Source organism: Sulfitobacter sp. (assembly GCF_039977885.1).
GTDB lineage: Bacteria > Pseudomonadota > Alphaproteobacteria > Rhodobacterales > Rhodobacteraceae > Sulfitobacter.
Map to the genome: position 1 here is coordinate 57,672 of NZ_JBDWCI010000006.1, position 115,343 is coordinate 173,014.

General features: G+C 55.8%; 92 protein-coding genes (2 of these 92 cut by a window edge). 48 read left to right on the forward strand and 44 right to left on the reverse strand.

Annotated features, from left to right (window positions below; translation table 11 throughout):
• Both ABJM03_RS02875 and ABJM03_RS02880 read left to right on the forward strand, forming a co-directional pair.
• On the forward strand, window positions 1-762 hold the 3' portion of the coding sequence (locus ABJM03_RS02875) for an efflux transporter outer membrane subunit (protein WP_348415381.1). The gene continues 600 nt to the left of window position 1, outside the view; only the last 762 of its 1,362 coding nucleotides appear in the window; its start codon lies beyond the left edge, outside the window; its stop codon occupies window positions 760-762.
• 103 nt (window positions 763-865) lie between these two features.
• Complete coding sequence (locus ABJM03_RS02880; protein WP_348415382.1) at window positions 866-3,643, forward strand: sialate O-acetylesterase; 2,778 nt, start codon at window positions 866-868, stop codon at window positions 3,641-3,643.
• 54 nt (window positions 3,644-3,697) lie between these two features.
• On the opposite strand, the gene ABJM03_RS02885 is transcribed toward ABJM03_RS02880, so the two are convergent.
• Complete coding sequence (locus tag ABJM03_RS02885) at window positions 3,698-5,362, reverse strand: hypothetical protein (protein ID WP_348415383.1); 1,665 nt, start codon at window positions 5,360-5,362, stop codon at window positions 3,698-3,700.
• 219 nt (window positions 5,363-5,581) lie between these two features.
• On the opposite strand from ABJM03_RS02885, the gene ABJM03_RS02890 reads away from it, so the two are divergent.
• Window positions 5,582-6,484 (forward strand): glycosyltransferase, encoded by a 903-nt coding sequence (locus ABJM03_RS02890; protein ID WP_348415384.1) that lies wholly within the window; start codon window positions 5,582-5,584, stop codon window positions 6,482-6,484.
• Window positions 6,485-6,781: 297 nt separating this feature from the next.
• Window positions 6,782-7,462 carry a calcium-binding protein gene (locus ABJM03_RS02895; RefSeq protein WP_348415385.1) on the forward strand — a complete coding sequence of 227 codons (681 nt, stop codon included), beginning with the start codon at window positions 6,782-6,784 and terminating at the stop codon, window positions 7,460-7,462.
• Window positions 7,463-7,526: 64 nt separating this feature from the next.
• Here ABJM03_RS02895 and ABJM03_RS02900 read toward each other — a convergent pair whose 3' ends face one another.
• Window positions 7,527-8,603: a glycosyltransferase family 1 protein gene (locus tag ABJM03_RS02900; protein ID WP_348415386.1), complete on the reverse strand. Its 1,077-nt coding sequence runs from the start codon at window positions 8,601-8,603 to the stop codon at window positions 7,527-7,529.
• Between the two features lie 230 nt (window positions 8,604-8,833).
• On the opposite strand from ABJM03_RS02900, the gene ABJM03_RS02905 reads away from it, so the two are divergent.
• Window positions 8,834-9,763, forward strand: coding sequence for a sulfotransferase (locus tag ABJM03_RS02905; protein WP_348415387.1), 930 nt, complete (start codon window positions 8,834-8,836; stop codon window positions 9,761-9,763).
• Here the strand turns inward: ABJM03_RS02905 and ABJM03_RS02910 are convergent, their stop codons facing one another.
• A complete protein-coding gene (locus ABJM03_RS02910) occupies window positions 9,764-10,612 on the reverse strand; it encodes a hypothetical protein (protein ID WP_348415388.1) in 849 nt (282 codons plus the stop codon).
• A 26-nt stretch (window positions 10,613-10,638) separates the two neighbouring features.
• Window positions 10,639-12,096 carry an oligosaccharide flippase family protein gene (locus tag ABJM03_RS02915; RefSeq protein ID WP_348415389.1) on the reverse strand — a complete coding sequence of 486 codons (1,458 nt, stop codon included), beginning with the start codon at window positions 12,094-12,096 and terminating at the stop codon, window positions 10,639-10,641.
• 244 nt (window positions 12,097-12,340) lie between these two features.
• Here ABJM03_RS02915 and ABJM03_RS02920 point away from each other — a divergent pair, with 244 nt between their 5' ends.
• From ABJM03_RS02920 to ABJM03_RS02930, 3 genes are read left to right on the forward strand one after another with little or no spacing between them, the layout of a single operon-like run.
• Entirely contained in the window at window positions 12,341-13,660 is a 1,320-nt protein-coding gene (locus ABJM03_RS02920; protein ID WP_348415390.1) for a hypothetical protein, read from the forward strand.
• Window positions 13,648-14,715 (forward strand): acyltransferase, encoded by a 1,068-nt coding sequence (locus ABJM03_RS02925; RefSeq protein WP_348415391.1) that lies wholly within the window; start codon window positions 13,648-13,650, stop codon window positions 14,713-14,715. The genes ABJM03_RS02920 and ABJM03_RS02925 overlap by 13 nt, the downstream gene beginning before the upstream one ends.
• The gene (locus tag ABJM03_RS02930; protein WP_348415392.1) at window positions 14,715-15,515 is read left to right on the forward strand and encodes a sulfotransferase; all 801 of its coding nucleotides are present in this window, start codon (window positions 14,715-14,717) and stop codon (window positions 15,513-15,515) included. Before ABJM03_RS02925 ends, ABJM03_RS02930 begins: the two co-directional genes overlap by 1 nt.
• Before the next feature lie 18 nt (window positions 15,516-15,533).
• On the opposite strand, the gene ABJM03_RS02935 is transcribed toward ABJM03_RS02930, so the two are convergent.
• The 3 genes from ABJM03_RS02935 to ABJM03_RS02945 form a co-directional block, all read right to left on the reverse strand.
• The gene (locus ABJM03_RS02935; RefSeq protein ID WP_348415393.1) at window positions 15,534-18,290 is read right to left on the reverse strand and encodes a S8 family serine peptidase; all 2,757 of its coding nucleotides are present in this window, start codon (window positions 18,288-18,290) and stop codon (window positions 15,534-15,536) included.
• Window positions 18,291-18,742: 452 nt separating this feature from the next.
• The gene (locus tag ABJM03_RS02940) at window positions 18,743-19,960 is read right to left on the reverse strand and encodes a polysaccharide biosynthesis/export family protein (RefSeq protein ID WP_348415394.1); all 1,218 of its coding nucleotides are present in this window, start codon (window positions 19,958-19,960) and stop codon (window positions 18,743-18,745) included.
• 178 nt (window positions 19,961-20,138) lie between these two features.
• The gene (locus ABJM03_RS02945; RefSeq protein ID WP_348415395.1) at window positions 20,139-21,440 is read right to left on the reverse strand and encodes an FAD-dependent oxidoreductase; all 1,302 of its coding nucleotides are present in this window, start codon (window positions 21,438-21,440) and stop codon (window positions 20,139-20,141) included.
• 190 nt (window positions 21,441-21,630) lie between these two features.
• Here ABJM03_RS02945 and ABJM03_RS02950 point away from each other — a divergent pair, with 190 nt between their 5' ends.
• Complete coding sequence (locus tag ABJM03_RS02950; protein ID WP_348415396.1) at window positions 21,631-23,826, forward strand: polysaccharide biosynthesis tyrosine autokinase; 2,196 nt, start codon at window positions 21,631-21,633, stop codon at window positions 23,824-23,826.
• Window positions 23,827-23,858: 32 nt separating this feature from the next.
• Here ABJM03_RS02950 and ABJM03_RS02955 read toward each other — a convergent pair whose 3' ends face one another.
• The 3 genes from ABJM03_RS02955 to hemC all read right to left on the reverse strand — a co-directional run bounded on the left by ABJM03_RS02955 (window position 23,859) and on the right by hemC (window position 29,474).
• Window positions 23,859-25,841 (reverse strand): acyltransferase family protein, encoded by a 1,983-nt coding sequence (locus tag ABJM03_RS02955; RefSeq protein WP_348415397.1) that lies wholly within the window; start codon window positions 25,839-25,841, stop codon window positions 23,859-23,861.
• Window positions 25,842-26,212: 371 nt separating this feature from the next.
• Window positions 26,213-28,369 (reverse strand): 5-histidylcysteine sulfoxide synthase, encoded by a 2,157-nt coding sequence (gene ovoA, locus ABJM03_RS02960; protein WP_348415398.1) that lies wholly within the window; start codon window positions 28,367-28,369, stop codon window positions 26,213-26,215.
• A gap of 160 nt (window positions 28,370-28,529) precedes the next feature.
• The gene (gene hemC, locus ABJM03_RS02965; RefSeq protein ID WP_348415399.1) at window positions 28,530-29,474 is read right to left on the reverse strand and encodes a hydroxymethylbilane synthase; all 945 of its coding nucleotides are present in this window, start codon (window positions 29,472-29,474) and stop codon (window positions 28,530-28,532) included.
• Between the two features lie 100 nt (window positions 29,475-29,574).
• Between hemC and hemE the strand changes: the two genes are divergently transcribed.
• Window positions 29,575-30,609: a uroporphyrinogen decarboxylase gene (gene hemE, locus ABJM03_RS02970; RefSeq protein WP_348415400.1), complete on the forward strand. Its 1,035-nt coding sequence runs from the start codon at window positions 29,575-29,577 to the stop codon at window positions 30,607-30,609.
• Between the two features lie 157 nt (window positions 30,610-30,766).
• Here the strand turns inward: hemE and idi are convergent, their stop codons facing one another.
• Complete coding sequence (gene idi, locus ABJM03_RS02975) at window positions 30,767-31,300, reverse strand: isopentenyl-diphosphate Delta-isomerase (protein WP_348415401.1); 534 nt, start codon at window positions 31,298-31,300, stop codon at window positions 30,767-30,769.
• 218 nt (window positions 31,301-31,518) lie between these two features.
• On the opposite strand from idi, the gene ABJM03_RS02980 reads away from it, so the two are divergent.
• The 3 genes from ABJM03_RS02980 to ABJM03_RS02990 all read left to right on the forward strand — a co-directional run bounded on the left by ABJM03_RS02980 (window position 31,519) and on the right by ABJM03_RS02990 (window position 35,104).
• A complete protein-coding gene (locus ABJM03_RS02980; protein ID WP_348415402.1) occupies window positions 31,519-31,971 on the forward strand; it encodes a c-type cytochrome in 453 nt (150 codons plus the stop codon).
• Between the two features lie 263 nt (window positions 31,972-32,234).
• On the forward strand, window positions 32,235-33,665 hold the full coding sequence (locus ABJM03_RS02985) for a mannose-1-phosphate guanylyltransferase/mannose-6-phosphate isomerase (protein ID WP_348415403.1): 1,431 nt from the start codon (window positions 32,235-32,237) through the stop codon (window positions 33,663-33,665).
• A 65-nt stretch (window positions 33,666-33,730) separates the two neighbouring features.
• Window positions 33,731-35,104: a phosphomannomutase gene (locus ABJM03_RS02990; RefSeq protein WP_348415404.1), complete on the forward strand. Its 1,374-nt coding sequence runs from the start codon at window positions 33,731-33,733 to the stop codon at window positions 35,102-35,104.
• Between the two features lie 38 nt (window positions 35,105-35,142).
• On the opposite strand, the gene ABJM03_RS02995 is transcribed toward ABJM03_RS02990, so the two are convergent.
• Window positions 35,143-36,243 (reverse strand): patatin-like phospholipase family protein, encoded by a 1,101-nt coding sequence (locus tag ABJM03_RS02995; RefSeq protein WP_348415405.1) that lies wholly within the window; start codon window positions 36,241-36,243, stop codon window positions 35,143-35,145.
• Between the two features lie 227 nt (window positions 36,244-36,470).
• Between ABJM03_RS02995 and htpX the strand changes: the two genes are divergently transcribed.
• From htpX to rfbD, 11 genes are all read left to right on the forward strand, one after another.
• Window positions 36,471-37,400, forward strand: a complete 930-nt coding sequence (htpX, locus tag ABJM03_RS03000) for a zinc metalloprotease HtpX (protein ID WP_348415406.1) — start codon at window positions 36,471-36,473, stop codon at window positions 37,398-37,400.
• Between the two features lie 186 nt (window positions 37,401-37,586).
• Complete coding sequence (locus ABJM03_RS03005) at window positions 37,587-38,369, forward strand: Stf0 family sulfotransferase (RefSeq protein ID WP_348415407.1); 783 nt, start codon at window positions 37,587-37,589, stop codon at window positions 38,367-38,369.
• Window positions 38,370-38,634: 265 nt separating this feature from the next.
• Window positions 38,635-39,240, forward strand: coding sequence for an aspartate/glutamate racemase family protein (locus tag ABJM03_RS03010; RefSeq protein ID WP_348415534.1), 606 nt, complete (start codon window positions 38,635-38,637; stop codon window positions 39,238-39,240).
• A gap of 311 nt (window positions 39,241-39,551) precedes the next feature.
• Window positions 39,552-41,150: an ABC transporter substrate-binding protein gene (locus ABJM03_RS03015; RefSeq protein WP_348415408.1), complete on the forward strand. Its 1,599-nt coding sequence runs from the start codon at window positions 39,552-39,554 to the stop codon at window positions 41,148-41,150.
• A 63-nt stretch (window positions 41,151-41,213) separates the two neighbouring features.
• Window positions 41,214-42,167 (forward strand): ABC transporter permease, encoded by a 954-nt coding sequence (locus ABJM03_RS03020; RefSeq protein WP_348415409.1) that lies wholly within the window; start codon window positions 41,214-41,216, stop codon window positions 42,165-42,167.
• Between the two features lie 3 nt (window positions 42,168-42,170).
• Entirely contained in the window at window positions 42,171-43,058 is an 888-nt protein-coding gene (locus ABJM03_RS03025; RefSeq protein WP_348415410.1) for an ABC transporter permease, read from the forward strand.
• On the forward strand, window positions 43,045-44,121 hold the full coding sequence (locus tag ABJM03_RS03030) for an ABC transporter ATP-binding protein (protein ID WP_348415411.1): 1,077 nt from the start codon (window positions 43,045-43,047) through the stop codon (window positions 44,119-44,121). Before ABJM03_RS03025 ends, ABJM03_RS03030 begins: the two co-directional genes overlap by 14 nt.
• 67 nt (window positions 44,122-44,188) lie before the next feature.
• Window positions 44,189-45,166 carry an ABC transporter ATP-binding protein gene (locus tag ABJM03_RS03035; RefSeq protein ID WP_348415412.1) on the forward strand — a complete coding sequence of 326 codons (978 nt, stop codon included), beginning with the start codon at window positions 44,189-44,191 and terminating at the stop codon, window positions 45,164-45,166.
• Between the two features lie 90 nt (window positions 45,167-45,256).
• The gene (locus ABJM03_RS03040; RefSeq protein WP_348415413.1) at window positions 45,257-45,715 is read left to right on the forward strand and encodes a RidA family protein; all 459 of its coding nucleotides are present in this window, start codon (window positions 45,257-45,259) and stop codon (window positions 45,713-45,715) included.
• A 540-nt stretch (window positions 45,716-46,255) separates the two neighbouring features.
• Window positions 46,256-47,428, forward strand: a complete 1,173-nt coding sequence (locus tag ABJM03_RS03045) for a nucleotide sugar dehydrogenase (RefSeq protein WP_348415414.1) — start codon at window positions 46,256-46,258, stop codon at window positions 47,426-47,428.
• 144 nt (window positions 47,429-47,572) lie between these two features.
• A complete protein-coding gene (gene rfbD, locus ABJM03_RS03050; RefSeq protein WP_348415415.1) occupies window positions 47,573-48,442 on the forward strand; it encodes a dTDP-4-dehydrorhamnose reductase in 870 nt (289 codons plus the stop codon).
• 12 nt (window positions 48,443-48,454) lie between these two features.
• Here rfbD and galE read toward each other — a convergent pair whose 3' ends face one another.
• The 3 genes from galE to ABJM03_RS03065 all read right to left on the reverse strand — a co-directional run bounded on the left by galE (window position 48,455) and on the right by ABJM03_RS03065 (window position 54,665).
• A complete protein-coding gene (gene galE / locus ABJM03_RS03055) occupies window positions 48,455-49,441 on the reverse strand; it encodes a UDP-glucose 4-epimerase GalE (RefSeq protein WP_348415416.1) in 987 nt (328 codons plus the stop codon).
• Between the two features lie 227 nt (window positions 49,442-49,668).
• Complete coding sequence (locus ABJM03_RS03060) at window positions 49,669-52,068, reverse strand: pre-peptidase C-terminal domain-containing protein (protein ID WP_348415417.1); 2,400 nt, start codon at window positions 52,066-52,068, stop codon at window positions 49,669-49,671.
• A 125-nt stretch (window positions 52,069-52,193) separates the two neighbouring features.
• Entirely contained in the window at window positions 52,194-54,665 is a 2,472-nt protein-coding gene (locus tag ABJM03_RS03065) for a hypothetical protein (RefSeq protein WP_348415418.1), read from the reverse strand.
• Between the two features lie 134 nt (window positions 54,666-54,799).
• On the opposite strand from ABJM03_RS03065, the gene ABJM03_RS03070 reads away from it, so the two are divergent.
• On the forward strand, window positions 54,800-55,729 hold the full coding sequence (locus ABJM03_RS03070) for a glycosyltransferase (RefSeq protein ID WP_348415419.1): 930 nt from the start codon (window positions 54,800-54,802) through the stop codon (window positions 55,727-55,729).
• Between the two features lie 16 nt (window positions 55,730-55,745).
• On the opposite strand, the gene ABJM03_RS03075 is transcribed toward ABJM03_RS03070, so the two are convergent.
• Window positions 55,746-56,402, reverse strand: a complete 657-nt coding sequence (locus ABJM03_RS03075) for an ABC transporter ATP-binding protein (protein WP_348415420.1) — start codon at window positions 56,400-56,402, stop codon at window positions 55,746-55,748.
• A 12-nt stretch (window positions 56,403-56,414) separates the two neighbouring features.
• The gene (locus ABJM03_RS03080) at window positions 56,415-57,599 is read right to left on the reverse strand and encodes a capsule biosynthesis protein (protein ID WP_348415421.1); all 1,185 of its coding nucleotides are present in this window, start codon (window positions 57,597-57,599) and stop codon (window positions 56,415-56,417) included.
• Between the two features lie 149 nt (window positions 57,600-57,748).
• Between ABJM03_RS03080 and ABJM03_RS03085 the strand changes: the two genes are divergently transcribed.
• Window positions 57,749-58,567: an ABC transporter permease gene (locus tag ABJM03_RS03085; protein ID WP_348415422.1), complete on the forward strand. Its 819-nt coding sequence runs from the start codon at window positions 57,749-57,751 to the stop codon at window positions 58,565-58,567.
• 30 nt (window positions 58,568-58,597) lie between these two features.
• Here ABJM03_RS03085 and ABJM03_RS03090 read toward each other — a convergent pair whose 3' ends face one another.
• The 5 genes from ABJM03_RS03090 to ABJM03_RS03110 all read right to left on the reverse strand — a co-directional run bounded on the left by ABJM03_RS03090 (window position 58,598) and on the right by ABJM03_RS03110 (window position 65,390).
• Complete coding sequence (locus ABJM03_RS03090) at window positions 58,598-59,350, reverse strand: hypothetical protein (protein ID WP_348415423.1); 753 nt, start codon at window positions 59,348-59,350, stop codon at window positions 58,598-58,600.
• Window positions 59,347-60,081 (reverse strand): CatB-related O-acetyltransferase, encoded by a 735-nt coding sequence (locus ABJM03_RS03095; RefSeq protein ID WP_348415424.1) that lies wholly within the window; start codon window positions 60,079-60,081, stop codon window positions 59,347-59,349. The genes ABJM03_RS03090 and ABJM03_RS03095 overlap by 4 nt, the downstream gene beginning before the upstream one ends.
• A complete protein-coding gene (locus ABJM03_RS03100; protein WP_348415425.1) occupies window positions 60,074-62,614 on the reverse strand; it encodes a glycosyltransferase in 2,541 nt (846 codons plus the stop codon). The genes ABJM03_RS03095 and ABJM03_RS03100 overlap by 8 nt, the downstream gene beginning before the upstream one ends.
• 322 nt (window positions 62,615-62,936) lie before the next feature.
• The gene (locus ABJM03_RS03105; protein ID WP_348415426.1) at window positions 62,937-63,989 is read right to left on the reverse strand and encodes a ParB/RepB/Spo0J family partition protein; all 1,053 of its coding nucleotides are present in this window, start codon (window positions 63,987-63,989) and stop codon (window positions 62,937-62,939) included.
• 6 nt (window positions 63,990-63,995) lie between these two features.
• A complete protein-coding gene (locus ABJM03_RS03110) occupies window positions 63,996-65,390 on the reverse strand; it encodes an AAA family ATPase (RefSeq protein WP_348415427.1) in 1,395 nt (464 codons plus the stop codon).
• Window positions 65,391-65,876: 486 nt separating this feature from the next.
• Here ABJM03_RS03110 and ABJM03_RS03115 point away from each other — a divergent pair, with 486 nt between their 5' ends.
• A complete protein-coding gene (locus tag ABJM03_RS03115) occupies window positions 65,877-67,052 on the forward strand; it encodes a replication initiation protein (protein ID WP_348415428.1) in 1,176 nt (391 codons plus the stop codon).
• A gap of 10 nt (window positions 67,053-67,062) precedes the next feature.
• Here the strand turns inward: ABJM03_RS03115 and ABJM03_RS03120 are convergent, their stop codons facing one another.
• Window positions 67,063-67,698, reverse strand: a complete 636-nt coding sequence (locus tag ABJM03_RS03120; RefSeq protein ID WP_348415429.1) for an exopolysaccharide biosynthesis protein — start codon at window positions 67,696-67,698, stop codon at window positions 67,063-67,065.
• A gap of 275 nt (window positions 67,699-67,973) precedes the next feature.
• Here ABJM03_RS03120 and ABJM03_RS03125 point away from each other — a divergent pair, with 275 nt between their 5' ends.
• From ABJM03_RS03125 to mdoH, 3 genes are all read left to right on the forward strand, one after another.
• On the forward strand, window positions 67,974-69,608 hold the full coding sequence (locus ABJM03_RS03125; RefSeq protein WP_348415431.1) for a glucan biosynthesis protein: 1,635 nt from the start codon (window positions 67,974-67,976) through the stop codon (window positions 69,606-69,608).
• 88 nt (window positions 69,609-69,696) lie between these two features.
• The gene (locus ABJM03_RS03130) at window positions 69,697-71,271 is read left to right on the forward strand and encodes a glucan biosynthesis protein G (RefSeq protein WP_348415433.1); all 1,575 of its coding nucleotides are present in this window, start codon (window positions 69,697-69,699) and stop codon (window positions 71,269-71,271) included.
• Window positions 71,268-73,355 (forward strand): glucans biosynthesis glucosyltransferase MdoH, encoded by a 2,088-nt coding sequence (mdoH, locus tag ABJM03_RS03135; protein ID WP_348415435.1) that lies wholly within the window; start codon window positions 71,268-71,270, stop codon window positions 73,353-73,355. Before ABJM03_RS03130 ends, mdoH begins: the two co-directional genes overlap by 4 nt.
• Before the next feature lie 12 nt (window positions 73,356-73,367).
• On the opposite strand, the gene ABJM03_RS03140 is transcribed toward mdoH, so the two are convergent.
• Window positions 73,368-74,249, reverse strand: coding sequence for a LysR substrate-binding domain-containing protein (locus ABJM03_RS03140; RefSeq protein ID WP_348415437.1), 882 nt, complete (start codon window positions 74,247-74,249; stop codon window positions 73,368-73,370).
• A 181-nt stretch (window positions 74,250-74,430) separates the two neighbouring features.
• Between ABJM03_RS03140 and ABJM03_RS03145 the strand changes: the two genes are divergently transcribed.
• The 6 genes from ABJM03_RS03145 (at window position 74,431) to ABJM03_RS03170 (ending at window position 82,448) form a co-directional block, all read left to right on the forward strand.
• The gene (locus tag ABJM03_RS03145; protein ID WP_348415439.1) at window positions 74,431-76,089 is read left to right on the forward strand and encodes a GMC family oxidoreductase N-terminal domain-containing protein; all 1,659 of its coding nucleotides are present in this window, start codon (window positions 74,431-74,433) and stop codon (window positions 76,087-76,089) included.
• Window positions 76,079-77,287 (forward strand): mandelate racemase/muconate lactonizing enzyme family protein, encoded by a 1,209-nt coding sequence (locus tag ABJM03_RS03150; protein ID WP_348415441.1) that lies wholly within the window; start codon window positions 76,079-76,081, stop codon window positions 77,285-77,287. Before ABJM03_RS03145 ends, ABJM03_RS03150 begins: the two co-directional genes overlap by 11 nt.
• Before the next feature lie 18 nt (window positions 77,288-77,305).
• A complete protein-coding gene (locus tag ABJM03_RS03155; RefSeq protein ID WP_348415443.1) occupies window positions 77,306-78,736 on the forward strand; it encodes an aldehyde dehydrogenase family protein in 1,431 nt (476 codons plus the stop codon).
• Window positions 78,737-79,121: 385 nt separating this feature from the next.
• On the forward strand, window positions 79,122-80,153 hold the full coding sequence (locus ABJM03_RS03160) for a transporter substrate-binding domain-containing protein (RefSeq protein ID WP_348415445.1): 1,032 nt from the start codon (window positions 79,122-79,124) through the stop codon (window positions 80,151-80,153).
• Between the two features lie 119 nt (window positions 80,154-80,272).
• Entirely contained in the window at window positions 80,273-81,364 is a 1,092-nt protein-coding gene (locus ABJM03_RS03165) for an ABC transporter permease subunit (RefSeq protein WP_348415447.1), read from the forward strand.
• Between the two features lies 1 nt (window position 81,365).
• Window positions 81,366-82,448, forward strand: a complete 1,083-nt coding sequence (locus ABJM03_RS03170; RefSeq protein ID WP_348415449.1) for an amino acid ABC transporter permease — start codon at window positions 81,366-81,368, stop codon at window positions 82,446-82,448.
• 140 nt (window positions 82,449-82,588) lie between these two features.
• Here ABJM03_RS03170 and ABJM03_RS03175 read toward each other — a convergent pair whose 3' ends face one another.
• Together ABJM03_RS03175 and metC are read right to left on the reverse strand one after the other, a co-directional pair.
• On the reverse strand, window positions 82,589-83,227 hold the full coding sequence (locus ABJM03_RS03175; RefSeq protein WP_348415451.1) for a VOC family protein: 639 nt from the start codon (window positions 83,225-83,227) through the stop codon (window positions 82,589-82,591).
• 3 nt (window positions 83,228-83,230) lie between these two features.
• Window positions 83,231-84,415 carry a cystathionine beta-lyase gene (metC, locus tag ABJM03_RS03180; RefSeq protein WP_348415453.1) on the reverse strand — a complete coding sequence of 395 codons (1,185 nt, stop codon included), beginning with the start codon at window positions 84,413-84,415 and terminating at the stop codon, window positions 83,231-83,233.
• A 98-nt stretch (window positions 84,416-84,513) separates the two neighbouring features.
• Here metC and ABJM03_RS03185 point away from each other — a divergent pair, with 98 nt between their 5' ends.
• Both ABJM03_RS03185 and ABJM03_RS03190 read left to right on the forward strand, forming a co-directional pair.
• Window positions 84,514-86,820 (forward strand): molybdopterin-dependent oxidoreductase, encoded by a 2,307-nt coding sequence (locus ABJM03_RS03185; RefSeq protein WP_348415455.1) that lies wholly within the window; start codon window positions 84,514-84,516, stop codon window positions 86,818-86,820.
• Between the two features lie 37 nt (window positions 86,821-86,857).
• Complete coding sequence (locus tag ABJM03_RS03190) at window positions 86,858-87,628, forward strand: IclR family transcriptional regulator (protein WP_348415457.1); 771 nt, start codon at window positions 86,858-86,860, stop codon at window positions 87,626-87,628.
• Between the two features lie 7 nt (window positions 87,629-87,635).
• Here the strand turns inward: ABJM03_RS03190 and ABJM03_RS03195 are convergent, their stop codons facing one another.
• Window positions 87,636-88,040: a rhodanese-like domain-containing protein gene (locus tag ABJM03_RS03195; protein ID WP_348415459.1), complete on the reverse strand. Its 405-nt coding sequence runs from the start codon at window positions 88,038-88,040 to the stop codon at window positions 87,636-87,638.
• Window positions 88,041-88,154: 114 nt separating this feature from the next.
• Here ABJM03_RS03195 and ABJM03_RS03200 point away from each other — a divergent pair, with 114 nt between their 5' ends.
• From ABJM03_RS03200 to ABJM03_RS03230, 7 genes are read left to right on the forward strand one after another with little or no spacing between them, the layout of a single operon-like run.
• Entirely contained in the window at window positions 88,155-89,429 is a 1,275-nt protein-coding gene (locus ABJM03_RS03200; protein WP_348415461.1) for an FAD-binding oxidoreductase, read from the forward strand.
• Window positions 89,430-91,517 (forward strand): hydantoinase/oxoprolinase family protein, encoded by a 2,088-nt coding sequence (locus ABJM03_RS03205; protein ID WP_348415463.1) that lies wholly within the window; start codon window positions 89,430-89,432, stop codon window positions 91,515-91,517. It abuts the gene before it with no gap.
• The gene (locus ABJM03_RS03210) at window positions 91,514-93,160 is read left to right on the forward strand and encodes a hydantoinase B/oxoprolinase family protein (protein WP_348415464.1); all 1,647 of its coding nucleotides are present in this window, start codon (window positions 91,514-91,516) and stop codon (window positions 93,158-93,160) included. The genes ABJM03_RS03205 and ABJM03_RS03210 overlap by 4 nt, the downstream gene beginning before the upstream one ends.
• Before the next feature lie 3 nt (window positions 93,161-93,163).
• On the forward strand, window positions 93,164-93,910 hold the full coding sequence (locus tag ABJM03_RS03215; RefSeq protein WP_348415466.1) for an SDR family oxidoreductase: 747 nt from the start codon (window positions 93,164-93,166) through the stop codon (window positions 93,908-93,910).
• 11 nt (window positions 93,911-93,921) lie between these two features.
• Window positions 93,922-95,826 carry a propionyl-CoA synthetase gene (locus tag ABJM03_RS03220; protein ID WP_348415468.1) on the forward strand — a complete coding sequence of 635 codons (1,905 nt, stop codon included), beginning with the start codon at window positions 93,922-93,924 and terminating at the stop codon, window positions 95,824-95,826.
• Between the two features lie 4 nt (window positions 95,827-95,830).
• Entirely contained in the window at window positions 95,831-96,181 is a 351-nt protein-coding gene (locus ABJM03_RS03225; protein WP_348415470.1) for a RidA family protein, read from the forward strand.
• Window positions 96,182-96,193: 12 nt separating this feature from the next.
• Window positions 96,194-96,931, forward strand: a complete 738-nt coding sequence (locus ABJM03_RS03230) for an amino acid ABC transporter ATP-binding protein (protein ID WP_348415472.1) — start codon at window positions 96,194-96,196, stop codon at window positions 96,929-96,931.
• Between the two features lie 139 nt (window positions 96,932-97,070).
• Here ABJM03_RS03230 and ABJM03_RS03235 read toward each other — a convergent pair whose 3' ends face one another.
• Window positions 97,071-97,433, reverse strand: a complete 363-nt coding sequence (locus ABJM03_RS03235) for a VOC family protein (RefSeq protein WP_348415473.1) — start codon at window positions 97,431-97,433, stop codon at window positions 97,071-97,073.
• Window positions 97,434-97,667: 234 nt separating this feature from the next.
• Between ABJM03_RS03235 and ABJM03_RS03240 the strand changes: the two genes are divergently transcribed.
• From ABJM03_RS03240 to ABJM03_RS03250, 3 genes are read left to right on the forward strand one after another with little or no spacing between them, the layout of a single operon-like run.
• Window positions 97,668-98,336, forward strand: coding sequence for a cupin domain-containing protein (locus tag ABJM03_RS03240; protein ID WP_348415475.1), 669 nt, complete (start codon window positions 97,668-97,670; stop codon window positions 98,334-98,336).
• 46 nt (window positions 98,337-98,382) lie between these two features.
• Complete coding sequence (locus tag ABJM03_RS03245; protein WP_348415477.1) at window positions 98,383-99,456, forward strand: FAD-dependent oxidoreductase; 1,074 nt, start codon at window positions 98,383-98,385, stop codon at window positions 99,454-99,456.
• Entirely contained in the window at window positions 99,443-100,015 is a 573-nt protein-coding gene (locus ABJM03_RS03250) for a TetR/AcrR family transcriptional regulator (RefSeq protein WP_348415479.1), read from the forward strand. The genes ABJM03_RS03245 and ABJM03_RS03250 overlap by 14 nt, the downstream gene beginning before the upstream one ends.
• A gap of 50 nt (window positions 100,016-100,065) precedes the next feature.
• On the opposite strand, the gene ABJM03_RS03255 is transcribed toward ABJM03_RS03250, so the two are convergent.
• The 16 genes from ABJM03_RS03255 to ABJM03_RS03330 all read right to left on the reverse strand — a co-directional run.
• The gene (locus ABJM03_RS03255; protein WP_348415481.1) at window positions 100,066-100,797 is read right to left on the reverse strand and encodes a DUF2182 domain-containing protein; all 732 of its coding nucleotides are present in this window, start codon (window positions 100,795-100,797) and stop codon (window positions 100,066-100,068) included.
• 56 nt (window positions 100,798-100,853) lie between these two features.
• Window positions 100,854-102,518 (reverse strand): hypothetical protein, encoded by a 1,665-nt coding sequence (locus ABJM03_RS03260; protein WP_348415483.1) that lies wholly within the window; start codon window positions 102,516-102,518, stop codon window positions 100,854-100,856.
• A gap of 136 nt (window positions 102,519-102,654) precedes the next feature.
• Entirely contained in the window at window positions 102,655-104,100 is a 1,446-nt protein-coding gene (locus ABJM03_RS03265; RefSeq protein ID WP_348415485.1) for an amidase, read from the reverse strand.
• On the reverse strand, window positions 104,097-104,732 hold the full coding sequence (locus tag ABJM03_RS03270; RefSeq protein ID WP_348415487.1) for a nitrile hydratase subunit alpha: 636 nt from the start codon (window positions 104,730-104,732) through the stop codon (window positions 104,097-104,099). Before ABJM03_RS03270 ends, ABJM03_RS03265 begins: the two co-directional genes overlap by 4 nt.
• On the reverse strand, window positions 104,732-105,022 hold the full coding sequence (locus tag ABJM03_RS03275) for an SH3-like domain-containing protein (protein WP_348415489.1): 291 nt from the start codon (window positions 105,020-105,022) through the stop codon (window positions 104,732-104,734). The genes ABJM03_RS03270 and ABJM03_RS03275 overlap by 1 nt, the downstream gene beginning before the upstream one ends.
• A complete protein-coding gene (locus tag ABJM03_RS03280; protein ID WP_348415491.1) occupies window positions 105,015-105,347 on the reverse strand; it encodes a ScnB-like protein in 333 nt (110 codons plus the stop codon). The genes ABJM03_RS03275 and ABJM03_RS03280 overlap by 8 nt, the downstream gene beginning before the upstream one ends.
• Window positions 105,347-106,096, reverse strand: a complete 750-nt coding sequence (locus tag ABJM03_RS03285) for an enoyl-CoA hydratase/isomerase family protein (RefSeq protein WP_348415493.1) — start codon at window positions 106,094-106,096, stop codon at window positions 105,347-105,349. The genes ABJM03_RS03280 and ABJM03_RS03285 overlap by 1 nt, the downstream gene beginning before the upstream one ends.
• Window positions 106,093-107,253 (reverse strand): CoA transferase, encoded by a 1,161-nt coding sequence (locus ABJM03_RS03290; RefSeq protein WP_348415495.1) that lies wholly within the window; start codon window positions 107,251-107,253, stop codon window positions 106,093-106,095. The genes ABJM03_RS03285 and ABJM03_RS03290 overlap by 4 nt, the downstream gene beginning before the upstream one ends.
• A 525-nt stretch (window positions 107,254-107,778) precedes the next feature.
• Window positions 107,779-108,570, reverse strand: coding sequence for an IclR family transcriptional regulator (locus ABJM03_RS03295; RefSeq protein WP_348415497.1), 792 nt, complete (start codon window positions 108,568-108,570; stop codon window positions 107,779-107,781).
• Window positions 108,571-108,673: 103 nt separating this feature from the next.
• Window positions 108,674-110,065 (reverse strand): amidase, encoded by a 1,392-nt coding sequence (locus ABJM03_RS03300; protein WP_348415499.1) that lies wholly within the window; start codon window positions 110,063-110,065, stop codon window positions 108,674-108,676.
• Between the two features lie 139 nt (window positions 110,066-110,204).
• A complete protein-coding gene (locus ABJM03_RS03305; RefSeq protein WP_348415501.1) occupies window positions 110,205-111,488 on the reverse strand; it encodes a TRAP transporter large permease in 1,284 nt (427 codons plus the stop codon).
• Window positions 111,489-111,490: 2 nt separating this feature from the next.
• Window positions 111,491-112,021, reverse strand: a complete 531-nt coding sequence (locus tag ABJM03_RS03310) for a TRAP transporter small permease (RefSeq protein ID WP_348415503.1) — start codon at window positions 112,019-112,021, stop codon at window positions 111,491-111,493.
• Window positions 112,022-112,080: 59 nt separating this feature from the next.
• A complete protein-coding gene (locus tag ABJM03_RS03315; protein WP_348415505.1) occupies window positions 112,081-113,139 on the reverse strand; it encodes a TRAP transporter substrate-binding protein in 1,059 nt (352 codons plus the stop codon).
• 322 nt (window positions 113,140-113,461) lie between these two features.
• Window positions 113,462-114,178 carry a sulfite exporter TauE/SafE family protein gene (locus ABJM03_RS03320; RefSeq protein ID WP_348415507.1) on the reverse strand — a complete coding sequence of 239 codons (717 nt, stop codon included), beginning with the start codon at window positions 114,176-114,178 and terminating at the stop codon, window positions 113,462-113,464.
• 36 nt (window positions 114,179-114,214) lie between these two features.
• Window positions 114,215-115,243, reverse strand: coding sequence for a carbon-nitrogen hydrolase family protein (locus ABJM03_RS03325; RefSeq protein ID WP_348415509.1), 1,029 nt, complete (start codon window positions 115,241-115,243; stop codon window positions 114,215-114,217).
• A gap of 37 nt (window positions 115,244-115,280) precedes the next feature.
• Window positions 115,281-115,343 carry the 3' portion of a TRAP transporter fused permease subunit gene (locus ABJM03_RS03330; RefSeq protein ID WP_348415511.1) on the reverse strand. Its footprint extends 1,833 nt past the window's final position, so only the last 63 of its 1,896 coding nucleotides appear in the window; its start codon lies off the right edge, out of view; it ends in the stop codon at window positions 115,281-115,283.

Consider the following 115,343-nt stretch of genomic DNA (forward strand, 5'->3'; position numbering starts at 1 on the left):
GCGGTCAACGATGCCACTCTCATTGACCTACGGCGCGCGGAGGCGGTGCTGGCTACGGTTCAGGCACAAGTGCCCACATTTGTAGGTGCCCGCAGGCTTTCGGCGCAGCGGATCGCGACGCTATTGGCCCAGCCGGTACAAGAGATTTTGCCACAACTGGAAGATGGCAATGCCCTGCCCGCCCCCCGCGCAGGCGTATATGCTGGCGTTCCTGCGGCCTTGCTTCGAAATCGGCCCGATATTCGCCGTGCCGAAGCGGATTTTGCCGTAACGGTCGCAGAAATCGGCGTGCGCGAGGCGCAGCTTTACCCGTCACTCAGCATCAGTGGAAATATGCAGGCAGCATCCTTTTCGACAGTCACCCTAGGGCCGGTACTGACATTGCCTATTCTCGACCGCCCCGCACGCCGCGCGCGGCTGGCGAACGCACAGGCCCGTGCCCGCGAAGCGCAAACCGTCTGGCGGCAGACGGTTCTCAATGCCATCGAGGAAGTGCAGACAGCCCTTATCAATCTCGAAGAGGCTGATGAGCGGATGACCCGCCTTGAGGATTCGGCGCAGGCCTATCGGTCGGCCCAAAGGCTGGTCAATAAGGCGTTCGATATTGGTGCTGCCACGCTGTCAGAGGTGCTTGATACCGAAGAAAATGCGACTTCGGTCCGCGCGGAAACTGTACGGGCGCGGCTGGCTTACGGGCAGGCATGGGCGCAACTGAACGTGGCTGTCGGTCAGGGATGGCACCGGCCAGACGCGGTAAACTGACACTTTGCGCGACCTGTTGCATGGGCTGCGCACGCAGGCCTAAGCACTTTTTCAGTACGAGGAGCCACTTTGGCGGCTGATGTCATTCAGCCAAGGTGGACCCATGAAACGCACTATCTCCGTCAAAGCGGCGCAACGCAGCAAGCGCTATGATCTGCAATTTTATGCAGGGGAAAGCCTTGCTTTTGCTGTTCAGGACAGGCCGGAGGGGGCGGTTGCGGTACTAACGATCGGTGCTGATACCGCCGCGAATCCGGTAATCGAGTTTACGGGGCAAGACGCTATATTTTTGGATGTGGACACATTGGCCGTCATACCGGAAGGACGCCAGTGGAAGTATAATTTCTGGCTGAAACATAACGGCACAGCAGTTCTGATCCGCTATGGCGCGTTCGATAAGCTGGAAAGCCTTGCGCCAACCCAAAGTGACAGCGAATCCGGTAACAACCCGTCCCAACCTCTTGCCGGGATCGTGGCTCCGGTCATCAGCGGAAGCGCGCAGGTAGGGCAAGTTCTACAATGCTCCGAAGGCGGATGGATCGGCTCTGCCCCGCGCAGTTTCAGTTATCAATGGTTGCGCAACGAGGCGGCGATCGAGGGTGCGATCGGGCCGAGCTATGAGGTGATGCCGGATGATGACGGCATATCTATCGCCTGCACCGTGACTGCCGATGACGGGTTCAGCCAGATCATGGCGACTGCAACGGCGGTGAACATCACCTTTCCCCCGCTATCAAATCTGGCATTGCCGGTTATTTCGGGCAGTTTCACAACGGGAGAGACGTTGCTTGTGTCGGACGGCCTGTGGTCGGGACCTGTCACGCTGGGCCAGCAATGGACGCGCGGCGGTGTAGATATTGCGGGCGCGACATCTGCCAGCTACGGGATTCTGCCGAACGACGCGGGCGAAACGATTGGCTGTAGGCTCACCGCCCAGAATTCTGGCGGTGTTATGACAGTTCAGGCTTCGGGGGCGCGTGATGTCGCCGCTGGCGGCGCAACAGATGGTGCATTGCTGTTGGTCGTTGCGGGGCAATCCAACAGCCGCACCGCCGGCACCAGCTCGGCCACGCCACCTACGCGATACACGGACGGGTCGCTTGGCGATGTGAGCATCTTTATGCGCGGCACCGGTGACAATGTGATGGCCGAAATCGCGGACGGCGCGTTTGCGGCCTATGACGTGACCAGCAATGCGGACCCAGACAACAGCGGCACCGCGTGGGGGTCCGAAGCCGAGTTCATCTACCAGATGCGGCAGTCAGGCGACATGCGGCCTGTCTATGTCGTGAAGGAAAGCCAGAACGGCCAAAGCCTTGCCGAAGATTGGCACCCTGACGCAAGCGCTGATAACTTTGAACAGCTCGAGGCCAAAATGGTTGAGGTCCGCGCGGCCCTTGCAGGGCTGTCATTGGAGGAAGTGACGCTTTGGAACCAAGGCGAAGCGGATGCAAACATCTTGGCATCCTCCGAGGCATACGCCGCCAACTGGGCATATTTTCTTGAGCAATACCGCAGCCGTGTATCGGGCGGCCTGTTCATCGCAGAGCGCATTCGCCCGCTTGGATATGAGGGGGCTTCGATCACCGACAACAGCCTTGGCTTTTTGCAGGCCTGGATGGTGCGCGAGGCCACGCTGGCGGGCGCTGTTGCTGATGGCAACGCCTTGGTTGTGGATACCGATTTCGACACCTCCAACTTTTCCAGCATCCACCCGACCGAACCGTGGATCGAGAATAAAGGCCTGCGCTGCTATGCGGCCTACGCGGGGACGTATGATGGGGCCTATGGCTCGATCCTCGACACTGTGCCGGATACGTTTGATTTTGCCGATGCGGTCGACGTGACGCCGGGGGCGAGCGTTTCGTCGGCGGCGATCCTGATTGAGGGGATCGAGCGTCAGGCACCCGTCTCCGTCACAGGCGGCGAGTTCCGCACCCTCAACAGTCTGGACGGGGACTATGTGGTGAGCGATTGGGCCTCGAGCGGGTTCGTGGATAAATTCCAGAAGATCCAGTTGCGCACAATGGCCTCTGGCGATGCCTCAACTTCATTTATTGTCGGTGTAGATATTGGCGGCGTTACCGATACATGGGCTGTCACGACATACGCCAGCGCGCCAAGCTTTGAGCCCGAAACAGAGGCGTTCATGGGTCAGGTCGCGGCCAATGGCGGTTTGGGGATCAGCGGTGTGGATGCTTCGGCGCTGGATGCGTTCTATGTATCGGCCAAGGCATCCACATGGTTTGGCAAGCTGCTCAAACTGTATCTACGGTTGGGCGATCAGGTCGCGTCATCGCTCGACCTTGTGGGTCAGTCGGAAAGTCTGGCGCTCGTCAATCCGTCCGGTCAGTCTTATGTCTGGAGCGCAGCGGCAGGCTGGACCCCGCAAGAGACGAGCAACACGGGTCTGGATCTAGGTGTGAACCCGTCAACCGAGCTGCCGCAAGATGGATCTACTTTGGGTGTTTTCTATTCCGCGCTGGCCACGAATACACGGGGCGATCTGAATGGCGGGAATGGGATATTCCTGCGTGCAACGAATGCCGGTGCCGCACGTTATCTGCTCAACAGCGGCGGCAACAGCAACGCAAGCGGGCTGACCACCGATACAGGTATGCGTGCGGTAGTGCGGGACAGCGCGTCGTCATTGCGGCTGCACGGGCCGGATGGGGCAATCATCAACTCGGCAACAGCCCCAAGCATACCTCCGACAGGTACAAACCTGTCTCTCGGGAATGCGACAACCGGAGGCGAGACAGGCATCCAGTCCGATGCAAGGTTCTTTGGCGGGTTTGCTGCGGGTGCTGCCCTGAGCGAGGCCGAGCTGCAATCGTTGGCCGTCACATGCGAGGATTTGCTGTCGCATTTCGCGGGCTAGGTCCAGCTTTGGGAGCATGGCAGTCGCGCCTATGGGGCGCGGCAGTCGGGCGGGTTAATCTGTCGCCAGCGAAATACGGTATTTGGACACGTCCCCTTTTGGGGTGCCGTTGTCATTTACCGATATCTCCAGCATGTCACCGGCTTGGAATTGAAGGTCGGGCAGGTTGATCAAGATCTTTTCCTGCGCTCTACCCGCCCCCGAAAACAGCAGCTCATCGCGCAAGGTGACCGTCACAAGAATACCGTCCTCAGACCGGCCTTCGGCGGTAAAATCCGCACGCAGATGCAGGGTTTTTTCCGACGTTGCCGTGTAACGGTGCACAATGTCCTTATCCGTCCCTGGCAGCAGGCTGTCGGCCGTGAGGCGGATGTCGCGGTGGTCGGGATGGCCACGATAGGGAAACCACGGAACGCCTGAGCGTTCTTGCCCGGGCAAGGTCATAAGCGGAATGATCTGTCCGGCCTTGCGGGCAAACCTTGCAAAGCTATCACCTTGGGCCTGTAGCTCGTCCTCTTGGGGGTATACGAACTGGTGAAAGCTGTCAGCTTCGAGTTTTTGGGGGCCAAGTGTGACCCCGTCTTTCACGGCACCGCCCTGAGACACCAGCACAACCGGAGTAACAGGATCAAGCATGGCAGGCGCGGCAATAGCCTGCCCTGTCGCATCCAAAGCCGTAATATCCTCCCCAAGCGTCAGCTTGCGCTGCGCACCCCAAAGCACCGCAACATCCTCTCCGAACTGACAGCCGTAGGTGAAATCATCATCGCTGGCATCCGACACATCGCGTCCTGCCATGCGTTCGGAAATCAGCCGAAATGTCAGACCCGCAGGGGTAATCTGTCCCGCCGGGGTAAAAAGCGGAGCCATCTTTTCGCCGCGCAAATTGCCGGGAAACCAGACCGCCCGCGCAACATCCCCCAAGGCAAATTGGCAATAGTTACGCAGCATATGCCCCGGCGCACGCATGGCCCCCGGTGTGCCGAACTCGGTTATTTCGACGGGCAGGCGTGCCAATGCAGGATGGCGGCGCAACACCTTCATCTGGCGGACAAATTGCTCGGCTGGCGTGGTGTAGGGGTGCACAGCCAGTGCATCCATGTAATCCGCGCCCCCGTGGTCCATTATCTCCCACAGGTATCCCCCGGGCAGCGAATGGGTCGCGCCGCCTAATACGCGTAGGTCGGGTTTTGCTTCCTTCACCCCGTTAAACCCCGCACGCAGCATCGGCACATAAGCGCGCGCACGCTGCAACGGGGGCATGTCCTTCAACGGTCCGCGAACAAAGTTTACGCCATTGAATTCGTTTCCTACCTCAATGCCATCAATCGCGGGAAACCGGTCAACCATCGCGGCGGTATATCCGGTCAGCGCCTCCAGCGCCTCAGCGGAGTGGGGCGTATCGCCATCATCATAAAGCGGATTACCCCAATTCGTCACGATTGTGACAGTGCTGCCCGCCTGCGCGATGACATCGGGAAAGCGAGTGCGAGGCGTGGCAAAAGCATAGCGGCCCTTCGCCGTTTCGACCCGCCCCCAATTCATACCGTCGCGCAATTGCGTCAACCCCACTGCACGGGTCAGATCCACCAGACCGGGTTGCACACCCTGAGAAAGATTGGTCGCGGCACCCAATGCGGGTGCAATCAGCGTTTCTGCCGTCCCGGAACCGGCAAACCCGAATAGCGCCGCTAATAATAAAGGGAGGCGTCGAAACATGAGATATCTCAATCTTGTAATTTCAAATATATTTTAGCAGACTGCGAAAGTATTGCTATGAATTCCATTTTGCCCAGAGAGATTTTACAAGGGCGTATCGCGCGCTGCTGAAAAACAAATCAATTTCAAAACCCAAGTTGACGCAATAGCGGAAATCCCATCTTCTATACCTGCGATGGCGGTGCCTCGTTCAATATTATTTTTAACAGGAATTTCTAAATGTCGCCGACCCAACCCAAGATCGCAGTGGTAATTTGCACTGTGGGCCGCCCCGACACCGTTGATGAGCTGGTGCCATATCTTGTTGCCCAAACACGGGCCGCGGATCGGGTTGTATTTGCCGTCACCCGCCCCGAAGATATCGGTACAGATTCGGTTGGCGCATTTCCTGCCGCCACAAGAGTCGAGGTTATTTTCAGCGAAAAAGGTCTGCCACGGCAACGCAATGCGGGGCTGGCCCATGTTATGGGCGATTGCGATATTGTCGTGTTTTTCGACGATGATTTCGTGCCATCCAAGCGTACTCTACAGGGCATCGAAGACGGGTTTGCGCGCTGGCCGGATGTCAACGGTATGACGGGTCAGTTGATCGCGGATGGCATCAACGGGCCGGGATTTGATGACGCGCAAGCCGCACAAATGGTGCGTGAATACGACCAAAAGCCCCCCACCGAAGCACGCATTTTGCGGGCCGGACTTGAGGGGCTTTACGGGTGCAATATGGCCTTTCGTGTATCGGCCATTGGCGCGACACGGTTTGACGAACGCCTGCCCTTATATGGCTGGCAGGAAGATGTGGATTTTGCCGCGCGTGTATCTGGCGGGCGGATCAAAACAGATGCCTTTGCGGGGGTGCACCGTGGTGCCAAAGGCGGGCGCGAGACATCTGGAGCCAAGCTGGGATATAGTCAACTGGCCAACCCATGGTATCTTTGGCGCAAGGGATCATTGTCGGGACGTTTTGCTTTGCGGCTTGCCGCGCGGAACATGGCCGCGAATCACAAAGGCATGCTGCGACCCGAGCCATGGATTGACCGCAAAGGACGGGCAGCCGGCAATTGGCGCGCCTTATGGGAAATTGCTACATCTCGCGCAAAACCCGAACGTATTTTAGAGCTCTAAAACGCAAAAAATATAGCTCAATCAAATTAAGGCTTTATTCCATATCAAAATGAACTTTTATCAAGTTATATTGACAGAATTTTAACGTAATTGTTATTATTGCTTTGGGAATCGCCTATCTTGGCGTAGACCACAGGTGGCGGTATTTAATAAGTTGTTTTTTATTCTGCCAAATAATTAAACATTAGCCTAAACTTATCGCCGCTTAATAAAATTAATACGGTTCGCAAATTACCAACGCGGAGCCGAACTCAATTTAACACGATTCACATTCTTATACCTTTAAGGGGGACTACCATGACTTTAATCTCAGGAACAAGCGGTGCCGATGCTCTCGCGGGTGGCCTTGGCCCAAACAACATTGTTGGTGGCGCAGGTGCTGACACTTTGACCGGTGGCGGTCAGAACGACACCATCAATGGCGGCCTCGGCAACGACTCAATCGACGGTAACGCAAACGCAGACGTCCTGCGCGGCGAAGGCGGTCTTGACCATATCAACGGCGGCAGCGGTGCCGACAAACTGTATGGCGATGGCGGCAATGACCGGATGGACGGCGGCTCGGGCAAAGACAAGCTGTATGGCGGCGACGGCAATGACCGGATGGATGGCGGCGCGGGCAATGACCGTGTTTACGGTCAGTCCGGCAGCGACGCTGTAGCGGGCGGCGATGGCGACGACGTTATTTACGGTGACAACGCCAATGACGGAAACGACGACGAAGGCTATGCCGACTTTTTCGTTTTCGACAACGACGACGGCAATGACAAAGTCTTTGATTTCGAAGAAGGCCTGGACAGCGTTTATCTTTCAGATGCCGTTGATTTGTCTGATGTTTCCTTTGCCCTGACCGGCAGCGGGAACACTGTGATGACCTATGGTTCGACCACGGTTACATTCTACGATTCAGTTGTGACTATGGCGGATGTCTTGACCACAACCGACCACGCCACCGTCGAAGATCTGCCTTTCGTCTAATCGTCAGATCAGAAAATAACAAAGGGCTGCGCAAATGCGTGGCCCTTTTTCGTTTCGCAGCCGATTACAAAAGCGGCTGAAGACATGACCAAAGGCGATCACCGGCATTGTCCCAGCTCAGGGTTTTTGCCCGCTCGGCCCCCCGCGCCGTCACAGCTTTTGCTTCTGCTTTATCAAACAACATACGGCTGATCGCTGCGCGCCATTGCTCTGTATCATCCGGGTCTGCGTAGCAGGCACCATCGCCGCAGACTTCGGGCATCGCACCGGCACGCGCCGCAACAACAGGGGTTCCGCATTGCATGGCCTCAACAGGCGGCAGGCCAAACCCTTCGGTCCGGGACGGAAATGCAAATACAGCCGCCGCAGCATAAAGTGCGCGCAATTCTCCGTCCGAGACAAATCCGGTAAAGATTGTGCCCTCGGGCGGGGTCCACCCCCGTGATACATAGGCCTGTGCGTCCGGCCCGCCCGCCACAACAAGGCGCACCCCCGCGAGCGCTTCATCCTCCATCGCGGCAAAAACGCGGGCGATGTTCTTGTATCCTTTGGCCGACCCGACAACCATCACATAGCTTTTCGGTTCTAGCCCGTATCGGGCAAGGATCGCATCATCCGGCATCGCGTCAAGAATGTGATCTGTGCCATTATGCACAACGGATATTTTACCAGCGTGACCAACACGGTGCCGGACCAATGACTGCCGCGAAAAATCGGAGACCGTCAGCAAATGCCGCGCGCGCGCGCCAATCACCGGCAGCAATATCCGGTAAGCCGCAGCCTGTTTGCCGGTATAATCAGCGGGATAAAGATAGGTCTGTGCGTCATGTATCATCACAACAGAATTACGGTGCAACACCGGCCCAAGATTGCAGAAATTTACCAACAGGTCTCCGCGCGCAATCCGCGGCAGGCTGAGCATTTCCCACCCCTGCCCGTTTCCAAACCGCCCCTTATGTACTTCGGGGACCAATAGCGGAAACTCCGGATCAGGGGCCGGCGCAGATGGCGCGACCAACCGAACATCACAACCCGCCGCACGCGCACGGGCGATCAGAAGGCTGGCGTAATGCGCCGCTGTCCGGTGCACCCCATTCAGCCCCGCGCCAAGGAATTTTCCGTTAATTGTAATTCTGGACATAATAGTCCCTCTATTTCAGTATAAGTAAGCTATTCGGTGTCCGCCCCGATAAATCAAGATGCGCTATTCAATTCAGTTAGCGCCAATTACGCCTGCTGTGATCTATAGCATAAATTTAGTAAAATCACGCTTTTGGCGGGGATAAAGTCCTTGCGCCTTGACCAGATGGGATCTGAATGAATACTTGGACTCAAGCGCAATTATTATGCGCTTTTATTAGGAATTGACCGATGAATAATAGCGTTCTGGAAAAATCCCCCAATCCGCAGGTATCAGAGACAGCCCTCAAGATGCCCAATCTATTTGTTATCGGGGCATCAAAATCGGGGTCCAGCGCGCTACATGCCTATCTCAAGGTGCATCCTGAAATTGCGATGAGTCTTGAAAAAGAGCCCTGTTATTTCATCGACCAGGAAGAGCTGACCGAAATGTGGCCGATCATGGCGCGCCGCGCGTGTAGTCACAACAAAGACGCCTATCTTGCCCTGTGGAAAGGCGGAGAGCAGGCGCGGTATCGCGGCGAAGGATCGGTCTATTACTCACAGGCGCCGCATAAATCCGGTGTGCCCGCCCGCATTAAGGCCGCCTGCCCTGACGCCCGCATTATCTACACTGTGCGGGAGCCTGTCTCCCGTGCTGTGGGCCACTACTGGCAACGCTTCAAGGAATTTCAGGAAGAGCTGCCTCTGGAGCGCGCGGTCGTGGAAAATGCGCTCTACCGTGACACCTCGGATTATGCGCTGCAAATGGAAGCCTATCTTGAACATTTCGACCGCGACCAGATATTTGTGATCGTCGCCGAGGATCTACGCACCCGACGCCGCGAAACGTTGGCCGAGGTGATCGCGTGGCTTGGTCTGGAAGATTATTCCTTTTCCGAAGACGAAATCGCCGAAGTGCACAAATCACCCTCCACATCGCGCAAACAGCGGCATCCGCTTGTCTCGAGCATCCGCAATTCGGCAGCTTGGGCGTTGCTGCGCAAATATCTGCCATCCTCGGCCGTATCCGCATTGCGCAAATCCGCGACGGTAGAGTTTGAAAAAAAATCCGTGGATGAAACACAGGCACGGGCATGGCTGGCCGATTATCTCGCCCCGCGCATCACCGCCTTTGAAAAGCTGATCGGTCGCGAAATTCCCGCCTGGCGCAAAGACTGACTATTGCGCAGGCTCAAGCGCCGCAGCCGCCTGTTGGGCCGACGCATGCAAGGCCGCATCAGCGGCGTAATATTCCTTGATAAACGCTTCGACATCGGCACCCAGTTCAACCGCGTCATAGCCTTTTGCAGCATCGGAAAAGACGCCGCTTTTCATCCATAGAGGATGCATGGCGCGTTTTAAGCCGCGCGGCATCAGGTTGCGGCCTGCAAAACGGGCCACCGGCTGTATCGCGCGGGCCCATGGTTTTGGCTGCCGGCGCGCATGATCATGGGTGATATCCAACACCAAACCGGTCCGCGCCCCTAACCACTGCGCTGCGATATCCGCGCGCGCCATGGGGAACACGCCATCAACCCGCCGCGTGCCGTCAATGTCGGTGAAATCCACTTGCCGTATGAAATGCACGTAATCCAGATCCGCGTGCCTATCGCGCGCAGCAAGCCACTCGCACACGGCAGCAGCCTCTTGTGCGACTTGCGGATCGTCAGCGCGAATGGCACCGGCACCGCGAAACTCTTTCAGCCGCTGCATCAGGGCCGACATGAACCGCGCGCGCGGCTCACGGGTTAATGCCAGTGATGTGCTTTGCTCAAAAGCGGCCCAACTGGCGGCAAAGGCATCCTGCAAGGCCCAGAGGGGCAAATGCGCAGGATGTATTTTCCCCAAGGATGGATGATCAAACCCTTCCTCGGATAGTGCCGCAGCCGCATCATTGTCCACGCCCATATCCTGCGCCAACGGCGCAAAGGAAAGCGTGCCCGCACGGGCCATCGCATTGCGTACACTTTGCCCGCCATTTTTAGGGATATGCACAAAATAGAACTGCTGATCAGAAAGATATCTCATGACATGGGTTCCATTCCAATGAGGGGTTAACCGGAAAAAACGCTAAGCGTAAAAACCCTAAGCTTCCAGCCAAGGGCGAGGGTCACCGCCCCCAGCACCGCAGCCAAACCGATGCCTGCCAAAACAGCCAGCATATCGCCTTGTATTGTGGCACTTAAAGGCTGCCACAGCACATAAAGAGCCACGCCATACAGCACCGACAACCCTGCCGCGATAAAAAGCGAACGCACAGCCCCCGATACCTCGATAGATTCGCGGCGCAGCACAACAAAGGCCGATAATGTGGTCAACAACATCACAACCGCCTGACTGACCGCAAGCGCGATAAGCCCGAAAGGAGAGGCCGCCAGTACGGACAAGATCGTAATGACCGTCCAGACCAGATTAAACATCGCCACAAGACCGGTGCGGTCGCGGGCGGCCAATGCAGGTTCGATGACCAAGGTTCCCACATTAAGAACCGACCGGATAGCCATCGCAAATGTCACGCCAAGCGCGGCCATATAAGCGGGGTTAAAGAAATCGGCAACCACTGTTGGTCCAATCACAATGACCACAGCGGCAACGATCCCCGTCATCAAGACCACGCTGCCCACAAACCGGCGTAGCGGCCCGCCAAGGTCTGCACCCTTGCGCGCGGCAGCGCCGAATTGGGTCAGGGCAAAACTGCGCATGGGCTGGGCAACAATATCTGTCGCCCCACCGGCAACGCGGCTCCCGAAGCGGTAGAGGCCGGCTTCTGCTGTGGTAAACATAAGCCCCAACAGCAAATCACCCGCATAGCGCGACAGAAAATTCAGAAACCGCGCGCCGTACAAGCCGCCGGAAAATTTAGACGCCTGCCGCGACAAACTGCGATCAAAGGTAAAACCGGGGCGGTCCTTGGAGAAGAGCAAATAAAGCAGCATCGCCGTGAGCACCCGCAAATAACGAAATGCCACAAGCGCATATAGCGATTGCCACATCCACAAAAGCAAGGCACCGCCAATAAGCGCTGACAAATTTTGCACAAACATAATCGAGAAATGAGTATTCACCGCACCGCGCCGCAGCAATGTCGCCGAAAACCACGCCCCTGCTCCGGCGATGGGTTGAATGGCAGCCAGCGCCAAAAGAACGCCAAATAAATCAGGTGCCTCAAAAAGCCGCGAAAGCGGCAGGGCAGCAACAGCGAGCAGCGCTGAAGCAGCAGCAGCCAGCCCAACGATCATCCAGAAGGCGGTCCCCAATACGGCGTGATCATCTTCTTTCGCGTTCACGATCCACTGATAAAAACCGGAATAGGTGAGCGTTTGAATCAATGTGATAAAGATAATCGCAATTGCATAAACACCGTATTCGGCGGGCATTAAAAAACGCGCTGCCAGCAACGTAATGACAAAGGTTGCAACCTGTTGAAGCGAACGGGCTGTGAAGGCAAATAACGCCAACCCGATCCGCTTTGCACGCCCGGATTTTGACGTTTTTCCTGCTGCGTCGCTCATATTCGGGAGGCGTCCTGCAATTTATAGTTTGTTAATGTATATACTTTAGGCAAATTATAGAGGCTTTATGCAAACATTAATTTGAAACCACAACTGGGCGTTGCGTAAATTCGCTCATCAACATATTTTATGGCAAATGCAAATTGTTCAAAGCACCCTTATTGCTATTTTATTTGTGGCTTGGGCGTTAAGGCGCGGGCCTTATAGCGGAATTGTTGTTTTTTTCATCGCAATTCCATTTGGCATGATGGCTGCATTCAATCTGCCCTCGGTCGGGAATACCTCGATGATGGCATATGATATGGTTTTGCTGACCGTTGGCATGATGCTTTTGTTCAAGGTCGGGGTCCACGACGATGTCGGGCGGCTTCTTGGCGCGGGTTGGGCGGGGCGGCCGCTGTTGCTGTTTTTCCTGTACGCATTGATCGCGACAATGTTCTTTCCTCGCATTTTTCAGGGTGCGACAGATGTGTTTTCGATCGGACGTGTTGCGGGGCAAATTGGGATCGTGACCCGACCGCTTGCGCCGGGCGGGGGTAATTTATCCCAATTGGTGCGCATGTTTCTCGCCATTCTGGCATTTGCGGTGCCCGCCGTGGTGATGATCCGGCGCGGCGATACACAGCTTGCTTACCGTGCGGTTCTGGTGATGTCGCTCACTCATGCCGCCCTTGGCCTTTTGGACCTTCTGACACAGGCCAGCGGGACCAGCTGGATCATGGCACCCATCCGCACGGCAAACTATGCGTTGACCTTGGGCCAACAGATGTCCGGCCTTGACCGGATGATCGGAGGCTTTCCCGAAGCATCATCGTTTAGCTATCTATCGCTCGGATTGTTGGGATTCTGGCTTGGCTATTGGTTCCATAATCAAAGCAATTCCCGTGTGCCAATGCTGATGACGCTGCTATTTGCCTTCCTTGTCCTGCGCGGCACCTCTTCTTCGGCTTATGTCGGCACTGCGCTATTGGCCGCGTTGTTTATCGTGCTGCGGCTGCGGGATGTCGGGCGCAGCGGGACCGGCACGTTGGACAAAAGCGTTGCTGCCGCCCTGACGGCGCTGGTTGCTGTGACGCCCGTTCTGCTGGTTGGCCTGTTTATGATGTACTCTATGGTGCCCGGCTTTACCGATTTTATTGATCGCAGCCTGCTCAATAAATTATCAAGCGATTCAGGCGTCGAACGGATGAGCTGGAACAGGCAGGCGCTGCAAAATTTCTCGGACACATTGTTCCTTGGCGCCGGCCTTGGCTCTGTGCGCGCCTCCAATTGGGTGGCGGCGGTGCTGGGGACAACCGGTCTGATTGGTATGGGCTTGATGCTGATGTTCTTGTGGCAGCTGTTCAAAATACCCCTCACCCGGATGAGCGCAGAGGGCCGCCAAATTGGTCTGGCGCTCAAGCTGGGGCTTGCGGGCTGCCTTGCACGTGCGTTGGTCGTTAAGGCCACGCCAAACCTCGATCTTATCTTTTTTGCCATGGCAGGGCTTTTGGTCGGACTGTCGATCCATTCATACGGCAGGCAAAGACAGCCACAAATCGGGGTGCCGCAATGGCAACCCTAGACACGCCTCAACTGCCTGAAAAATCGGGGCGTTTGATATTCGTGCAATATCTGCGGGGCTGTGCCGCTATGATGGTCGTATTCCATCACGCCCTGCACCACAGGCCGGGGATTTATAACCCGCTTCAGCGCGACATTGATCTGGGGCGACCGGGTGTATTGATTTTCTTTGTCATCAGCGGCTTCATTATGATGCACGCCTGCCGGAACGAGCCCCCGCTCACCTTCATACAGCGGCGGATCATCCGCGTTGTGCCGCTTTATTGGCTCATGACTTTTGCCTTTTTCGCAATCATCTTTCCCAATGACTTTGCCGCGGGGAACCCGACCCGCCGACTGGACGAATTGATCCAGTCCCTGTTTTTCATACCGCATTGGCACAGCGGCAAGCCGACCGAGATCTGGCCAATTCTCGTGCCGGGATGGACGCTCAGCTATGAAATGTTCTTTTTCGGTATCTTCGCCATCGCCATCACAAGCGGCCGCCCTGCGCACAGTGCCATTTTCCTGCTGTCTATGCTGTTGATCGCAGGCTGGATTTTTGATTACGAAAATCCAATCTGGCTCACATGGACAAACAATTTCCTCATGTTGTTTATTGCCGGCATAACCTTGGCACTTGTCTGGAAGAAAACCGATTTTTCGGCAATTGCTTGGATACTCCCCGCCGGTGCGCTGCTGATCCTTGCTGCCGGGATCAAACTGCCGCCAGAGGAGTGGATCGTTCCGCTGTATTTTGTGTCCGCGGTTATGATTGTCGCAGGTGTGCTTGCCTGTCAGGATCGGTTCCCCGCGTTTAACGCACCAATTCTCGCGATCATCGGCAACGCGAGCTATTCGATTTATCTGTCCCACACGATTACGATGGTCCCTCTCTACAAGGTTCTACGGGCATTACCTTTGCACGGCTGGTTACAGTTCATCGTTGTGTTTGTCTTATCCGTCACGATTTCGACCCTGATCGGGATCGCCATTTACAAATTGATTGAACGGCCCATGATACAGGGCCTTGGCAGGGTTTTCGATAAATCATCCTCGCCGAAACAGGGGGCCTGATGCCAGCCATGTCCATGCGCGAAACCGTCAAAGCCATGGCCGGAAAGGCCGCCGCGACACTTTCGCCCCAATGCCGGTTTGATCGGGCTATTTTCATTATTGCCCACATGAGATGCGGCTCAACCGCGATGTCAAATATCCTGTGCACGCGGCCCGATGTCAGCGGCTATGGCGAATCCCATGTTCGCTTTAACTCCCGCGAGGCTTTGGGCCGGTTGGTGGTCAATCAGGCACTCAGAAATGCATGGAAACCCCGCGCGCATCATCTGTTCGACAAGATTTTGCACAACCGCCACGACGGCGCAGCGCCGGAAGAGTTCTATCAGGCGCGCGCCATCTTTGTGGCTCGCAGCCCCGGCGCGGCGATCCGGTCTATTCGCGTGCTCTACAACGGGTTGGGCCGTGACGAATACGGCACCGATCACCTTGCTGCGCAATACTACCTGTCACGGCTGGACGCCATGCAGGCTTCATGGGAGCGCTTTGCGCCCGATCGCCGGATCGGCCTCACCCACGCCGCCTTGATCGAGAACCCCGATGCAGCGCTTGCACGGATCAGTCAGGGCCTGTCTATCACGCCGGCCCTCGAAAACCGTTACGAAAGCTTGTCCGCCTCCCGCAAGGGCGGCGGCGGCGATCCGACAGCCAGCGGCCGCTATACCAGAATTGAGCCGCTCATCGGCACGCCAAAACCCGACCCCGTAGACGCATTGGAAATCCCCGACAGTCAGCGCCGCGCGGTTCAAAAAGCCTATGCCGATTTCACCGCGCTTCTGAAACAAAGCGCCACGCCCGAATAATCGGCGCGGCGCTGAGCGTTAGGCGAACGCGAGGCTATCCACGTCAAGCTGGCTCATCATCAGCTCATCCAGACCCTGACCCGAGATTTGCAGCAGTCGCGTGACCCCTTCATCCGAAGTCATTTCCAGTGCAAATTTCCTGCCGTCAGCCACCAGATCAAAGGAAATACCGTCATTCCCACTGATCCCCTCAATCAGGATCACATCCCCTTCAGAGGCGTCAAAATCGGAAATCGTATCAATCTCTCCGGCGTCTAACACGTTGAATACAAATGTATCTGCGCCATCGCCACCCTGCATGACATCTGACCCCGCGCCGCCGTCCAGCGTGTCGTTGCCATCATCCCCGCGCAGGTTATCCGACCCGGTGCCGCCAGAAAGGTAATCATTCCCGTCCTGCCCGATGAGGATATCACTGCCCGCCTCGCCCCAGATCTGATCATTGTCCGCACCCGCGCGCACCTTGTCGTCGCCTTCGCCAGCAAGAAGGAAATCATCCCCCGCATTCCCGACAAGATAATCATCACCCAGACCCGCTTCGATCCATTCATCTCCACCATCGCCGCGCAATGTGTCGTTTCCGGTCGTGCCTGTCAGGCTCTCGTCATAGTTGGTAGGCACTTCATCTTCGATAGGATCTTCGGGGACGATGGGTTCCTCCGGTATCACGGGCTCTTCCGGTACGACGGGTTCCTCTGGCAGAACGGGTTCCTCCGGCTCGACCGGTGTTTCGCGCTCTTCTTCATCAGGGGGCGGGGTTTCCCCACTGAACAGATCGGCAAGGTCGGACACCCCATATATGACATCGGCAAAGCTGTATTGTTCGAACCCCGTCACATAGGATAACGCATCATCGAACAAACCCAGCATAAAGCTGCCGGTATCTGTCAGATATCCGGTAACATCGGCAAAAACACTGTCGACCATCAGCGTGTCTTCACCCGCGCCGCCATCCAGTGTGTCGGCACCATTCCCGAAATAAATCACATCGTTACCACGGCCCGCAGACAGCAGATTGTCCGCATCATTGCCAGATAGAATATCATCACCATCGCCGGAAAAAGCGTTTTCAATCAAGCCGCCCGAGAGGGTCACGCCTTGGCCAGCGATCACCGTCTCCGTGGCCCCGCCAAGGTCGATAACACTGTCCGATGTAACGGCGGCTGCATTGATTGCATCCACACCGCCGTCCGTATCTGCCAGAACGCTGCGCGTCTCCAGATCGTCACCATCGTACAGAAATTCGAACTCATCAGTATAAAAATACGTGTCATCCTCGGTGTCGACGGCATCGCCATGTACCTGCAACGTCACATCACGCAGCAGCCCGCTAACCGGTTCACCCTGACCACTGGTGGCCGTTGGATTGTTGTTCTGGATGACCAAAGTCCACGTGCCCTCCGACATCTCTCCCATGGAGGCCACTGAGGAGAATTCGAAATTCCTGATGCTGCCGACACGTTCGAGATCGGGCAGGTCATGCACCAGACGCACTTCTGTCCCGTCCGGTGAGACCAACCAGACATCCAGATCGCCGGTATAGGTCCAGGACAGGTTCATCGACAGTTGAACATGTTCAACCGAAATACTCTCGTCCACGGCAATCTCGACTTCGATGCGGTCGTTTTCACCTGCCACCAGATATTCATCGGTTTCTACCGTCTGGCTCAGCGATGTGCGGTTTTCCACGGTCTGCTGTTCGGTCCATGTTTCCGCCATACGCACCGCATCATGCACGTTAAGAAAACCATACCCGAAGCTATCGGAGAAATGCATCCCGCCGCCGTTGAACGTATTTGCGCCGTTCGTCACCCAATCACTGCCATGAGAGGCGTGATCACCCAGCCCGTCCTGACGGGCCGATAGTGCGAGAATTTGCTGGATGTCACGGTAGCCAAGATCCGGATTCGCCTCGAGCATCAGTGCAATCGCCGCAGAAACCGCAGGTGCCGCAAAGGAGGTGCCTGAAACCGACGCGAAATCATCACCAGAAGTCGTGGAAAGCACGTCCACACCGGCGGCTGACACCAGAACATTGGCACCGATTGAGGTAAAACTAGCCGCATCGCCATCGCGCTCTACCGCGCCGACGGCGATGGTGTAGGGAGAATTCTGGAAGTTGTGGTAATTCGAGGTGCCGGTTTCGCCCAAATTACCCGCCGCGAATACCATGGATGTTCCAAGACCGTCGCGGCCCTGTGTGGCGGTGAACTCAAGCGCTTCGGCCATTTCGGAATTTGCTGATCTGGAAAAGTTATCCGAAAAGTTTTCGGTAAAACTCCATGAGTTGTTTACAACATCGAACTCCGCAGCAGCCCGAATGCCCGCCAAAGCCTGAGAAACCACATCAGCGCTGCTGTAGTCCATCGCCAGCCCGACAAGCGTTGCACCCGAAGCAATCCCCGCCGTTCCGAAACCATTCCCCGTCTGGGACGAGATAATTCCCGAAACCATGGTGCCATGCTCATCCGAGATATCAGAAGATCTTACCGTGAAGTCCCCCGTGCCGCTTGAGAGGTCAAAATCAAGGTCGGTGTCGTAGGCTTCCCTAAGCTCGGTATGGGTATAGTCGATCTGACTATCGAGCACCGCAACAGTGACACCTTCGCCAGAGTAATCATCCCATACCGATTCAACATCAATTCGCAGGTCAGATCGTGTGGACCCTTCGAGATACCAACTTTTCCGGATCTGCGTATCTGCGTAATACGGATCTTCGGCCGCATCCAGTTCTGAGGTGTTCGCTGTAATCAGCGCTGATGGGCTTATGGTCATTCCGGACACTCCTGAAATCGTTGAGGTTTCTCGTCAAGGAGAAACTATTCACAGGAAATCACCCCAATATTGTGACCGAACAATGACCGAATAAAAGTGAAGCCTAGGCACATAAATCACATTAAAAATTAAAATTATATTAGCCGCCGCAGGCAAATAATTTATTAACCTAATGAGGCATGAAAACGATTCCAGAAAGCCGATCAAAAGAAATTTTGACACCTTATCAACTACTTAGATGTAAACGAAATCTAAATAAAAACAGCGCCAATGCGCAGTTTGATTACATCGAAATCCCGTTACTTCAGTTAAAATCACAAAAACGGTACCCACCCTTCGCCAGAAAGGTGCCTAAATTAATCAATTTCTAAGAATAGAATATACAGACAGCGGATTTAGAATCCCGAAGTAATAGAATCGGAATAGACCTATTCCCTCAGCCCTAGCGGTTTTTAGTTGGCTGGCGAATCTTCGCCGACCGCCATTTTCACGATCAGCATCTCACCCGGCAAGATCGGAGTGTCCAACCCCACATCGGACAGGCCCTGCCGCCCGTCCCGCGGGCTAACCACGGCGTAAGTCGGATCAATCACCTCGGACAGCATCAGCGACCCCACCAGATTGCCTGTTAAAACGGCCTGCTGTTCAAGACGGCGACCATAGTTCAATTCAGTATCCTCAAGCGCCAGCCGTTCGGTTTGCAACGCGCCCAACCATTCCTCGCGGCGGGTCCGCGAAAAATTCGACAGCCTGCGCCGCGCTTCGGAAACGGCCTGTACTGCGGCAATGCGCGCCGATTCCAGTTCAAGCGCGCGGGCCTGCGCATCAGCGTTGCGTTGGATAACCGTCGTCAGCCGTGCAGCTGTCTGCAAGCCGCGCTCTTGCAGATCTTGCGCTCTCTCCAGCTCCTCGGCTGTATTGACCAGGATTTCTTCCTGAACCGCAATCCGCTGTTCAAACAACGTTAGCTGGTCTTCGATCAGGTCAATCTCATCTTCCCACAGGGCTATGGATTCCGCCGCAAGGTTGCGCGTCGTCTCGAACAACCCGCTTTCTGCTGCCTGCAGGTTCTCGAGCGGCACAATCCCCGCTTGCGGAATGCGCTGAACAAGCGCCTTGGAAATCGAATAGGTTTCAGCACCTGCCACCAGCGCCTCGAGACGGGAAATGCGCAAAACAGAACCCGCTATCGACAGGTTCAGCGTGCGCAGCGCGCCTTCATTATCAATGCGCGCCCGCTCGACCTCAAAACGCGACACACCCGATATCTGGCTGCCACCGGACAACGCCAGCGCCGCGCCAACGGTCATGCCCGGAATATAACGATACTGCCCCGGTGCTGTGACATCCCCCGACACGGTAATCGGCGCATAGTCGAGCATTTGCAAAGCCACCGAGGAATTCAAAAACACACCTGCGTCCTTGATCGCCTTATCTACCAGCGCTTCGGCCTCGTCCAATGTCGCGCCAGCCACCGGCACGCCCCCCGCACCGGGAAGCCGCAATTCACCGTCAATATCAACCGCGACCTCGACGGAGGTGCCCTGCGACAGATAGCTGACCGTGACACGATCCCCCGAAAGCAGCCGATACTCCTGTGCCCCCGCGCCCGCCGCAGTGTACAACAGCGCCGCAAAGGCCAATGCAGTTAATCCGATTGCCTGCTTCATGTCAGGGTCTTCCTTCCAGTTTGCTCGGAAATACCAGAGCGCTATTTTTATGCGGGAGTTGCCAAATTGGTGCAAGGCCGCGAAATTTCTATTCAACTAAACGCTGCGGACGAATTGGAGTCGCCCTCAAATTAAGCAAAATCTAATATAAACAAAAACGATTTACGCCAGTCAAAACCTAAAGACCGTCAAGAACTTCTCTTACGCGGCGAATAACGCCGGAAGCCGTTGGCAAATATTCAAACCGCCCCTGCCGGCCAACGGGGATAACACCTGCTTGGGTAATTCGCGCCAAAATATCAGGCACCATCGCCATTTGTCCTGCTGAATACACCGGATAAGCAGCCTGCGCGAGATGCCCGCCCTCAAGCTTAACCCCGCGGGCAAACCCCATCTTTTCCGCATGGGCGGCAAATGCCTCAAAAGCCGCCTGCTTATCCGCTTTTTGGCCCGGTGGGACGGTTACTTCGACAGTGAAATATTCACGCCCCTCTCCCGTGCCCGGATACAAGCGAGAGTAAACCGTCGCCCGTTTCCAACCACCCTCGGAGTGAAAATTGAAAAACACATTTCCACTATTCGGGTGCAACCACTCGGCCGAGACAAACAATGACAATAAATCCAGTGACTGAACCTCGGCCGGTGCGTCGAACAACGCTTGATGCAAACTGTTCAGGGGCATGGCCCCCACGACTGTCTCGGCGGTAAACTCGGCCCCACCAGCCTGCACTGTCATGGCACCCGCTGTGCCCGAAATCCGCTCTAATGTGCAGCCTGTGCGAATGGTCACGCCCTGTGCCACCAACTGTTTAGAGATACGCTCAAATAGGGCGTCATAGCCTTCAACAGGGCGGATATGTAATGGCGGTCGCGGCGTTTTATTCATCTTGCGCCGCGTCAACGCCCGCCAGCCTGCCCGCGCAATCCTGTGAAAACTGGTCGCCTGATGCACGAAACGCATACGCGAATCGTAGAACTCGCGCCCGATCAACGCCGGCGGAACACCATTGAAATGCACTGTGTAGTTGCGCAACCCAGTCTCTTCAAAAAACACACGCCCCAGCCGCGCAAGGCATATATCCTCAAGGGTTTCACCCCGCGCACCTTTCATTCGCCCCAACAACATGGACGCCATCGCGCGCACAAGCGTCCCTAGCGGCCAGCGCACCACATCCCCCGGATCAATCGGATAATGCCGAATAGACCCGTCCGGCAAAAGCCGCCGCTGTATCCGCCGCGTGGTTGGACATTGATCTTCCAGCCCTGTCGCAAGCTCAAAGATCTTTGCCGATGGTTCGTAGAAAATGCTTCCGATATCAAATGTATAGGGGCCGATATCCACAGATTTGTGCATCCCGCCCAAACGCGTGGCACCTTCGAGAACAAGCACACTATCGCCACGTTTGGCCAATTGCCCCGCAGCGGCAAGCCCGGCAATGCCACCGCCCAGAATTACAACATCAAATCTGGCGGCGGTCACAACTTTCTCAAAAAAGGCAGCATGATAAAGTCATATAAGGCACCAACGCCCGTCGCCATATTGCACAGCAATTTATATGTCATGCAGAGCGTAATACGCGTATTCCTTATTTTTTTATAAATTCATCATTGTGAAACTTGACCCTTACTGGTTTGCTGGATTCAATAATTTTTTTCAATAGAGTATTTTAATGGCACAACAAATGGGTGGTGGCTTCCCTGAACATTTGCAGGAAAGAGATCAAGACGGAATTGAGCTGGCGCGACTGTTTTCCGCGATCTGGCAACACAAAGGGCTGATCCTTTTATGCGCTGTTTTATCAGCAGCTTTGTTCTTTGTATTAGTGAGCCGTGTGACCCCGCTTTACACTGCACGGGCCAGTGTGATGCTCGACTCCCGATCGGTGCAGGTTCTGGCCTCGGATGATGTTGTCTCGGACCTCAAGCTGAATGACCCGCTGCTGGATTCCGAAGTCGCCGTATTGCGGTCAAACACCCTGATGGAGAAAGTCGTCACCCGTCTGGGGAAAGACACCCTTGCCCCCATTGACCCCGCGTTAGACGAGCCAAGCATGATCGACGGGCTCAAGGCCAAAATAAAAGGGCTGCTGGCCTATTTCATCCAAGAACCCGATGTGCCTGAAGGCAACGAGATTGCCCCCCAAGAGCGTGAGATGCGCCGACTGATCGGCGCGCTGAACAAGGTGACGACCGTCCGGCGCGAGGGGCAATCCTATCTGATCGCCGTCTCTGTAGAGACCCCCAATCCCGTCCTGTCCAAGACAATCGCCAACACGGTAATCGAACTGTATATCCAGCAGCAGATTGACCAGCGCAGCAGGGTCATCCGCGACGCTACCGCCTTCCTTACCGAGCGCATCGAGGACATGCGCCAAAGTGTCGAAGAAGCGGAATCCCGCATTGAGGATTTTCGCAGCAATCAGGTCGCCGAAACCGGTACATCAGCCCAGACATCCGAACGCCAGCTGCTCGAACTTTCGACCCAGCTGGCATTGGCACAGGCCGATCTTGCACAGGTGCAATCGCGCTATGACCGCATCCTTTCCGTAATCGAAACCGAAGGGATCGAACGCGCAGCCGAGCTTTTGACATCGCCTTTCGTTCTGTCATTGCGGCAACGGATATCGGAAACCAACCGCCTTGAGGCCGAACTGGCCACACGTTTTGCCGATGATTACCCTGACCGGCTGGTTGCCCGCGCCGAGATCGAACAGCTCACCGCCGAGCTCGCTCAGGAGGTCCGGCAGATCGTTGCCAATCTCGACAATGATGTGGCTGTTGCGACCTCTCGGATGGAATCCATTCAGGCCAGCGTCGAGGATATGGAAGCCCGCGTCACGGCGATCTCCCGCGCGAATGTCGAACTGCGCCAGCTTGAACGCGAAGCCGACGCCGTGCGCGAAAACTATCAGGAAATGCTCAACCGGCTAAGTGAAACCCGATCCACCGAAGAGCTTCAGCGCGCCGATGCCCGGCAGGTAGAACGCGCCTTGCAACCGGGTGCTCCGTCTTCGCCGCGTGTGCTTTTGTTCACGGTATTCGGCGCAACGCTTGGCTTTGCCATCGGGCTGCTTGCGACCTTTTATCTCGCGATTTCAAAGCCGGGATTCACCTCGGCACAAGAAATCGAAGGGACGATCGGATTACAGGTCATCACATCGCTGTTGCAGGGCAAGATCCGCAACCGTGCCCAATTGGTCGAATTGCTGCGCACAGATCCCTACGGATCGTTTGTGGAAAGGGTGCGCCAATTGCGGACGGTTCTGGTGTCTCAGGTCCGCAGCGAAAGGGGCGGCATTTGCATTCAAATGGTATCCCCCGTTGCCAACGAAAGCAAAACCTCCACAACCATCTCGCTTGCGCATCTTGAAGCGCGGGCCAACCGGCGTTGTCTGGTGCTGGATTTCGACCTGCGCCGCTCCACGCTGGCCCGTGATTTCAACTATACGGCCACCTGCGATCTGGTGGGTGTGCTCACAGGAGAGGGCCGCATTGAAGACGCCATCATGCCGGTTGAATCACTGGGCTTTGATTTGATCACTGTATTCAAACCCGCCCCCTTCCTCGGAGAGCAGTTGAACATCGGCTTGATCAAAAACCTGCTCGACCAATTGCGCGACCACTACGATATGATCGTGATTGATTCAGCGCCTGTTCTGCTGAGTTCGGACAGCCTTCAACTGGCCTCGGCTGTGGATGCGGTTGTGCTGCTCATCAAACAGAACGTGACCCCGCGCAAGGCTGCGGTAAAGGCCGCACGCACGTTGCAGGACATGGGAGCACCGGCTGTCGCTATCGCAATGACCTTCACGGACCCGACAACCGAACGGGATACATACGGCGAATACACCAGCTACACCTATTGACCATGCCTGCCTTATGCCGCGCCGGTCAGTCCCTATTCAAAGGCGACCTGTTGCATAAGTTTGGGAACCAGCCAGCGCGCGCCAAAGGCGCTTAGGTGATCATCATCACGGTAAAGCGCTTCACCCCCGCTTTGGATTATGCATTTGTCACTGCAAAGCAACGCCTTGGGCGATAGCACCGCGGCACGCTGCTGTTCAGCGATACTGTCAATAATACGGTCCGCGCGCATGTTGCGGTGATCCACGGCTTGCCGGCTCGGGCGGAACTTGTCGGAAACCTCATCGCCCTGGCTTAGCATTATATCAGGGACATCAACCCCGATCTCGGGCGTGCCACGCACAATAAACACGTCTATATCCTGCGCCCGCAATGCCCCGATCAGATCGTTCAATCCCTGTTTGACCAAATCGGCATTGCCCGCCGGATCCACTGCGGTGCCACCACTCACGGCCAGAATTGCGGTCTCTCCGGCTTCATGCTGCGCACGGGCCCCTTCGGTGGCCAAAGACCAGCGCGCCACAAGGATAACCGTTTCAATGCCCTGAGCTTGCGCAATATCCGCCAGCACGGCCGCGTTATGCCCATCGCAATCATGGTTCGGCCCCATATCCACCCGCCAGACCCCCAACAGCGGCGGGCAGGCCGATTTTGTATAGGCAAGCGCGCTCATCCCCTTGTCGCGCAGCCATATATCAAACCCGGGAAGCGCCGCCCCCCCGTGGGAATCCCCCCAGACCACAAGCCGCGGCGTCACCGCAGGTGCCCCGATTACACATGGTTCAACCCCCTTTGCGCCCCCCACCGAGGTGTTCATACACGCCTTGTCCAGCGGATCGCGCTCAACCGCGCGGTGGTAAGCCTCAAGGCTGGTTTGTGAAAACTGGCCGATCACACCGCTATTGAGCACAACAAAACCACTCAGCATCCCCAGAACGGCGATGCCTGCGCCTGACAGGCTGAAAATGCGCACAGCAGACATCGATTTTGGCCCGCGCGTGGCACGGAACGGCCGCTCAATGTAGCGCCAGCTTAGCCAGCCCATAAACAAGGATAAAAGAACACAAAAACCGGCCGTCAAAAGGGGCAGTTCCGTACTGAAATGCAAACGGCGCGCGGCCACAAGAATTGGCCAATGCCACAGATACAGCGAATAGGAAATTAACCCGACCCAAACAAAAGGCCGCCACGACAAAAGCCGCGCGGAAAAGACAGCATGACCCGTCCCCGCGTAAATAACCAATGTCGCCCCCAGAACCGAGGGCAATGCAGCCAGACCCGGAAACGGCGTTTGTGCAGAAATCAGGAAAATACTGCCCGCGATAAGAACAAGGCCGGCCCATCCCGCCGCCTCATGCACACCGCGATGGCGGGCCGTTGGAAAGGCCCCCAGCGCCAGAAGCGAACCGGCCCCCAGCTCCCATGCGCGCGTCGGGACCAGATAGAAATTCGCCGTCGGAGCAGCCTGCGTCATCCAAAGCGACAAAGCAAAGGATGCCGCAACCAAAACCCAGATAATCGCGATCCAATAGCGCCGCTCAAGCCCTGCAATCGCCCAAAGCAATAGCGGGAAAAACAGATAGAACTGTTCTTCCACGGCAAGGGACCACGTGTGCAATAAAGGCTCAAACTCCACGTTAGAGCCGAAATAATCGCCTGCGCTTTGCCAAAACCAGATATTGGATGAAAAGGTAAGCGTGGCGATGATCGACTTGCCCAACCCTTCATATCGCTGCGGCGACAAAAGCCACCACCCCGCTACAAGACAGGCCGCCATCACCACAAAAAGAGCGGGCAGAATGCGGCGCGCGCGGCGTTCGTAAAAACTCAGGATGGAAAACCGATCTTCGTCGATCTCGCGGGCGAGAATACGGGTGATCAGATAGCCAGAGATAACAAAAAAAATGTCCACGCCGATAAACCCGCCGGGAAACCCCGGGATCCCCGCATGGTTCAGCACGACCGGCAAAACAGCGATCATGCGCAATCCGTCAACGTCAGCGCGGTAGCCTTGCATATTCACGGCGTCCCTACTCAATTAAATTAAAGTAAATAAATCGAAAATTATTTTTATTAATTTCGATAATTAATTTTAATTAATTAGTAGTTAACGATTCCTTTATTCTCCGTGGAATAAGGCGGAAATTCTCTTAATTCCGTTTCGGACTCGCAAAAATACGCCTATTTAAGCTGTTTTTGCACATAAACTGCTGCGCGTAGCCCCATTTCGGAAGCGCGTTACAGATCAAAATTAAGAATGTGAGAGATAAAAAAGGCCGCAATATCCGGCCTTGGGAGCGGGTTGTTTTCCCAACAACCCAGACAGAACCGAAAGCTTTTGGCCAGAGCACCCCCCGGCCAAAAGCGTTAATAGAATTCGACGCGCCGTTAGGAAGTTTTACGCCACACAGTCATTTCCGACACGCTGTGCTGGAATTTGCGCGCTGTTTCGCGGATCACAAACGGAATATCCTGCGGATCGCCGACCAGCTCGAATTCGGGGGTCAGATTGTCCAACAATCCCTCCAGCGTGGTATAGGTTTCGCCCGTCTGCGCTTTATACCCGCCCAGCCAGTTTTCTTTGGGGGTGAAATCCTCGAGCCATGTGTAGGGCGAGGTCAGTACCAGCAAACCACCCTTACGGATGCGCCCCTTGATCGCGCTCAGGAAATCGACAGGTTTATACAGACGGTCGATCAGGTTGCCTGCGAACACCAGATCGTAATCGGTGTATTTATCCGCAAGATTGCAGGCATCGCCTTGCATGAACGCAACCTTATCCTTGATCGCCTCGTAACCTTCAAAATCGGCCAGTGTGACTTCTTTGAAATCAACCAGATCGCCTTGGGTCTTGATCACATAGCGCTGTGAACCTGTGGATTGCAGGGTCGATGGTGCCTCGATCAGACGGGCAGAGAAATCAAGCGCGTCAACATGATCAAACACTTTGGCCAGCTCAAAGGACGACCGCCCCGTAGCACAGCCCAGATCAAGCGCACGCTCGTTTGTCATGCCTTTGGTATGGGGCAACAGCGCCTCAACACAGGCCACAGGGAAGTTCTTTACCCCGTAATGCTCTTCGCCGTAGTGGAACTCGATATACTGCGATATTTGTTCGTCGGTTTCATAGATATTCATAACGGGGTTCTCGATCTCCCCGGCTTCCACATATCGCAGGCCAGAGTATTGGAAAAAGTGACGGCGGAAAGCATAGCGTGAATCCTTGATGGAGTAATTGCCGGTTGAGATCCAGCAACCGCCTTTGAATACGTTATGTTTGCCATCAAAAGTCGGCGACGAGAAATCATCATAGATCGGGTGGACGTTATAACCTTCCAACCCGTCAATCGGTGTCTCGGTCCATTGCCAGACATTGCCGATGATATCAAAGAACCCGTTGCCAAATTCATGGCGGTCCACCGGACAGGGCGACATTTCATATTCGAGGTTAATATTCCCCGGAGCCTTTACCCAATAGGGCTGATCGGCATCCGTGGTCTGCCCTCGCAGGTGATACCACTCGGCCTCGGTGGGCATGCGGATATTCTTGCCGGTCTGAACGGACTTCCAGTTACAAAACGCCTTTGCCTCCAGATAGTTGAGATCAGCAGGCCAGTTCCACGGCATGTCGATCACTTCAAGCATCGAGCGGTATTTATACGCGTTGCCTTCTTTGACCCAATACACCGGATGCTCGGCCTTGGCGTATTGCACCCAGTGCCAGCCCTCATCATCCCAACAGCTGCGCGTGCGGTAGCCATCCGCCTGAACAAATTCTAGAAATTCAGCGTTTGAAACGATGTATTTCGACGCTTTGAACGGTTTGATCTGCGCCTCGGCATGGCCGAATTCATTGTCCCAGCCATAAAGCGGGTTTGTTTTCGACTTGCCGTATTCGATCTGGCCGCCGGCCACATCAATCAGCTCATTGGTGGGCGCTGTACCTGTCTCAGTGCAAATCTTGCTCCAGACCGGATGGGATTTCACCTTATCCAGCGGCAGCTCACGGATCAAAACGGCTGTCGTTTCCAGATGGATGCGCTCATGCTCGATCCCCATCATGATCACCCACATCGGATCATCAAAGGTGATCGGCAGGGTAAAATCATAGCCGCGGATAAAGGCGTCAACAATCTCACGGGTCTTGTCGCGATAGGCTTTTACCTTGGCGGGCGTCGGCCAGTCATAATGGGCCTCGTTCAGATCGTCCCATGACATCTCGTCCACGCCGATGGCCAAAGTGGATTCCAGATGCGGATCAATCCGCTCATTGATCAACTTGGCCACGTTCAGCTTGTTGATATAGAAAACTGCCGTGTGACCGTAATAGAAAATCAGCGGATGGCGCAGCATATTGGCGCGCGCGTAATAGGAATCGTCGTCTACAAGGCAGTCAAAAATGCTCTCGTACAACGAAAACGTCTGGTGAAAATAATCGAGGATTTCCTCACGCTTACTCTCGACGGTTCCTTCATTCAGGATCGGCGTCTTTGTAACAACAGATGTTGAATTCAAAAGCTCGGGCGGGGTTGCGACAATATTCATGAGTCTCCCTTTGGATTGCGTCTCTCCCCAGGGCAGGCCCAGAGCGGTACATGGCTATCGGACCGTCATTAACAGTTTACAAACAGCCAAGGTCAACCCAGCTCACAGCTTGTTGTACTGCGCCCGTTCCGATCAATCGCCCACTCGAGATCCCGCAAAATTATCGCCAGTCAAAGAAACTCGGGCCCGCCTGCGATAACAGTTTTTGCGCCATCTGCGTGCCTGCCTGCGCGCCATCCTCAATAGCGCAGCTCACCGCATCGCTTAACGCCTCAGACCCGTCAGGGCGCAAGACCTCGCCGCGCAGATGTAGCGTGCCGCCGTCCAGCTCGGCCAAACCGGCAATCGGTGTCTCACAGGACCCATCCAGCGCCAGCAAAAACGCACGCTCCGCATCAAGGCGCTGACCCGTCGGCACATCGTGCACCGCCTCCAGCATCTCGGCCACGCGCATATCATCCACACGCCGCTCGATCCCGATCGCGCCCTGCGCCACAGCGGGCAACATCACATCCGTCTCAATCGCCGTATGAGGCACCTCACCCATCTGCAACCGACGCAACCCTGCCATGGCAAGGAAAGTCGCCGCCGCCACCCCCTGCTCCAACTTCATCAATCGGGTCTGAAGGTTGCCGCGGAACTCCACGACTTCCAGATCATTGCGTTTTAACATCAGCTGCGCACGACGGCGCAGGCTTGATGTGCCCACAACCGTGCCTGCGGCCAAATCACCCAACGACTTTGCCGCCGGTGATATAAACGCGTCGCGCACATCTTCGCGCGGCAAATAGGTATCAAGGATCAAACCCTCGGGCTGAAGCGTCGGCATGTCCTTCATGGAATGCACAGCAATATCGATCTTACAGGCCAATAGATCGGCCTCGATCTCGCGGGTGAACAACCCCTTGCCGCCAATTTCTTTAAGCGGCCGGTCAATGATCTTGTCACCGGTGGTCTTGATCACAACAATCGTGAACGCCTCAAACGGCAGGTCAAACGCCTTCGCAAGCCGCTCCCGCGTCTCATAGGCTTGCGCCAAGGCCAAAGGCGATCCACGGGTGCCGATCAACAGCGGTTTGGCGGGGGTGGGTAAATTCAACGTCATAACCCTCCTTAACGGGCACGGCAAAAGCTGACAACTCTTGTATGTCCCCCCCGCCCTGTCGCACTATGTAGCTAAGAAATTACACAGATAGAGACCACATATGAGCCCCCAGAAAACGATCCTCCGCGCCCTCGCCGGAGAGACACTTCCCACGCCCCCCATCTGGATGATGCGTCAGGCAGGTCGCTATCTCCCCGAATACCGCGCCACCCGCGCGCAGGCCGGTGATTTCCTCAAACTATGCTACAACCCCGATCTCGCCGCCGAAGTAACCCTGCAGCCGATCCGCCGCTACGGCTTTGACGCAGCAATCCTGTTTGCAGATATTTTGCTGGTCCCCCAAGCCCTTGGCGCGGATTTGTGGTTTGTCACAGGCGAAGGCCCGCGCCTGTCCACCATCACCACACAGGCCGAACTGGACAAATTGCTGCCCGCCGACGCCATCCACGATCACCTCAACCCCGTCTATGAAACCGTCAAAATCCTGTCGCGCGAACTCCCCTCCGAGACAACGCTCATCGGCTTTGCCGGCGCCCCCTGGACCGTGGCCACCTATATGATCGCGGGCCGCGGCACGCCGGATCAAGGGCCCGCACATGCGCTCAAAACCGAAAACCGCGCCGTCTTCGACAGCCTGATGGACCGCATCACCGAAGCCACAATTCACTATATGTCCAAACAGATCGAAGCCGGTGCCGAAGTTGTGAAAGTCTTCGACAGCTGGGCAGGTTCCCTGCAAGGCGATGACTTCATGAACTACTCGCTCAAACCCATGGCCCGCATCATCGCTGCCCTCAAAGAAAAACACCCGCAAGTGCCCATTATCGCCTTCCCCCGTGGCGCGGGCGAACGCTACGTCGGCGCACATGCAGCCATCGGTGCCGACTGCATCGCCGTCGACGATGGCGTCACCGCCGAATGGGCGGCGCAGAATCTACAAACCGGCGGCTGCGTACAAGGCAACCTGAAATCATCCCATATGGTCACCGGCGGCGAAGCACTTGTCTCTGAGACCCGCCGCATCGTGCAAGCCTTCTCCAAAGGCCCGCACATCTTCAACCTCGGCCATGGCATCACCCCCGATGCAGACCCTGAAAACGTCCAGCTCATGATCGACACCGTGCGCAACGGCTAACCGCCTATTTTCTCTAGCCGTAAATACTCCGGGGGAGCCTTTGCCATCTGGCAAAGGCGGGGGCTGGCCCCCCTTTCCTCCAAATCGGATTTGACGCTGCACAGGTTTTGAAAAAACGCGCGTAAACGGGGGGGCGCATTTTCACATCCCAAAAGGCTTATTGCACCGGCGGGGTGCCGAAAATCATCTGGCTGTGCTGCTCCATATAGATGCGCAGCCACGGGGTGAAAATTTCGGGGGTAGAGGCGATGTTTCGCGATAGATCGCGCAGGCTGATCCAGCGCGTGTCCATGACCTCATCAGGGTTCGGCACAAGGAGGAGCGCGGGGGTGGCCTGCACGACAAACACCTCGACCACCTCATGCTCAACCAGCCCGCCACCTACGTCGGCGCGGTATTCGACCTGACCGCGATGTTGCAGATCCACACCCTCGATCCCCAACTCTTCATTCAGGCGGCGCTGCGCGCAGGCCGCGTCGGGCTCGTCCCACTGGGGGTGGGTGCAGCAGGTATTCGCCCAAAGGCCGGGGGTGTGGTATTTGCCAAGCGCACGGCGCTGGATCAGCAGGGCATCCCCTGACATCACAAAAACCGACACCGCCTTGTGACGCAGCCCGCGCTGATGCGCATCAAGTTTTTCAACAGGCACCAGCGCCCCGTCAACCCAGGCAGGGATCATGATTTTTGTCATTTGCTCTCTAACACGCATTGCACAAATCCGCGTGGTACTTACGCCTCAAGTGGCGGTGTGCCAAGGGCGCGCTGTTGCCTGCGCAAATTGACGCGGTTGGCCAAATGCCCGTGGACGCGGCTTGGTTGATCGTGGCTTCTATGTAAAACAGAGACATCGCGCTCTTTACGGATGGTTTTTCGGCCTAAATCAAGAGTGTAAATTGAGGAGATAAACAAATGAAAACGATCGCAGCGACAGCATTGGGTCTGGCATTTCTGGCCGCGCCCGCCATTGCAGATAGCCACGCATCAGGCGATGCCGAAGCAGGGGCCAAGGCGTTCAACAAATGCAAAGCCTGCCACATGATCCAGGACGCAGAAGGCAATAACATCGTAAAAGGCGGGCGCACAGGGCCGAACCTTTACGGCATTGCAGGCCGCGTTGCAGGCACAGCTGATTATAAATATGGCGCATCCATCGTCGAGGCGGGCGAGAATGGCCTGATCTGGGATGAGGAACAGTTTTCGAAATATGTCGCCGATCCAAAGAATTTTCTGGCCGAGTATAACGACGACAAACGCGCCAAATCCAAGATGAGCTTTAAGTTGCGCAAAGAGGACGAGCAGGCCAATGTCTGGGCTTATCTGGTCTCGGTCGGACCGCAAGCCGCCCCCGAAGACGGTAGCTGATCCAAATATCTGGTGGGCCGGACAGGCCCGCCATAGCGCGCCGGAGATTGGGTTAACGCCAGCCTCCGGCTGCCTAGACTTCGTGCAATGACGAAGGTTTACCCGTTCGCCTGATTGGCCAACTGCTGTGCAAAACAAATTCCGTTTGCGCATGAAGGGTAAATATTACAAGGTTGGCATAGAATTATTGTCGTAGGTGTTTGTCGCAAAGGCCTGCTATGTAACAAGTGTTTTCATGTGCTTAAAAACATAACAGGTGCCTCATGACATTGATCACGCCGATTATCCTTTGTGGGGGTTCTGGTTCCCGCCTTTGGCCACTTTCACGCAAAAGCTATCCCAAGCAGTTTGCCAAGCTTCTAGACCATGAGACGCTGTTCCAGCTGACCGCCAAACGGATGAGCGATGGCGCGACGTTTGATAAGCCGGTTATCGTGACGAATTCGGATTTCCGTTTTATTGTGACCGAACAGCTGTCCGAGATGGGGATCGACCCGGGCGCGGTGCTGATCGAGCCAGAGGGGCGCAATACGGCGCCGGCGGTGCTTGCTGCGGCGCTACATCTTATGGCCCGCGATCCTGATAGTATCATGTTGGTGGCCCCCTCGGATCATCAGATGCCCGATGGGGCCTCCTTCCAGCGTGCGATCAAGCGGGGACTACCGGCGGTGGATGCGGGGCACATGATCCTGTTCGGCATTGAACCCGAACGCCCCGAGACGGGCTATGGCTATCTTGAACTTGACGGCACGGGCGATGTGGTGCCGCTCAAAGGGTTTGTCGAAAAACCCGATTCCATCCGCGCCGAACAGATGTTGGCAAGCGGCGGCTTTTTGTGGAACTCGGGCATCTTCCTGTTCAAAGCGCGCGACATTGTTGCAGCTTTTGAAGCCTTTGCGCCTCAGCTGATGACACCGGTCAAGGCGGCCATAGACGGCGCAGAGGTCGATCTGGGGTTTTTGCGCCTTGATCCTGAATCCTGGGCCATGGCCGAAGACATCTCAATCGACTATGCCGTGATGGAAAAATCCAACAACCTGAGCGTTGTTCCCTTTGGCGACGGGTGGTCGGATCTGGGGGATTGGGCCTCGGTCTGGCGCGAATCCGATGCGGATGAAAACGGCGTTGTCCTTTCGGGATCGGCGACCGCGATCGACTGTAAAGACACCTTGCTGCGCTCTGACACCGAAGGGGTGGAAGTCGTCGGGATCGGTGTTGAGGATATGATCGTTGTTGCGATGGATGACGCGGTTCTGGTGGCGTCCCAAGACCGGTCACAAGATGTCAAACAGGCGGTTACGGCGCTGAAATCGCGCGGTGCCAAACAGGCGACCGAATTTCCAAAAGATCACCGCCCTTGGGGCTGGTTCGAAAGCCTCGCCGTGGGCGGGCGTTTTCAAGTCAAGCGCATCGTCGTCCACCCCGGTGCCTCGCTGTCGTTGCAATCCCACTTTCACCGATCCGAACATTGGATTGTGGTCGAGGGCACGGCGCGGGTGACGTGCAATGACGACGTGCGTCTGGTGACGGAAAACCAGTCGATTTATATCCCCTTGGGCGCGGTGCACCGCATGGAAAACCCCGGCAAGGTGCCGATGGTGCTTATCGAGGTGCAAACCGGCTCTTATGTGGGTGAGGATGATATCGTGCGCTACGAAGATATCTATGCCCGCGGGCAAGGGGCCAAAGGCTGATTTAAGCTGTTCATGCGGCTGCAGTCAGGCCCCCTGAAATATCAACTGATATAAGGAAAATCGCAATGGCTCCAAAGTTTGGGACAAGCGGATTGCGTGGTTTGGTGGTGGAATTGACGCCGGACCTTGTTGCAGATCATGTGCGCGCCTTTGTGCATGCCTGTGATACCGGCGGCACGCTGTACGTGGGACAGGACCTGCGCCCATCAAGCCCCGATATCGCGGAAACGATCATGTCGGCGGCGGCCGCCGAAGGGCTGCGCGTGGTGGATTGCGGCGCCTTGCCCACGCCCGCGCTGGCGCTGGCTGCACTAGAGGACAAAGCAGGGGCCATCATGGTCACAGGGAGCCACATTCCCGCCGACCGTAACGGTCTGAAATTCTATAGTCGCAAGGGCGAGATCACCAAAGAAGACGAAGCCGCAATCGGGGCCGCAATCGGTCGCCCTTCGGCGGGTAAAGCCGGCCCGCGCGAGACAAACACAACAGCGGGCCCACAGTTTATTGACCGCTATATCAAGGCCTTTGGCGATAGCGCGCTGGCCGGTCAGCGCATTGGGCTATACGCCCATTCCGCTGTCGGGCGTGATGATCTTGCGCAGATGCTCAGGGGTTTGGGCGCAGAGGTGATCGAGCTTGGCCGGTCAGAGACTTTCATCCCCGTAGATACCGAAGCGGTAGACCCCGACACCCGCGCGATGATCCGTGATTGGGTAACCGGCCACGGTTTGCACGCGCTTGTCTCTACGGATGGCGATAGCGACCGCCCGTTGTTGGCAGATGAGACAGGCACAATTGTTCCGGGCGATATCATGGGGCAGATCACCGCAGAAGCCTTGGGCGCGCAGGCGGTTGTGACACCGGTTTCCTCGAACTCTGGCGTGACCCAAAAAGGCTTTGCCACTGTGGCGCTCACGCAGATCGGCTCGCCTTATGTGATTGCGAAAATGGAGGAATTAGGCGGCGCGGTTGCCGGCTATGAGGCCAACGGCGGGTTCTTGTTGGGCTTTACCGCCACAGCGCCTGCGGGGACGCTGGGGCCATTGGTGACGCGCGACTGCATGTTGCCGTTGATCATGACGCTGGTTCAAGCAGGCCAGAGCGGCGTTTCGGCCCGCGTGGCGCAAGAGCCTCCGGTGGTGACCATCGCCGACCGGCTTCAGGAAGTGCCCCAAAGCCGCTCACAACCCTTTGTCAGCCAATTGCGCGACAGCCCGACTGCTCGTGCGGCTTTTCTGGCCAAGCTAGGCGTCGAGGAAACCGCCTGCGATCTTACAGATGGGGTGCGGATGCAGATCAAGGGCGGCGGGACCGTGCATGTCCGTCCCTCGGGCAACGCGCCCGAGCTGCGGCTATATATCGAAGGCGCCGATGTCACGGCCGCTGATGCGTTGATGCAGGCGGGGCTGAAAGCTTTGCGTGAGGAATTGCAGGGATAGCGACCCCCGCCAAGGCCGCTATCCGGCATTAGTGCCCGTCAATAGGACGGGCCAGTGCTGTGGAACATTTCCGCTAGATCCACAGTAGATTTTTTCCCGATTGCGTCAAAATGCGTGTCCAGCCATTGATCCGCGCTGCGGCGCCCAAGATCGCGCAAATGTTCAAGAAACGCCCATTCGGCGTTCATCTTGGAGGAAGCACCCAACGGGATCAGCGCATCCTGATTTTCGATGATATGAACGCGGGTGTCGCGGTATTCCTTTTCGGATAATTTGCCCTCGTGAATCAGACGGGACACGAAATTGATCGCGCGCAGCTCTTTAAGGAAACTCGAGTTAAAGCTGATTTCATTGATGCGGTTCATGATGTCATGGGCCGTTGTGGGCGCGCCGGAACGTGTGATCGGATTGATCTGAACCACAAGGATATCCGAACATTCCGTTTCGGTGTGAAAGGGGAACAAGGACGGGTTGCCCATATACCCACCGTCCCAATAAGGCACGTCATCTACTTCGACAGCCTGAAACACCATCGGCAGGCAGGCCGAAGCCATCACCATATCCGCGGTCAGCTTATGAGGATCAAAAACCTTGACCTTACCGGTCTCCACATTGGTGGCAGAAATGAATAGTTTTGGACCCCTACACTGCTTAACTCGTTCAAAATCAACAACTTCCTCGATCAGCTCACGTAGGGGGTTGGTGTTCATCGGATTCAGTTGATAGGGGGACATCATTCGCGTCAGCGCGTCGAAAAAATGGTAACCGGGCGAGTTTTGCAAGCTCCAGTTGCCGGTAAACATGTCAAACGGAGTGCGTTTGATCGGGCTGTTAAGGGCCGATTTGCTCATTTCTTTCCAGAAATGGGCCAGCGCGTCGCGCGCACCTTCTTTGCCGCCATTTGCCATACCGTCGGCGCAGACAACCGCATTCATCGCACCGGCCGAGGTTCCCGAAATGGCCTCGAAGTCGATCCGCCCGTCTTCAAGCAGCTTGTCCAGCACGCCCCATGTAAAAGCCCCGTGCGATCCGCCCCCCTGAAGCGCAAGATTGACGGGCTTTGCCTTGGATTTCTGAGCTGCAGGAGCGGCCTTTTTTGCCTTGGCAGGGGTTGGTTTGTCTTTGACGGGTTTGTTCATCTTGCTTCCTTTGGGCCGTTTTGGTCACAGGTTTTGCCGCAGTGCATCATTCGGGTGTAACGCATAACGGCCAAGTTGTACCGTTGTTTGCGCGCCTTCAACTGTAGTCTGTTAAAAATAGGGTCAAATTTTGGTGGCTTCCACCGATCAGGGGCAGAAGGCTTGAACAGGCCGCAAGGCCGCATATTTGCTATAGTGACCCCCAACCCACATTGCGGAGAATGAACATGGGCTATGTTAAGACAGCGATGCTGATGGCGGCGATGACCGCCCTTTTCATGGGCATCGGTTATTTGCTTGGTGGTGCAGGCGGTGCGGTGATCGCGCTTGTTATTGCCGCGGGCATGAATGTGTTCACGTGGTGGAATTCGGACCGGATGGTCCTGCGGATGCATAATGCACAGGTTGTGATCCATGGGGACCGGACAGGGTTACACGCGCTCACCAGTGATCTTGCCGCGAATGCGGGCTTGCCCGAGCCTGCGGTTTATTTGATCGACACGCCACAGCCCAATGCATTTGCCACAGGGCGCAATCCGGCAAACGCGGCCGTGGCTGTCACCACGGGCCTGATGCAAAGCCTCACCCGAGAGGAGCTCGCCGGCGTCATTGCCCATGAGCTGGCCCATATCCGCAACCACGACACCGCCATCATGACCGTCACGGCGACATTCGCCGGTGCGATTTCAATGCTCGCGAATTTCGCGCTTTTCTTTGGCGGTTCGCGCGAGCGGCTTGGGCTGGTGGGAACACTTGCGATGATGTTCCTTGCGCCGATGGCTGCGGCGTTGGTGCAAATGGCGATCAGCCGTACCCGCGAATATGCTGCTGACAAAGCAGGAGCCGAGATTTGCGGAAACCCGCTTTGGCTGGCGTCAGCGCTGGAAAAGATCGCGATGGGAGCAGCCCGTATCGACAACACCGTAGCCGAGCGCCACCCCGCCACAGCGCATATGTTCATCATCAATCCGCTACATGCGCATAAGCGCGACAAACTGTTTGCCACCCACCCCGCAACCGAAAACCGCATTGCCGCCTTACGTGCAATGGTCCCACAGGGACGCGGACCTTTGCGGGTGGATGACCGGTTCGAGGCAGTCCGGGCCAGCAACATCCCCAAAACCGCGAGAGGCAAGCGCAGCGGGCCATGGACCTAAGGGTGGAGGTGCGAGCCACCAGAACGAACACGATAGTTTCCAGGATCGATTGCCAAAGTGCATTTGGTCCTGAATGCCCTCAAACTGCCTATATCAGTCCCGATGCCGACCTATGCTTGTTGTCATGCAAAAATGTTGGCATAGACTGAATGCTAACGCCCAGCTTAAACTAGGACTGAAGAAGATATGCACTCTATCAAAGCTCTTTCTGCTGTTTCCAACCATGAGAAGGAAATCAAAAAGGCGTTTCGCGGAAATGTTGTTTATGATGGGCAGCCCGTCTTCGATGGTGCGCTGTATTGCCTCGGGTTTCAGAACCGAAGCGGGTCAAACCTGCTCGGGGGCTACCTGAGAAACACACCTTACTTCAGCGGATTTCAGGAGCATCTGAATTTTAATTCAGTCATCGGCCAATCAAAGCGCTGGGGTGCAGACAGCTTTCCAGACTTCATTCGTGAATCGACCAGACGGCTGGGAGATGGAAAAGATGCTCACGGCTACAAGGCCTCTCTGGGTCAGCTAATGATGCTGGAAAGATTCGGAATCCCGAAGATGTATAAGGATGGTTTGAAGATCATTCACATCACTCGGAATGACATAGTAGGCCAAGCTATTTCACTACAGATTGCGAGCCAGACCAAAAGATGGACGAGCGCTATGCCCGGCGTCATGGATGATGCTGATGTAAAAATTGATCCACAAAAAATCTCGCGTTTAATTGATTCAGCGCTGGAATCTTCAAACGGAGTCGCCTTCTTTGCCGAGCTATTTGGCTATCCCAGACTTCATGTCAGCTATGAAGAAGTAGTTGCTTCACCCGAACAGGTACTAAAACGAATTGCGATATTTTCTGGTCAAGATGGTGCAGATTGGTCCGTCACCAAACCGGAACTTGAACGTCAGGCATCTGCATTAAATGATACCTTCCGGCAGAAATATCTGGAAGCAACAAAAAAGCAGGTCATGTAGAGTGTCTCTTGGCCCTCGGGCCAAGAGACATAGCGAATGCTCCTAGCTGCCGCAAAGCCGCATTAATTCATCACCTGAAATCAATGCGACCACCTTGCCAGTGACTTCTTATTACTTCCGAAAAATCAACGCCGGTCTTGAAGTGTCAATCCACCCAAGACCAGCTTACGATTTCGCTAAACGAAAGATTGCGATGCCAGCAAGGACACGTAAGCTCTCCCAAGAATAGCGGGGATAGGGAATAAAGCGCATGGCCGTGCTTCTCATGAATCCGAACACTAACAAAAACACGACAGCAACAATGTGCCAAATTGCTGCGAAAGTGCTCGGAACGCCCCCTCTTGCGTGGACTGCGCCCGAGGGCCCTTCCTTGATCACAACACGCAATGACCTTATCGCCGCAGGCCGCTTTATAGAACAGGCCGAAATTCCTGACGACATAGAAGCAATTATGGTTTCGGCCTTCGGTGATCCGGGTGCTGCAGCCCTTGCCGCGCGGTTGCCTATTCCTGTCGTGGGGATTGGCGGTGCCGCCGCGCGCGCGTCTGCGCGTCCCTTCGCTGTCGCTACAACCACCCCGCAGCTGGTGGCCTCCATCGACAGTTTGATGCGGACAAACGCGACAGGCACGACTTATTGCGGGTGTTTTATCTCGGAAGGCGAGCCGAATGCGCTCATGGAAAGTGAGCATTTATTGGACGATGCGCTGCTCGCGGCCGTCCACAAGGCGGCGCAGGCGGGCGCGCAGTGCGTCATAATCGGGGGTGGTCCGCTGGGTGAAGCAGCCGAACGCCTATCAGATCAGAGCCCGCTGCCACTGATAAGCCCGATCCGCGCAGCCGCCACAGAGGTTCGCGCATTGCTGGGCTGACCCCTCGCGCCGGTAATTATTCAGATACGGAACCCCACCCGATTTGACCTCTCATGCGGATTTGAGATTTTGATGGCGGCCCTCGCCCGGCACCAAGGCAACCAAATAACGCCAAAAAATGCGGCACTGCAGCATTTTCTGGCGCATTTCTAAGGCACCGCGAACAACCGCATTGGTTGAATTTGCGTTCGTGAACCATCCATCTTGCTTCATGAAATTTTGAATCGCCACAGTTGGGGTCACGGACGCAGCGAATTGATGCGTCACAAAAAAGCGCGAAACAGCGCGACACCTGACAGAGAGGTACTACTATGACAATCCGACGGCGCCTTGGCGCTATTGCAACCGTTGTCGCCATGCTCGGCGGCACCCTTGTCCAAGCCGAAGGCACGCTTCGCGTCGGCATGACAGCATCAGACATTCCATTAACCACAGGCCAGACCGACCAAGGCGGCGAAGGCATGCGTTTTATGGGATATACGGTCTACGACTCCCTTATCGAATGGGACCTAACCAGCGCCGACAAACCATCGGGCCTTATTCCTGGCCTTGCGACGGAATGGTCCGTGGCCGAAGATCAGATTACTTGGACCTTCAAGATCCGTGAAGGTGTTACCTTCCACGATGGATCGCCGCTTACCGCCGAAGTTGTGGTTTGGAACCTCGACAAACTGATGGACGAGAACGCCGAGCAATACGACAGCCGCCAGTCTGCACAAGGTAAAAGCCGCATTCCCGCCGTTGCCTCTTATGAAGCTGTGGATGATCTGACCTTGGTCATCACCACAAAGGCCCCTGACGCCACACTGCCCTATCAGCTGGCTTGGATCGTGATGTCCTCCAAAGCGAATTGGGAAGCGTTGGACAAAGATTGGGAAAAAGTCGCTGCCTCTCCGTCGGGCACAGGCCCTTGGAAGCTGACAGAATTTGTGCCGCGTGAACGTGCTGTGCTTGTCCCTAATGAAGAGTATTGGGACGAAACCCGCATCCCCCAGCTGGACGAGATGATTTTGATCCCGCTACCCGAGCCTAACGCCCGTGCCGCGGCCCTGCTATCCGGCCAAGTCGATTGGATCGAAGCCCCTGCCCCCGACACCATCCCCGCGATGCAAGGCAACGGATTTGTCATTTCGTCAAACGCCTATCCCCACAACTGGACATGGCATTTGTCCCGTCTGGAAGGATCGCCGTGGAATGACATTCGTGTGCGCAAGGCGGCCAACATGGCCATCGACCGCGAAAGCATGATGCCACTGCTGGGCGGCCTGATGATCCCTGCCAAGGGCTTTTTGCCGCCATCCTCACAGTGGTTCGGCAATCCTGACTTTGACCCGTCCTATAATCTTGAAGCGGCCAAAGCATTGATGGAAGAAGCGGGCTTTGGCCCTGACAACCACCTGTCCGTGAAGGCGCTGATTTCGCCCTCAGGTTCGGGCCAGATGTTGCCGCTGCCGATGAATGAATACGTCCAGCAAAGCCTTGCGGAAATCTGGATCGACGTTGAATTCATGGTCGTCGAATGGAACCAGATGATTAACCTGTGGCGTGCGGGTGCGGCGGATGACGCGGTAGAAGGTGCGCATTCGTTGAACTTCACCTACTTCATTCAGGACCCGTTCACAGGTCTAATCCGCCACTTGGACGAAACCCTGATCGCGCCAAATGGCACCAACTGGGGTCACTATTCTGATCCTGAAATGCAAGCACTGTTCGACAAGATCAAAACAACCTTTGATCCCGACGAACAGCTGGCAGTGCTGCAACAGACGCATGAGAAATACGTCAATGATGCGCTGTTCCTGTTTGTGACCCATGATGTGGCACCACGCGCCATGTCGCCCAAGGTCAAAGGCTTTGTTCAGGCGCAAAACTGGTACCAGAACTTCTCTTCCATCACCATGGACGAGTAACCATCCCACCCCTGCCCGCCATTCCCGTGGGCGGGGGTTCTCTTGTTTCGGAAGGCCTTTTCGTTGCTAACATATATCCTCCGCCGTCTTATCCTTGTCATGCCTGTGGCATTCGGGGTTTCTGTCATTTGTTTTCTGCTGGTCCAGATCGCCCCGGGTGATCCGTTGACAGCCATCATGCCGGTTGACGCCACCGCCGAGCAACAGGCCGCAATGCGTGCTGCATACGGGCTCGATAAACCGCTACCTGTCCAATATGCGATCTGGATCGGAAACCTTGTGCAGGGCGACATGGGCCGCTCGATCGCCACAGGGCGACCCGTGGCAAGCGAAGTTTTCGGGGCAGTGCAAAACTCGCTTCTACTGGCACTGTCTGCCGCGATCATAGCCTTTCCAATCGGTATTTTTCTTGGGTTTCTTGCGGGATATTTCCGCGACACGTGGATTGACCGTGTGGTTACCGCCATCTCAATCGCAGGCGTATCGGTCCCGAACTACTGGCTTGGTATTGTTCTTGTCATCATTTTCTCTGTCAATCTCAGCTGGCTGCCTTCAATGGGCGCAGGGCCTGGCGGATCGTCGGAATGGGAATGGGACTGGCTTCATATTCGCCACCTTGTATTGCCGGCTGTGACACTGGCTGTTGTACCCATCGGCATTGTCGCGCGCACGGTGCGTGCCTTGGCAGGCGACATCCTCAGCATGGATTTCGTCCAAGCGCTTTATGCCAAAGGGATGAGCCGCGCAGATGTCCTGCGCCACGTTGCACGCAATGCCGCTGCAACCGCGCTTAGCGTTATGGGTCTACAGCTGGGATATCTGCTGGGCGGCTCGATCCTGATCGAAACGGTGTTCAACTGGCCCGGATCGGGCTTTTTACTATCAAACGCGATTTTCCAGCGGGACCTGCCCCTGTTGCAAGGCACCATTCTTGTTCTTGCGCTTTTCTTTGTCGCCATGAACCTCATCGTCGATGTGGCACAAGCCGCCATTGACCCACGTATTCAGAGGACCTGATCCATGGCTCTGTCAGAAACACTTCCCGTGCAACCCGCACCTGTTGCGAAACAGAAAGGGTACTGGTCCGGTGTCGGCGCACGCCTTGTGCGCGACCCGCTGACCATGATCTGTGCAGGCGTGATCCTTACGCTTATCCTTGCCGCGATCTTTGCCCCTTGGCTGGGTCTGGCAGACCCCTACAAAGGTTCGATGATCGCCCGCCTCAAACCGCTGGGCACAGCAGGGCACATTTTGGGCACGGATGAGCAAGGGCGCGATATGTTCGCGCGGCTGATTTACGGTGGGCGGCTTACGCTCTTTATCGGCTTGATGCCTGTTGTGCTGGCGTTCTTTGTCGGCTCTGCTTTGGGCATTACGGCGGGCTATGTGGGTGGGATTACCAACACCATCATCATGCGGACGATTGATGTCTTTTTTGCCTTCCCATCGGTGCTTCTGGCCATCGCCATCTCTGGCGCACTTGGGGCGGGGATTACAAATAGCCTTGTGTCTCTGACAATCGTTTTCATCCCGCCGATCGCACGCGTCGCCGAGGCCGTGACATCGGGCGTGCGCGCGCTGGATTACATTGATGCGGCCCGCGCCACAGGTGCCAATGCATGGACAGTCATCCGTGTGCATGTGATCGGCAATGTGCTTTCGCCCATCTTTGTTTATGCAACATCGCTGACCAGCGTCTGCATGATCCTTGCGGCGGGCCTGTCATTTCTGGGGATTGGCGTGCGCCCCCCCGAACCCGAATGGGGCCTGATGCTGAACACACTGCGTTCTGCGATCTATATCAATCCGTGGCTCTCTGCCCTGCCGGGAGTGATGATTTTCATTACCTCCCTTTGCCTGAACCTGCTGTCTGATGGCCTAAGGAGTGCTATGAATGTCCGCGACTGACCTCACCCCCCCAAAGACGTCGACGCCCCTGCCCCACGCGAAACCTGACCGTGGCGGGCCTGCGCAACCACTGCTGATCGTCAAAGATCTGCAAAAACACTTCCCCGTGCGCGGTGGGCTATTCGGGCGGACCCGAGCCAAAGTTCAAGCCGTCGATGGCGTCTCCTTTGAAGTCAAAAAGGGCGAAACCCTCGGCATTGTCGGCGAAAGTGGCTGTGGCAAGTCAACGACAGCCAAATTGCTGATTGGCCTGACGGAGAAAGACAAAGGCGAGATCATCTTTGATGGCACGGCGCTGGGGCAACAATTATCGATCAAAGATTTGCGCAAAGATGTGCAAATGGTTTTTCAGGACAGCTATGCAACGCTGAACCCACGGCTGACGATCCTCGATTCTGTTGCATTCGGGGCCAAGGTTCAGGGGCTTTCCGACCCTGATGATCTGGCCCGCAAGATGATGGACCGCGTGGGGTTGGACCCGAACCGTTTTGCACATCGCTACCCGCATGAGCTTTCAGGCGGGCAGCGCCAACGGGTCAATATCGCACGTGCGCTGGCCATGTCCCCGCGCCTTGTAGTGCTGGACGAAGCGGTTTCCGCGTTGGATAAGTCGGTCGAGGCTCAGGTCCTGAACCTGCTCAACGACCTGCGTGCCGAATTCGGGCTAACCTATATCTTTATCTCGCACGATCTGAACGTGGTGCGCTATATCTCTGACCGTATCCTCGTGATGTATCTGGGTGAAGTCGTCGAAATTGCGCCTGTTGATCGTATCTGGAAAGAGCAGGCCCATCCTTATACGCAGTCTCTTTTTTCGGCCATGCCGTCCATGGATCCTGACAACCGCACGAAAAAACCGCCCCTGTTAGGCGATCCACCCAACCCGATCAATCCGCCCTCTGGTTGCCGTTTTCACACCCGCTGCCGCTTTGCGTCGGAGGTTTGCAAAACCAGCGCACCACGCCTTGCCGAATTTGACGCGACCGCTGACCATTTGGTGGCCTGCCATTTGCATGACCCAACCTCGGGGCATCCGAAAGCGGGGCAAGGCATCCCCTCATGACAGCCGCAACCAGCAACCGAACCCACCCTGCAAGCCTTGAACATATCTCACAGCCAGAGGCCCGCCCATGACCGATCTCCTCGATATCCGCAATCTAACCCTGCGCTTTAAGGGCAAGCGCACAGTCCATGCGATCAACAATGTATCCCTCAACATGAAACAAGGGGAAACACTGGCGCTGTTAGGAGAGTCAGGCTCGGGCAAGTCGGTGACGTTGAAAGCGTTACTAGGCCTCTTGCCGCCCAAACGCACGGAAATTGAAGGGTCTATCCATGTCAACGGCACGGATGTTCTGACCTTGTCGGGCAAGGCGCTTCAACGGTACCGCGGCGGCGACGTTTCTATGGTTTTCCAAGAACCCGCTTTAGCATTGGATCCCGTCTATACAATCGGCCATCAGATCGCGGAATCCGTTATGCGTCACAAGGGGGTGGATAAGGCAAACGCCATGGCCACCGCGCTTGAAATGCTTAACCATGTGCGCATCCCCTCTGCCAACCGCCGCCTTCATAATTACCCGCACGAGCTGTCGGGCGGTATGCGGCAGCGGGTCATGATCGCGCTGGCTTTGGCCTGCAAGCCAAAGCTATTGCTGGCGGATGAACCCACCACCGCGCTGGATGCAACTGTGCAGATTCAGATTTTGCTTTTGCTCCGCGAGTTGCAAAAAGAATTCGGGATGGGCGTGATTTTCGTGACCCATGATATCGGCGTGGCGGTAGAAATCTCCGAACGTGTGGCTGTCATGTATGCGGGTCAAATCATTGAAGAAGGCACCACCCATGAGATCATCCGCGATGCCCGCCACCCCTATACACAAGGCCTGTTGGCCGCGAACCTGCATGATATTGAAAAAGGTGCTCGGCTGAACGCCATTCCCGGTGCGCCGCCCGCCCTGGAGGTCGCTCCGCAGGAATGCCCCTTTGCACCGCGCTGCCCGCACGTGATGTCAGCGTGCCATGATGCGCTCCCCGCGATGGTCTCGCCTGCGGATCGACGCCGCGTTGCCTGCTTGCGGGCCCAAGAACCAATAGCTGCTGAATAGGCTCCCCACCTGTATTCTTCGCAACCTTTGCCCCGCAAAGGGGCAACTTGCGGATAAACAAACGATCGCCGCCAACTTAAAGGACGACATATGACCATCGAAGAAAAACTTGCCGAAATGGGTCTGACACTACCCCCCTCGGCACCCTCTCGTGCGCTTTTCCTGCCAGGTAAGATCAGCGGCAACCTGTTGTTCTTGTCAGGGCAAATCTGTGAATGGGAAGGTGTGCCAAAATACTTCGGCCCAATTTCCAAAGGCTTCGACGTCAGCATTGGTCAGCAAGCGGCACAGATGTGTGCGCTAAACCTGTTGTTCTGCGCCAAACAGGTCGCAGGATCATTGGACAGGATCGCTGGTGTCGTCAAAGTAAACGGTTATGTCGCGGCCGACCCCGATTATGGTGAAGGTCCATTCATCGTCAACGGTGCCTCGCAGCTGTTCATCGACCTTCTGGAAGACGCAGGGCACCACGCCCGCACGGCCGTAAACGTAGCCTCTTTGCCCGCAAATGCTTTGGTCGAGGTCGAGGCAGTACTGGAGCTAAAGTAACACCTAAGGCGCGAACCAGATGTTGACCGGCGCGCATATAAGAAGATGAGAAAAAGCAGCTAAGGTCGGCAAAGAACGCGGCTTTTCCGACCTTAGCAATGCAATGAAGGAATAGTGCTCTGGCCTGCCTCGGGCACGCAGGGTTGAAGATATTTCTCCAATCTCGGGTCCTGCTTGCAGCGGGTAAGGCACCCCCGGATTCAGATCACTGATCCCACCGTCGCGTGTCCAAAAATAACTGATCTCGCCCATTTTTTGTTTCGCGTATTACACAGCCAACGCGACGGTGACTCTCATCCACTCCGGTCTCCTTCAGTTCTTCGGTTATGCGTGGCCTCCGCCTGCCCTGTTTCATGCCGACTATCAGTTACAAGGTTAGTCCGATATTGCGTGAACCGGAAAATGCGTGTGCCTATTTCAGGCTCGATCAGACCTCCAAATTCGGCAATAAGCGCTAAGTTACCCTATAGCAGCCTCAGACATGCCACATTAACCATGTTATGGTGCCCTTCAGGCAGAGCAAAAAAGAAAAGTTATAAGATGAAGATTGCAGTTTTCGGGCTGGGTTATGTGGGCATGTCAAATGCTGCGTTATTGGCCCAAAATCACAGTGTGACAGGCGTTGATCTGGACGCCGCGCGCGTGGACCTCGTCAACCAGCGTAAAAGCCCCATCATTGATGAAGAGCTTAGCGCGTTTCTGGTGGATACATCGCTGGATCTACACGCCAGCACAGATGCCAAAAAGGGATTGGAAGGCGCGGATCTGGTCATTGTGGCCACGCCCACCAACTATGATCCCGACACAAATTCGTTCAACACCAATAGCGTGGATCACGTGGTCCGGCTGGCAATCGCTCATAGCCCCGACAGTACCGTCGTGATCAAATCCACCATTCCGGTGGGATACGTTGCCCGGATGCGCGCCGAGCTGGGCACAGATCGCCTGTTGTTCAGCCCCGAGTTTCTGCGCGAAGGCCGTGCGCTACACGACAATCTCAACCCCAACCGGATCGTCGTGGGTGACACCACAGCCCGCGGTCGGGGTTTTGCGGATTTGATGCTGGAAGGTGCGCAAAGCACCGATGTTCCCGTACAGCTCACCAACCCATCAGAAGCCGAAGCGATCAAGCTTTTCTCAAACACCTACCTTGCCATGCGCGTTGCCTATTTCAACGAACTCGACAGCTATGCCTTGGCCGGTGGCATGGACAGCCGCCAGATCATCGAAGGTATCTGTCTGGATCCGCGCATTGGCGACCACTACAACAACCCTTCGTTCGGCTATGGCGGCTACTGCCTGCCCAAAGACACCAAACAGCTGTTAGCAAACTACGAAGACGTCCCCCAAAACCTGATCCGCGCGATTGTTGATGCAAACCGCACCCGCAAGGATTTTCTGGCCGACCAGATTATCAGCCGCGCCCCCTATCCCAAAGTGGTCGGCATTTACCGTCTGGCCATGAAAACCGGCTCTGACAACTATCGTCAAAGCTCGATTCAGGGGATCATGAAACGGATCAAGGCCAAAGGGATTCAGGTCATCGTATATGAGCCCCTCCTCACCGAAAGCCACTTTTTTGGCTCGCGGGTCTTGAGTAATCTGGAGGAATTCAAAAAATCATCAGATCTGATCGTTACCAACCGGCAGGCCGATGTTTTGGCGGATGTCGCGGATAAGGTCTTCACCCGCGATCTGTTCGGCATGGATTAAGCCACCGGTGCCTGATTGAAGGACCGCCGCGGCCATATCTGCGGATGAATAGCACCATTCGCGACATGAGACCTTTATGCCCATGGCCACCGCATCCATAGCTGATATACAAATTTTCAAAGCTTAACAGAAAGGCAGCTCGCGATGGATATCCTTGTTTTTGGGCATAGCGGACAGGTCGCAACCGAATTGCGTATGCTGGCCACAGACAAACTACGGATCACAACCCTCGATCGTGCCGCCGCCGACCTGACAGATGCAGCCGCTTGCGCTGCGGCTATCAGCAAACATGCCCCCGATGCCGTCATTAACGCTGCGGCCTACACAGCCGTCGACCGCGCCGAAGAAGACGAGGCAACCGCCCGTTTGATCAATGCCGATGCTCCCGCAGCAATGGCACAGGCCTGCGCTGACAGGGGCATCCCCTTTGTGACCATCTCGACCGATTATGTTTTTGCAGGTGACGGCGACACACCTTGGCAGCCTCATGATCCAACCGGCCCCATGGGCGCATACGGGCGCACCAAACTGGCCGGCGAACAGGCCGTCGCCGCAGCGGGGGGCACGTGGGCTGTTCTGCGCACCTCTTGGGTTGTATCCGCCCATGGCAATAACTTTGTGAAAACCATGCTACGCCTCGGCGCAGAGCGGGACATGCTAACCGTTGTTGACGATCAAATTGGCGGGCCAACCGGTGCCGCCGAAATTGCACTGGCCTGCGTGACCATCGCACAAAAGCTTGTGACTGCGCCGGAATTGTCAGGCCTCTATCATTTTGCAGGGGCCCCTGACACCAGCTGGGCCGACTTTGCCCGCGGCATCTTTGAAAAATCTGGGATCGAATGTGAAGTGACCGGCATTCCCTCACGGGATTACCCCACGCCGGCGACCCGCCCGCTCAATTCGCGGATGGACTGTAGTAAAACCACGGCCTCATTCGGCATCAAACGCCCAGACTGGCGCACCAGTCTGGACGAGATTCTGGCCCAACTGGCCCAAAGCGATGCGACCTAAAACTAAAACAGGTTACTGAGTTTTGCTCGCATAGGCCCAAGCGTCGCGGATGATTGTCTCCAGATCGCTGTGACGCGCCTGCCATCCCAACACGTCTTTGGCCCGCTGTGCATCGGCAACCAGAACAGCAGGATCTCCCGCGCGGCGCAGGTCTTCGTGCACCTTGAAATCCACACCCGAAACACGGCGCACCGCGTCAATCACCTGCCGGACGCTTTGCCCCTGCCCCGTCCCCAGATTGATCGCAGTACATCCGGCAGTGCGGGTCCGTTGCAGATGGGTTACGGCCGCCACATGCCCCAATGCCAGATCACTGACATGGATATAGTCGCGAATACACGTACCATCGGGCGTGTCATAATCGGTGCCATAGACATTGATCTGCGCACGTTTGCCCTGAGCCGCTTGAATGATGAGCGGAATCAAATGGGTTTCCGGATCATGGCGTTCGCCGCTGCGCCCCTGTGCGTCCGCACCGCAGGCATTGAAATACCGCAGTGCAATGGCCTCGATCCCGTAAGCCGCCACACAGGATTCCAATACGGTTTCGACCATGGCCTTGCTATCCCCATAGGGGTTGATCGGTGCCCGCGGTAGCCTTTCGGACAACAGCGCCGCATCCTCGGAATTTCCATAAACCGCAGCTGTTGAGGAAAACACCAGACGCTTTACCCCGGCCGCATTCATGGCCTCCAACAGCGATAGCGTACCCGCAACGTTGTTCTGGAAAAACGGCAAAGGCGTCAGCACGGACTGTCCCGCCTCGATCAGGGCGGCAAAATGGATCACACTATCTATGTCATGATCCTGCAGGACCTGCGTCAACTTCGCGGTATCCGACAGATCCCCCTCAACCAGAGCATCGCCAAAACACACATCACGGTGCCCTGATGAAAAATTGTCATAGACGACCGCATTAAATCCGGCCTCTTTCAGCGCCAATGTGGTGTGCGATCCGATGTATCCCGCACCTCCCACAACAAGAACGTTTTTGCTCATTTTATCTTTCGCTCTGCTCTCTGAGAAATCAATTTATGGATCAAAAAATTTCGTTTAAACACCCCACCCGCTTGGGTTAGAGATCACATCGTCAAACACCTTGCCGCAAAGTAACACGGGGCCCGCCCACTGCATAGGGCGACTTGACCCCATGCAACGGCTACCCCGATCGGGGCGCAAGTCGCAAAAACTTACGCCCCAATCCCTCTGACCGCACCCGCGATCCCCTAGAAAACAAATACGTTGCTTTCCAGCTCGGCCAAGCTCGAGAAATTCTGAACGGTCAGGCTTGTGTCCGAATCAAAGCGAAGCACCACATGCCCCCCTTCAACCGACCCGAATTGCTGTATCACCTCTGCTCCGCTCAGGCCGGCAACCTCAGAGATTGTCGAAGCCTTAAACGCGATGCGATCCCGATGCACCAGGTTCATATCTTCGATCACGTCGTGCCCGGCGGTAAACACAAACGTATCCGCACTCTGACCGCCGCGCAGCGTATCGTTTCCGACACCCCCATCCAAACGGTCGTTGTTTGCACCACCATTCAGATAATCATCACCGGCACGACCATACAGGCGGTCGTTGCCTTGCCGCCCGAACAATCTGTTGCTGCCCGTATCACCGAACACGCCATCCGCAAAACGGCTACCTGCCAGATCCTCGATGCTGTCATAAACATCACCTGCAGCTTCTCCTGTGTTGCGGGATGTGTTCATCAGATCAATAATTAAAGCCTCAAGGCTTTGCGAATATTGCGCGCGGTCACGGTGTTCCCCACCTAACAAAATATCTGCCCCAACACCGCCAAAGAGAACATCACTGCCAATGCCGCCGTCCAGAATATCGTCGCCGCGACGGCCATAGATATAATCGACGTTCTCCTGCCCTTCGATAACGTTATCACCCAGCGTTCCGCGCAAGTTATCCGATCCGCGACTACCTGACAGGTTTTCGATGTCTGTATATGTATCCCCTGCGGCAATATTCGTGTTGACCTGAGTATATATCAAATCAACGCGCAGCGACCCTCGGGACGCCCCATAGTCCACTATGTCGCTACCATCTCCACCGTCAAACTGGTCTTGCCCTGCACTGCCCAGCAACCGGTCCGAACCAGCGCCACCGCCAAGAGTGTCATCGCCGGCACCACCGTTCAGCACATTGTCACTATCGTTGCCAACCAGAACATCCGCACCATCGCCGCCGGTCGCATTTTCGATCACAACACCATTTGCAATGGTCAGGCCGCCTGCGATCCCGATACCCGAAGACAAATAGCCGCCGCCGCCAATAGCACCTTCCAAAGTTGCAGCACGCAGATCAATTGTCGCCCCGAGGGATCCGGAATGACGAATTTCATCTATCCCGCCAGCGTCCCAGATGCTTTCCCATGCTGTGTCCAAACCGTTTGTGCTGTCCAATGTGTAGACATCATCGCCCAACGCGGTTGACGTGTTCGCGCCGTACAATTGCTGTATCACCGCGATGTCCAACGCCATGGGCCCCGCTTCGCGGCCCCATGAATAGCTGGTTGGTGCCGTTCCCGGTGCGCCGGTCCATAACCCGCCATTATAGGACTGCGTTGTGTAAACACCTTGGTTCAAGCCATGTATTCCATAGCTGCCGAAGGCGCCATTAACGCCAAGCAAAATATCAGAATCGCCGCCATCATCATGCCCATGCGCCATGCCCAGTCCATGCAACAGCTCATGCGTGATCGTGGCAAAACCTTCGCCGCCCGCTTCAAGGCTCCCCCCCGCGGAACGGTCCCACTCATCACCGTTGAAAACCCCTAGAGCGTTCCCCGTCCCAGTGGCTGTCGGCAAGGTAAAATACCCCAGCAAACCAAAAGGCAATTCATTGGTGTCAAGGACCAGACGAAAATCGGCCTCCTCCGCAGTGTCCACAACGGTAAAATTGACATTCGCAACCGCCTCCAAGCGGTCAAAAGCCTCGGCAAAGCGCGCGCGCTCGTACGCGTTGAACCCTTCCGAAGTCACCGCAGGCACGCCGGGCACTACAACGCCGCTACTGTATCCGGATGTGCCGAAGTAAACGGTAATATCCATCGGATCCGCCAATTGCGTCCCCCATGTCAGGGCATCAATAGGGTCATAGCTCTGCTCGGAAAGGCTCTGCCCTCTGGTTACTTCCAGATCATAAGAGCCCGTTTGCACGCTATAGGCGCCTGCTTCGATGTAATAGGTTCCCGACGTGGACGCAGTGAAGGTCAGGAATGAATCCAGTCCAGAACCGCCATCATCATTGATGCCAATAACCGTATTGTGGCTATCGAAAACACGCAGATACGGATCTGATAGCGTATCACCCTCCAGGGAAATATTGATCGTTTGATTGGCCTCTAGTGTAATTGCAAACCAATCCAGATCGCCGACGGTTTCAATCACCCCCGAAACGGTCTCCCCCACGGAAACACGCCCTGTGGTCTGGGTTGTGTTCGTGAAATCATCGCCGGCTGACCCGAATTCCGACAGATCGTTGAAAACAACACTGCTGCTTTTATTCAGGCTCTGGTCTTCAATGTCGTTACACCCACAGCCACATAATGCGCATTCACCACCGACATCCAAAAAATGATGCCCACTATCACTTTGTCCAATCGTCATAAAATATCCCCTATTCCCTTACAGCCCGGCCCCTGAATAAATCAGAACGAAATTGCACCGATAAACTGCCCTTATATTATGCCCACTTCGTGGCATTCCCCGCTCGATTTCAGGCCCATTTCCGGCTAAAATATGATTATCTGATCACTGAGCCCGTTCAAATCTGTAAAATCTTCCAACGTCAAAGACCCTACAGTTCCAAAATCAAAAACAACATCTCCATCCTGCACCCGCGCTAATTGTGAAACGACCTGTGTCACAGATATCTCAGCAGAAAACGGCAGGTTTGCGGTTCGGAATGCAATCACATCACCGAACCTGACGCTGAAATCCTCGATAACGTCATCGCCGAAATGAAAGATAAACATATCTCCATGGGTCCCCCCCCGCAGCGTATCATCGCCGTACCCGCCGACCAACGTATCCGAATTTGCACCCCCGTTCAAATAATCATCGCCCCAACGTCCATCTAACCGGTCTTCGCCTTGACGCCCGAACAGGCGGTTGCTCAACCCGTTCCCAAAAACCCTGTCCCCAGCATACCCCCCTGCCAAATCCTCAATGCTATTGTATGTATCGCCAATAGCTTCACCCGTGTTGTTTTCCGGCAATGCCAAATCAAGCAAAAGAGGCACCCGACTGGACGAATATTGAGCACGGTCAAGGCCAATTCCTCCGATCAATACATCCGCACCAGCACCACCAAACAGGACATCATTCCCGACGCCCCCCTCCAGCGTATCATCTCCGCGACGCCCATAAATGTAATCCACATTGCTGGCACCGAAAATCCAGTTGTCATCAAACGTACCGCGTAAATTGTCCCGCCCGTCACTGCCGATCAGGTTTTCAATACTGTCATAGGTATCACCGGTGGCGACATTGGTATTGATTTCAGGAAACAGCAGATCCACGCGCAACGACCCCCGCGAACCGGTGTAATCCGCGACATCTGTTCCCAGCCCGCCGAACAGGTCATCCGCACCTTCCCCCCCGTTCAACGTATCATTGCCGCCCCCTGCAATCAGCGTGTCATTACCACCGTTACCGTTCAGCTGTTCGCGGTAGAGAGTCCCCAGGATCCGCTCGTCCTCGTCGCTGCCCCATCGTTCTTGGCCCATGATCGCAGCATCCACAGTGATGCGGTCACTAAAGATGAAATCATCCAGTGAAAAATCAGCTCCTGTGAATATCTGGCCCTCCATTGCCGTGATACGAAATGACTCATCGCCCAATCGCACGCCGACCCCGTCATTACGGTCTTGGAAAACGATGCTGGACAGGCCGGTAAAACCCTCGAACCCGGATAGGTCAATCCGGTCAACGCCCAACTGAAAATCCATGATCCGGTCCCCCAGCCCGCCATCCGCGCGCATCACGAATACATCCGCGCCCTCCCCGCCCCACAATGTGTCACGGCCCAGACCCGATATCAGCACATCCTGCCCGTCGCCGGCCTGCAAATTACTACCGCGGATGCCTTGTGTGCCCTCCGCGATATCGTCCGCTTCGAGGATCAGGTTACTGCCCACATCAATGCGCCACGCGCCCAACGCGCCCCCGCCGCTTTCTGCCACAAACATTTCGATCGCGTCTCCCGCAGCGCGCAGGGTCAACGCGGCCGGATTGTCCAACCCCGTTAGCAACGAATCCGCAATGCTACTCAGGTGCAAAAGCCGCCCCTCGGGAAGCACAGTATACAGGCTCAGCCCGTCATCGCGCCCGCCCACCACAACATAGACACGCCCGTCAATCGTGATGCTTTCCATCACCGAAACACCCAGAAACCGCGTATCCAAATCATCATTTACCTGATGCAACGGGGTCAATGCGCCATCATCCTCAAGGCGCAGCAAGGTCAGCGAGCTGGTCCCGTAAGAGCCAACCAGAACAAACTGCGTGCCCCCCACATCCAGAACTTCCAGATGCGTTGGCTGGGATATTCCCAAACCGTCATCCGCGCCGACCTGCGACAAGGGTTGCAGCCCGCGTTGCGCATCCACCTCGAAACTCGATATGCGATTGTCATAAAGCGAAGCCACCACCGCCAGCGTGCGCCCCGCAACCTCGACCATCTCGACCATCTCGACGCTAACCCCATCGCCCCTTTCGGCCAGACGGTAGTTCTGCACATGGGTGAAATTGCCCCCGCGCCCCTCCAGCCAAAGATCCAGCCCCTCACCGCCGCGGGTCGCAGTCAAAACCACCGAATGCCCCTGTGCGGTTCCCGTGGCCACATCCGTCACCACACCGGTTTGCTCGCCCAGACTAGAGGTCTCTACCAGCTGCCCGTTTGCTGCAACGCGGTAAGAAACCGCTCCCTGCCCCGCGACCCCGTAAACCCAGATCAACTCGGATGAATCCAACACATCCATCACCACCGGTGCCGACAGACCCGACGCCGTTTGTAGAATTTCATTTTGAACAAGAGAGGCCCGATTGCCGGTCACATTCCACGCAAAAGCCTGCCCCGCCTCGCGGCCTGCCGCCTGCAAAAATGTCTGCCCCCCTTGCTGGACCAATTGCAGACCTGTCAAACCGGACGGGGCCAAAGCCTCTAATCCGGATACATTATACAGATGCTCGAAATAGCTCACCCCAAGCCTTCCTTTGCCCAATTTCACTCACCTCGAAACTGGTAACTTCCGGCTCTGCCCTTCCCACGCAAACCCCGTGGCGAATTCATGACCTTTCCAAAGACTTTCGTTGAAATTAAGTGTAAAGGCCGCCTATGACTGATCCGAACACCCCCGCCAACGCCGCCCATATCACCATCGCCTTGTGCACCTACAACGGCGAGGCGCATCTGCGCGCGCAGCTGGAGAGTTATCTGGATCAACATCACACGAACTGGTCCCTCTGGGTCAGTGATGACGGGTCCAGTGATGCGACCCTTGAAATCATCCAGCAATTTGCCCGCGAACATGGCGCAGAACATCCCGTGCGTGTGATCAAAGGCCCCCGTAAAGGCGTGGTCAGCAACTATCTGTCCCTGCTGTGCCACCCCGATTTCCCTGCGGGCATCACCGCCTTGTCAGATCAAGATGATATCTGGCTTCCTGAAAAACTCGATCATGCCCTCAGCTCCCTTCAAATCACGGATACGCCCTGTCTGTATGGCGCGCAAAACATACATGTCGACAATGCCATGACCAAAATCGGATCCTCCAACACGGGCAATGCGACTCCCCATTTTGCCAATGCACTGGTCCAGAACATCGTCAGCGGCCATAGCGCCGTGCTCTCTCCGACCGCGCTGGAGCTAGTGCGCAAAGCAGGCGTGCCCGAAGGTATCCCCTATCACGACTGGTGGCTGTATCTTCTGGTCACCGCTGCAGGGGGACAGGTGGTTGTGGATGGACATCCAACAGTCCTGTACCGCCAACATGCCGCTAACCTGATGGGGGCCCACAACGGCTGGCGCGCCACATTCGAGCGGGGCATGCAGGTGCTCGGGACAACCTATGGCAGCTGGCTTGATGCAAATACCAAGGCTCTACAGGCCTGCAATGCGTTGCTTACTCCTGATGCCCGTAGCGCATTAGACAGCTTTGCAAGACGCCCGCGGAGCCCTTTGATGCTGGCCCGTCTGGGCGTACGCCGTCAAGGTCGGTTCAGCACCGCCTGCGTTTACCTCGCCGCGCTGCTAAGGCGGATATAATAGAGACTAACAAGTCTTATTTAGAGGTGTTTTCATTGTGATGCGCGATCGCTTCGTTCACGTCATCATAGTAATACAGCTTGCCGTTCTCCAACACCGCACCCGCATCACATAGCTGGCGTATCTGATTCATCCCGTGCGACACGACAACCGCACCGGCATGCTTCATGCGGGCTTGGAACACCTCCGCACTTTTCCTACGGAATGTCGCATCCCCAACCGATGTCACCTCATCCACAAGATAGGTATCAAAGGGTACAGCCATGGAAACGCCAAATGCCAAACGCGATTTCATCCCCGATGAATAGGTCCGGAACGGCAAATCAAAATGACCACCCAACCCTGCAAAATCACGTACAAAGGAAACCAGTTCATCCGTATCCACGCCGTAAATACGCGCGATAAAGCGCGCGTTTTGCCCACCTGTTAGCTCTCCGTGGAATGACCCCGCAAACCCGACAGGCCAGGAAATAGAACCATCCGAAACGATCTTTCCCTCGGTCGCGTCCATCGTGCCTGCAATCATCTTGAGCAAGGTCGATTTGCCCGCACCATTGCGCCCCAATAACCCGACAGAACGCCCCGTGGGAAAGACAGCATTGATGTTATCGGCAACCACCTTACGCTGGCCGCGCAGGTAGAAAACTTTGGTCAGGTTGCGAAACTCGATCATCGGGCCAGCCTTCTAGCGGCGGTCTTTTAGTGAATAGGCAACCAACACCGAAATCGCCCATGCCATAAACATAAACAGCGCAAACAACCCCAGTATCGTCACCCGCTGCGGGAACAAGGAACGCTCGGCCAATGTGGGCTGGATATGTGCGGCAAGATAACGGCTTTGGCGGCGGGCTTCGGCCAGCGCGGCATCACGTGCAGCCAAAGATGACACATATGTCTGTTCCGCAAATTCACGGTCCACGACCAAGCGTTCGTATTCACCTACCAACGTCGTGAAACTCTCCCCGTCATCAGCATCGCCTCTGATACCGCGCTTGCGGCGCTCTTCTTCGATGCGGACCTGAATAACTTCGACACGGCGCTCGGCATTGCCAACACGTGGATCGTTGTTTTGTGAGGTCGCCAACAGCAAATCCAGATCAATCAACGCTTCGGCCAACTGCGTCTGCAACGTCCCCAACAGCCCTTCCTGGGTCTGCAAATCTACAGTAGGGTCCACAATCCTGTTGTCATTGCGAAACCGTGTGATCGCTTCACGGGCCGACTTCAGCCGCTCGACAGCTGTATCAAGCTCGTCACGGGCATATCTCACAGCATCTTCGCGCGCGACCGCGCTCAGCTCGTTGATCATGTCCGAGCTTTCGACGAAAATAGCCTGGGCAATCTTCTGCGCATCATCAGGATCAAACGCCAGCACCCGCACTTCGATCAAGCCACTGCCGCTGTCATAATAGACACGCACCATCTTGCCCCAATAGTCGATCAGGTCCTCGATCGTTCCGTCACTATCGTAGGCAAACACCGGATCAAAGGCCGGCTTGGACCAAAGGCTGCGCAGATCAAGCTGGTCATCCACCAGAGTAACCATTTTCTGGCTCTGGATGTATTCGTATAAAATATCAGTGTCAGAGGAGGACGATCCCGACAGCTCGGTAATACCGCCCAAAATTTCTACCGCCGACCCGACCTCTTCTTTGCGCACAGAGAAGCCGACCGTCGATGAAAACTGACTGGCTGCCACAAACCAAAGATAAAAGGCCAACACGCCGACGGGAACCACCACAATGAAAAAAGCACTCAGCAGCGCCAAACGGTGACGGCGACGCGGACGCGCGGGACCGGCGGTTGGTGGAACCACAGGTGCCTTTTTCGCCGGCGCGGCCTTATTGTTTGTTGGGGCAACCTGTGACACGTACACGCTCTCCGATGTGTTTCTTTTTTTGCTCGTTGCGTTTAATCATACCAGCAGAACACTTTGAATACCAAAGCTTGAGATGCGATCACACCTCAAGCAGCAACTTGCTGTGATATAAATCTGCCAACACCGTGAAAAGGTGCCTGATGTCTTCTTTGCCTCTGCCGCAAGGCCCCAACACATTACACCGCAGCAAACGGCGGCTTGCCAGTATGCGCACGATCCTTGCGCTGGTCCTGCGCGAAATGGTCACCACCTATGGCCGCTCGCCCGGAGGCTATCTTTGGGCCGTGTTAGAGCCTGTTGCTGGCATTGCCTTGCTCACTATAATTTTCTCGGCAGGATTTAGATCGCCTGCCCTCGGCATTAGTTTCCCGCTGTTCTACGCCTCGGGAATGCTGCCCTTTTTGATGTATTCGGATCTGTCCGGCAAAGTATCGTTGTCAATATTATTTTCCAAACCGCTGCTGGCCTACCCTGCCGTGACCTATCTGGATGCGATCCTGGCGCGGTTTTTCGTCAATTTGCTGACCCAGCTTTTAGTTGCCTATCTGGTCCTATTCGGAATCCTGACATTCTTTGACACCAAAATCGTGCCTGACTACCCCACTGTCGTTCTGGGATTTTTCATGGCGGCCTGTCTGGCCTTGGGCGTTGGCACGTTCAATTGCTACCTATTTCTCCGCTTTCCAGTCTGGCAACGCACATGGTCGATCCTGATGCGCCCGTTGTTCATCATTTCATGTATCTTTTTTCTATTTGATACCATCCCGCAACCTTACCGGGACATTCTTTGGTACAATCCGATAGTGCATGTGGTCGGGCTGATGCGCCGTGGGTTTTATGCCAATTATGACGCGCCCTACGTATCTCTAATATATGTCTTTGGCATATCAATGCTGTGTTTTCTCGCAGGGCTGACCCTGCTGTACCGCGGCCACCGCCGACTGGTGAATGACGGCTAAACCAGACCCTAAAAAGGCTAAATCGGCAGGTTATTCCCTGCCGATCCTCTTCATCAGAGCCTCGTCCTTGCAGACAAAGCTTTCCAACAATTCGCGGGTTTCGTCCTTTTCCAGACGTTCCAGCAGTTTGGGCCAGCGCGCTTCCCCCTGAGGGGCAGCGCCCTTGTTATGATAGGTCTTGGTGACACTGATCTTTTTGCCAAGGTAGCGCTCGATATCATCCTCCAACCCGCTCAGGTCCTTGGTGGAATACACCGCATCCAACTGCGCCAGCCCCCGCTGGGCACGCAGCAACAGCTCTTCCAGAGGCAGATCAACCACCTGCGCATATCCCCGCATCAGACGGGTAGCGAAATAGGTACAGTAGAAATTGTCGTAATGATCGCGGATAAACCGTTGCCAGCTTGGATTCCCACCCAGGAAATATTCATCTGCACTGTTCTCCAGAAGACGGCGCTTGCCCGTGTTCTGGGGTAACGCAAGATCTTCTTTAGACAGAGCCTGCGCCTCTTTGTAGAGATACAAAAAGAACGACGCGATCCGCTCCCGAGGGTCCCGAAGCACGCTGAAAACGAATTTGTCCTCTGGTAGCGTATCCAGCTCGGTCCAGTCGATATGCCCTGAATAGAGACTGTATCCTTCCGGCATTTGTGGCCCCTTGGGCGCCTGTGTGTGGACGCGGATAGGTGACACATGCGCAGGGCCGCCAACGGCCGGCACCAATGCATTATGAACAGTCTGCCCTGCGGTTTTAGGAATATGTAAGAAAACTACAGTGCTCATTCTTCTTCTTTCGACAAATCAACGACAGTGGGGGCAAAGGGTTCAACCTGCCCATTCATCTTGAGCACGCCCTGCGCAAACTCGCCCGGCTTGGTAGGAGACAGGTGATCCAGTTGCCATGGGGCGAACTGCCACCATTTGCTGCGCAACATCGGAGCGATAAGCGAGGGGGGCAAACGGAACTTCTTAATCACGGCCGGATTACCCGCAACCACAGCATAAGGCGGCACATCTTTCACAACGACAGAATTCGCTGCAACAATGGCACCATCACCTATGGTGACCCCCGCTTTAACCATCGCACCATGGCCGATCCAGACATCATTGCCAATGTTAGTGATCTGGACCTTGGTAGGGGGCTGACCGTTGTTGAACTTGTAATTGTGGTATTCTTCTGCGCCTTCAAACCCCCCCTTCAGGGAAAACAGGTTATCGTGCAAATAGAATGCAGGGCTGGTGCTGGCCCATGTCAGCGGGTGATCCTGCCGCCCGATCTGGATATCTTCGCCGAACGAACAATAGCGCCCGATGCGTGCCGCAAAACAATAGCCTGACACCTGATATGAAAACGCGCCCAAATGGATCGAATGTTCATACTGCGTCCATTTCAAAGACGAAGGTGCCTCAAGCCGCGTATTTTTGGGCAGGTTGAGCGATAAGGAAGGACCGCGGCTCAGAACCTCGACCCCTTTTCCGCGCAGTCGGGAGTAAGGAACAGATACGCTACTCATCAGGTTGTACCTTTGCGTCTTTTAAAATTGTATCCAGCATCGGCCCAAATTCAGGGTCATGCAAGTCAAGCTCAAGGACCCCGCCCTGCCCACGCTCCTGGGCTGCAGCGCGTGCCGCATCCCCTTGCGCCCCCAGATCAAAACTCCAGACAGGCAAACCCGTCGCAATGACCTCATGAACGGCATAAGAGAACGTCTCGGGCCAGATCGAGGGCATCAACCAATCCGTAATCCCGTATTTCTGAACAAGTCCCGGAATATCCGACAGCTTGTAAGACCCATGAACCTTTGCAGGAGCGGTCAAAGCGTAAGCCGGATCTATATTCCCGACCACAACCAGATGGGCCTGACGCGTCTGCGCCAGATGCCGGCTTAGATCCTGTAGGACCTTGGCACCTTTCTGCAATCCGATGTTGCCCAGAACACCAATAACAGGCAGGCCGTCTTTGCCCCCGCCCACGGGCGTCTGCGGCACATCATGCAGCATACTATGCGGCATGACCCGCAGTTGCGCTGCAATATCGGGATAGGCCTGTAGCATCAGATCAGCGCTGTTTTGGGAGAACACCGTAACATAGTCTGCTTTGCCCAATGTCGCCCCCCATGCCTGTCGCCACTCGCGCAGCGTAGCAGTGCTGCCATCAGGCCTGCGCATTTGGTGTGCTTTATCCCCGTGACCGGCAACAGGCATGCCGCGATACACCCCATCAGCGTCCAGCAAGGTATAAGACGGGCTTGCAGGAAAGAAATCATGCACCAACACATCCAGACTATGGGCCGATCCGGCTGACAACCGGTCCAGCAATGCAGGCACTTCGATCGGATCACGGTCACCGACTGCGCAGGAATACACAACATGACGCGCGGACAGCAGATCCATCAGCTCCATCAAATGCGACATTTCTTCCAGAGCGCCGCTCACCATGCCTTGTTCACTGTGCACTTCGACCTTCCAGCGATGCGCACTTCCAAGACGCAGAACAACAGCCGCAGCACCGGTCTCAAGATCACCCTCGATCCTGCGCTCCAGATAATGCTCGGCACCGCCCCCCATATCATGGGCGATATAGACTGGCACCGGACCGGACCCCGCCACAGCCGCCTGCGCATCCGCCCAGGCAAGCGATAGCGCCAGACGTGGAGAGCTCATCGGATCGTTGTGGATAAAGTCCTGCACCATCTGGTCATAGCCAGTGTAGCGCTGCGAAATAATCTGGTTATTCGCCAAGACCAGTTTGAGCTTTTCTTCAGACCCGAAAGAAGTCCCGCCACGGTGTTCAACAAACAAACCGGCATGACCCAGATGCCGGCCCCCGCGGGCCTTGACCCGCCGGCACCAATCCACCTCTTCGCCATAGCCACGGCCAAAGATTGTATCCAACTGTGGCTCTAACTTGAGGTATTTGATGTTCATCGCCATACAAAACCCGACCCCTGTCGGAGCTTCGGCAAGGACAGCAGTCGACGAAAACTTTTGCGCCGCGGCGTCAATACGGTCCGCAACACCCTCTTCCAGATCACTGCGCACACAGATCACGGGAACGTTGTAGATTTCAGCGTCATTCGACATCGGCGTGACCGTTGCCACGTTATCATGCTCTAACACAGGGCCTAACAGACGGCTGGCCCAGCCCTGCGGTACAAACGCATCCGAATTCAGCAGCACAACATGATTGCCCAGGCTGATCGCCCGATCAAACGCACGGTTCACCGAGCGGATGAAACCGAGGTTTTCCTCATTCTCCAGAACCTCGATGTGCGCGCGCGTGGCCTCGGGTAATGCCGCATGCCAGCTGCGCAAGAACGGGCGCACCTGTTCATCCGTAGATTTATCTTCGATTATGATGAGGTGATAGGGCAGATCTGTATGGGCAAGAACCCGCTCCAGAACATCGGGCAGCAAGTGGAACGCGTTGTAGACCGGCAGCACAATTGTAATTTTCGTATCAGCGCTGGCCGCCAGCGGCGGCTCGCCATCCTCTGCAAACAGGGCTTCATTGACCAGTGCCGAGGCAACCGTTTCGTGCAGCCCCAAGATTGATTTCACCCGCGCTCGCGCGGCAAAATCCCGCGTTGTATACCAGCGCGCAGCAGCCGGTATCGCGGTCAGAGCTGCCCCTGTGAAAGGCAGAATTTGCTGCCGGCGCATTCGGGTAAAATCGGCCTGTGCAAACTTGTCCAAGGTAAAGACATAACGCTCATCATCGTGCATCACCCAAAACACTGTGTGACCCTGATCATAGCGGACATTCAGGCTGAACCCTGGTGTGGGGAACGCGTCATTTTCGTAATGGCTGGTGACATCGCTGCGGGTCAATGAGGGCGTTTGATGGTCAGATTCCCCTCCGGATTTAAGTCCAACGGAGGATGCGAAACACCACCCTTCGACAGTCAACCGCCCTCCCTGAACAAGAATATGATCGACCATTCCGAACATCTCGCCGTCCATACCAACGAGAGGAAAGCCCGGAGCCTTCATTTGCCCGTGATGCGAGGCATAGCGTGAGAAAAGCTGAGAAACTCGGTTGAACATAAACCTATCTGTATCCCGTAAATATATGGGCTGAATTTGCCCTTCTTCACGGTTCCTTTACGCTGCTAAATCGCGGGTGTCCACCAAAGGCAACCCTCAGTTGCCGTTCACTAAACGGTACAAAAATCACCTTTGTCTCACCAGAAAGATCAATCCGGGACTGTTGGTTAGGCTCTATTCCCCCGCCGTCCTGCTTCACTGGGGTCGCAAGCTCACAAAAACTGCGCGCGGGCCCTATTCTGGCCCGCGCACCCCCTATGTGGAAGTTGTCAAGGATAATTAGACACCATAACTTCATAAAGCACTGAATACATTCACAAAACTACAACGCTTCACGCAATAGTTCGATCGCTTTTTCAAGATCGGCATCCTTGATCGTCCCGTCCAGTTGGATCACGACCCCCTGCCCTTTTCGGCCCCATGCGATACGCGTGCCGCGTCCGGTCTTTACCGACTCCATCTGCGTTTTGGGGCGGCCGCCACGGTCCTTGCTGTCCGTTGGCGGCTTGGCTGCGAGACGCTCCAGCACCTGCTCGACCACGGCCCATTCATCGGCAGCATCCGCAGGCTCTGCAGTGGCAAGCGCATCACGCAACGCATCCCCTGCCCCGTCACGCAACCCCGCCGCCAGCGTCAGCCCCTGCTTTTCCTTCAACGCCAAAGGAAAGCTCAGGACATCGCCCAGCCCTTCGAACACTTTGGCAAATGAACGGATCTTGGACCGCTTTGCCTTGGAGGCAAAAGCAAACAATTGCGCGGTGGCTTCCTCGACGTCTTTGTAGATACCATTCTGCGCAGCCAGCACCGCAATGCGCCCGCGCTCGAACTGGGTCAGGTCCGCCCTGATTTCGTTTTCCTCGACCATTGCTTCCATGCTGGCCGACGCCGAGACCGCAGGCCGCACCAAGGCTTCGATCACGCCTGCCGCCTGCCCCGGCTGGCCGCGCAATTCGCTCACCGCGCGGAACCGGCGGTAGCCCGAAATCAGCCCATAGCGCGGCTGCCCCTCTACGGGTTCCAGCTCGCAAACCTCGATGGGCATACGCAGCCCGTTGGCAAGGATCGCGGCCTTCAGCTCTGCAAAATCATCAGTGTTCAGTTCCATCCGGTCGCGGGTCAAAAGCGAGGGATCAACCGCGTCAATCGGGATCAGCCGCGCCACCAGACCATGTGCCTCTGCGGCGCGGTGTTTATCCAGCTCGGCCAATTTGGCACGCGTGACCGGATCAATAACATTTACATTCATAGCGTTCTCCGCTGCCACTTGGGCAATCGGCGCCATCCCCGGATTGGGAGAGGTTTCGCGGCGAAACTCCTCTTCGATCTGGTTGAGGTGTTCGACGCTTGGCGCGGTGAGCTTACGACGTTTAGCCATGATATCTTACTCCTGTGCTGCCGCGTCGGGCGTTGCGTTCATTTGCAGGTCACGCCACCAGCAACCCAATATGATTTCTTTCACCTCGCCCCATGTGCGGTCGAATGTCTCGCGGCCCCGCACATAGGTGTCGCGGTTAAATTCACGGTAATCGGCCTCATAAATCCCGCTGACCTGCTCACCGGCCTGCCCGACCATAGCGGTAAAATCCTGCCGGTAGGTGGTCATAAAGTCGCCAAAATAGGCCTGCATCACATTGGCAAGATCGGTCTGCTGTGCCGGATCAAAACGGGTGATCATGGCGCGCACGGCGTCCCATTCAAACCGGACTTCCTCTAATCCCGCCCCCGCGCGGGTCATATTCTCGCCGTCCTCGATGCTGGCAAATGTGGAATAGAGCATGTCAAAAAACCGCCCCGTCGAATCGAACTCAAGGAAGGACGCGCCAAGCGGCACCAGCAGGATATCTGCCGCAGCCAAAGCATTGATCGTGAGATAGCCAAGGGCAGGGGGCGTATCGAGAAAGATCAGATCGTATTTATCCAACAGCCCTCCATCCTCCAGAAACCCGCCAAGCGCATCCCAAAGCGGCCAAGACCGCAATTGCATCCGCCATACGGGGACCTGAAACTCGGCCCAATAAAGGTTCAATTGCGCGCCAATCAGATCAATATTGGGCCAGTGGGTTTTCTGGATCACGTCATCCGCGGTTACTTCGGCTGCCGCTTGCAGCGTTTCGTCCAGAGGTTTCGTCGCGAAACCTCCCGCAGCCAACACGCTGTTTTCAGCGGCCAGATGCCCCGCGAAGTGTTTAGCAATCAGCGGAAAGGCCGTTTCCCATTCGTCCTTGACCGTGCCGCCCATGATCGAAGTCATCGACCCTTGGCTGTCCAGATCAATCACCAGCACCTTGTACCCATCCAACGCGGCGCTCATCGCGAGATGCGCACAGGTCGAGGTTTTACCAACGCCGCCTTTAAAGTTCGCCACGGCTAGCACTTTGGCGGGCAACCCTTCGGGGCGGTAGGGCAGGTATTCGCGGTCCGCGGCCCCTTCGGCGGCGAAATGCTGTCTCAGCTGTAACACTTCTTCGAGGGTGAACCATTTCGACCCCCCCTCGCCAGAGCCTTGGGGCAGGTCGGGGTGTTGTTTCAGCACGCGGCGGAAATGGGCCGGGGCAAGTGGGATAAGGTATTTACAGATTTCCCACGTCGAGAATTTACGCAGGTGCTTTTTCCCGTCGGGGGAATAGCCGCGCCGCGCGAGATCATCGCGGCCTTTCGCTGCAAAATTCGCGGCTTTTGCAAATCGCGCTGTGGTAACAGGATCGGCCAGACGACTTGCTGCTTTTTCCGGGTCGATGTTGTAATAAGGGGGAAGGGGGGTGTCCTTGCTCGCCATGTGTTTGCCTCACTATGTTCGTTGTTTTCTGCAATATCACAGAAATCTTCTCACATCACCATCCTCTTGTTGTGGTTTCGCCGCGAAACCTGATAATTAAAAAAGAAGACAACACAGAGTTTGTTTTCTTTATCTATCTTTAGATAGTATAGCCTACATTTCCCCACATAAATACAGTACCTTAGACCACTTTGGGGACCTGAATTCAGGGTGAAGGGTACCCGATTGCAGGATCAAGGGAACCCAAACACAGGATAAAGGACTCCGATTCGCGGGAAAGGAGGCACCCGAATCCGGGTAGAGCCTATTATTAACGGATTAGAGCCTAGTTGGTCGCGATGCCTCGAACAAGGCCGTGAAACGCTCCCGTATTTGGGTCCCTTTAATCCATGAGCGGCGGCGCAAAGCAATGGCGCTATAGGAACCCACGCGCGGCTTTACGGCGGGTCCCCATTGGGGTAAGGTGGTGAAAAAAAGAGCAGTGCCATGAACGCAGATGACAACACCAGATTGACGGGGGCGTTGCGCCGACCGTCCGTGAAAAAGAATGTCGCGGCAATCCATGTCTCGGGGAAGCTGACGCTATTGCAGCGCAAGCTGTCGAATGTGCTGTTGCTCAACGCTTATGACACGCTGATATCGCGCAGCACCCACCGCATTGATGCGCGCACATTGTGCATGATGATCGGCTACAACTCCAACGATACCGAGTCGCTCAAGGCGTCTTTGCGCGGCTTGGCCGAGACGGTGGCCGAATGGGATATGCTGGATGAAAAAGGACGGCAGGAGTGGGGTGTCTCGGCGCTGCTGTCGTTTGCCAAGCTAAAGGATGGCGTGTGCGAATATGCCTATTCCCCCGCGCTGGCGGAAAAGCTGCACGATCCCAAAGTATTTGCGCTGATCAATCTCAATATCCAACGCCAGTTTACCGGCGGCCATGCGCTGGCGCTTTATGAAAACTGTTTCCGCTTTATCGGGACAGGCTCGACCGGTTGGTGGCCGCTCGAGACATTCCGCCGCCTGATGGGCGTTGACGGATCGGAGTATTACGAGAGTTACAAGCATCTCAACGCCAAGATCATCAAACCTGCGGTGGCAGAGGTGAACAAGGTTTCGGACATCATGATCACACCCGAGATCCGCAAAGAGGGCAGGGCGGTCAGCCATATCCGCCTGTTGATCAAACGTAATCCGCAGCTGTCTATACTTGATATCGATGACGGAGCAGGGCTGCGCAAGGGCGAGGTCTATGCTGCGCTGCGCGCGTTGGGGGTGAGTGACCGGCTGGCCCGCCAGTGGCTGACGCAGCATGGTGAGGATTACGTCAGCGAAAAGCTGGCCTATGTGTCCGAACGCGGTGAGGTGAAAAGCCCCGTCAGCTATCTGCGCCGCGCCATCGACGAGGATTTCACCAAGGTTGGTGCACAGCCCGCTGTGCCGGAAACCGATCGGGCCAAACGGCTCAAGGCAGTGCAAGAGGCGGTTGCGTCCCGCTCTCCCACGCGGCGCGACGCGGATCGCGCCCTGTTCCGCAGTCGCCTGTCCGACCCTGTTCTGATTGCCGACTTTGATCGCCATGGCTGGATGTCGGCGCTCAACAGTAAAACAATCGTCGCCTTTTGGGCGGATCTTGAGCCGGGGCTTTTTGAAGTCAGTGAATGAGCAGGCGGTTTCAGCTGGCTGAAAAGATCAGGAAGGCCAATGCGCCGTAGGGCACAAAACCCAGCAGGATAAACAAGCCGTCGCGGGCCAGCATCCCAAGCGATAGCAATGTAATCGCCATACCGATCAGGGTGGATGAAAACGGGACCAGCTCGAACAGGGGCATCACCAATCCGGAGGCGGCGCACAGGATTTGCGGAATAAAGATCGGGGGCCTGTGCATAAAAATGGTGAGCCGTTCGCAGGTGTGCCGATCAAGCCAGACCATCACAGGCCGGATACGGGCAAGCGCGGCCCTGATACGCGCACCGCTGGCCTTGCGGCGCAGCATCCACTTGGGCAGCCACAAATGTTCGCGTCTGAGCAACATCTGGATCGAGACCAGAAAAATCAGGATGCCCATCAAGGAGGAAAACAAAGGAATGCCGCTGAGTGGTGTGACAAGCGCGACCGAGGGCATCAGAAGCAGAGTGGTAAAACTGGCCTGTCCGATAGCTTCAACAAGACTGCCCAATTGGACTTCGTCCGACTGAACCTGCGCAGAAATATCATCCATGAGCTTGGCCAATGTGTCGGGCCGGTCCTGCATAACGATTTCTCGCAAATTGTTGATCAATATGTCTGACATAGTGAAGTAGTCTGCCATTCGCCATGCTCCAAGTGCCGGCTTTCGCCTTATGCGGATTTTTTCGCTATGCGGGCCGGTGATCGGGGAGGGCGGCGGGTTTATGCCGTCGGCGATAAGAAAATGGGCGGAATATAGTGTTGTTTGTCTGTGATTTGGGCAAATTGACGCCCGCAAACAGCTGGGTAACAACTTTACCTTGATAGTGGTCGACTGCTTTCTAGATAGCCGACCTATAGTAATTAACGATCCATGCGCAGCGCATCGGTGATAAGACAGACAGGAGTTCGCGCATCATGACGCTTAAGCCACCTTTTCCTCACATGGGTCGTAATCGGGATAAAGCCGCGGATGCCGGACGGGGCGGTCGCCTGAATAGGCGCAGTGTTCTGCAAGGGTCTGCCGCGCTGGCAGCGACCTTGGCGGCAAGTGGCGCGGTGGCGCAACAGGCGCGGATGGGTCCCGCCGAGGCGATGAGTTTCGAGGACGTCATCGCGAAAGCAAGGTATATGTCCCAAAACGCCTTTGTACCGCCAGCCAACCCCGCGCCCGAGCTCATCGAAAAGGTGGATTATAACGCGCATTGGAAAATCCGTTTCCGCAACGAAGAAAGCCTGTATCCCGGCGCTGCGGATTCTGCTGTGCAACTGTTCCACCCGGGCCGCTATTTCCCCGAACCGGTGACCATCCATGTGCGTGGTGCGGACGGGACCGCGCGGGAGGTTCTGTTTAACGAAGACATTTTCTCCATGCCCGCAGACAGCCCTGCACATGACCTGCCCGAGGGCTATGGCTTTGCCGGGTTTCGGGTGATGCGGCCGGATATGAAACCGGATTGGGTTTCCTTCCTTGGGGCGTCTTATTTCCGCACCGACGGGCCAGAGCATCAATATGGCCTGTCTGCGCGCGGTATTGCTGTGGATACCGGATTGGACCGGCCCGAAGAATTCCCGCGGTTTACCACATTCTGGCTGGGGCCTTCGGAATCGGATGTCGAGGATATCAGCGTTTGGGCGTTGCTGGATGGTCCGTCGATCACGGGTGCCTACCGTTTCGGCCTGAAACGCGATCTGACCGGCGAGGACGGGCATGTCACCCGCATCAGCGCGCATTTGTTTGCGCGCAAGGATATCGAACGGCTGGGTGTGGCACCTTTGACGAGCATGTATTGGTATTCCGAACGCGACCGTACCATCGGCAAGGATTGGCGCCCCGAGATTCACGACAGTGACGGTCTGGCCATGCGGACCGGTTCGGGTGAGCATATCTGGCGGCCGCTCAACAATCCTGCGGGCGTGTCCACGGCCAGCTTTATGGATGAAAACCCCAAGGGGTTCGGCCTGATCCAGCGGGATCGCGATTTTGGGCATTATCAGGATGACGGCGTATTTTATAACCGCCGCCCCTCTGCGTGGATCAAGCCGATGGGCGACTGGGGACGCGGTGTGGTGCAATTGGTGGAAATCCCCACCGAAGATGAAACATTCGACAACATCGTGGCATATTGGGTGCCCGAGAAACCTGTCAAACGGGGGGATAGCCTGACGTTTGATTATGATATCGAATGGCGCGCGCGTGACCCTGAAACCCTTGCGGTTGCCTCGGTGGTGGCCACGCGGCAAGGGCAGGGGGGTATCCCGGGCAACCCGATCCCGCAGGGGGTGGGCAAGATGGTGATTGACTTTGAAGGGCCTGCGCTTAATGACCTCGACAACGAAAGCGGCGTGGTGCCGATGGTCGAAGCAACCAACGGAAAAGTTGTAGAACCTGTAGGGGCTTATAAAATTGTGGGAACCAATCGTTGGCGTCTTGCATTTGACTTTGAACAACAAGGAACCGGACCTGTGAGTCTGCGCGCGTTTCTAAGACAGGGTGATAAGGCCCTGACCGAAACATGGTTGGCAGATGCCTGGGTGGGCGTAAGAGGATGACAGTGATGATTTTGCAACCCGGTGTGCAGTCCGCATTTGATCTGGACGGCTATGCGGCACGTGTGGTTTGCCGATGAAGCAGCCTATGATGTCCCGTCGTGCGTTTACCGCGCTTACTTTTGCGGGTTTGATGCCGGCGCTTTCGCCTTTGCGGGCGGCTGCGCAGGATGCGCCTTTGATAAATTTTGACAGCCTATTGGTGCCCACCACTGGGGCGTCGGGCAGTTTTGACAGCGTTGTGCAATTGGCCCGCACCAAGTCGCAAAGCGAGGCAAACCTCCCCGAGGGGGAATTGTCGGGCGTGTTCGACGGGCTGAACTATGATGCTTACCGCGCCATTCGCAGCAAACAGGTGCCGTTGAAGGCACAGGGCGACAGGCTTGCGTTTGATCCGATGCCTCCCGGTGTGATCTATCAGGATCCGGTCAATATTGCAGTGATCGAGGGCGAGGAGACATTTGATCTGCGGTTTGATCCGTCGATTTTTACCTTTGATCCCGCCTATTTCGATCAGGAAGAAGTCTCCGAGATGCAGCAAAACCCGCCCGAAGAGGGGATCGGGTATTCCGGCTTTCGCATGCGCGGGCCGTTCAACCGGCCTGATGTGCTGGATGAATTTGTGGTGTTTCAGGGGGCCAGCTATTTCCGCGGTGTGGCGCGGGGGTTGTTGTATGGTTTGTCCGCTCGCGGGCTTGCGGTGCGCACGGCCTCTGGCGATGGTGAGGAATTCCCGCGCTTTACCAATTTCTGGATCGAAGTGCCCGACCCCGGCGCGCAGATGGTTGTTGTGCGGGCCTTGCTGGACACGCCGTCCTGCACAGGGGCGTTCGAATTCGAAATTTCGCCCGGAGACACGACCGTCATGCAGACCCGTTGCCGGCTGTTCCCGCGCCGCGAGATTGACCAGATCGGGATCGCGCCGCTGACGTCGATGTATTTCTTTGGCCCGTCCAGCCGTGCAGGCCGTGACGATTTCCGCGATGCGGTGCATGACAGTTCAGGATTGCAGATGATCACGGGCAGCGGCAGGCGCCTTTGGCGGTCGCTTTCCAATCCGCCGACATTGCAGATTTCCGCGTTCAGCGATCAAAATCCCAAAGGTTTCGGCCTGACCCAGCGACAGCGGGATTTCGACTATTACCAGGACGCCGAGGCGCGTTATGAAAAACGCCCCAGTGGCTGGGTCGAGCCGGTCGGCGATTGGGGGCCGGGTGCGGTCATCCTGATCGAGATTCCGGTCTCGGACGAGTTCAACGATAATATCGTAGCCTTCTGGCGCCCCCGTGAGCCGCTGGTCCCGTCTGATGAAGGTTATGAATATAACTACCGCCTGCATTGGTGCAGCGAGCCACCTGACACTGCGCCGATCGGGCGTGTGACGGCCTTCCGGTCGGGGGCCTATATCAATGACACCGATAAGCGGGCGGTCGTGGTGGATTTTGCAAAAGACGAAGCATGGGCCGAGGGTATCACCGTCAAGGCGCGGGCAAACGGCACCGAGGTGGCGAATGTGGTGAAGACGGTTTTGCCCGATGGCAAGACCATCCGCGCCTTCATGCAATTCGATCCCAGCGCGTCCCGTCTGACCGAATTTGAGCTGACATTGATGGGGCCCAACGGACCGGAGTCGGAAAGTTGGGTGTATAGGCTTGTTGCTGAATGAATAGTCCAATCGGGTCGATAGCGTCGGTGGGGCCCACACCGCAATCCGCGCCTCTTGATATGCCGACGCAGGATTTGACTGCGCCGGCACCGCGCAGTCAAATAGCCCAATCGCCGCTGGTTTATCTGGCGCGGTTTGTCGCCTTTGGCGGGGCTGCGGCGATAACGGTTTACGGTTTCGTCGAGATGAACCTTGTGTTCAGCAATGAATCCTCGACTGTTTTGCAGACATTGTTGCTGGTGCTGTTCACCATCACTTTCGGCTGGATCGCGCTATCGGCAACACAGGCGTTTGCCGCGGCATTTGCCACCCGCGCCCCGAAGGATGCAGATGAGGCCCCGCTGACCACGCGCACGGCCATCATTATGCCGGTCTATAACGAAAATCCGGCAGCCACCTGTGCGGCGCTTCAGGCGATGGCCGAGGATATTACCGCCAAAGGTGAGAATGACGCCTTCGAGATATTCATTCTATCCGACACGACCAATCCCGACGTCTGGACGCAAGAGACAGCCTGTTTCATCCATTTGCGCGATACATTGGCGGGAAAAATGTCTGTCTGGTATCGCCGCCGCGCCAAAAACATCGGGCGCAAGGCAGGCAATCTGCGCGACTTTATCGAAGGGTGGGGCGGGCGTTATGACCACATGCTGGTGCTGGATGCCGACAGTCTGATGAGCGCGGATACGATTGTCACGCTGACCCGCCGGATGCAGGCAAACCCGCGTTTGGGTATCTTGCAGACGGTGCCGGTTTTGATGGGCGGCACGACCTTGTTTGCACGTATCCAGCAATTCGCAGGACGGGTTTATGGCCCGATCATCGCGCGGGGTGTATCCGCGTGGCAGGGGCGCGACGGGAACTATTGGGGTCATAACGCCATCATCCGCGTGCCCGCCTTTGCCGCCTGCTGTGGTATGCCCGAACTGCCCGGCCGGATGCCGTTTGGCGGCCATGTGATGAGCCATGATTTTGTCGAAGCCGCGTTGATCCGCAAAGGCGGGTTCGAAGTGCGCATGGATACCGACCTTGGCGGTAGCTGGGAAGGGTCGCCGCAATCGCTGCTGGACCTTGCGGCACGCGACAGACGCTGGGCGCAGGGGAACTTGCAACACGCCAAACTGGTCGGCACGCGGGGGCTGACGTGGTCCAACCGTGCGCATTTCCTGATCGGCATCGGTTCTTATCTGATGTCGACGCTTTGGCTGGCCATGCTTTTGGTGGGTGGCATGCTGACCGTGCAAAGTTTGATGCATGAACAAAGCTATTTTGACGATGTGCTACAGCTGTTCCCTCAGTGGCCGGTGTTTGACTCGGTGCGGATGACATGGCTGTTTGCCTTGTCGATGGGGATGCTGTTTCTGCCCAAGGTGACGGGCGTGATCCGTGCCATTCTGGTTCCCAAAGTGCGCAGGTCTTTCGGGGGTGTTCGCTTTATTCTGGGGGGCGCGCTGCTCGAGATTTTGCTATCGGCCTTGTTGGCGCCGATCTTGATGTTCTTTCAGGTGCAGCAGCTTTTTGAAATCCTAAGCGGTCGTGACAGCGGTTGGGCCGCGCAAAGCCGCGATGCAAGTGATATGCCCTGGGCCAAAGCCTTGGGGAGTCATTGGAAGCAGATGGTTGTGGGTTTGGCTGCTTTGGTGGCTGTGCTGATCTTTGTGCCGAACCAGATTTACTGGCTTGCGCCGGTGCTGATCGGGCTGGTCCTTGCGCCTGCTGTGTCGCGCTATACCGCGCGCATCTATAAGGACCGGTTTACCGGTTTGCTGTCTATCCCCGAAGACATCGCACCGCCTGAAGTGTCACGACGCACGGATGATTTGCAGACGGAATATGCCAAACTGGCGATCAGCCCGGTGCGGGTACTGACGGATCTGCATGATGCCGATACCCATGTGGCCAGCCTGCCGGCACCTTCGGTTCTGGCGGTGGGCACTGTCAATCTGGATGCGGCGACTGCGCGGGCCAAGCTTGAGCTGGCGAAATCTGCGGATCAGGGCATTGGCTGGTTGACCAAATCAGAGCTGACGGCCTTGCTGTCGGATGCGGATCTTTTGATGCATTTTGCCAAAAAATTCTCCTAGGCCGCTTTGGGCCTAGGCGGGGATTTGGCCGATCAGCCAATCGCGGAAAATCCTGATTTCCTCGCTGACGTGGGTATCGTCGCGCATGACCATGTAATAGGCCTCGCGCATGGGCAGGCGGTATTCAAAGGGCGACACCAGACTGCCGCGCTCGACGAAGGGTTGGGTAAAGCTTTCGTTGATCAATGCGGTGCCAAAACCGGCGGCGATGCTTTGAATGGCGATCAGCGATGAATCAGCCGCCAGCCAGACAGGCGGTTCGGGCAGGTTCAATGTGTAGATATCCGACAGCCGCCGCCATTCCACTTCCGAGCCGAGGATCGTCACCAGACCGCTACCCAGCAAATCCTGAATGCGCGGGGATGGCCCGAAACTGCTTAGGTGGTCGGGGTGGCAGACGATTGTGGCTACTTCGTCGCGCAGCTTCCACATTTCGGTCTCATCCCAATGGCCGGTGCCATAGCGGATATCGACATCAATGGGTTCATCTTCCATCCGGTCCGACCAGACAGCGGTCGAGAGGGAAATCTCGATTTCGGGATGTAGATCGTGAAAAGCCTTGAGGCGCGGCGCAAGGACCAGTGTTGCGTAGCTGATCGAGGCGCGGATGCGGACCTTGCGTTTGCGGCGCACAGTAAACAACCCTTCGGTCGCGGTTTGCATTTCGGTAAATGATTTGCGCACGGGCAGGGCATAGGCCTGACCCATGCCGGTCAATTCCACGCCGCGGGGCAGGCGGCGGAACAAGGGCGTGCCCAGATGTTGCTCTAACAGGCGGATTTGCTGGCTGACGGCGGCGGGGGTCAGGTTCAGCTCATGGGCCGCGTCGGAAAAGCTGCTGTGGCGCGCGGCGGCTTCGAACGCTCGTAGCCATGTTACATGGGGCAGTCGCATGGGGCACCTATCGCTTTGCCTGCGCTACACAACGGCGCAATCGTCTGAATGTAGGCCGAAAGTAACGCGAAGGTGAAGCGCCAAAGCGTTAACCGGAACCGACCCAATGACGCCAAAGCGATTGTTTGTCGGAGGTAGGGCGTTGCGATCATATATGCAGCTTACGGAGGAAGGTTATGCGATGGCCCACGCTCAATATGATTACATTATTGTAGGGGCCGGATCGGCGGGCTGTGCTGTGGTCGAGCGGTTGACCCGCGACGGCAAATCGCGGGTTTTGTTGATCGAGGCGGGCGGTTCTGACCGGCGGTTCTGGATCAAGGTTCCCATCGGTTATGGCGTGAACTTTATGAACAAATCCTTGAATTGGAACGACCACGCAGAGCCGGATGCGGGGTTGGGGGGGCGTGTGGCCTATTGGCCGCGTGGTAAGGTGATCGGGGGCTCAAGCTCGATCAATGCGATGGCCTATATGCGCGGCCTGCCGGTTGATTTTGACGGATGGGCGGATGCGGGCGCTACAGGCTGGTCATGGGATGCGGTGCGCCCGGCCTATGAGCGGATGGAGCGCCATCTGGAACGGGGCGCAGGCGGTGCTGTTCTCCAGCGCGGCGAGGGATTGCTGAGCGTGAGCGACCTGAGCGATCAGATGCATGAATTCTCGGGGCGCTTTTTTGACGCGGCGCGTGAATGCGGCTGGGACATTTGTGATGACCTGAGCGCTGCAACACGAGAAGCGGTTGGCCATTACCGTAGCACGGTGCGGGGCGGTTTGCGCTGTTCGTCGGCAGATGCGTTTTTGACGCCGTCCCGAGGGCGGGCCAATCTGGATGTTGTGACCCATGCGCTGGTCGAGAAGATCACGTTTGACGGGGCGCGGGCTGTGGGCCTGCGCTACCGTTTGGGGGAACAGACGGTTGATGTCGCCGCAAGCTGCGAGGTGATCCTATGCGCAGGGGCGATCAATTCGCCCAAGCTGTTGCAGTTGTCGGGGATCGGACCCCAAGCGCTTTTGCGGGAGATGGGCATTGAGGTGCGGCATGACCTGTCGCAGGTGGGGCAGGGGCTTCAGGATCATCTGGCGATTTCGCATCTGTTCCGCGCCACGGTGCCGACGCTTAACAATACGCTGGGGCGGTTGGTGCCGCGGGTATTGGCGGGGGCGCGTTATCTGCTGACGCGGCGGGGGCCTTTGGCGGTGCCGGTCAATCAGGTGGGCGGCTATGTCAAAAGCACAGCAGACAGCGTAGCGCCGGACATGCAGATTTACTGCAACCCGCTATCCTATCACATCGGGCCGGACGGGTTACCTGTGCCGGACCGCGAACCGGGCTATCTGTTGAGTGCGCAGCTGTGCCGTCCTGACAGCCGCGGGGAAATCGCGATCCGTTCGGCCGATCCGCTGGATGCACCGGTGATCCGCGCCAATTCATTGGCCACGCAACACGACCGTGACGGCGCGCAGCGTGCGATGGCGGTGATTGACCGGCTGGCGGCGGCTCCGGCGTTGCGCGATGTTACGCGCCACCGTCTGTTGCCTGATCCTGCCGTGACCGGACCCGAGGCGCTGATGGATGATTTCCGCGCCCGTGCGGGCACTGTATTCCATCCTACCAGCACTTGCCGGATGGGGAAAACCGTGCAGGATTCTGTTTTGGACAGCCGGTTAAGGGTGCACGGGGTGGCAGGTTTGCGGGTGGTGGATGCCTCTGCTTTTCCGTCTGTTCCCTCGGGCAACACAAATGCACCGGTGATGATGCTGGCCACGCGCGCCGCCGAGATGATCCTTGAGGATGTGGCCTGCGGGAATAATGGAAGGGGTTTGGTCCATGCGACTTGAGACCATCGAGACATTCGTTTTTGGTAACCCGCCGCCACGTCATGGCGGGCGTTATTTCATCTTTGTGAGGCTCAAAACCGCCTGCGGGATTACCGGCGTGGGCGAGATTTACAACGCGACCTTTGGGCCTGATCTGGTCACGGCCATGGCGCGCGAAATGTTCGAGCGCCAGTTCGAGGGCGCGGACCCGCACCACATTGAGCGCCTGTGGCGGCAAAGCTATGGCGCGGGGTTTACCCAGCGGCCGGATGTGACCGTGATGGGGGTGCTGAGCGGGCTTGAGATGGCCTGTTGGGATATCATCGGCAAAGCCGCCGATCAGCCCGTGTATCAATTGCTGGGCGGTAAGGTGCACGACCGTTTACGCAGCTACACCTATCTTTATCCGCCGCAGGGGGACGTCTATCCCGAACCGGGCGCGCCCAGTGTGTATGATGATCCCGATCTCGCAGCCGAGGTCGCGGTGCAGATGGTCGAGAAGGGGTTCACGGCCGTAAAATTCGACCCTGCAGGCCCTTATAGTGTCTATGACGGGCACCAGCCGCGGCTTGAGGATCTCACCCTGTCGGAGCTGTTTTGCAAGCGTATCCGCGAGGCGGTGGGCGACCGTGCGGACCTGTTGTTCGGGACGCATGGGCAGTTCACGGTTTCGGGCGCAAAGCGCATGGCACGGCGGCTTGAGGCCTATGATCCGCTGTGGTTCGAGGAGCCGACCACGCCGGAAAACCCCGCCGATATGGCCGAAATCGCGCGGTTTACCTCTATCCCTGTTGCGGCTGGGGAACGGCTTTGTACCAAGCATGAATTTGCCCGCGTGCTAGAGACAGGCGCGGCCTCGATCTTGCAGCTTAACCTTGGCCGCGTGGGTGGATTGTTAGAGGCGAAAAAGATCGCCGGTATGGCCGAAACCCGTCAGGCGCAAATCGCGCCGCATCTGTATTGCGGACCGGTGGTTGCCGCCGCCAATATCCAGATCGCGACCTGTAGTCCGAATTTCCTGATCCTTGAAAGCATCGGCACATTTGACGGGCCGTATATGTCCTGCCTCAAGACCGACATTACTTGGGAGGATGGCTATGTCATTCCGCCCACCGCGCCGGGCCTTGGGGTTGAGCTTGACGATGCGGCCATCGCGGCCTCCCCCTACACCGGCACCGAGCTGCACCTGACCATGGCACAGCAGCCTGTCACCCCCTGAAAAGACGTAAGGACGACCATGCAAAATCTTGATAAATTCTACATCAATGGCGAATGGGTCACCCCTGATGGAACCGCAACAATGCCGATCAAAAACCCCGCCACAAATACGCAGATCGGGACGCTGACCCTTGGCAGTGCCGTGGATGTTGACCGCGCTGTTGCCGCCGCCAAATCCGCGTTTGACACGTTTTCGCAAACCTCAAAAGAGGAGCGTCTGGCCCTGTTGCACAAGCTGTTGGAAGTGACCAAGCGGCGGATAGGCGATTTGGCCGAGGCAATGACCATTGAGATGGGCGCGCCTGCGACCATGTCGCGTGAGGTGCAGGCCGATAGCGGTGCGGGGCATCTGGCCTCTTTCATCGACGCGATGGAGGAGCTGGTCGAGGAAGAGACCCGGTCCAATGGTGATATCGTGACCCGCGAACCCATTGGCGTGGTAGGAATGATTACGCCGTGGAACTGGCCGATCAATCAGATCGCGCTCAAGGTGGTGCCTGCTTTGGCGACGGGGGCGACTTGCGTGTTAAAGCCCTCTGAACATACGCCACTGTCGGCGCAAATCTATGCCGAGATCGTGGCCGAGGCGGGTTATCCTGCGGGGGTGTTCAACCTTGTGCAGGGCGATGGCCCCACAGTTGGCACGCGGATTTCGTCGCATGTGGATGTGGCGATGGTATCCTTTACCGGCTCAACCCGTGCAGGTGTCGAAGTGTCCCGCGCCGCCGCGCCCACGATCAAACGCGTGACGCTTGAGCTGGGCGGGAAGTCCCCCAATCTTGTGTTTGCCGATTGCGATCTTGAGGCGCGGATCGCCGAAGGCGTGGCGGAGGTGTTCTATAACACCGGCCAGTCGTGCAACGCGCCCACGCGGATGCTGGTCGAGCGGTCCTGCTATGCCCGCGCGCAAGAGCTGGCCAAGGCCGCGGCGGAAGGCCAGAAAGTGGATGACCCGACCAAGGAGGGCGATCACATCGGTCCTCTGTTTGATGAAATCCAATTTGTGCGCGTGCAAGAGATGATCGAAAAAGGGATCAATGAAGGCGCGACCGTGCTGGCCGGTGGTTTGGGCAAGCCCGAAGGGTTCGAGCAGGGCTGGTACGTGCGCCCGACAGTTTTCTCGGATGTGACCAATGAAATGGCCATCGCCCGCGAAGAAATTTTTGGGCCTGTGCTGGTGATGATCCCGTTCGATACCGAGGAAGAAGCCATCGCTATTGCCAATGACACCGATTACGGGTTGGCGGCATTTGTGCAAACCGGCGATGCCGCCCGCGCCGACCGCGTGTCACGCCGCCTGCGGGCCGGTGTGATTTCAGTAAACGGGCGTGCGACGGATTATGGATCACCATTCGGGGGCTACAAGATGTCCGGCAATGGCCGCGAAGGCGGGATTTTCGGCCTCGAGGATTATCTGGAGATCAAAGTCCGCACGCCCTTTGTAGCGTGACGGCGGCAGGGTAGCCTTGGCAGGCGTTGGTGTGCGGGACAGATCCGCGCATTGGCTGATGCGTGGGGCGATTGCCCGAAAGGTCGAGCATTAGAAAAAAACGCGAGGCGCTGGCAGATATGCCGCGCCTTTACCGGTTTTATGCTGCAAAACCCTGAGATAGACAGGCGTGCCACAAGTGCGAACCGTGACATTTTGGTTGGATGGCAGGTTAACCAACCGTTGGTCAAGACGGCCCTTAGCCAATTTGGTGTGCACGTGAATTACGCAATTTTTCATCCCCATTCTGTGACCAGCCAAAAATTGTTGACTCAAGAGCAATTCCTTCACATGCTGTATATCAATACTAGTGTGCTGATATACGGCACAATTGAAAGGACAGGGAATGAAAAACTATATCACAGCTGGTGCACTTGCAGTGACAACTGCCTTAGCCCCACAAATGGCGTCTGCACAAAGCGCGACGGTTCAGCAAATTGTCGAACGTGGCACGATGCTGTGCTCTGGTCACAACGGCAGCTACTTTGGGTTCGTCGAAGTTAACGACCAGAACGAATGGAAGGGTTTGGACATTGATTTGTGTCGTGCGCTCACCACAGCAATTCTGGGTGACCCCGATGCCAACCAGATCGTTCCACTAAGCTGGGCGCAGCGCTTTCCAGCGCTTCAATCTGGCGATGTTGACGTGATTATCAAAGCAACAGGTTGGACAATGGGCCGCGATACCGAGCTGGGGCTTCAGTTCAGCTTGCCCTACTTCTTTGGTGGGACACAGTTCATGGCCCATGGTGATCTGGGTATCACCGATGCAACAGGTCTAGAGGGCGGCACAGTTTGTGTTGAAGCTGGAACAACGATTGAGCGTTTGGCAGCAAATTACATGACGACAATCGGTGTCGAGCACACGATGGTGTCATATGAAAGCCAAGCGGAACTGCGTTCCGCTTATTTGGCAAACCGCTGCGATGCCTTCGCTGGTTGGGGACCGAACCTTGCTGTTTTGCGGGCCACAGAGATGGACAACCCGGATGCGCATACCATTCTGAGCGACCAACTGTCGAGCGAGCCGATCTCGGCTGCGATGCGCCAAGGCGATGACGGTTTTGTTGATACGGTAAACTGGATGCTGGCCTCGTTGCTGATTGCAGAGGAAGAGGGCGTTACATCCGCAAACGTTGAAGAAATGGCGGCAACGCCGCCGAACCCGCGTGTTGCGCGTTTGTTGGGTGCGGAACCCGGTATGGGCGAACGTCTTGGCCTGCGCGATACATGGGCCAAAGAAATGATTGCGGCGGTTGGCAACTTTGCTGAAATCTATGATCGCAACCTCGGCAAAGACAGCCCTTATGGGCTTGAGCGTGGGCTGAACAGCCTGTGGAGCGAAGGTGGCGTCCTATACGCTCCGATCCTCGACTAAAGACGACTTATTTAGGGCCGCCCAATAGATGGGGCGGCTCTTTTTCCCAATTTCAGAACAGGGGCGAGCAGAGCATGGCGACTGCGGATGAACTACGCACACGCGCAAAGCGGCGCAGCTTGACGATTCAAGCAGTGATCATTGTGCTGACAGTCTTTGCTGTCTGGGGTGCTGTATCCAACGCGCAATTCAATCTGACCAGAATGAACATGACCAGCGGCTTCTCGTTTCTGGAACGCGATACGGGATGGGATTATTCTTTTTCACTAGTCGAGCGCTCTATCAGTGATCGTTATTATTACACCTTGTTTATTGGCTTGCTGAACACCTTGTTTGTGGGGTTCATCTGTATCGTGACGACCACATTCTTCGGGTTCATTATCGGGACCTTACGGGATGCGCGCCACCCTGCGTTGAGCTTTGCTGCGAATGTCTATGTTCAAATTTTCCGGAACATACCGCTGATCCTGCAGGCTGTTTTCCTCTATGCGATTTTGATCCACCTTGGGGGGCCGCGTCAGGCAATCAATCTAGGTGACATCGCCTTTTTATCTGGACGTGGGTTGATGCTGCCGGGGCTAAACATAAGCCCCGCGGTGTCTATCGGGCTGCTGCTTGCGTCGATCGCAATTGCGATTGGTTTGATTATCGCAAAGACCTCACTGTGGCGTGGGCTGGCGGTTTGGTTCGTGAGCACGATCGGGATTTGTTTGATTGCTACGGCTGTTTTGCACCCGTCGGGGGAGCCTTTCTTTTCGGTGCCTGCACTTCAGGGGCTGCGTTTTCGAGGCGGTATTTCAGTGCCGATTGAGCTGCTCGCACTGGTCGTTTCCATCACCCTGTACGGAAGCGCCTACATCGCCGAAATCGTACGCGGGGGCTTGTCCCAAGTGCCAGCGGGGCTGGTCGAGGCTGGGCAGGCATTGGGGTTGAGCAGGACATCAATCTGGTCCCGTATCAAGGTCCCGATGGCGCTGCGCAGTATTGTGCCGCCCCTTGGGAACCAATGGATTTTCATGATGAAAGCAACAACCATCGGCATCGCGATTGGTTTCAGTGACTTGTTTTACATCACAGTCAATTCGATCAGCCAGTCCGGCCAGACATTGGAGCTTATCCTGATCCTGATGCTGACGTTTCTTGCCATCAATTATTCTATCGCGCTTCTCACCAATTGGTTGAATGCGCATCTGCAATTGAAAGAGCACTAAGATGTCGACAGTGAATGTTGCCCCTCCCAGTAAGTTCGATGTCGCGCGAAAGACATTTATTCGGAATGGCTTTGGCTCGCCTTTGGCCACGCTCATTTCTGTCCTCGTGATTGCGGGCTTGGCTTACCTTGGTTGGGTTTTGCTGGATTGGGCAATCTTCCGCGCCGTATGGAGCGAGGAAAACGTCAGCCAATGCGGTGGTCATGCGGGCGCCTGCTGGTCGGTGATCGACGCGCGGCACCGCTTGATCCTGTTTGGAACCTATCCTTTTGATGAACACTGGCGCTCCACCCTCGCGGCGGTTGCGATTGTTGTGACGGTTGTGGTTTCTTGCCTGCCCTTCATTTGGCAGGCGAAACGGCTGGCGGTTTTATGGATCGCCGGGTTTGCCACCTATTACCTTCTTATGGAGGGTAGCTTGCTTGGGTTGTCACAAGTCACGACGGATGGCTGGGGCGGGCTGTCGCTGACACTGTTTTTGTTTGCTGCGGTCGTATTGCTTGGGATGCCGATGGGCTTGGGGCTTGCTCTTATGCGGCGCTCTGAAATGCCTGTTGTGCGGTGGTTCGCAACAATTCTAATCGATACGGTTCGGTCCCTCCCGCTGGTGACGACGCTATTTACGGCGGCTGTCGTGGTGCCTCTGTTTCTGCCCAGTTGGTTGGAGGGTGACAAAATCTGGCGGGTGATTATTGCCTTTGCAATGTTTTTTGCGGCTTATCAGGCCGAGGTTTTTCGGGGTGGTTTTCAAGCGATCTCAAAGGGTCAATTTGAGGCCGGAAAGGCGCTTGGGCTCAGCTATTGGAGTATCTTGGGCCGTATCGTCCTGCCTCAGGTGTTCCGGCACGCGCTGCCGAGTACGATCAACATGGTTGTCGTGACATTCAAGGAAACGGCAATTGTTACGATCATTGGTTTCTTCGATATTCTGGCATCAGGCAAAGCTGCTTTTGGCACGGCGGCATGGGCCCCCTATTACATCGAAGTCCTCGTATTTGTCGCTGCGATCTATTGGGTATTTATTTTCCTACTGGGCCAGTATGGGGAATACCTAAAGGGGCGTATGGCCTTGGCCTCGCATTAAGGAGCTGCGGAACGAGACCCGTCCATTTCGTGCAACAGATCAGGAGTAGGTATCGTTGCACGAAATGTGTTCATCGTAATAACGCACAGCTGGTGTTGGCAGGGTCTTTGACGCCCTGCCGCATCATCTGCCCCTGTCGTTCAATCCAAAGTAACGGGCCCGTTTGGGGTGCCCAATGAAAACGACAGCGCAGCCGCGCCCTCAGTGACGTCGGCAAGATGATCTACGCCCAATGTCTTGAGGATCGCGACCAATTTATCAGGATCAGGGTATGACAGGACTACCTTTTCCAATGTGATGCCGAGGTCCTGCTGGCCTGTGCTTGGATGCGGGCCGGGGGACCATTCGATAAAGGCGGGTAGCAGGCCGCCCATTGGCAAATGGCCATCTTTGGGTACCGTCAACCGCCAAGATCGATCACCGCGTGTGAACAAAACGACTTCGCCAAGGTCGACGGGGCTTGCTGCTATTACTGCGTCAAGATCATCGGTGCCAACAACCCAGCAAAGGGCCCGAGGGCGCTCTGCCAGGCGGGCTTGCGTTGCGGGATCATCCAAGGTGAACCAACGCACACGGCCCGGATCAGCAGGGGCGTCAGGGTCAATGGCGATCAGCTCAAAAAAGCTTTCGTTGCCGGATTGCATAACGCAGTTATGGGTGCTCATGGCGTCATGCTTGCCGCCGCGCGGGACGGTTACACCCAGTTTGGCTTCCATCGCAGCAACACCTTGGTCCAAGGTATTTGCACCGATGGCGAAATGGTCAATTTTGTTGTGCATGGTCTACTCCGATAGGGTGTTGAGGTGGGGCAAGGCGGCTGTAAGGTCCGCCTTGAGCGTGTCTAGATCTTCGAGGCCGATGTTGAAGCGGACGAGTTGCCCGCTTTGCGTCCAGGTACCTGCGCTGCGCTGTGGGGTGACGGGCAACACAAGGCTTTCATAACCGCCCCAGCTGACGCCTATTCCGAAATGATGCAGCGCGTCGACAAATGTGCGGATCTGATCATCAGAGCAGGGGTGGAACACGACGCCAAACAGGCCGGAGGCACCGCTAAAGTCGCGCAGCCAGTTGGCATGGCCCGGGCAATCTTTGAACGCCGGATGCAGCACGGTTTTCACCTGCGGCTGATCCGCGAACCACTGCGCCATGTCGCGGCCGGCTTTGTCGAAATGCTCCATCCGCATTTTTAACGTCCGCAGTCCACGCAAGGCGAGGAACACTTCCTGTCCGCCTGTTTTATCACCGATGGCCATCGTCGTTTTACGGATGTCTTGGGCATATTGTGCGGTGGATGCAATCATCCCCATCATACAGTCGGAATGGCCGCTTAGGTATTTCGACATTGATGCGACAATGACATCGACACCCAGCGTGATGGGCTGGCAAAAAATTGGTGTGGCCCATGTGCTGTCCAGGATCGAAGGCACGTTCGCTGCGTGGGCGGCTTTGGCGATGGCAGGGATGTCGGGGACCTCGAACGTACCAGAGCCGGGAGCCTCGAACATCACAGCGCAAGTTGTATCGCGCAGCAGCTCACTTATGCCCGCGCCAATCATCGGGTTAAAATATTCTATCTCTACGCCCATGCGTTTGAGCACGGTTTCGCAAAAGCCGCGCGTGTTGCCATAGACATGATCGGCCACCAGCAAATGCGCGCCCGGGCGTGCGAATGTCAAAATCGCCATCGTAATCGCCGCAACGCCCGAAGACGTCAGTGTGACCGCGTCCGCCTTTTCCAATCGCGCCAGCAAAGTTTCGAGCTTGAACGTCGCCGCATTGCCGTAACGACCATAATACATGGTGCCGCTGTCGTATCTGGCATCACGCGCGGCTTCGAATTCGGCCAATGTATCGAAGACGATCGTCGAGCCCAGCTCAAGCGGCAAGTTGACGTGTCGCCCGTCTTCACGCTCAGGCCGGCCCAACTGCACCAAGTCGTCTGATATGTTCGGAGCAGAATTTGGCATATATGAATCACTGGTATTGTATTTTTTGACGATGCCAGTCAGAGTAATTCGTGTCAACATTCAGAATTTATGTTTTGAATATCAGCACGAGGAAGCAGATGAGTGATCGCGAGGAAAAGCTGACAGCAAGCCATTGGGGTGTTGGTGTCGCTACGGTTGTTGAGGATAAAATCATATCCGTCGACGGGCATTCCCGTGATCCGGCCGGTTCAGAGATAAATGCGAATATTCCGGGCAGCATCCACGGCAAGGCGCGCGTTCTACGGCCTGCGGTCCGCAAAAGCTGGCTGGAGGGGCGGCCAAACACGGTCCCGCGCGGGCGCGATGTGTTTGTCGAGGTAAGCTGGGATCGCGCCTTGGATCTGGTTGCTCAAGAATTGGGGCGCGTTCGAAAAACGCATGGCATCAAAGCCATCTTCGCCGGATCATATGGGTGGTCGAGCGCGGGCCGGTTCCATCATGCCCAAAGCCAGCTGAAAAGGTTTCTAAATACACAGGGTGGTTTTGTTCGATCCGAAGGAAACTATAGCTATAATGCCGCGTTGGGATTGATGCCTTATATCGTTGGCCCCTACCGTCAGCATGTCGCCCAAGCCACGCGGTGGTCGGTGATTGCGAAACATACCGACCTTGTTGTCCTGTTTGGCGGGATGGCCCTTCGTAATACGCAGGTCAGCGATGGCGGCGTGGCCAAGCATCGGATGGCCGGGAACCTGCAAGCCTGTGCAGATGCCGGTGTGGGTTTCGTCAATATCAGCCCATTGCGGAGTGACGCAGCGGATGCATTGAATGCGGAGTGGGCTCCGATCCAGCCGGGCAGCGATACGGCCCTCATGATGGGGCTTGCTCATACACTCATCAAAGAGAACCTCGTCGATGATGGGTTTTTACAAACCTATACCACCGGCTTTGAGCAGCTGCGTGGATACCTTGTTGGGGATGATGATGGCGCTCCGAAAGATGCGGAATGGGCGGCCAGCCTGACGGGGATGAGCGCGGATAACATTCGCACCCTCGCGCGGCGCATGGCGGGCGGGCGCACAATGATCAGCGTTGCAGCGGGCGTACAGCGCACGGATTACGGTGAACAACCCATGTGGATGGCGATTGCGCTGGCTGCGATGCTTGGTCAGATCGGGTTGCCCGGTGGCGGCTATACCGTGGGCTATGGTGTGAATGCCAATATCGGCAACATCGAGCGGCCATTCAGATGGGGCACAATGGCGCAAGGCGTCAATCCCGTTAGTGACTTCATTCCCGTCGCAATGATCAGTGAAATGCTATTAAACCCGCGGGGGCGGTATGAATACCACGGCGAAAGCAGGGTTTTCCCTGACGCAAAGCTGGTTTGGTGGGCGGGAGGCAACCCTTTCCACCATCATCAAGATCTGAACCGTCTACATGCCGCTTTTCAACGGCCCGAAACGGTCATTGTGAATGAGATGAACTGGACCGCGACGGCGCGCCACGCGGACATTGTGCTGCCTGTGACCTCGGCACAAGAACGGACAGATTTTGGCGCAGGCAAATCCGACAACGCGCTGGTCCCGATGCCCCGATTGATCCCGCCGCAAGGTGATGCGCGCGACGAATACGATATCTATGCCGACCTTGCAGAGCGCCTTGGCAATCGGGATGCTTTTACAGAGGGAAAAACCAGCCATGACTGGTTGGAGGAGATTTGGGAAACCACCCGTAGCCGCGCAGATGATGCGGGAATTGATCTGCCGGACTTGCCGGATTTCCTTGCAGGGGACGTGATTGATTTGCCCGACCCCAGCCCCGATCAGGTTTTTTTGGCTGATTTTCGGGCCGACCCGATAAAGCACGCCCTTCCTACGCCCAGCGGTAAAATCGAATTGTTTTCCGAGACCATCGCAGGTTTTGATCTGGAAGACTGTAAAGGACATCCATGCTGGTATCCGCCGCGTGATCGCACAGCAGACCGCGATGCCGCATTCCCGCTTGCGATGCTGTCGGGGCAACCCAAAACACGGCTGCATAGCCAGCTTGATAATGGTGCGTACAGCCTAAGCCATAAGATTTCGGGTCGTGAGCCTGTGTTGATCCACCCTGATGATGCTAAAGACAGGGGTATCGAGGACGGCAGCATCGTTGAGTTATTCAATACACGCGGCCGCTGCCTTGCTGGGGCAAAGGTCACTGATGAGGTTGCCAAAGGCTGTGTCTTTTTGTGGACTGGCGCGTGGTATGATCCTGATTTTGAGTCGCGCGATGCCCGAGACCGGCATGGCAATCCGAATGTCCTCACTCATGACTTGCGATCATCCAGCCTTACGCAAAGCCCCGCAGCACATTCCGCAATGGTTCAATTGCGCAAATTCACTGGTAAAATACCTGCCGTAACAGTCCATGAACCACCACCTTTCGAAGAAGAGGCATAGCTGATAACTAGGGTAGAAAGACAGGAAGCTGAATAACATGACCGAAGCCACCAAAAGCGAACCGAAGGTTGATTCAACGCTTTCAAAGGGACTTTCTATTTTAGAGAACTTGGCGGCGGCCCAAAAGGGTAAGGGTGTGACGGAACTGTCCAAGGAGCTTGGCCTGACCAAGTCCAATACTTTTCGGCTTTTGCAGACGCTGACCACGCTTGGCTATGTGGAACACAGATCTGATAAGTCCTATGCGGCCACGCTTAAGACCTGGCAGGTTGGTCGCGCATCGGTCGAAAACCTGAATCTGCGAGAGCTTGCTGCACCAGAGCTATTGCATCTGTCACAAGAAACGGGAGAGACCGTTTATCTTGCGGTCCGGAACAACCTGAATGTTATCTATATTGATAAGATCGACAGCCAGAAACCGATCCGCTCCTGGAACGCGATCGGGGGAACGGCGCCGCTGCACTGTGTTGGAACGGGCAAGGCGATTTTGGCGGTAGATTATGCAAACCTGCGCGATCAAATTGGTGGCGTTTTAACGCAGCACACGGATAAGACCCTGACCGATCTGGACGCGCTTGATGCGGATATCTTGGCGACCCAATCTCGTGGGTATGCTTTTGATACCGGAGAGTTTCGGGATCGCATCGTGAGCTTTGGTGCGGCGATTACATTACAAAGCGGCGAGCCAATTGGCGCGCTGGGAATTTCTTTGCCCGATATTAATCTGCCTGAGGATGGCGTTGAGCGTTTCGGGGGGCTGATTATGCATGCGGCCCGTTCGGTGTCGGAAAAACTGGGCCGCATGTAGGCGCGATTTAAGTTTTCTTTTCGGGGAATTCGACCGGGCCGCCCTGTTTTTCCCACGTGGAAAAACCTTCTTTCAAATGCGCCGCCTCGAACCCCATATCCTGTAGGGTTGCGGTGGTGAGTGCAGACCGCCATCCGGATGCGCAGTGGAATACGAATTTCTTACCGTCTTGCGCAAAGACTTCTTTGTAATAGGGGCTGTCAGGGTCGACCCAGAATTCGATCATGCCGCGTGGCGCATGAACGCTGCCGGGAATGAACCCGCTGCGCTGGCGTTCGCGCACATCGCGGATATCGACAATCACGACGTTCGGATCATCCAGCATCCCGATAAGATCGGCAGTTTCGATCTCTTCGACACGCGCGCGTGCGTCTGAAACCATTTGTGCTGCGGTCTTTTTAAGTTCAGTCATTTGCCTGCCTTTGTGCTGGTATGTGGAACATGTTTATCACATATTGACACATAATTTTTAGTCGTGCAACCTCCCGGATAAGACGAAACCGACTCGAACGCGGAGAACCAAGCAATGACAGATACGCCTGCAATCTCGCTCTGGGATGCCTCGGCACAAGAGCAAGACTACCGCGCAGATACAATGCCAGACACGGTTGTAGATGTCGCAATCGTTGGGGGCGGGTTTACAGGGCTCTCCACGGCGCTCCATTGCGCAGAAAAAGGGCTTTCCGCCCATGTTATCGAAGCCGAGAAAATTGGCTACGGCGGATCAGGGCGCAATTGCGGGCTGGTGAATGCGGCCTTGTGGCTGCCTCCGCAAAAGGTGCGCGAAAAACTGGGCGAAACCTATGGGCCGCGTTTTATCAAGAAATTCGGCAGCGGGCCGGAATATGTGTTCTCTCTCATTGAAAAGCACCAAATTCGGTGTGAAGTCACACGTACCGGAACAATTCATGCGGCCCACGGCCCTAGCGGGTTCAAGGACCTTCAGGAGCGCCATAAAGAATGGCAACGCCTTGGCGAGCCGGTGGATTTGATCAGCCGCGAAGAAGTATCCGCGATGATCGGAACAGATCACTTTCACGGCGGGCTGTTGGATAACCGGTGCGGGACGATCAACCCGATGGGTTATTGCCGTGGGTTGGCCCGCGCAGCACTGGGCGCAGGCGCAAAAATAAGCACCGGCGTGCGGGCGACAAAACTGCGCCGCGACGGCGAGCTTTGGAAGGTTGAAACCGATCAGGGGGTCATGACCGCCAAAGCGGTTGTATTGGGCACAAATGCCTATTCGGATGATCTTTGGCCGAACCTCAAGCGCATCTTTACAAAAATCCACTACTTTCAGCTTGCGACAAAACCATTGGGCGATGAGGCCTCGCACATCTTGCCGGGCAAGCAGGGGCTTTGGGATACAGGGCAGATCATGTTCAATATCCGCCGCGATGCTTTTGATCGCTTGCTTGTTGGGTCGATGGGCAAAGTGGTTGGCAGCAAAGATGGCGGTCTGTCACATCGTTGGGCGAAAAAGCAGATAGCGCGCATTTTCCCAAGCCTCGGCCCCGTTGAATTTGACGAAGCATGGACGGGTCAGATCGCAATGACCCCCGACCATCTGCCGCGCATCTATGAGTTGGAAACCAACCTGTTCACGCCAATCGGCTACAATGGCCGCGGCATCACGACAGGTACGATGTTTGGTGAGACCATGGCAGGTCTGCTCACCGGGATGGACCGTGCAGAGCTTCCCCTTCCTATGACCGAAATGTCGATCGTCCCGTCGGCCCCGATCGTGTCGCGGATTTATCAATCCGCATTTACAGCGAAACAGATACTCAAGGCGATATAAATGACGAAGCTTTTGAACCGCGTAGGTGTCGACATTGGCGGCACATTCACTGATGTCGCGTTGGAACATGCGGGCGGGCTTGCCACGTGTAAGGTTCTCACCAACTACACCCACCCCGAGCAGGCGATCATTGATGGCATCGAAATCGCGGCCCAGAAGGCAGGCATTGCCATGGCCGAGATTACACAGGTGATCCATGGCACCACGCTTGTGACCAACTCCCTGATTGAGCGGCGTGGCGCGAAACTGGCGTTCATCACCACCGAGGGTTTTCGCGATGTGATCGAGATGCGTTCGGAGAACCGGTTTGAGCAATATGATTTGAACCTGACGCTGCCCAAGCCAATGGTCCCGCGTGAGGATCGGCTGACCTTGAATGAGCGTATGGGGCCAAACGGAGAGGTATTGCTGGCGCTTGATCCGGCCGAGGTCGACGCGATGGTGAAAACCATACTGGCGGGGGATTATGAAGCCGTCGCAATCGGGCTTATGCATTCTTACGCCAATGACGCCCATGAGGTGCAAATGGCCAAGGCCCTGCGTGCGGCCGCGCCTGATATGTCGATTTCGATTTCCTCGGTGATTTCGCCACAAATGCGCGAGCTGCCGCGATTCAATACCGTCATTGCCAATGCCTATGTCCAGCCGCAAGTCGCCGATTATCTGGGCCGTCTTGTTCAACGTCTGAGCGATGCCGGTGTTGGTGCGCCGGTGTTCATGCTGCATTCGGGGGGCGGGTTGATTTCGGTCGATCTTGCCGCTGAACAACCCGTGCGCCTGCTGGAATCCGGCCCCGCAGGTGGGGCAATTTTCGCGGCTGATTTTGCACGCGGCCACGGTTTGGACAGCGTTCTATCCTTTGATATGGGCGGCACCACCGCCAAGATTTGCCTGATCGAAGATGGCGCTCCGAAAACCGCAAACACGTTTGAGGTTGCCCGCACCTACCGATTTAAAAAAGGTTCGGGCATGACTGTCTCTACGCCGGTTGTTGAAATGGTTGAGATCGGTGCCGGCGGCGGCTCTATCGCGTCGATTGACACGCTTGGGCGTATTCAGGTGGGGCCGCGCTCTGCGGCGTCCGAACCGGGGCCCGCGTGCTATGGGCGCGGCGGCGAAGAACCCACAGTTACAGATGCCAATCTTCTGCTTGGCCGGTTGGATCCTGACAATTTCGCAGGCGGGGCTATTGAGCTTTCTGTGTCCGCGTCCGATGCAGCTGTGAACAGCAAACTTGGCGTCGTTCTGGATATGCCCAGTGATCAAGCAGCCTTTGGCGTGACTGAGATGGTCGATGAGAACATGGCCAATGCGGCGCGGGTTCATACGGTCGAAAACGGGCGTGACATTGAACATTTCACCATGATCGGTTTTGGCGGCGGCGCACCGCTGCATGCCTGCCGTCTGTGCGAAAAGCTGGGCATCAAGGAACTGATCATCCCGCCGGGTGCGGGTGTTGGTTCGGCCATTGGCTTTCTCAAGGCTCCTTTTAGCTATGAGGCGACGCGCGGGCTGTTCCAGCGCCTGGACGCCTTTGATGCGGCGTCGGTCAACAGCGCGTTGGCCGAGCTTGAGCATGAGGCGATGGCCTTTGTGCGTGCCGGTGCAAAGGACGCGCAGACGACGACAAAACTGACCGCCTTTATGCGGTATGCTGGTCAAGGTTGGGAAATCCCTGTGTCCTTGCCGTATAAAACTTTCGTTGATGCGGATCAGGCCGAAATCCTTTCCGCGTTTGAGGCGGCATATCAGACCCTGTTTGGCCGCGTCATCGACGCGCTTAGTATTGAAATAACCAACTGGTCGTTGGTTGTAGCCTCGGTTTTGCCCGAGACACAGATCGTTCAACGGCACGACACGGGCGCTTTGGCTGCCACTCTGCGCACACGGCAGTTCTTTGACGCGGCTCTGCGCAAGACGGTCGATGCCCAAGAGGTGGATCGAGCTGCAATGACCGCAGGGCAATGCGTCGACGGGCCTGCGATCATTATCGAGAATGAAACCACCACCATCGTCACATCAGGCTACCGCGCCATCGGGCAGGGCGATGGCAGCTTGCGCCTGATCCGCAAAGGAGACGCATCATGACCCCCACCGCGATTGACTATCAGATCATGTGGAACCGCCTGATTGCCGTTGTAGAAGAGCAAGCAACGACACTTATCAGAACCGCGTTTTCGACTTCGGTGCGTGAGGCGGGTGATCTGTCTGCCGGTTTGTTTGATCGCCGTGGCCGCATGATGGCGCAGGCCGTGACAGGCACCCCGGGGCACGTGAATGCAATGGCCGAAAGCGTCACCCATTTTGTGCGTGAAATCGGGGCCGATAACATCTTTGAAGGCGATGTGTTCATCACCAATGATCCATGGTTGGGGACGGGGCATTTGCACGACATCACCGTTGTGTCACCGACGTTCCGCGATGGGGCGCATATCGGGTTCTTTGCCTGCACAGCGCATGTGGTTGACATTGGCGGGCGCGGGTTTGGGCCGGATGCGAACGAGGTCTATGAAGAAGGTCTGTTGATCCCCATCATGAAATTCGCAGAGCGCGGCACCGTGTCTCGGGATTTGATCCGTATCGTGCGGGCCAACGTGCGTGAACCTGATCAGGTTGTGGGTGATCTGTATTCACTGGCCGCCTGTAATGAGGCCGGTGATCGCCGCCTACAGACGATGATGGCCGAATTCGGTATCGCCGATCTGAGTGGTCTGGCCGATTTCGTCATCGAGACCAGCCGCAAAGCCACCCGCGAGGCAATTGCAAAAGTACCGGACGGATCGTTTAGCCACACCATGCAGGTTGATGGCTATGATGATCCGGTCCTTATGGCGGTGAGGCTTGATGTAGCCGGCGACAGCTTGAAGGCCGATTTCGACGGCACGTCAGGGATGAGCCGTTTCGGGGTCAACGTTCCCGAAGTCTATACCCGCGCTTATGCCTGCTATGGATTGAAATGCGCGATTGCGCCTCAGGTCCCGAATAATACAGGGTCGCTGGAGCCGTTTGTGATCACCGCGCCCGAGGGATGTATCCTTGCGGCCAAGCGCCCCGCCCCAGTGTCGGTGCGGCACGTGCTGGGGCATCTGGTTCCTGATGTTGTCCTTGGCGCATTGCACCAGGCTTTGCCCAATACTGTGCCCGCCGAAGGGGCCAGTGCGCTGTGGAATATCCAGATCTCGGCCCGCCCGAGTGATCCGGACAGCGGGTTGCGCAATGCCGAAGTGCTGATGTTCAATTCAGGCGGTACTGGCGCGCGGCCAACGCATGACGGGTTGTCGGCAACGGCGTTTCCCTCTGGCGTCTCTACGATGAGCGTCGAAGCAACCGAGCATGTCGGCCCCATCACCGTGTGGCGCAAAGACCTTCGCGAGGGGTCGGGCGGCATCGGTGCGCTACGTGGCGGGCTTGGCCAGATAATCGAAATCGAACCGCGCGACGGCTATGATTTTTACTTTAATGCGATGTTTGACCGTGTCGAGAATGCCGCGCGTGGCCGTGATGGCGGTGGCGCAGGCGCTGCGGGTCGGGTTGAGCTGAGCGATGGCACAAAGCTGCGCAGCAAAGGGCGGCAATTGATCAAGAACGGCCAACGGCTCAGGCTGAGCCTGCCGGGCGGCGGTGGATACGGCCAAGCAGCGGAGCGCGAAAAAACGCTTGTGGCTGAAGATGTACGCGCTGGATTGATTTCTGATGCGCAAGCCCGAAAAGACTATGGATTTGAAGGATAGACCATGACCAAGAAACCAATCGCTTTGATCACCGGTGCCGCGCAAGGCATCGGGTTTGCCTGTGCAAAAGCGCTGTCTGATGATGGCTATGATGTAATTTTGTCCGACATTAACGCGGGCGGCGTTGCCGCGGCCGCAAAAGAGCTGGGTGGCGCCGCAATTGTTTGTGACATGGGCGACCGCGCCCAGATCGAGGCCATGTTCGCGCAGATCGCAGCAGAGCACGGCCCGCTTAGTGCTTTGGTCAATAATGCCGGCGTTGCCATGCCCGGTGATTTTCTGAGCTATGATTTTGATACGTTCCAAAAGGTTATCGATATCAACCTGCACGGTGTGTTCATCGCAACCCAGTTGGCCGCACGCGATATGGTCGAGCATGGCATCGCAGGGGCCATCGTCAATATGTCGTCGGTCAACGCGCAGGTCGCCATCCCTGCGATCCCTGCCTATTGCGCCTCGAAGGGCGGTGTCATGCAGCTCACTAAGGTTGCGGCCCTTGCGCTGGCCAAGAACAACATTCGCGTCAACGCCGTCGGCCCCGGATCCATCGACACCGAGATGATGGCAGGCGTGAATGCCAACCCCGAAGCCTTTAAAATGGCAATGTCGCGCACGCCATTGGGGCGGGCAGGCGATGCCAGTGAAATCGGCGATGTTGTTGCGTTTTTGTGCTCGAAGAAAGCCAGCTATATTACAGGTGAAACTATCTATGTAGATGGTGGTCGCCTCGGTCTGAACTACACCTGCTGAGGTTGAAAAGCATGTCGCAATACCCCGCAACGTACAACGCCTGGAAATCAGATCCCGAAGGGTTCTGGGAGGAAGCCGGAAAAGGCATCGACTGGTTCACACCGGCAACTTCTGTGTTCAATGCGGAAAGTGGTGTCTATGGCCGATGGTTTGACGGTGCGACATGTAACACCTGTTATAACTGTGTGGACCGCCATGTTGAGGCGGGCCATGGAGATCGGGAAGCCGTCATCTATGACAGCCCCGTCACCGACACGGTTGAGCGCTATTCCTACGCCCAACTCAAGGATCAAGTCAGTGCCTTGGCGCATGTGTTGCGCGGGCTGGGGGTCGAAAAGGGCGACCGTGTTATCATCTACATGCCAATGGTGCCGCAGGCTGTTTTTGCAATGCTTGCATGTGCCCGTCTGGGCGCTATTCATTCTGTGGTGTTTGGCGGATTTGCACCGCAAGAACTGGCAACGCGCATTGATGACGCCGCGCCAAAGGTGATTATCTCGGCGTCATGCGGGATCGAACCGGGGCGCGTAATTGCCTATAAACCCCTGCTAGACGAAGCGATTGAACTGTCCACAAACGCGCCTGAGCACTGCGTTATTTTGCAGCGCGACACCTTGGGCTGCGATCTTACACCGCAGCGCGATGTGGATTACCGCCGAGCGGTAGAGGCGGCAATCGCTGCGGGCCAGGGCACCGAATGCGTGCCTGTTTTGGTGACTGATCCGCTCTATATTCTGTATACCTCGGGCACTACCGGCCAACCCAAGGGCGTCGTGCGCGACAATGGCGGGCATATGGTGGCACTGAAGTGGTCGATGGAGCATCACTACGGCGTCAAGCCGGGCGAGGTCTTCTGGGCGGCATCGGATGTTGGTTGGGTCGTTGGCCATTCCTACATTTGTTATGGACCGCTATTGCATGGTGCGGCAACGGTGGTGTTCGAGGGCAAGCCCGTCGGCACACCGGACGCTGGCGTGTTTTGGCGCGTGATCCAAGACCACGGTGTGGTTGCCTTGTTCACCGCACCCACGGCGTTGCGGGCGATCAAGAAGGTTGATCCGAATGGCTCGCTTATTCCGGAGTACGATCTGAGCAAATTCCGCACGCTTTTCCTTGCTGGAGAAAGGTCTGATCCCGCAACGGTTGAATGGGCCCAAGCGAAACTGGACCGCCCTGTTATTGACCATTGGTGGCAGACCGAGTTGGGTTGGCCAATGTCAGGAAATCCGGTGGGCTTGGGCACCTTTCCCGTCAAACTTGGCTCACCGGGTAAACCGATGCCCGGTTACGACATTCAGGTGTTAGACGACGAAGGCCATGAAGTGCCCCGCGGGACACTTGGCAATATCGTTTGTAAATTACCGCTGCCGCCTTCGGGCTTTCCGACCTTATGGAATGCTCCAGAGCGGTTTTTGACATCCTACATGAACGAATATCCCGGATATTATGCCACGTCGGATGCAGGGATCATTGATGAAGACGGTTATGTTTTCATCATGGCGCGCACGGACGACATCATCAATGTGGCCGGCCACCGTTTGTCCACGGGTGCAATGGAAGAAGTCATCGCAAGCCATCCCGACATCGCCGAATGCGCAGTGGTTGGCAAGGCGGATGCCTTGAAAGGGCAGATGCCCTTGGGCCTGTTTGTGCCAAATGACGGTGCAAGGCGAAACGCGCAGGAACTGGAAGCCGAATTAATCAAATTGGTTCGGGCCAAAATCGGCGCGGTGGCAGCCTTTAAATGCGCCGTCGAAGTCGAGCGCTTGCCCAAAACCCGTTCTGGCAAAGTCCTACGCGGCACTGTTCAGAAAATCGCTGACGGACAAGATTTCAAAATGCCCGCCGCGATTGACGATCCTGCCATCCTCGACGAGATTTCAACCGCGCTGAATGCGCGCAAACTGATCGGATAATAACATGATTACGCGGCTACATACCTCCGACCGGATGAGCAAAATAGTCAAACACAATGGCACGATCTATTTGTGCGGGCAGGTTGGTGCAGGCGACAGCGTAGCTGAGCAAACGATTGATTGCCTCGGGCGTGTGGATGCTTTGCTGCAGGAGGCCGGTTCGGATCGCGAACATATCCTACAGGCCGTTATTTGGCTGGCAGATATGGCGGATTTTGCTGAAATGAACGCGGTTTGGGATGCTTGGGTGCCAAAGGGTCACGCCCCCGCCCGTGCCTGTGGCGAAGCAAAACTGGCACGCGATGTTCTAAAAGTTGAGATCATTGTCACCGCTGCCGAGAAACCGAAAACCTAAAGGATGAACGCCATGGCTGCTGCAGTTGAAATGCGCAACGTTAATAAATTCTACGGGACTTTTCATGCCTTGAAGGACATTAATTTTTCGGTGGCCAAGGGCGAAAAAGTTGTGGTCTGCGGTCCTTCGGGTTCGGGGAAGTCGACGATGATCCGCACAATCAATCAATTAGAAGAGCATCAGTCGGGCGATATTTTGATCAACGGCGAGATGATCAATGCCAACGCGCCCAACATCGAAGTCATGCGCCGCGATGTCGGAATGTGCTTTCAGCATTTCAACCTTTTCCCCCATCTTTCAATTCTTGAAAACTGTACGCTGGCCCCGATGCTTGCCCGTAAAATTCCGCAGGCCGAAGCCGAGAAAACTGCGATGGCATTCTTGAACAAAGTGCAAATCGGGAACCAGGCCGAGAAGTTCCCGGGCCAGCTTTCTGGTGGGCAACAGCAACGGGTCGCCATCGCGCGCGCGCTTTGCATGAAGCCCGAGATTTTGCTGTTTGATGAGCCAACATCCGCGTTGGATCCCGAGATGATCGGTGAGGTGTTGGATGTGATGGTAACGCTGGCCGAAGAAGGTATGACAATGGTTTGCGTCACTCACGAGATGGGCTTTGCGCGCAAAGTGGCAGATCGTGTGATATTCATGGATGCGGGTCAGATCATCGAAGAGAGCGATCCAGAGACGTTCTTTACCTCTCCCGCCAATGAGAGAACCCGCGTATTTCTGGATCAGGTTCTAACCCATTGAGTTTGATCACAGACCACTCTCGCGGTGGCGCTCCAAACTTGGTTTAGAGTCATTGCTGCCCATATTTTGCGCGGCGCAGCCATGCTAACGCGGACCTTAAAAAGACCCGCCCTGACATTTCAGGGCGGGTACAAATTTATCAGCCAAAGATGTAGAAGGCCAATTTGTTCCCGTCTGGGTCACGCACATAGGCACCATAGAAAACATCCTCGATCCGCTGGCCCGGCTCGCCTTCGGACGTCGCGCCAAGGGAGATCGCTTTGTTATAGAATGCGTTCACTTCGTCTTTTGACGACGCTGAGAAAGCGACCATGGAGCCGTTGCCGCAGCTTGGCGCATTGCCGTCGAACGGCTCGCACACTGCGATCATAGGTGTTTCAATTGATTTGCCGATCATCGCGAGGCGACCGATGTCCACTTGGATTTCAGCATCAAAAAGCTCTGTGTAGAACTTCTTTGCCTTTTCGATGTCTTTCACACCAACTGTAGAATACCCAATCATGTCGTTTTCCTTTTGCTTGATTGTCTATCTACCTACTAGAAGGTTGAATTTCGACGTGCAACATCTTAATCCTACATCACATAGATGTTATCATCGGCAGGCCGCTGCCGCTTGGCTGCGAAAATCGTCGCGACCTTTACTTGAATACTTGACCGTCATGCCTACCTATTGGTAGGTTGTTGTGAAGGAATGAAATGCGTAACACACTGCCCTGATCTCAAAGGATAAGATAAAATGGAATTGAACGCTGACTTTAAAGAACGAGTTGTGGTGCATTCAGAGAAGGTTGAGTGGCTGGCATCTCCGATGCCCGGTGTGGATCGCCGTATGCTTGATCGTATCGGCGGTGAAGTGGCGCGCGCCACTACAATCGTGCGCTATGCGCCCGACAGTGAGTTTTCAGCACATACACACACAGGTGGTGAAGAGTTCATCGTGTTAGATGGTGTGTTTCAGGATGAGCATGGCGACTTCCCCGAAGGGACTTATGTGCGGAACCCTCCGACAACATCCCACACGCCGGGCTCTGATGAGGGGTGCACGATTTTTGTGAAGCTTTGGCAGTTCGACATGGACGACCGCACGCAGTTTCGGAAAAATATGGCAGAAGAGCTTGGCTCCCCCACAAACGGTGTCGCGACTGCGGAACTGCACCGCGATGATCAAGAGGTGGTCACATATCACCATGTGGATGCAGGTGCTGTCCTTGCGAACTCGGACGCGGGCGGGATTGAGATGCTGGTGATCAGCGGTTCTGTCACCGAAGGCGGCGATACGCTTGGCAAAGGGGCGTGGTTGCGTCTGCCGGAAGGTCAGCCGCTGAGCGCTACAGCTGGTGCGGATGGTGCGAAGCTCTGGATCAAAACCGGTCATCTGGCCCACGCGAAACCACCGGCGGTCTGATCGCCATGCAGCAACCTTGCGCCCCATGTCAGATGGGTTTTAGGCCATGACAACATTGATCATTGGCGGGGGCCTGTCAGGTCTGGCCCTTGCGGATGCCCTGTACGCAAAGGGTCATGATTTTATGTTGGTTGAGGGGCGCAGGCGCCTTGGGGGGCGGATCAAAACCGGACACCATGCAGGCGGGGCGTTTGACCTTGGCCCTGCTTGGTTCTGGCCGGGGCAGCCGCGGATTGCGCACTTGATTGAACGCTTGAACCTGACGCGGTTTGACCAATTCGCCGATGGTGACCTTGTTTATGAAAACGAGCAGGGGCACGTACAGCGCGGCCGCGGCTTTTCCTCGATGCAAGGCTCTTGGAGGCTTGCGGGTGGGCTAGGGGCGTTGATTGATGCGCTGGCGCAGGGCTTGCCTGCGGATCGCATTCGCCTAGGCGCAGAAGTGACCGCGCTGGAACGGACACGGAGTGGTGTAATCGCCAGCTTTCGAAGCGGGGAGGCGATGACCTTTGACCGTGCGGTATTGTGCCTGCCGCCACGTGTTGCGGCCAATATAAAATTCTCGCCAAACCTACCTGATGCCACCAAGGCCGCACTGGAAAACATCCCCACGTGGATGGCTGGTCAGGCAAAGGCCGTTGCCGTCTATGACGCCCCGTTTTGGCGTGAAGCTGGCCTGTCGGGCGATGCACAAAGCCGTTTTGGCCCGATGGTCGAAATTCATGATGCCTCACCGGAGCATGGCGGACCCTATGCATTGTTCGGGTTCATTGGTGTCCCGCCCCAAGGGCGTGCAGATGAACAAATCTTGCGTCAGCACATCGAGGCCCAGCTCAAGCGATTGTTCGGGCCAGCAGGGGCGGAGCCGAAACATCTGTTTATCAAAGACTGGGCCTTTGACCCGTTTACCGCAACCAAGGCGGATCTGGCACCGCTATATGCACACCCGACCTATGGGATGCCTCAGGCGCTCAGGGGTGTTTGGAATGGTCAACTGCTGTTTTCAGGCACAGAAACGGCACCGCAGTTTGGCGGGTATATTGAAGGGGCTTTGGAAGCGGCGGAAAACATATTAAGAACATTGGAAATTAAGATGGATGACCAAGATGCCAGTTGTTGATACAAAAACTGCTTTGCTGAATTCTGCGGAGAATGCTGCGCGCACATTGGGGTTTGACGGGTTTAGCTATGCTGACCTTGCCGAAGATGTTGGCATTCGCAAAGCAAGCATTCACCACCATTTTCCGTCCAAGGCAAAATTGTCCGTCGCATTGATGCAGCGATATCATCAAAATTTTGAAGCGGTTTGTGCCGAGATTAACCAGAACTATGGCACTGGTGGCACGCAATTGTCAGAACTGATCCAGCAATACCGCGCGGCCAGCGATAACGGTAAACAGCTTTGCCTGTGTGTTTCCTTTTCTGCCAGCCGTGACAGTCTTCCACCTGACGTGCTTGAACAAATCAGCCTGTTTCGGGAGATGGTTATCGCGTGGCTCACTGATGTGTTTGAGAAAGGCCGTGCGGATGGTTCGATCTCGAATGTTGTCTACCCCGCGCTAGAGGCGGTCACGACCCTATCCTTGCTGGAAGGCGCACAGCTGGCGGCCCGTTCCGAAGAAAACCCTCGTTTTTTCGACGAAGCCGTCAAACTATTGGGCATGCGCATCACCGTGTGAGTGGAAATTCGGGTGCGTTGAGGTGACGTGCCCTTCTAAAGATCAGGTCATTAGATGGATTGAGCCACCGTCAAAGTGCATGCAGCGACTATAAGCGCGACACCGATCTCTTGACGCAGCGCGGGCAAGCCGAACATCCCGCGGTCGAGAAGTATCAAGACTGTAATGATGGCCATCCAAAATAGATTTCCCGGGAAGAACACAAACATCAGGCACATCAACAGGCCGCAACACCGAGCACAATCAACGCCATGACGTAACCCCAAGGTGAATTGGCTTTGCGATACTCCTGCCCTGCAAAGTGAGCAGATTGATGTTGGCGCGGATTTTAGTCGTGAAAATTGGAAAAGACCGATTATCAACAGTGTGCTCGCGCCAATGGACCAGCCGTTAAAATAGAACCAATCACTATTCCTGGCTGCCAACTGCAACACATAACCAAAGCCGTGCAATGCAATTCCGACAACACTCCAGATGATAGCGTATCCAAGCACAGCCATATAAGAAATTTTTTGATTGTGTTTAAGGCTAGAGAAGGCCACTGGACCCATCATAGCGGCAAGCATCAACAACCAACTCGCAAGTAAAGCCAGGGCTCCAATGATGCCCTCTTCAGCCAAGTTAATGCCACAAATATCTGCGAGCACACCGGCCAAAGTCCAATCGCCATGGTTCAGATATGGGGCATATCCCGAAAAGGTTATGGCGACGAGCATGAGCCAAGCACCTGCCGTAATGCGCCAGCAGGCATCTAACTTATGATTTAAAATAGCTGTAGCCATGAAGCATTCCATCTTGTGGGCGGCGTTTGAAACGCCGACCACAAAAAAGCGCAGGTTTAAGCAGCGTTTTTCGTGCTGCAGAAGCACGAAGAGTAAACTTCCCGATCAGCCCGACTTAGGGCGAAGTCGAGTTGGGGTTTGATCATTGCCGCGCTCTTTGAATTGCCCATCGCGATATAACAATCGTAGAGGCCCTTTAGTGCCCAAACATTGTTCGGGTGGCGATTGGAGCGGATGCAGGTTTCGTCCATACCAAGATCGGCCTCATAAGCGGCAGCAGCTTCTTCGAAGAGCCCCTGTTCTAACAACAGCGCACCGAGCGGGTGGCGGCTTGGCATCATCCAAGACCAGGGTTCATCATAGGGCAGGGCGTCTTCCAACGCGACGGCTTTGCGTAGGTGATCAAAGGCGACATCGTAATTGCCGCGGTGGTATTCGACTTCACCATTTAGCATTTCGCGCGCAACTTCGAGAATCTGAATGCAGGCAACAACATGGATGTGCCGTGTTTCTGGAACCTTTGCCGCAGCGGTCTCAAAGTTCTGGCGTGCTTGGTCGGCCTTGTCGTGCTGTTTTAGCGCAGCATGCGCAATACCTTTGCCGTACCAGTTGAGCGCGGTTGTCATGGAATAGTCATCGGGATGTTCTGGCAGAGGATCGTCAATCAAATCCTGCCAGCGGCCAAAGCGGATCAATGCGTGGGTTTTGATTGACATGTACCCTTCTAGCCAATCGGCCATGGGAGGGTCCTCACAACGGATCAGCTCATCAGGGACTGTTTTCATCATACCTTCAACGGCTTCCATGGCTGGGCGGAATTGACCAAGGAACATCGCGCCGTAGAGTTTGAAATGATAATTGTGTACGCGGTACATAGAATAGAAATTCATCGCACCGGATTTTTCCCAATAGATCTCGTCGGCAACGATCCCTTTTTGGTTCCACGTTACAACGTCTTGATAATTGCCGCAAAGCACGTCGATATGCGTTGCCATATGGGCCAATTGGCCAGCAGAAGGTACCATCTCACGTAGCTCATCCGCATAACGCAATGCAACTTCAGGGACCGCTGACATTTCCATAAGGTGGATGTAGAGGTGTAAAAGTCCGGGGTGGCGGGCAGGGCCAGCAGCCTCAACTTTGGCGATACCCTCTTCCAGAACACGGCGGCATTCCAGGGTGTCGCCTGCGGGATTTGGCTCGCCGGTACGTGGGTCCCACATTTGCCATGGTGTTCTGTTCATCATCGCTTCGGCAAATAGTGTTGCGACATCAGAATCGTCAGGAAATTTATTGTAAACGTTCCGCATTTCATTCGCATATGCGGCGGACCAAGTGTAAAGATCGGGAACTGGCTCATTTGACTGGTAGCGACTTTCCAACGCTACGATCAGCGCTTTCTCAATATCTGTCGCGCCCTCCATTACCGCTTTGGCCTTCTCGATAGCCTCTCGCGATTTTACAAGTGTCTCTTGCACTTGTTCGGGCGTAAATAGCTCCCAGGGTTTGTTGTAGTTCGGTCCTATGATATAGGCCAATCCCCAATGGGCCATCGAACAGTTAGGATCAGCCTTCAGCGCGTGTTCAAAGCAAACGGCTGCCTCTTCATGGTGATACCCAAAAATCCAATTCAAACCACGGTCAAACCATTTTTGCGCCTCGGCTGAAGATGTTGTGATTGGTCGACTATAGACCCCAAGGTCGTATGGATAATCCAGCATGATAAGCTCCTCCAAGTTGTTCTATATTGTGGAATTGCTTTCCATTTTTTGGATATTATTCCGTAAAGCAAGAACTTTTTAAAGGAATCGCAAGAAAATGAACTCGCTTTCCGTATTGCAGAACGTAGTGACCAAGTTATGCGCTGGCTGTGTCCGATGCGCCAAATTCGGGCAGCGTTCGCCCCAGCCCATCTTGGATCAAAGCTGTCTCCAAACCTCGCGCGAATCTCAAAAGTTTGGCGTCTGAGTGGCGCGGACCAACAATTTGAATGCCGAACGGCATGCCTTGGTTGTCCAGACCGCAGGGAAGCGTCACAACAGGGCTTCCGGTCAAAGACAAGGCCCATGTAATCGCATACCAAGCATAATATTCCTTCAGTGGCTTGTCATTGATCGCCTCGGGGTGATTGTCGGCCAATGGAAAAGGCGAAACCGAGGTGGCCGGGCAAATGAGATAATCCACCTCATTGAAAATCGCCTGAAACCGGCGATAAATCTGCGTATGTGCCGCGTCAGCACGCGCTGTATCCGCTAGAGTCAGTGATTTGGCCTCTAGGATATTGTTTCGTACATTTTGCCCGATCATATCGGGTTGGTTTTCCGCCAATTCCCCGTAAGCCGCATAGAGGCTTTCGGCCCTCAGCACGCGAAAGACCTCGGCTGCGTCTGATAGATCAACATCCAGCGCAACCGTTGTGTTAAAGTGTTTACTGATGATCGGTTGGCGGGCCTTAAAGAGCGCGGCTATCTCGCTATCCACCTCCGCGACACCCAAATCCGTTGAAAACCCGATACGTGAATGTGCTAAGTCTTCAATTGCATGGAGGTCTGCGTGTCCGATATCCAAATTGGGAGAGCAAAGCGGATCGCGGGCATCAAAGCCGGAAATCGCCGTCAACATAAGCATGAGATCGTCTACGCTGCGTGCCATCGGCCCATCCGTCCAAAGATGTGAAAAACCCGAAACATGGCTACGCGATGCAACAATCCCGGGTGACGGGCGCATACCCACAATTCCACAAAACGAGGCGGGGATGCGTAAGCTTCCGCCCAGATCGGATCCTGACGCGAGCGGGGCCATATTGCTGGCGAGGCCAGCCGCTGACCCGCCAGAAGAGCCGCCGGAGGTGAGGGTCACATTATAAGGATTTCCAGTTGCACCGAACACAAGATTTGACGTGTTGGCGCCTGCGCCGAACTCTGGTGTGTTGGTTTTTCCCAAAACAATTGCACCAGCAGTGCGCAATCGTTCAACGATAATATCGTCATGATCGGGCACATGGGTTTCAAAGCACCGGCTGCCAAAGGTTGTCCGCAATCCTTTGGTCCGGCTCAGGTCTTTGATCAAAACGGGCAGACCGTGCAACGGCGGTAAGGCATGGCCTGCTTGCACCGTTTCATCCGCGATTTTCGCTTGTTTCCGCGCTTCGTCAAAATTAGTGGCCACCACCGCATTTACGCGGGGGTTTCGCTCCTCAATCCGCGCGATACAGGCTTCGAGCAATGCGCTTGGCGTCAATTCACGCGTCCCAATTTGACGGCGCGCTTCGACTGCGCTCAATTCTGCGGGCGTATCCATCATAGGTCTTCCGGGGCTAAGGCGGGCACGACCCCGATCATGCTGTCGCGGGTCACAAGCTTTGCAAGCTCTTCTTCGGGCCAGCCTTCTGTCCCTACAGGGCGTTTAGGCACTACAAGATATCTCATATCCGCGCTGCTGTCGTGCACCCGTACTTCGACAGTGTCGGGCAGGGTAGTGCCAAATTCAGCAAGAACCTTGCGAGGGTTTTGAACCACATCTGATCTGTAGGCGCGGCTTTTGTACCAGTCGGGCGGCAAGCCAAGAAGCGGCCATGGGTAGCACGAACAAAGGGTGCAAACGACAACATTATGCACTGCGTTAGTGTTCTCCAAGGCGATCAGATTAAGCCAAGTAGGCTCTAACCCGATGGATTTTGCCGCAGCTGTCGCATCGCGGCGCATGAGGTCCAGATAGCTGGGATCGGACCAGGCTTTTGCCACCATGCGCGCGCCATTGTGCGGCCCGCGGTCATCCATCATCTGGTAGGTTTTATGTAATTCTGCCTGCGTGATGACGTCCTTTTCGATCAGAAGCTCGCGCAAGGCTACTTCGAGCAAACGGTACTCGGTAAAGGGGCCGTCTTCTTCATCTGGCTGATTGGGATGGGGATGATGATGTATGTGATCATGCATTAGGTGTCGTGCTCCAGCCAATGTTCAAAAATCTCTACTTCGAGCGTATCAAGAGGGGCGCCGGTGTAATCAGGCCAAATCTTTTGCATGGGTAGGCGGACCCGATAAAGCGGCACGGCCGGTTGGCCATCGCGGCGGTAGGCCAGCTCTTCAGGGTTCGCAAAACTGCCGCAATAGCGTTCGATTTCACCCTTGAGGCCACGGGTGTAAAAAGGTGTTCGGCAATGCCCGATCGGGTAGGCATCGCGAATGCGCACCTTATCGCCGGTTTTGAACAAAGGATCAGCCATCAGAAGCAAGCTGTGCGCGCACGGCTTCGACACGTGCGCCGATTTCGGCGTCTGTCACGATACCGCGTTCCAGCATGATCTGGGTCATGGCCCAAATCCATTGTTCATAATAGGATAGACGCTGGTATTTTTCTGCGCCCAGTCCTTCGACCGCGCGGCGTAGTTCATCAACCCGAAGCAGGCCTTTTGTGGCCAGCAATTCACGCACCGCATGCACCCGTTTTTCCCAAGGTTCATAGTCATGCTCATCAGGGGCGAAGGGTTCACACAACACGCCGCCCAAGTCATGAACACCGCGATAATCGGTAAGCGATTTATGGGCCACTATGACTGTCTCCGTTTTTCGCGCGCTTCTTTTACTGCGCGTTGATAGTCTAAAATGCGCGCCCGAAGGCCCGGGCGTCCTGCCGTTGCCACGACTGAAGCGATGTCTTGGGCGCGCGTGTCAGTCGCGGCTATGCTGCGCATCTGCTGGGTGCTGAACGCTGACATCTGGGCCGTGCGCGCAGCCAGTGTTTCAATGGTTTTCGGCCACTCCGATTGATCCGCGATTTGTGTCGCCAAGCGTACCGCCTTAGCCTCTTGTGCCAATACGATACGCCCATCCAACAGAATGTCTAATGCGGCATCTTTACCAATCAGACGCTCAAGGCGGCGGGTGCCCAAGGCCAGCTCAAAATTCCAGCCGGGAAAGCGCAGCTTGGCCTCAGGCGCAGCAATCCGGTAAGAGCAGGCCGCGAATAAATCGGCACCTGCGCCGATGATATGCCCCTGCGCCAAGGCGATTGTGGGGAAAGGTGCGTGGTGGACGGCTTGCAGCATGGTCTCAATGCGTAAGAACCGCCAAAGCAGGTCTGCATCCGACAGCGCCTCCACATCTGACAGGTCAAAACCGGCGCAGAAGTTTTTCCCATTCCCTTTGATCACAGCTAAGCGCGGGCAGGGCACAGAGGTGATTGCCGAATAGATCGCCTCGGCCATATCCAAAGACAAAGCGTTTGAGGCCGCCGGCCGGTTAAGCGTCAGGGTTAGAACACCGTCATCCAGTGTGGTGGTGACAACGGGCGCGGTCATACGGCGGCTTTCGTTTTCGGTGCGGTGTTCAATGCGCCCAAGACTGCTTCAGTGTCGGCCCCCAAGATCGGTGAGGTCTTGCCGATTGGATTGGGTTCCCCATCAAAGATGAGCGGCGATCCAAAGGTTTTGGTTTCCACTCCATTGGGCAAAGTCAGATCCTGAACATAGCCCATATGTGCGACTTGGGGGTCTGCCAATGCTTGGGAATATGTATTGATGGGGCTTGATGGCACCCCTGCCGCCGCAAAAGCATCCAGCCAATATTGGGCGGGCTGCATCGCAAAGATTTCCTCAAGAATTGTCAGCAGCTCTTGTTGGTTGGCGGCTCTTTGGGTCGGGTTTGCAAAGCGGTCTTCGTTGACAAGATCCTGCCGCCCGACGACGTCACAGACCGAAGCCCATAGTTTGTTGTTGCCCGCTGCCATCCCGAAATAGCCGTCCTGCGCCTTGAAGGCCTGATAGGGTGCGTTGCGCGGATGCGCAGACCCCAATTTGCGCGGGTCTTTTCCGGTGCCAAAATATTCGCTGGTTTGCAGTGCGCCGATGGCCAGCGTGGCACCCAGCATGGCAACATCAAGATGTGTGCCCTGACCTGTCTGCTCTGCATTGCGCAGTGCAGAGACGAGGCCATATGCCCCGTATAGTCCGGACACAAAATCACACAAAGGAACACCGGATTTTACAGGGGCCCCATCTGGTTCCCCCGTGACGCTCATGACACCGGCCATGGCTTGCATCGTCAAATCAAAACCACCCTCGCGCGAGCGCGGACCGGATTGGCCAAATGCCGAAATCGAGCAGTAAATCAGCTGTGGCTTCAATTTGGACATCTCTTTGTATCCGATCCCGTTGCGATCCATCACGCCGGGGCGGAAGTTTTCGATCACGGCATCCGCAGACAGGATCAGATCGCGCGCGGCTTGCACGCCTTCGTCTGACTTCAGGTCAAGCACAACAGATTTCTTCCCGCGATTGATCGACGCAAAGTTCTGGGAATACCCGTCAGAAATCGGGGGCCATGACCGCATCGCGTCCCCCTGAGCACGCTCTACCTTGATCAGATCGGCCCCCATGTCTGCCAATAGCATCCCACAAAACGGCCCGGCGGCCACCTCACAAAATTCAATAATTCTAATACCTTGAAGAGGTCGCATATTTTGTCCTTTTGACATAGCATCGCTGGGCACAGGCCAGAGCTGACCTGCATCAAAACGGTTGGTATTCACTTTTCAGGGGGCGAAATGGCCCTTGTGGGATTTTGATAATGGGCGCGGCGCGGTCGGCCCGAATTTTGCTGATGGTTATTCAGCTGGGTCCACGGAGAACGATCATGGTTTTGCCCGCAGTCGCGTAACGCGCAGGCGGGCGGTTGCCCGGTTTCGTAAATGCCCTGAACGCATTGATTGCAGGTTTATCCAAAATTGACTCCTATAATGCTGAGGGCCACGTTTTGATAATATCGGCGCAGAAGGCTATGTCAATTATTTTTCTGTATTATGATTTTCTGTTCCACAATGCGGAAAATAGAGCTTTGAGGCAGGTGTGATGCGCCAGATATGTTCAGCCACACGGAGGCCGCACGAGGCGGGCCCATGGTTTGCATATATCAAAGAATGGCAGCACCTTTTCACCCAAAAGGCTGTCACCAGCTTTTGTTCGGTTCAAAGCTGTTAGGTTTTTCACATCTCGGGTTGATCTAATGCGTCCCAGACCGAGCCCGTGCAGCCCATGTTTGCGGAAATTTTCTCGGCATATTCGATCAACTGTGGCGCGACGGCTTTGAGCTGTTTTTCAGAAACACGGCTTGCAGGCGCTGACAGGCCTATGGCGCTGACCACACGGCCTAGCGCACAGGATATTGGTGCACTGATCCCGATCACATCCTTGCGCCATTCGCCGCGGTTCATGGCGTATCTTTGCGCGCGGATTGTGCTGGCATGGGTCAAAAAGGCCTCTGGCAGCACAATTGTCTTTTCGGTGTGGGCAGTGGCACCAGCCATGACAGCGTCAATGACTTCATCCGTTTGATAGGCCAGCATCGCCTTTCCCGTCGCCGTGCAATAGGCGGGGGCGCGGCCACCTAGATGCGTATAGGCGCGGACCGGCTCGCGGCTTTCGATTTTATCAATGTATAGCACCTGATTATCGAATAGCTCTGACAGGTGAACGGTTTCGCCTGTCGCTTCAGCAAGCATCTGCATGTAGGGCCGCGCGACGTCGCGGACATTCACCCGTGAGATGACCTGACTTCCGAGCTCCCAAACCTTTAGAGATGCGGTGTAAAGGGTATCGTTGGATTTGCGGACATAGCCCAACGTCATGAGGGTTTGAAGCAGGCGATGGACGTTGCTTTTGCCGAGATCGGCCTCATTGGCCAATTCAGTGATCCCCATGGGGGAGTTGTTTTGCGAAAGTATTTCTAGAAGACTAAACGCTTTTACAACGGCTTTATCCAAGGGACCTATCCACAAATTATCGGCTTCTAAGTAGGCGGTACTTCACGAATTTGTCAATCTTCAAGATATGGCTCACCTGCGTGCATCTCAGTGTGCGGGGTACGATGCAAAGTCCCAGCTATGTTACGCCCAACTGACGAAGTGCGGTTTCAATCGCAGCAGCGGCGTTCAACGCCAAAGCATCTTGGTGCCGCGGCGCGATGACCTGAATCCCGAATGGCATGCCCTTATGATCGCGGCCTGCCGGGACGGAAACAATGGGGCAACCCATCAACGACAAAGCCCAAGTTACTGCATACCACGCCACATAATCCTCAACGGCTTTGCCATTGATTTCGGAGGGGAAGGGGGCCTCGACGGGAAAGGGAGACACGGCAGTAGACGGGCAAATCAGAATGTCATGCGTATCAAACAGCTTTTGAAACGCCTTAAAGATCGCCGTGTGGGCCGCGCTGGCCTTTGCGGTTTGTGCAAACGTCAAAGTCTCGGCGAGGGCGAGGTTGTGGCGCACGTTATCGCCCAGCTTGTCACGGTCTATATCGGCCAAAGCATGGGCTCTGGCATAGACATCCATGACGCGAATGGTTTTGAAAATCTCGGGTGCGGCTGACAAATCCGGATCGATTGTCTGTGTCTGTGCGAATTCCGACATAAGGGTCGACATCAGCGTGTCGAAGGTATCGCGAATTCCGGTCTCAACCGTGGCCAAGCCAAGATCGGCCGAGACACCAACCTTGAGATCCCCCAGTGCGACGGGAGAGTGTGTTGTTGGTGTCGATAAAGGTGCGGCGCGTGGATCGCCTGACGCATAGCCTTCGATGGCTGCCATACATAGCGCCGCATCAGCAACCGAACGCGCCATGGGACCTTCTGTCCAAAGAGGAGAATGCCCGATGGCCATATCTACACAAGGGACACGCCCCGGTGTTGGGCGCATCCCGACGATGCCACAAAAAGACGCAGGAATGCGCAGGCTGCCCCCGAAGTCCGATCCAATCGCAAGCGGTGCCATGCCGCAGGCCACCGCCACAGCCGACCCTCCAGACGAGCCGCCACTGGTCAGCGCTGTATTGTGGGGGTTGCGTGTGGCACCGAACACTTTGTTAAAAGTATTTGCGCCGGCACCGAATTCAGGGGTGTTGGTTTTTCCAAGTATGATCGCCCCTGCATCGCGCAACCGCTTGATGACCGCAGCATCGAATTCGGGGATATAATCTTTGTAGTGGAGCGATCCGTAGGTTGTGGTGAGACCCTTTGTTTCGATCAAATCCTTGATCAAAACCGGCAAGCCAAAAAGTGGCGGAAGCTCGGGCAGGGTGGGGCGCGCTTTGTCCATCTCAGCGGCCTGTTGTCGCGCAGTGTCGTAACAGGTTGTGACGACTGCATTCACCTCGGGGTTGCGGGCTTCGATCCGCGTGATGCAGCTTTCTAATAATGCGGAAACGCTCAAAGAGCCTTCTTTGATCTGACGGCCTGCATCGACAGCAGATAGATCACATGGGTGTGTCATTGATTTCCTCACGCCACTGGGCAAGCCGCAGTTGTCATTTAATGCATGTTTAGAGATGGGTGTTTGAAAGCGGCCGGCGGCCCGGATTAGCTGCCCAAGTATTCAAAAGGCAAACGATGTTCGGGCCGCCGGCCTGTGGTCATCTAAACCACAATATTGTCGACGGCATGAAGGCGATTGCAAAGCAGATCAAGATCAATGCAACGAAGGCCGGAATGGCGCGTACAGCGATCCGCATGAAGGGTTCGCCACTCACCGCCGAGGCGGCAAATAGGTTGATCCCCACGGGCGGCGTAATGAAACCAACCGACAGCGTAGACACAACAAAAACGCCAAAGTGCACCGGATCAAATCCAAGCTGCTGACCAATCGGGTAGAGGATTGGCATGATCACGAGAATAGCCGCAATAGGCTCTAACAAGCAGCCGATGACCAACAGCATGAGGACAATCAACGCCACCGAGACAACAAAGCTCACCTCGAAAGAGGTGAAGACTTCTACGATTGTGCTGGGCACGCGCAGGATCGCAAGAACTTCGGCGAAGAGGATCGAGAAGGCGATGATCGGTGCCAAGATACCGGTGGTGCGTGATGCGGCTGTGAAGATATCGCCAATCTCGCTGAACTTGATTTCCCGGGCCAGGAAAAGCTCGACCAAGAACACATATCCTACGGCAACTGCCGCGGCCTCGGTGGGTGTGAAGAACCCCCCATAGATGCCGCCCAGAATGACCACAGGCGCACCAAAGCCGTAGCGGGCTTGCCACAGTGCTTTAAGCGCGGTGGCGCCTGAAAAGGCAGTGCGTTCGCTCGCACCCCAAATGCCAAATCGGCACACAAGATAGTTCGCGACGCAAAGGCCAAAGGCAATCATAAACCCGGGCAGAATGCCCGCGACAAACAGATCCCCAACAGAAGTCGCCGTTGCGATACCGTAGATGATGAAGATCAGGCTGGGCGGCACAATAACGCCCAAAATCCCACCCGAAGCCGCAAGAGAGGCCGCATAGCTTGGATCATATCCTTTGCGTTTCAATGCGGGCACCATGATCTTGCCGATGGTGGCAGTGTCCGCCGAGCTGGAGCCGCTGGTCCCGGCAAAAAAGAAACAGCCGAAAATGGTGGCCATGCCCAATCCGCCACGCAACCACCCTACAAGGGCTTCGCCCAAGTTGATCAAATCCCGTGCGATACGCCCGCGCGAAATCACTTCGCCGGCCAGAATAAACAAAGGCATCGCAAGCAACGCCCAGCTGTCGAGGCTGGCAAAAAGGGTCGTGCTGAGGCTGCTAAGGGAATAGGCACCAGTCAGCCCTATCAAGGACAAAGAGCCAACGGCAAGCACGACAAAAAGAGGCAAACCGATGACCAGATGAATGACCATGAGCGAGATAACAATCCCTGCGATTTGTGAATTATCCATGGTTATATTCCTCCGTGGCCAGCGGCTTGTGGGGCCAATGGGCTAAATTGATCCGGTGCAAATCTGCGGCCCAAACGTTGGCATATGCGGATGATCATAAGGCCCCATCCGAGCGGCAGCGCCAATTGGGCCCAAGACAGGTTTACCGGCAGGGCATGCATGCGGATATTTGCCATTTGTTGAATTTGCATCAGCTGGATGGAATAGAAAATGACGGCGATAGACACCGCAACACAGAGCAGATCGATATAGGTTTCGAGGATATTTCGCGCCTTTGTTCCCAGTCGGTTGGGGATCAGATCAATGCGGATATGTTCATCATGACGAAAGGCTTCGGCGGCTGCGAAATAGGCAAAATAGACGAATGCATAGCGCGCGGTCATCTCGCCCCACGTTGTCGAATGTGCAAAAAAGTAACGCATTGCAACTTCACTGATAATGATCAGGAAAAAGTACGCGTAGGCGAGAATGATGAACCATCTAATGAAAGGCCCATCAAAAAATCGCAGTACGCTCCATAACTTGGAATTCATGTTGTCATCTTCTTTTCTGGATGAAGCACCCGGAGAAACCGGGTGCCTGCTGTATTTGGCTAAGCTTGCAGCTCAAGGATTTTATCAAAGGATTCACGGCCAAAGGCATCTTTCAGGCCGTCATATTCGCTGCGCTGGTGGCCCATTGCTTCGATCCAGACATCTTTTTCGCTTTTCTGAAGTTGGGTAACTTCGATGCCGGAATCCTGCCACAGCTTAATCATGGCATCATTGGCTTTCAGCTGCTCTGCGCGCTGGAAGGCATAGCTTTCGCGGCCCGCGCGCATGATGGCTTCCTGAATGTTGACTGGCAAACCGTCGAACCAACGCTTGCTCAGCGTGGTGATGTGGCAGTTGAAGTTCAATTCATACAGTGTCGCGGTTGCGAGTGTTTCGTGGATTTTTGTCGCCGTGAGCGGACCAAGTCCCACGCTCAATGCGTCAGCTGCACCTTGCTGCATGGCTTGGTAGGCTTCGCCCCACGCGATGGACACCGGGCTGGCAGAGGTCAGCTTGAACATTACATCTTCCACGCGCGTGCCGTTGGTCCGTACTTTCAGGCCGGCCAGATCGTCGGGTGTTTTGATGACACGGTCTACCTTTTTGCTGACACCAAGCACGCGGAAACCTGCGTTGGCCCACATGCCGGGCACGACCTGGAAGCCGTTTGACGCGGGCAGAGACAGGAACGCGGAATCGCGGAAGCCTTCCTTTTGGATTGTGTCTTCGAATTGTTCGTTGGAGGCAAAGAGATAGGGGAAATCCAAAATATTATAGACTTCGGAATAGTTCACAAAATTCCCGGTGGAAAGCTGGCAGCCCTGAATGGCACCTGTCAGCACTTTTTGCGGCAACACGTTTTGGCCGCCCAAGCTGCCTGCCTCGTGAATATCAACGAACAATTCGCCTTCGGAATATTCTTCGGCGGCCGCCTTAAACTGGGCCAAGCCGGTGATCATGTATTCTTCGGTGGCGGCACCAAATGTATGCCCGAAGGTCAATGTGTGCTTTGCTGCGGCTGATGCCCGTGTGATCAGTGCAGGTGACGCAACCGCAAGCGTTCCGGCGGCTGTGGTGTGTTTTAGAAATTTCCGTCTTGTGAAGTTGATAGCAGTCATTGCAAGACCCCCTGTTTTGATTTTTTTGCCGCGATCGCATCAACGAGAGCGGCGGTTTACGACTCAAAGCCTTTACTAGGCTCGATGTGTTGTCAAATTTTTTAGAAGAGCATTCTGTATTGCAGAACATTTGCATGACCCTGCTGGCTTCCACTGAAATTAGTGCAAATTTTTTGCACAAATGATCCAGGGTGAAGCGCAGATCAGCAGAGTTGATGCGCGGCGGGCCCTCCTCTTTTTGCTGAAATTGCTAGGGCGGGACGATTTGTTGAAACGGTAAATCGAGCCGGTTGATCGGGTGGGCAATTCCTTGTCATCGGCACTACAACGCGCGCGCGATGCACAAGAGACCGGCGAGAAAAACCAGACCCAAGGCAAACCGCTCGACCAGTTTTGCATTCAGGTGGTTGTGCAAATACTCCCCCAAATATCCGCCAATCAGCGCAGGCACCAAGAGGACAGTGGCTAACAAAAATGAATCCAACCGGATTTGCCCGCTCAGAAATGCAGTGGTGAGCGAAACACATGCAAGAAGCGAAAACGTAGAAATGAGCATCGCGCGGCGCTGCCTTATGGACATCTCTGTTTGGCCCATAAAAAAGATCGTTATGGGCGGTCCGGGCATGCCAACGCTGCTGCTCATCACGCCAGCCAACATGCCACAGGCAACATTCGCCGGCGCCGTAGCGCGGATTTTTATCACTCCCGGAAAAAAGCCGAGAATACTGGCGGCCGCGATCACGCAAAAACCCATGATAAGCAAAACAATGTCGGGATTTGCATAGGTCAGCACGAAAACCCCAAGAGGCGCTGTCAGGATGCCACCAAGTGCCAGTTGCCGCAAAAGGGGCCAATCCAGTTCGGACTTGAACTCAAATGCGGCAGGCACCCCGAGGAAGACTTGGAGCCACAAAACAACAATCACCAATTGCTGTGGCGATAACAGCAACGACAACAAGGGCGCCCCGATCAGTGCAAAGCCAAATCCGGTCAGCCGCCGTGCGGCAGAGGCAATTATAACCACAAGACCTGCGGCCATGATTACACTTATAGGGAGGGACAACAGCACCGGGCTCTACCCTGCCGCTTCTGTCTCGTGGGCAAAGGATGTCTCGTCCTCCTGCGGTGTCCGTTTGCTTCTACCTGAAAGATGCAGCGGCGCTTGTCGTTCGCGGTTTACCTCTACGCGGAAAACATCGTGGCGGTTGTAATAGCCCGCCATATCGTGGTGCTGCTTCAACTCGGTCAGCATGGGAATGTCCACATCGGCAATCACCAGCCCTTCGGTGCCGCACAATGTGCCCCCCAAGGCGGCCCCATCGGGGGCCACAATCATCGACGCTGCACCAACACATTGACGCAGCATCGCCTCCGCTGCGGAATCTCCGTCGCAGATGGCTTGAATGCCAGCATCATCAAGTGCAGCGGAGGACACCACTGTGAACGTCTTGGCCTCAAAGCTATGTGCTGCGGCGCGCACGCGAATGGCTTCGGACAGATCGTAGGGGGCGCCGCCGGCGGGATCGCGGAAGGGCCAAATGGACGGGTAGGAGGCACAGTGGATCTGTTCGCCCTGTGCCATCAAAGCATAGCGCGCCAGCGGGTTACCGTTCTCGCCGCAAATCAGGCCGCCAACACGTCCAAAGGGCAGCTCTTCGACGGTCAGCCCATTGCCGTCGCCACGGCTCCAGACCAGCTTTTCATAGAAGGTCGGCACCAGCTTGCGGTGATGAATGCGAATTTCACCCTCTGCATCAATCAAGATTGCACTGTTCCAAAGGCACCCCTCGGAATAGCTGGCCCGTTCTGAGAACCCCAGCCAGACAGCAATCCGGGCATTGCGCGCAGCATCGCGGATACGTGCAATTTCGGGGCCATCAATGCGCAAAGAAGCCGCTGCAAAGCGCGCGAATTTTGCGTGGGCATCAATGGGGCGCAGGTATGCGTGCCAGATTGGAAAACCGGGCAGAAAGCTCTCTGGGAAGGCGACAAGATCGGCGCCATCTTTGCTGGCAAGATCAATGTAGCGGAGTGTTTTTTGTACACCGGCTTCCACGTCAAAGAAGGTTGATGCGAGATGGACAGCGGCAAGACGAGTGCTCATGAAGAGTAATCCTATAGTTCAGTCAAAAATAAAAAGGTTAGGCGGTCGCTAGGGCTTTGCGACGTCGGCTAAAGATCAGCCAGCCTGTCAAAGCCACAGA

Bases quoted from the DNA above. Each gene is read 5' to 3' on its own strand.
- ABJM03_RS02880 (WP_348415382.1), top strand. From the start codon at position 866: ATGAAACGCACTATCTCCGTCAAAGCGGCGCAACGCAGCAAGCGCTAT.
- ABJM03_RS02885 (WP_348415383.1), bottom strand. From the start codon at position 5,362: ATGTTTCGACGCCTCCCTTTATTATTAGCGGCGCTATTCGGGTTTGCC.
- ABJM03_RS02890 (WP_348415384.1), top strand. From the start codon at position 5,582: ATGTCGCCGACCCAACCCAAGATCGCAGTGGTAATTTGCACTGTGGGC.
- ABJM03_RS02895 (WP_348415385.1), top strand. From the start codon at position 6,782: ATGACTTTAATCTCAGGAACAAGCGGTGCCGATGCTCTCGCGGGTGGC.
- ABJM03_RS02900 (WP_348415386.1), bottom strand. From the start codon at position 8,603: ATGTCCAGAATTACAATTAACGGAAAATTCCTTGGCGCGGGGCTGAAT.
- ABJM03_RS02905 (WP_348415387.1), top strand. From the start codon at position 8,834: ATGAATAATAGCGTTCTGGAAAAATCCCCCAATCCGCAGGTATCAGAG.
- ABJM03_RS02910 (WP_348415388.1), bottom strand. From the start codon at position 10,612: ATGAGATATCTTTCTGATCAGCAGTTCTATTTTGTGCATATCCCTAAA.
- ABJM03_RS02915 (WP_348415389.1), bottom strand. From the start codon at position 12,096: ATGAGCGACGCAGCAGGAAAAACGTCAAAATCCGGGCGTGCAAAGCGG.
- ABJM03_RS02920 (WP_348415390.1), top strand. From the start codon at position 12,341: ATGATGGCTGCATTCAATCTGCCCTCGGTCGGGAATACCTCGATGATG.
- ABJM03_RS02925 (WP_348415391.1), top strand. From the start codon at position 13,648: ATGGCAACCCTAGACACGCCTCAACTGCCTGAAAAATCGGGGCGTTTG.
- ABJM03_RS02930 (WP_348415392.1), top strand. From the start codon at position 14,715: ATGCCAGCCATGTCCATGCGCGAAACCGTCAAAGCCATGGCCGGAAAG.
- ABJM03_RS02935 (WP_348415393.1), bottom strand. From the start codon at position 18,290: ATGACCATAAGCCCATCAGCGCTGATTACAGCGAACACCTCAGAACTG.
- ABJM03_RS02940 (WP_348415394.1), bottom strand. From the start codon at position 19,960: ATGAAGCAGGCAATCGGATTAACTGCATTGGCCTTTGCGGCGCTGTTG.
- ABJM03_RS02950 (WP_348415396.1), top strand. From the start codon at position 21,631: ATGGCACAACAAATGGGTGGTGGCTTCCCTGAACATTTGCAGGAAAGA.
- ABJM03_RS02955 (WP_348415397.1), bottom strand. From the start codon at position 25,841: ATGCAAGGCTACCGCGCTGACGTTGACGGATTGCGCATGATCGCTGTT.
- ovoA (WP_348415398.1), bottom strand. From the start codon at position 28,369: ATGAATATTGTCGCAACCCCGCCCGAGCTTTTGAATTCAACATCTGTT.
- hemC (WP_348415399.1), bottom strand. From the start codon at position 29,474: ATGACGTTGAATTTACCCACCCCCGCCAAACCGCTGTTGATCGGCACC.
- hemE (WP_348415400.1), top strand. From the start codon at position 29,575: ATGAGCCCCCAGAAAACGATCCTCCGCGCCCTCGCCGGAGAGACACTT.
- idi (WP_348415401.1), bottom strand. From the start codon at position 31,300: ATGACAAAAATCATGATCCCTGCCTGGGTTGACGGGGCGCTGGTGCCT.
- ABJM03_RS02980 (WP_348415402.1), top strand. From the start codon at position 31,519: ATGAAAACGATCGCAGCGACAGCATTGGGTCTGGCATTTCTGGCCGCG.
- ABJM03_RS02985 (WP_348415403.1), top strand. From the start codon at position 32,235: ATGACATTGATCACGCCGATTATCCTTTGTGGGGGTTCTGGTTCCCGC.
- ABJM03_RS02990 (WP_348415404.1), top strand. From the start codon at position 33,731: ATGGCTCCAAAGTTTGGGACAAGCGGATTGCGTGGTTTGGTGGTGGAA.
- ABJM03_RS02995 (WP_348415405.1), bottom strand. From the start codon at position 36,243: ATGAACAAACCCGTCAAAGACAAACCAACCCCTGCCAAGGCAAAAAAG.
- htpX (WP_348415406.1), top strand. From the start codon at position 36,471: ATGGGCTATGTTAAGACAGCGATGCTGATGGCGGCGATGACCGCCCTT.
- ABJM03_RS03005 (WP_348415407.1), top strand. From the start codon at position 37,587: ATGCACTCTATCAAAGCTCTTTCTGCTGTTTCCAACCATGAGAAGGAA.
- ABJM03_RS03010 (WP_348415534.1), top strand. From the start codon at position 38,635: ATGAATCCGAACACTAACAAAAACACGACAGCAACAATGTGCCAAATT.
- ABJM03_RS03015 (WP_348415408.1), top strand. From the start codon at position 39,552: ATGACAATCCGACGGCGCCTTGGCGCTATTGCAACCGTTGTCGCCATG.
- ABJM03_RS03025 (WP_348415410.1), top strand. From the start codon at position 42,171: ATGGCTCTGTCAGAAACACTTCCCGTGCAACCCGCACCTGTTGCGAAA.
- ABJM03_RS03030 (WP_348415411.1), top strand. From the start codon at position 43,045: ATGTCCGCGACTGACCTCACCCCCCCAAAGACGTCGACGCCCCTGCCC.
- ABJM03_RS03035 (WP_348415412.1), top strand. From the start codon at position 44,189: ATGACCGATCTCCTCGATATCCGCAATCTAACCCTGCGCTTTAAGGGC.
- ABJM03_RS03040 (WP_348415413.1), top strand. From the start codon at position 45,257: ATGACCATCGAAGAAAAACTTGCCGAAATGGGTCTGACACTACCCCCC.
- ABJM03_RS03045 (WP_348415414.1), top strand. From the start codon at position 46,256: ATGAAGATTGCAGTTTTCGGGCTGGGTTATGTGGGCATGTCAAATGCT.
- rfbD (WP_348415415.1), top strand. From the start codon at position 47,573: ATGGATATCCTTGTTTTTGGGCATAGCGGACAGGTCGCAACCGAATTG.
- galE (WP_348415416.1), bottom strand. From the start codon at position 49,441: ATGAGCAAAAACGTTCTTGTTGTGGGAGGTGCGGGATACATCGGATCG.
- ABJM03_RS03060 (WP_348415417.1), bottom strand. From the start codon at position 52,068: ATGACGATTGGACAAAGTGATAGTGGGCATCATTTTTTGGATGTCGGT.
- ABJM03_RS03070 (WP_348415419.1), top strand. From the start codon at position 54,800: ATGACTGATCCGAACACCCCCGCCAACGCCGCCCATATCACCATCGCC.
- ABJM03_RS03075 (WP_348415420.1), bottom strand. From the start codon at position 56,402: ATGATCGAGTTTCGCAACCTGACCAAAGTTTTCTACCTGCGCGGCCAG.
- ABJM03_RS03085 (WP_348415422.1), top strand. From the start codon at position 57,749: ATGTCTTCTTTGCCTCTGCCGCAAGGCCCCAACACATTACACCGCAGC.
- ABJM03_RS03090 (WP_348415423.1), bottom strand. From the start codon at position 59,350: ATGAGCACTGTAGTTTTCTTACATATTCCTAAAACCGCAGGGCAGACT.
- ABJM03_RS03095 (WP_348415424.1), bottom strand. From the start codon at position 60,081: ATGAGTAGCGTATCTGTTCCTTACTCCCGACTGCGCGGAAAAGGGGTC.
- ABJM03_RS03100 (WP_348415425.1), bottom strand. From the start codon at position 62,614: ATGTTCAACCGAGTTTCTCAGCTTTTCTCACGCTATGCCTCGCATCAC.
- ABJM03_RS03105 (WP_348415426.1), bottom strand. From the start codon at position 63,989: ATGGCTAAACGTCGTAAGCTCACCGCGCCAAGCGTCGAACACCTCAAC.
- ABJM03_RS03110 (WP_348415427.1), bottom strand. From the start codon at position 65,390: ATGGCGAGCAAGGACACCCCCCTTCCCCCTTATTACAACATCGACCCG.
- ABJM03_RS03115 (WP_348415428.1), top strand. From the start codon at position 65,877: ATGAACGCAGATGACAACACCAGATTGACGGGGGCGTTGCGCCGACCG.
- ABJM03_RS03120 (WP_348415429.1), bottom strand. From the start codon at position 67,698: ATGGCAGACTACTTCACTATGTCAGACATATTGATCAACAATTTGCGA.
- ABJM03_RS03125 (WP_348415431.1), top strand. From the start codon at position 67,974: ATGACGCTTAAGCCACCTTTTCCTCACATGGGTCGTAATCGGGATAAA.
- ABJM03_RS03130 (WP_348415433.1), top strand. From the start codon at position 69,697: ATGTCCCGTCGTGCGTTTACCGCGCTTACTTTTGCGGGTTTGATGCCG.
- mdoH (WP_348415435.1), top strand. From the start codon at position 71,268: ATGAATAGTCCAATCGGGTCGATAGCGTCGGTGGGGCCCACACCGCAA.
- ABJM03_RS03140 (WP_348415437.1), bottom strand. From the start codon at position 74,249: ATGCGACTGCCCCATGTAACATGGCTACGAGCGTTCGAAGCCGCCGCG.
- ABJM03_RS03145 (WP_348415439.1), top strand. From the start codon at position 74,431: ATGGCCCACGCTCAATATGATTACATTATTGTAGGGGCCGGATCGGCG.
- ABJM03_RS03150 (WP_348415441.1), top strand. From the start codon at position 76,079: ATGCGACTTGAGACCATCGAGACATTCGTTTTTGGTAACCCGCCGCCA.
- ABJM03_RS03155 (WP_348415443.1), top strand. From the start codon at position 77,306: ATGCAAAATCTTGATAAATTCTACATCAATGGCGAATGGGTCACCCCT.
- ABJM03_RS03160 (WP_348415445.1), top strand. From the start codon at position 79,122: ATGAAAAACTATATCACAGCTGGTGCACTTGCAGTGACAACTGCCTTA.
- ABJM03_RS03170 (WP_348415449.1), top strand. From the start codon at position 81,366: ATGTCGACAGTGAATGTTGCCCCTCCCAGTAAGTTCGATGTCGCGCGA.
- ABJM03_RS03175 (WP_348415451.1), bottom strand. From the start codon at position 83,227: ATGCACAACAAAATTGACCATTTCGCCATCGGTGCAAATACCTTGGAC.
- metC (WP_348415453.1), bottom strand. From the start codon at position 84,415: ATGCCAAATTCTGCTCCGAACATATCAGACGACTTGGTGCAGTTGGGC.
- ABJM03_RS03185 (WP_348415455.1), top strand. From the start codon at position 84,514: ATGAGTGATCGCGAGGAAAAGCTGACAGCAAGCCATTGGGGTGTTGGT.
- ABJM03_RS03190 (WP_348415457.1), top strand. From the start codon at position 86,858: ATGACCGAAGCCACCAAAAGCGAACCGAAGGTTGATTCAACGCTTTCA.
- ABJM03_RS03195 (WP_348415459.1), bottom strand. From the start codon at position 88,040: ATGACTGAACTTAAAAAGACCGCAGCACAAATGGTTTCAGACGCACGC.
- ABJM03_RS03200 (WP_348415461.1), top strand. From the start codon at position 88,155: ATGACAGATACGCCTGCAATCTCGCTCTGGGATGCCTCGGCACAAGAG.
- ABJM03_RS03205 (WP_348415463.1), top strand. From the start codon at position 89,430: ATGACGAAGCTTTTGAACCGCGTAGGTGTCGACATTGGCGGCACATTC.
- ABJM03_RS03210 (WP_348415464.1), top strand. From the start codon at position 91,514: ATGACCCCCACCGCGATTGACTATCAGATCATGTGGAACCGCCTGATT.
- ABJM03_RS03215 (WP_348415466.1), top strand. From the start codon at position 93,164: ATGACCAAGAAACCAATCGCTTTGATCACCGGTGCCGCGCAAGGCATC.
- ABJM03_RS03220 (WP_348415468.1), top strand. From the start codon at position 93,922: ATGTCGCAATACCCCGCAACGTACAACGCCTGGAAATCAGATCCCGAA.
- ABJM03_RS03225 (WP_348415470.1), top strand. From the start codon at position 95,831: ATGATTACGCGGCTACATACCTCCGACCGGATGAGCAAAATAGTCAAA.
- ABJM03_RS03230 (WP_348415472.1), top strand. From the start codon at position 96,194: ATGGCTGCTGCAGTTGAAATGCGCAACGTTAATAAATTCTACGGGACT.
- ABJM03_RS03235 (WP_348415473.1), bottom strand. From the start codon at position 97,433: ATGATTGGGTATTCTACAGTTGGTGTGAAAGACATCGAAAAGGCAAAG.
- ABJM03_RS03240 (WP_348415475.1), top strand. From the start codon at position 97,668: ATGGAATTGAACGCTGACTTTAAAGAACGAGTTGTGGTGCATTCAGAG.
- ABJM03_RS03245 (WP_348415477.1), top strand. From the start codon at position 98,383: ATGACAACATTGATCATTGGCGGGGGCCTGTCAGGTCTGGCCCTTGCG.
- ABJM03_RS03250 (WP_348415479.1), top strand. From the start codon at position 99,443: ATGCCAGTTGTTGATACAAAAACTGCTTTGCTGAATTCTGCGGAGAAT.
- ABJM03_RS03255 (WP_348415481.1), bottom strand. From the start codon at position 100,797: ATGGCTACAGCTATTTTAAATCATAAGTTAGATGCCTGCTGGCGCATT.
- ABJM03_RS03260 (WP_348415483.1), bottom strand. From the start codon at position 102,518: ATGCTGGATTATCCATACGACCTTGGGGTCTATAGTCGACCAATCACA.
- ABJM03_RS03265 (WP_348415485.1), bottom strand. From the start codon at position 104,100: ATGATGGATACGCCCGCAGAATTGAGCGCAGTCGAAGCGCGCCGTCAA.
- ABJM03_RS03270 (WP_348415487.1), bottom strand. From the start codon at position 104,732: ATGCATGATCACATACATCATCATCCCCATCCCAATCAGCCAGATGAA.
- ABJM03_RS03275 (WP_348415489.1), bottom strand. From the start codon at position 105,022: ATGGCTGATCCTTTGTTCAAAACCGGCGATAAGGTGCGCATTCGCGAT.
- ABJM03_RS03285 (WP_348415493.1), bottom strand. From the start codon at position 106,096: ATGACCGCGCCCGTTGTCACCACCACACTGGATGACGGTGTTCTAACC.
- ABJM03_RS03290 (WP_348415495.1), bottom strand. From the start codon at position 107,253: ATGCGACCTCTTCAAGGTATTAGAATTATTGAATTTTGTGAGGTGGCC.
- ABJM03_RS03300 (WP_348415499.1), bottom strand. From the start codon at position 110,065: ATGACACACCCATGTGATCTATCTGCTGTCGATGCAGGCCGTCAGATC.
- ABJM03_RS03305 (WP_348415501.1), bottom strand. From the start codon at position 111,488: ATGGATAATTCACAAATCGCAGGGATTGTTATCTCGCTCATGGTCATT.
- ABJM03_RS03310 (WP_348415503.1), bottom strand. From the start codon at position 112,021: ATGAATTCCAAGTTATGGAGCGTACTGCGATTTTTTGATGGGCCTTTC.
- ABJM03_RS03315 (WP_348415505.1), bottom strand. From the start codon at position 113,139: ATGACTGCTATCAACTTCACAAGACGGAAATTTCTAAAACACACCACA.
- ABJM03_RS03320 (WP_348415507.1), bottom strand. From the start codon at position 114,178: ATGGCCGCAGGTCTTGTGGTTATAATTGCCTCTGCCGCACGGCGGCTG.
- ABJM03_RS03325 (WP_348415509.1), bottom strand. From the start codon at position 115,243: ATGAGCACTCGTCTTGCCGCTGTCCATCTCGCATCAACCTTCTTTGAC.